96 protein-coding genes, 2 tRNA genes and 1 pseudogene (1 of these 99 running past the window's edge) are annotated in these 115,091 nt (G+C 63.6%); 40 read left to right on the forward strand and 59 right to left on the reverse strand.

Translation table 11 applies throughout. The features are described from left to right. Positions 1–639: pseudogene (locus tag O4H53_RS14965) on the forward strand (ABC transporter ATP-binding protein); the annotation flags it as partial. Continuing rightward, positions 636–1,469, forward strand: coding sequence for a DUF6925 family protein (locus O4H53_RS14970; RefSeq protein ID WP_269364967.1), 834 nt, complete (start codon positions 636–638; stop codon positions 1,467–1,469). The pseudogene O4H53_RS14965 and the gene O4H53_RS14970, both read left to right, overlap by 4 nt. Positions 1,470–1,595: 126 nt before the next feature. Here O4H53_RS14970 and secF read toward each other — a convergent pair whose 3' ends face one another. From secF to yajC, 3 genes are read right to left on the reverse strand one after another with little or no spacing between them, the layout of a single operon-like run. After that, entirely contained in the window at positions 1,596–2,564 is a 969-nt protein-coding gene (gene secF / locus O4H53_RS14975; protein WP_269364969.1) for a protein translocase subunit SecF, read from the reverse strand. A gap of 1 nt (position 2,565) precedes the next feature. After that, the gene (gene secD / locus O4H53_RS14980; RefSeq protein WP_269364971.1) at positions 2,566–4,215 is read right to left on the reverse strand and encodes a protein translocase subunit SecD; all 1,650 of its coding nucleotides are present in this window, start codon (positions 4,213–4,215) and stop codon (positions 2,566–2,568) included. Between the two features lie 34 nt (positions 4,216–4,249). After that, complete coding sequence (gene yajC, locus O4H53_RS14985) at positions 4,250–4,528, reverse strand: preprotein translocase subunit YajC (protein ID WP_067289430.1); 279 nt, start codon at positions 4,526–4,528, stop codon at positions 4,250–4,252. 182 nt (positions 4,529–4,710) lie between these two features. Between yajC and O4H53_RS14990 the strand changes: the two genes are divergently transcribed. From O4H53_RS14990 to O4H53_RS15000, 3 genes are all read left to right on the forward strand, one after another. Next, entirely contained in the window at positions 4,711–5,943 is a 1,233-nt protein-coding gene (locus tag O4H53_RS14990) for a pentapeptide repeat-containing protein (RefSeq protein ID WP_269364975.1), read from the forward strand. A 68-nt stretch (positions 5,944–6,011) separates the two neighbouring features. Beyond that, positions 6,012–7,304, forward strand: a complete 1,293-nt coding sequence (serS, locus tag O4H53_RS14995) for a serine--tRNA ligase (protein WP_269364977.1) — start codon at positions 6,012–6,014, stop codon at positions 7,302–7,304. Positions 7,305–7,400: 96 nt separating this feature from the next. Further along, positions 7,401–8,117: a tryptophan-rich sensory protein gene (locus O4H53_RS15000; protein ID WP_269364980.1), complete on the forward strand. Its 717-nt coding sequence runs from the start codon at positions 7,401–7,403 to the stop codon at positions 8,115–8,117. A 165-nt stretch (positions 8,118–8,282) separates the two neighbouring features. Here O4H53_RS15000 and der read toward each other — a convergent pair whose 3' ends face one another. The 3 genes from der to O4H53_RS15015 are packed head-to-tail and all read right to left on the reverse strand — an operon-like array spanning position 8,283 to position 11,916. Next, on the reverse strand, positions 8,283–9,746 hold the full coding sequence (gene der / locus O4H53_RS15005; protein ID WP_269364982.1) for a ribosome biogenesis GTPase Der: 1,464 nt from the start codon (positions 9,744–9,746) through the stop codon (positions 8,283–8,285). A 56-nt stretch (positions 9,747–9,802) separates the two neighbouring features. Then, complete coding sequence (locus O4H53_RS15010; protein ID WP_269364984.1) at positions 9,803–11,170, reverse strand: PQQ-like beta-propeller repeat protein; 1,368 nt, start codon at positions 11,168–11,170, stop codon at positions 9,803–9,805. Between the two features lie 38 nt (positions 11,171–11,208). After that, the gene (locus O4H53_RS15015) at positions 11,209–11,916 is read right to left on the reverse strand and encodes a hypothetical protein (protein WP_269364987.1); all 708 of its coding nucleotides are present in this window, start codon (positions 11,914–11,916) and stop codon (positions 11,209–11,211) included. A gap of 232 nt (positions 11,917–12,148) precedes the next feature. On the opposite strand from O4H53_RS15015, the gene O4H53_RS15020 reads away from it, so the two are divergent. Then, positions 12,149–13,405 carry an efflux RND transporter periplasmic adaptor subunit gene (locus O4H53_RS15020; RefSeq protein WP_269364989.1) on the forward strand — a complete coding sequence of 419 codons (1,257 nt, stop codon included), beginning with the start codon at positions 12,149–12,151 and terminating at the stop codon, positions 13,403–13,405. Next, a complete protein-coding gene (locus tag O4H53_RS15025) occupies positions 13,402–17,289 on the forward strand; it encodes an efflux RND transporter permease subunit (protein WP_269364991.1) in 3,888 nt (1,295 codons plus the stop codon). The genes O4H53_RS15020 and O4H53_RS15025 overlap by 4 nt, the downstream gene beginning before the upstream one ends. A gap of 231 nt (positions 17,290–17,520) precedes the next feature. Here O4H53_RS15025 and O4H53_RS15030 read toward each other — a convergent pair whose 3' ends face one another. Then, entirely contained in the window at positions 17,521–19,380 is a 1,860-nt protein-coding gene (locus tag O4H53_RS15030; RefSeq protein ID WP_269364993.1) for an ABCB family ABC transporter ATP-binding protein/permease, read from the reverse strand. 115 nt (positions 19,381–19,495) lie between these two features. Then, positions 19,496–20,992, reverse strand: a complete 1,497-nt coding sequence (locus O4H53_RS15035) for a LysM peptidoglycan-binding domain-containing protein (protein ID WP_269364995.1) — start codon at positions 20,990–20,992, stop codon at positions 19,496–19,498. A 103-nt stretch (positions 20,993–21,095) separates the two neighbouring features. Between O4H53_RS15035 and O4H53_RS15040 the strand changes: the two genes are divergently transcribed. Further along, positions 21,096–21,659 carry a TIGR00730 family Rossman fold protein gene (locus O4H53_RS15040; RefSeq protein WP_269364997.1) on the forward strand — a complete coding sequence of 188 codons (564 nt, stop codon included), beginning with the start codon at positions 21,096–21,098 and terminating at the stop codon, positions 21,657–21,659. A gap of 46 nt (positions 21,660–21,705) precedes the next feature. On the opposite strand, the gene O4H53_RS15045 is transcribed toward O4H53_RS15040, so the two are convergent. From O4H53_RS15045 to O4H53_RS15080, 8 genes are all read right to left on the reverse strand, one after another. After that, complete coding sequence (locus tag O4H53_RS15045) at positions 21,706–22,158, reverse strand: host attachment family protein (protein WP_269364999.1); 453 nt, start codon at positions 22,156–22,158, stop codon at positions 21,706–21,708. Beyond that, positions 22,155–22,364, reverse strand: coding sequence for a hypothetical protein (locus O4H53_RS15050; protein ID WP_269365001.1), 210 nt, complete (start codon positions 22,362–22,364; stop codon positions 22,155–22,157). Before O4H53_RS15050 ends, O4H53_RS15045 begins: the two co-directional genes overlap by 4 nt. A gap of 298 nt (positions 22,365–22,662) precedes the next feature. Beyond that, complete coding sequence (locus tag O4H53_RS15055; protein ID WP_114273101.1) at positions 22,663–23,262, reverse strand: superoxide dismutase; 600 nt, start codon at positions 23,260–23,262, stop codon at positions 22,663–22,665. A gap of 134 nt (positions 23,263–23,396) precedes the next feature. Beyond that, positions 23,397–23,981, reverse strand: coding sequence for a sarcosine oxidase subunit gamma (locus O4H53_RS15060; protein WP_269365004.1), 585 nt, complete (start codon positions 23,979–23,981; stop codon positions 23,397–23,399). After that, positions 23,974–26,991: a sarcosine oxidase subunit alpha family protein gene (locus O4H53_RS15065; protein ID WP_269365006.1), complete on the reverse strand. Its 3,018-nt coding sequence runs from the start codon at positions 26,989–26,991 to the stop codon at positions 23,974–23,976. Before O4H53_RS15065 ends, O4H53_RS15060 begins: the two co-directional genes overlap by 8 nt. 82 nt (positions 26,992–27,073) lie before the next feature. After that, complete coding sequence (locus tag O4H53_RS15070; RefSeq protein WP_269365186.1) at positions 27,074–27,400, reverse strand: sarcosine oxidase subunit delta; 327 nt, start codon at positions 27,398–27,400, stop codon at positions 27,074–27,076. A gap of 111 nt (positions 27,401–27,511) precedes the next feature. Beyond that, positions 27,512–27,841: a hypothetical protein gene (locus tag O4H53_RS15075; RefSeq protein WP_269365008.1), complete on the reverse strand. Its 330-nt coding sequence runs from the start codon at positions 27,839–27,841 to the stop codon at positions 27,512–27,514. Positions 27,842–27,989: 148 nt separating this feature from the next. Next, positions 27,990–29,234 (reverse strand): sarcosine oxidase subunit beta family protein, encoded by a 1,245-nt coding sequence (locus O4H53_RS15080; RefSeq protein ID WP_269365010.1) that lies wholly within the window; start codon positions 29,232–29,234, stop codon positions 27,990–27,992. Between the two features lie 232 nt (positions 29,235–29,466). Between O4H53_RS15080 and ccmI the strand changes: the two genes are divergently transcribed. Genes ccmI through O4H53_RS15095 form a run of 3 tightly spaced genes read left to right on the forward strand, consistent with a single transcriptional unit; the run spans position 29,467 to position 31,404 of the window. Continuing rightward, on the forward strand, positions 29,467–30,687 hold the full coding sequence (ccmI, locus tag O4H53_RS15085; RefSeq protein WP_269365012.1) for a c-type cytochrome biogenesis protein CcmI: 1,221 nt from the start codon (positions 29,467–29,469) through the stop codon (positions 30,685–30,687). Continuing rightward, the gene (ruvX, locus tag O4H53_RS15090; RefSeq protein WP_269365013.1) at positions 30,684–31,172 is read left to right on the forward strand and encodes a Holliday junction resolvase RuvX; all 489 of its coding nucleotides are present in this window, start codon (positions 30,684–30,686) and stop codon (positions 31,170–31,172) included. Before ccmI ends, ruvX begins: the two co-directional genes overlap by 4 nt. Further along, a complete protein-coding gene (locus tag O4H53_RS15095) occupies positions 31,165–31,404 on the forward strand; it encodes a DUF1289 domain-containing protein (protein ID WP_269365015.1) in 240 nt (79 codons plus the stop codon). The genes ruvX and O4H53_RS15095 overlap by 8 nt, the downstream gene beginning before the upstream one ends. A 22-nt stretch (positions 31,405–31,426) precedes the next feature. Here the strand turns inward: O4H53_RS15095 and O4H53_RS15100 are convergent, their stop codons facing one another. The 14 genes from O4H53_RS15100 to O4H53_RS15165 all read right to left on the reverse strand — a co-directional run bounded on the left by O4H53_RS15100 (position 31,427) and on the right by O4H53_RS15165 (position 46,133). Beyond that, positions 31,427–31,663, reverse strand: a complete 237-nt coding sequence (locus tag O4H53_RS15100; protein WP_269365017.1) for a hypothetical protein — start codon at positions 31,661–31,663, stop codon at positions 31,427–31,429. A gap of 102 nt (positions 31,664–31,765) precedes the next feature. After that, positions 31,766–32,500 (reverse strand): hypothetical protein, encoded by a 735-nt coding sequence (locus tag O4H53_RS15105; RefSeq protein WP_269365019.1) that lies wholly within the window; start codon positions 32,498–32,500, stop codon positions 31,766–31,768. Next, complete coding sequence (locus O4H53_RS15110) at positions 32,497–33,318, reverse strand: sulfite exporter TauE/SafE family protein (protein ID WP_269365021.1); 822 nt, start codon at positions 33,316–33,318, stop codon at positions 32,497–32,499. Before O4H53_RS15110 ends, O4H53_RS15105 begins: the two co-directional genes overlap by 4 nt. A gap of 27 nt (positions 33,319–33,345) precedes the next feature. Beyond that, a complete protein-coding gene (gene dusA / locus O4H53_RS15115) occupies positions 33,346–34,368 on the reverse strand; it encodes a tRNA dihydrouridine(20/20a) synthase DusA (protein WP_269365023.1) in 1,023 nt (340 codons plus the stop codon). Positions 34,369–34,611: 243 nt separating this feature from the next. After that, on the reverse strand, positions 34,612–36,096 hold the full coding sequence (locus O4H53_RS15120; protein ID WP_269365026.1) for a mannitol dehydrogenase family protein: 1,485 nt from the start codon (positions 36,094–36,096) through the stop codon (positions 34,612–34,614). Between the two features lies 1 nt (position 36,097). Beyond that, the gene (locus tag O4H53_RS15125; RefSeq protein ID WP_269365028.1) at positions 36,098–36,871 is read right to left on the reverse strand and encodes an L-iditol 2-dehydrogenase; all 774 of its coding nucleotides are present in this window, start codon (positions 36,869–36,871) and stop codon (positions 36,098–36,100) included. After that, on the reverse strand, positions 36,868–37,872 hold the full coding sequence (locus O4H53_RS15130; protein WP_269365049.1) for an ABC transporter ATP-binding protein: 1,005 nt from the start codon (positions 37,870–37,872) through the stop codon (positions 36,868–36,870). The genes O4H53_RS15125 and O4H53_RS15130 overlap by 4 nt, the downstream gene beginning before the upstream one ends. 12 nt (positions 37,873–37,884) lie before the next feature. Next, positions 37,885–38,715, reverse strand: a complete 831-nt coding sequence (locus O4H53_RS15135) for a carbohydrate ABC transporter permease (RefSeq protein ID WP_269365051.1) — start codon at positions 38,713–38,715, stop codon at positions 37,885–37,887. Between the two features lie 15 nt (positions 38,716–38,730). Then, positions 38,731–39,597: a carbohydrate ABC transporter permease gene (locus O4H53_RS15140; RefSeq protein ID WP_114273084.1), complete on the reverse strand. Its 867-nt coding sequence runs from the start codon at positions 39,595–39,597 to the stop codon at positions 38,731–38,733. Positions 39,598–39,725: 128 nt separating this feature from the next. Beyond that, positions 39,726–41,042 carry an ABC transporter substrate-binding protein gene (locus tag O4H53_RS15145; protein ID WP_269365053.1) on the reverse strand — a complete coding sequence of 439 codons (1,317 nt, stop codon included), beginning with the start codon at positions 41,040–41,042 and terminating at the stop codon, positions 39,726–39,728. Positions 41,043–41,137: 95 nt separating this feature from the next. Further along, a complete protein-coding gene (locus O4H53_RS15150) occupies positions 41,138–42,163 on the reverse strand; it encodes a LacI family DNA-binding transcriptional regulator (RefSeq protein WP_269365055.1) in 1,026 nt (341 codons plus the stop codon). Positions 42,164–42,310: 147 nt separating this feature from the next. Beyond that, positions 42,311–43,489: a cytochrome P450 gene (locus O4H53_RS15155; protein ID WP_269365057.1), complete on the reverse strand. Its 1,179-nt coding sequence runs from the start codon at positions 43,487–43,489 to the stop codon at positions 42,311–42,313. A 62-nt stretch (positions 43,490–43,551) separates the two neighbouring features. Further along, positions 43,552–45,198, reverse strand: a complete 1,647-nt coding sequence (locus tag O4H53_RS15160) for a tannase/feruloyl esterase family alpha/beta hydrolase (protein ID WP_269365059.1) — start codon at positions 45,196–45,198, stop codon at positions 43,552–43,554. A 47-nt stretch (positions 45,199–45,245) separates the two neighbouring features. Continuing rightward, on the reverse strand, positions 45,246–46,133 hold the full coding sequence (locus O4H53_RS15165) for an amidohydrolase family protein (RefSeq protein ID WP_269365061.1): 888 nt from the start codon (positions 46,131–46,133) through the stop codon (positions 45,246–45,248). A gap of 102 nt (positions 46,134–46,235) precedes the next feature. Between O4H53_RS15165 and O4H53_RS15170 the strand changes: the two genes are divergently transcribed. From O4H53_RS15170 to O4H53_RS15190, 5 genes are all read left to right on the forward strand, one after another. Beyond that, positions 46,236–47,018 carry a crotonase/enoyl-CoA hydratase family protein gene (locus tag O4H53_RS15170; RefSeq protein WP_269365063.1) on the forward strand — a complete coding sequence of 261 codons (783 nt, stop codon included), beginning with the start codon at positions 46,236–46,238 and terminating at the stop codon, positions 47,016–47,018. A gap of 58 nt (positions 47,019–47,076) precedes the next feature. Further along, positions 47,077–48,114, forward strand: coding sequence for a TRAP transporter substrate-binding protein (locus O4H53_RS15175; RefSeq protein ID WP_269365064.1), 1,038 nt, complete (start codon positions 47,077–47,079; stop codon positions 48,112–48,114). Between the two features lie 61 nt (positions 48,115–48,175). Then, positions 48,176–48,694, forward strand: coding sequence for a TRAP transporter small permease (locus O4H53_RS15180; RefSeq protein ID WP_269365066.1), 519 nt, complete (start codon positions 48,176–48,178; stop codon positions 48,692–48,694). Positions 48,695–48,696: 2 nt separating this feature from the next. Beyond that, on the forward strand, positions 48,697–50,028 hold the full coding sequence (locus O4H53_RS15185; protein ID WP_269365067.1) for a TRAP transporter large permease: 1,332 nt from the start codon (positions 48,697–48,699) through the stop codon (positions 50,026–50,028). A gap of 79 nt (positions 50,029–50,107) precedes the next feature. After that, a complete protein-coding gene (locus O4H53_RS15190) occupies positions 50,108–51,292 on the forward strand; it encodes an MFS transporter (RefSeq protein ID WP_269365069.1) in 1,185 nt (394 codons plus the stop codon). Between the two features lie 3 nt (positions 51,293–51,295). On the opposite strand, the gene O4H53_RS15195 is transcribed toward O4H53_RS15190, so the two are convergent. Genes O4H53_RS15195 through O4H53_RS15205 form a run of 3 tightly spaced genes read right to left on the reverse strand, consistent with a single transcriptional unit; the run spans position 51,296 to position 54,327 of the window. Next, on the reverse strand, positions 51,296–53,089 hold the full coding sequence (locus O4H53_RS15195) for a feruloyl-CoA synthase (RefSeq protein WP_269365071.1): 1,794 nt from the start codon (positions 53,087–53,089) through the stop codon (positions 51,296–51,298). A 15-nt stretch (positions 53,090–53,104) separates the two neighbouring features. Further along, the gene (locus O4H53_RS15200) at positions 53,105–53,878 is read right to left on the reverse strand and encodes an SDR family NAD(P)-dependent oxidoreductase (RefSeq protein ID WP_269365073.1); all 774 of its coding nucleotides are present in this window, start codon (positions 53,876–53,878) and stop codon (positions 53,105–53,107) included. Further along, entirely contained in the window at positions 53,875–54,327 is a 453-nt protein-coding gene (locus O4H53_RS15205) for a MarR family winged helix-turn-helix transcriptional regulator (protein WP_269365076.1), read from the reverse strand. Before O4H53_RS15205 ends, O4H53_RS15200 begins: the two co-directional genes overlap by 4 nt. Positions 54,328–54,440: 113 nt before the next feature. Between O4H53_RS15205 and O4H53_RS15210 the strand changes: the two genes are divergently transcribed. Both O4H53_RS15210 and O4H53_RS15215 read left to right on the forward strand, forming a co-directional pair. Beyond that, positions 54,441–54,905 (forward strand): DUF3237 domain-containing protein, encoded by a 465-nt coding sequence (locus O4H53_RS15210; RefSeq protein ID WP_269365078.1) that lies wholly within the window; start codon positions 54,441–54,443, stop codon positions 54,903–54,905. 120 nt (positions 54,906–55,025) lie between these two features. Then, positions 55,026–56,678 (forward strand): sulfatase-like hydrolase/transferase, encoded by a 1,653-nt coding sequence (locus O4H53_RS15215; protein ID WP_269365080.1) that lies wholly within the window; start codon positions 55,026–55,028, stop codon positions 56,676–56,678. Positions 56,679–56,708: 30 nt separating this feature from the next. On the opposite strand, the gene O4H53_RS15220 is transcribed toward O4H53_RS15215, so the two are convergent. Next, positions 56,709–58,379 carry a thiamine pyrophosphate-dependent enzyme gene (locus O4H53_RS15220; protein WP_269365083.1) on the reverse strand — a complete coding sequence of 557 codons (1,671 nt, stop codon included), beginning with the start codon at positions 58,377–58,379 and terminating at the stop codon, positions 56,709–56,711. 189 nt (positions 58,380–58,568) lie between these two features. On the opposite strand from O4H53_RS15220, the gene O4H53_RS15225 reads away from it, so the two are divergent. Beyond that, a complete protein-coding gene (locus tag O4H53_RS15225) occupies positions 58,569–59,654 on the forward strand; it encodes an AI-2E family transporter (protein ID WP_269365085.1) in 1,086 nt (361 codons plus the stop codon). 6 nt (positions 59,655–59,660) lie between these two features. Here the strand turns inward: O4H53_RS15225 and O4H53_RS15230 are convergent, their stop codons facing one another. The 3 genes from O4H53_RS15230 to O4H53_RS15240 form a co-directional block, all read right to left on the reverse strand. Then, positions 59,661–61,061 carry a TRAP transporter large permease gene (locus O4H53_RS15230; RefSeq protein ID WP_269365087.1) on the reverse strand — a complete coding sequence of 467 codons (1,401 nt, stop codon included), beginning with the start codon at positions 61,059–61,061 and terminating at the stop codon, positions 59,661–59,663. After that, positions 61,061–61,690, reverse strand: coding sequence for a TRAP transporter small permease subunit (locus tag O4H53_RS15235; protein WP_269365088.1), 630 nt, complete (start codon positions 61,688–61,690; stop codon positions 61,061–61,063). The genes O4H53_RS15230 and O4H53_RS15235 overlap by 1 nt, the downstream gene beginning before the upstream one ends. 115 nt (positions 61,691–61,805) lie before the next feature. After that, positions 61,806–62,825, reverse strand: coding sequence for a C4-dicarboxylate TRAP transporter substrate-binding protein (locus O4H53_RS15240; RefSeq protein WP_269365089.1), 1,020 nt, complete (start codon positions 62,823–62,825; stop codon positions 61,806–61,808). Positions 62,826–63,218: 393 nt separating this feature from the next. Here O4H53_RS15240 and acs point away from each other — a divergent pair, with 393 nt between their 5' ends. The 3 genes from acs to O4H53_RS15255 all read left to right on the forward strand — a co-directional run bounded on the left by acs (position 63,219) and on the right by O4H53_RS15255 (position 67,489). Continuing rightward, a complete protein-coding gene (gene acs, locus O4H53_RS15245; protein ID WP_269365091.1) occupies positions 63,219–65,168 on the forward strand; it encodes an acetate--CoA ligase in 1,950 nt (649 codons plus the stop codon). A gap of 313 nt (positions 65,169–65,481) precedes the next feature. Further along, positions 65,482–66,147 carry a potassium channel family protein gene (locus O4H53_RS15250; RefSeq protein ID WP_269365093.1) on the forward strand — a complete coding sequence of 222 codons (666 nt, stop codon included), beginning with the start codon at positions 65,482–65,484 and terminating at the stop codon, positions 66,145–66,147. A gap of 1 nt (position 66,148) precedes the next feature. After that, positions 66,149–67,489: a TrkH family potassium uptake protein gene (locus O4H53_RS15255; RefSeq protein WP_269365095.1), complete on the forward strand. Its 1,341-nt coding sequence runs from the start codon at positions 66,149–66,151 to the stop codon at positions 67,487–67,489. Positions 67,490–67,624: 135 nt separating this feature from the next. On the opposite strand, the gene O4H53_RS15260 is transcribed toward O4H53_RS15255, so the two are convergent. Then, positions 67,625–68,128 (reverse strand): DUF992 domain-containing protein, encoded by a 504-nt coding sequence (locus tag O4H53_RS15260; RefSeq protein WP_269365096.1) that lies wholly within the window; start codon positions 68,126–68,128, stop codon positions 67,625–67,627. Between the two features lie 362 nt (positions 68,129–68,490). On the opposite strand from O4H53_RS15260, the gene O4H53_RS15265 reads away from it, so the two are divergent. Further along, positions 68,491–69,009, forward strand: a complete 519-nt coding sequence (locus O4H53_RS15265) for a flavin reductase family protein (protein WP_269365097.1) — start codon at positions 68,491–68,493, stop codon at positions 69,007–69,009. Here the strand turns inward: O4H53_RS15265 and O4H53_RS15270 are convergent. The 5 genes from O4H53_RS15270 to O4H53_RS15290 form a co-directional block, all read right to left on the reverse strand. Next, a complete protein-coding gene (locus tag O4H53_RS15270) occupies positions 69,003–72,983 on the reverse strand; it encodes a translocation/assembly module TamB domain-containing protein (protein ID WP_269365098.1) in 3,981 nt (1,326 codons plus the stop codon). The genes O4H53_RS15265 and O4H53_RS15270 overlap by 7 nt on opposite strands. Further along, positions 72,983–74,752, reverse strand: a complete 1,770-nt coding sequence (locus O4H53_RS15275; protein ID WP_443069610.1) for an autotransporter assembly complex protein TamA — start codon at positions 74,750–74,752, stop codon at positions 72,983–72,985. Before O4H53_RS15275 ends, O4H53_RS15270 begins: the two co-directional genes overlap by 1 nt. A gap of 456 nt (positions 74,753–75,208) precedes the next feature. Continuing rightward, positions 75,209–75,295 (reverse strand) — tRNA-Leu (locus O4H53_RS15280). A gap of 40 nt (positions 75,296–75,335) precedes the next feature. Further along, positions 75,336–75,890 (reverse strand): tetratricopeptide repeat protein, encoded by a 555-nt coding sequence (locus O4H53_RS15285; protein WP_269365101.1) that lies wholly within the window; start codon positions 75,888–75,890, stop codon positions 75,336–75,338. Positions 75,891–75,920: 30 nt separating this feature from the next. Continuing rightward, the gene (locus O4H53_RS15290; protein WP_114272747.1) at positions 75,921–76,397 is read right to left on the reverse strand and encodes an Lrp/AsnC ligand binding domain-containing protein; all 477 of its coding nucleotides are present in this window, start codon (positions 76,395–76,397) and stop codon (positions 75,921–75,923) included. Positions 76,398–76,505: 108 nt separating this feature from the next. Between O4H53_RS15290 and putA the strand changes: the two genes are divergently transcribed. Continuing rightward, positions 76,506–79,928: a bifunctional proline dehydrogenase/L-glutamate gamma-semialdehyde dehydrogenase PutA gene (gene putA / locus O4H53_RS15295; RefSeq protein WP_269365104.1), complete on the forward strand. Its 3,423-nt coding sequence runs from the start codon at positions 76,506–76,508 to the stop codon at positions 79,926–79,928. A 4-nt stretch (positions 79,929–79,932) separates the two neighbouring features. Here the strand turns inward: putA and O4H53_RS15300 are convergent, their stop codons facing one another. Further along, positions 79,933–80,577: a hypothetical protein gene (locus O4H53_RS15300; protein WP_269365105.1), complete on the reverse strand. Its 645-nt coding sequence runs from the start codon at positions 80,575–80,577 to the stop codon at positions 79,933–79,935. A gap of 71 nt (positions 80,578–80,648) precedes the next feature. On the opposite strand from O4H53_RS15300, the gene O4H53_RS15305 reads away from it, so the two are divergent. Together O4H53_RS15305 and O4H53_RS15310 are read left to right on the forward strand one after the other, a co-directional pair. Continuing rightward, complete coding sequence (locus tag O4H53_RS15305; protein WP_269365106.1) at positions 80,649–81,392, forward strand: rhomboid family intramembrane serine protease; 744 nt, start codon at positions 80,649–80,651, stop codon at positions 81,390–81,392. Continuing rightward, complete coding sequence (locus tag O4H53_RS15310) at positions 81,389–81,769, forward strand: GFA family protein (protein ID WP_269365109.1); 381 nt, start codon at positions 81,389–81,391, stop codon at positions 81,767–81,769. Before O4H53_RS15305 ends, O4H53_RS15310 begins: the two co-directional genes overlap by 4 nt. Before the next feature lie 12 nt (positions 81,770–81,781). On the opposite strand, the gene O4H53_RS15315 is transcribed toward O4H53_RS15310, so the two are convergent. Continuing rightward, entirely contained in the window at positions 81,782–82,567 is a 786-nt protein-coding gene (locus O4H53_RS15315; RefSeq protein ID WP_269365111.1) for an inositol monophosphatase family protein, read from the reverse strand. Between the two features lie 162 nt (positions 82,568–82,729). Here O4H53_RS15315 and O4H53_RS15320 point away from each other — a divergent pair, with 162 nt between their 5' ends. Further along, positions 82,730–83,770, forward strand: coding sequence for an NADP-dependent oxidoreductase (locus O4H53_RS15320; RefSeq protein ID WP_269365113.1), 1,041 nt, complete (start codon positions 82,730–82,732; stop codon positions 83,768–83,770). 50 nt (positions 83,771–83,820) lie between these two features. Here the strand turns inward: O4H53_RS15320 and O4H53_RS15325 are convergent, their stop codons facing one another. Further along, positions 83,821–84,726: a LysR family transcriptional regulator gene (locus O4H53_RS15325; protein ID WP_114272742.1), complete on the reverse strand. Its 906-nt coding sequence runs from the start codon at positions 84,724–84,726 to the stop codon at positions 83,821–83,823. Positions 84,727–84,823: 97 nt separating this feature from the next. Here O4H53_RS15325 and metF point away from each other — a divergent pair, with 97 nt between their 5' ends. Together metF and O4H53_RS15335 are read left to right on the forward strand one after the other, a co-directional pair. Next, positions 84,824–85,690 carry a methylenetetrahydrofolate reductase [NAD(P)H] gene (gene metF, locus O4H53_RS15330; RefSeq protein WP_269365115.1) on the forward strand — a complete coding sequence of 289 codons (867 nt, stop codon included), beginning with the start codon at positions 84,824–84,826 and terminating at the stop codon, positions 85,688–85,690. Positions 85,691–85,752: 62 nt separating this feature from the next. After that, the gene (locus O4H53_RS15335) at positions 85,753–86,235 is read left to right on the forward strand and encodes a PaaI family thioesterase (RefSeq protein ID WP_269365117.1); all 483 of its coding nucleotides are present in this window, start codon (positions 85,753–85,755) and stop codon (positions 86,233–86,235) included. 72 nt (positions 86,236–86,307) lie between these two features. On the opposite strand, the gene O4H53_RS15340 is transcribed toward O4H53_RS15335, so the two are convergent. Both O4H53_RS15340 and O4H53_RS15345 read right to left on the reverse strand, forming a co-directional pair. After that, positions 86,308–87,348 carry a DUF2235 domain-containing protein gene (locus O4H53_RS15340; protein WP_269365119.1) on the reverse strand — a complete coding sequence of 347 codons (1,041 nt, stop codon included), beginning with the start codon at positions 87,346–87,348 and terminating at the stop codon, positions 86,308–86,310. Then, a complete protein-coding gene (locus tag O4H53_RS15345) occupies positions 87,326–89,623 on the reverse strand; it encodes a xanthine dehydrogenase family protein molybdopterin-binding subunit (protein ID WP_269365121.1) in 2,298 nt (765 codons plus the stop codon). Before O4H53_RS15345 ends, O4H53_RS15340 begins: the two co-directional genes overlap by 23 nt. An 821-nt stretch (positions 89,624–90,444) precedes the next feature. Between O4H53_RS15345 and O4H53_RS15350 the strand changes: the two genes are divergently transcribed. After that, on the forward strand, positions 90,445–93,492 hold the full coding sequence (locus O4H53_RS15350; RefSeq protein WP_269365123.1) for a valine--tRNA ligase: 3,048 nt from the start codon (positions 90,445–90,447) through the stop codon (positions 93,490–93,492). 79 nt (positions 93,493–93,571) lie between these two features. Here O4H53_RS15350 and O4H53_RS15355 read toward each other — a convergent pair whose 3' ends face one another. Beyond that, a complete protein-coding gene (locus O4H53_RS15355) occupies positions 93,572–94,360 on the reverse strand; it encodes a crotonase/enoyl-CoA hydratase family protein (protein WP_269365125.1) in 789 nt (262 codons plus the stop codon). A 133-nt stretch (positions 94,361–94,493) separates the two neighbouring features. Here O4H53_RS15355 and O4H53_RS15360 point away from each other — a divergent pair, with 133 nt between their 5' ends. Genes O4H53_RS15360 through rpiB form a run of 3 tightly spaced genes read left to right on the forward strand, consistent with a single transcriptional unit; the run spans position 94,494 to position 96,330 of the window. Continuing rightward, positions 94,494–95,597 (forward strand): pyridoxal phosphate-dependent aminotransferase, encoded by a 1,104-nt coding sequence (locus O4H53_RS15360; protein ID WP_269365127.1) that lies wholly within the window; start codon positions 94,494–94,496, stop codon positions 95,595–95,597. Between the two features lie 51 nt (positions 95,598–95,648). Further along, on the forward strand, positions 95,649–95,831 hold the full coding sequence (locus O4H53_RS15365) for a hypothetical protein (protein WP_114272734.1): 183 nt from the start codon (positions 95,649–95,651) through the stop codon (positions 95,829–95,831). Positions 95,832–95,880: 49 nt separating this feature from the next. Beyond that, positions 95,881–96,330 (forward strand): ribose 5-phosphate isomerase B, encoded by a 450-nt coding sequence (rpiB, locus tag O4H53_RS15370; protein ID WP_269365130.1) that lies wholly within the window; start codon positions 95,881–95,883, stop codon positions 96,328–96,330. Here the strand turns inward: rpiB and O4H53_RS15375 are convergent. After that, positions 96,327–97,535, reverse strand: coding sequence for a pyridoxal-phosphate-dependent aminotransferase family protein (locus tag O4H53_RS15375; RefSeq protein ID WP_269365131.1), 1,209 nt, complete (start codon positions 97,533–97,535; stop codon positions 96,327–96,329). The two genes, rpiB and O4H53_RS15375, sit on opposite strands and share 4 nt — an antisense overlap. A 142-nt stretch (positions 97,536–97,677) precedes the next feature. On the opposite strand from O4H53_RS15375, the gene O4H53_RS15380 reads away from it, so the two are divergent. Continuing rightward, a complete protein-coding gene (locus tag O4H53_RS15380; RefSeq protein ID WP_269365132.1) occupies positions 97,678–99,534 on the forward strand; it encodes an ABC transporter ATP-binding protein in 1,857 nt (618 codons plus the stop codon). Between the two features lie 243 nt (positions 99,535–99,777). Here the strand turns inward: O4H53_RS15380 and O4H53_RS15385 are convergent, their stop codons facing one another. Next, complete coding sequence (locus O4H53_RS15385; RefSeq protein WP_269365133.1) at positions 99,778–100,455, reverse strand: TIGR04283 family arsenosugar biosynthesis glycosyltransferase; 678 nt, start codon at positions 100,453–100,455, stop codon at positions 99,778–99,780. Between the two features lie 64 nt (positions 100,456–100,519). Here O4H53_RS15385 and ygfZ point away from each other — a divergent pair, with 64 nt between their 5' ends. Continuing rightward, the gene (ygfZ, locus tag O4H53_RS15390) at positions 100,520–101,281 is read left to right on the forward strand and encodes a CAF17-like 4Fe-4S cluster assembly/insertion protein YgfZ (RefSeq protein ID WP_269365135.1); all 762 of its coding nucleotides are present in this window, start codon (positions 100,520–100,522) and stop codon (positions 101,279–101,281) included. A 72-nt stretch (positions 101,282–101,353) separates the two neighbouring features. On the opposite strand, the gene efp is transcribed toward ygfZ, so the two are convergent. Next, positions 101,354–101,917: an elongation factor P gene (efp, locus tag O4H53_RS15395; RefSeq protein ID WP_114272728.1), complete on the reverse strand. Its 564-nt coding sequence runs from the start codon at positions 101,915–101,917 to the stop codon at positions 101,354–101,356. 220 nt (positions 101,918–102,137) lie between these two features. On the opposite strand from efp, the gene O4H53_RS15400 reads away from it, so the two are divergent. Both O4H53_RS15400 and O4H53_RS15405 read left to right on the forward strand, forming a co-directional pair. Beyond that, complete coding sequence (locus O4H53_RS15400) at positions 102,138–102,458, forward strand: DUF6280 family protein (protein ID WP_008228933.1); 321 nt, start codon at positions 102,138–102,140, stop codon at positions 102,456–102,458. A gap of 144 nt (positions 102,459–102,602) precedes the next feature. Then, positions 102,603–104,060, forward strand: a complete 1,458-nt coding sequence (locus O4H53_RS15405) for a cobyric acid synthase (RefSeq protein ID WP_269365142.1) — start codon at positions 102,603–102,605, stop codon at positions 104,058–104,060. Between the two features lie 3 nt (positions 104,061–104,063). Here the strand turns inward: O4H53_RS15405 and O4H53_RS15410 are convergent, their stop codons facing one another. From O4H53_RS15410 to O4H53_RS15420, 3 genes are all read right to left on the reverse strand, one after another. Continuing rightward, a complete protein-coding gene (locus O4H53_RS15410) occupies positions 104,064–105,089 on the reverse strand; it encodes a hypothetical protein (RefSeq protein ID WP_269365143.1) in 1,026 nt (341 codons plus the stop codon). A 74-nt stretch (positions 105,090–105,163) separates the two neighbouring features. Next, positions 105,164–106,612 (reverse strand): TolC family outer membrane protein, encoded by a 1,449-nt coding sequence (locus O4H53_RS15415; protein ID WP_269365144.1) that lies wholly within the window; start codon positions 106,610–106,612, stop codon positions 105,164–105,166. A 35-nt stretch (positions 106,613–106,647) separates the two neighbouring features. Beyond that, positions 106,648–107,301 carry a protein-L-isoaspartate O-methyltransferase family protein gene (locus tag O4H53_RS15420; protein ID WP_269365145.1) on the reverse strand — a complete coding sequence of 218 codons (654 nt, stop codon included), beginning with the start codon at positions 107,299–107,301 and terminating at the stop codon, positions 106,648–106,650. 145 nt (positions 107,302–107,446) lie between these two features. Here O4H53_RS15420 and O4H53_RS15425 point away from each other — a divergent pair. Beyond that, positions 107,447–107,520, forward strand: a tRNA-Cys gene (locus O4H53_RS15425). A gap of 137 nt (positions 107,521–107,657) precedes the next feature. Continuing rightward, on the forward strand, positions 107,658–108,491 hold the full coding sequence (locus O4H53_RS15430) for a DUF3883 domain-containing protein (protein WP_269365146.1): 834 nt from the start codon (positions 107,658–107,660) through the stop codon (positions 108,489–108,491). Between the two features lie 69 nt (positions 108,492–108,560). On the opposite strand, the gene hutU is transcribed toward O4H53_RS15430, so the two are convergent. From hutU to hutI, 4 genes are read right to left on the reverse strand one after another with little or no spacing between them, the layout of a single operon-like run. Continuing rightward, complete coding sequence (gene hutU / locus O4H53_RS15435; RefSeq protein ID WP_269365148.1) at positions 108,561–110,231, reverse strand: urocanate hydratase; 1,671 nt, start codon at positions 110,229–110,231, stop codon at positions 108,561–108,563. Further along, positions 110,228–111,022, reverse strand: a complete 795-nt coding sequence (gene hutG, locus O4H53_RS15440; RefSeq protein WP_269365149.1) for an N-formylglutamate deformylase — start codon at positions 111,020–111,022, stop codon at positions 110,228–110,230. Before hutG ends, hutU begins: the two co-directional genes overlap by 4 nt. Then, a complete protein-coding gene (gene hutH / locus O4H53_RS15445; protein ID WP_269365150.1) occupies positions 111,019–112,524 on the reverse strand; it encodes a histidine ammonia-lyase in 1,506 nt (501 codons plus the stop codon). Before hutH ends, hutG begins: the two co-directional genes overlap by 4 nt. Continuing rightward, positions 112,521–113,711 (reverse strand): imidazolonepropionase, encoded by a 1,191-nt coding sequence (hutI, locus tag O4H53_RS15450; RefSeq protein ID WP_269365153.1) that lies wholly within the window; start codon positions 113,709–113,711, stop codon positions 112,521–112,523. Before hutI ends, hutH begins: the two co-directional genes overlap by 4 nt. 78 nt (positions 113,712–113,789) lie before the next feature. On the opposite strand from hutI, the gene O4H53_RS15455 reads away from it, so the two are divergent. Further along, positions 113,790–115,091, forward strand: partial view of a formimidoylglutamate deiminase gene (locus O4H53_RS15455; protein WP_269365155.1) — the 5' portion only. It continues 57 nt past the right edge of the window; the window shows 1,302 of its 1,359 coding nt (coding positions 1–1,302); it begins with the start codon at positions 113,790–113,792; its stop codon lies off the right edge, out of view.

Here is a 115,091-nt window from a genome sequence, read left to right on the forward strand (position 1 = left end):
GCGCGGCGGATTTTGCCTCTGCCATCCCGGATGTTCGCTTCCAATGATCACATTGCTGCGCTCACATCAGGGCGCCAGCGGCAAAATCCCCTCGCGCGGGTGGGCGACAATGAATGTCAACACGACCTAGGGGTCTACGGCGAATATGCGATGCTGGAGGGGCGGCTGACCCATCGGCTGGCCTATGAGAACACCAGATACGAATCGACCTTCAACGGCGGCGCGCCGACGCTTACCCGGACCCAAGCGCTGAAATACCGGCTGAGTTTCGGCCTGGACGGGCGCAGCGTGGCAGAGGCCGGCCATCTGCTGAACCTGCTGCTTGAGACCGAGAAGGACAGCGGTTCCTCCAGTCCGCTTTACGGACGCGAATCGACATCCCCCGCGCTGGAATACCGCGGCAGCTTTGCCGATCTGGCGGCGGAGGGGCGCGCGGTGATCGTGTCACTGCATGACCTGGGGTTGGCGGCGCGGCACTGCACCCGCCTGATCGTCGTCGACAAGGGCGGCATTGCCGCCGACGGCCCACCGCAGGCGGTGCTGACCCCAGCGCTTGTCCGCGACACCTTTGGCGTCAGCGCCTTTCTGGAAGAGACGGCATCGGGGCTTGTCTTTCAGCCGCTGGACATACTGGAATGAGCGGCGTCACCCTTGTGCGGCCCTGGCTGAGCCTTGAGCTTGAGCGCGAGATGCAGGTGCTCAGCTGGGCCATCAACCAGCCCGGTTTCGTGACGGCGCGGCGCATCGTCTGGCGCGAGGTGCGCAATGCGGACCTGCCGAAAGAACGCGATGTCGCAGCCTGGCTGGCGCAGGAGCTTGAGGCGCAGAAGATGCAGGATGCCGTGGCCTTCCTGACCTCGCGCGATGTCTCCCGTTTCACCGACCAGAGCGCAAAGGCGGGCCGGTCGCTGATGGATCCGGACAATCCGGCCATGGCTGCCATCCTCAGGGCGCATCCGCACCGCGTTGCCCTGACCCGGCTGGGCCGGGTCGAGGTGTTTCAGATGATCGGCGGGCCGGATACCGGCGGCACCTCGCCCGAGGGGCCACATACGCATGTCTTGCCAAAACTTCTGCGCGCGGGGCGCACCCGTTCCGCCAATGCGCCGATCCCCGAAGGCTGGGTGCCCTGTGCGGGCTATCACCCCGAGAGCCCGGTTTCCGGACGGCTGGGAGAGGACAAGGCGTTCAACCGCGCCGCCTTTTACAGGTTTCAGGAAATGTTGCAGGCATGGGGTTCGCAGGAATACCTTTCCGCGAAATCACTGTGCCGGGCAGCGCTTGAACAGGAGCGGGAGCCGGGCAGCATCACCGAGCCTGCGACCCGGATCGGGCGCGCCGGGCTGCGCAACGGGCTGCGGCAATGGCGGCGTCTGCAGGGCGATTGCGCGCTGCTGGACCGCTGGAGCACTGCATTTGATGCCAGCACCCTGCCCGCGGAAACCGATGATGAAAATCCGGGGCACTGAAAAGCTAGCCGTACTGGCGGTATCACACTTCGCTGAAACCCGCAGGCCCGTTTCTGATGGTGCAGCGCAAAAGCTGATCCGCGCCGCACCTGGGACCGAACCTGCGGTCGATCCGGCGCGGGTGTCTCAGGCGTCAATATTGGCGTATTGGTTGCCTGCATTCGCATCCGGTTTGGACCAGTCGCGCTTGACGCCGAGATAGAGCAGGATCGCCGAGGCCACGAAGATCGAGGAATAGGTGCCCACGATCACGCCCCAGATCATCGCAAAGACGAAACCCCGGATCACGTCACCGCCAAGTGCAAAGAGCGCGATCAGCGCCAGCAGGGTGGTGAAGGAGGTCATCAATGTCCGGCTCATGGTTTCATTGATGGACAGGTTCAGGATCTCTTTCAGGGGGCGTTTCTTGTACTTGCGCAGATTCTCCCGCACCCGGTCAAAGACAACGACGGTATCGTTCAGCGAATAGCCCACGATGGTCAGAAGTGCCGCGATGATCGCCAGATCGAACCGGATTTCGAGCTCGGAGAAGATGCCGATCGTCAGCACCACGTCATGGACAAGGGCCAGCACGGCCCCTGCGGCAAACTGCCATTCAAAGCGCAGCCAGATGTAGATCAGCACCGCCCCGATCGCCAGCGCCACGGCAATCACCGCCGTCTGGATCAGTTCGCCCGATACCTTGGGGCCCACGGATTCGACCGAAGTGAACTTGATGTCGGGCCGCGCGGTTTTCAGCGCCTGTTCCACCGCTTCGATGGTTTCGACGGTGACCGCCTGCTGTTCGTCCTGCGCCTGGATGCGAATCATCGCCACGTTCTGATCGTCGCGGAAACTGGGGTCGAACACCTCGGTGATGGTGATGTCGCCCAGCCCCAGCTTGTCAATCGCATCGCGGTATTCCGCAACAACCACGGGGCGCGGGCTTTCGGTGCGGATCGTGGTGCCGCCGCGAAAGTCGATGCCATAGTTCAGGCCCTGGATCAGGAAGGAGGCAAAGGCGATGACCATCATCAGGCCCGAAATGCCCAGCCAGAGCTTCCAGCGTGCGAAGAAGTCGAAACTCGTGTCGTCCTTGATCATTCGCAAACGCATGTCAGACCTCAATTGTTTTGGGACGCGCCCGTTCAAACCAGATCACCACCAGCAGACGGGTGACAAAGATCGCGGTAAAGACGGATGTGATGATGCCGAAGCCGAGCGTGATGGCAAAGCCGCGCACCGGGCCGGAGCCCATGGCGAACAGGATCACGGCGGTGATCAGCGTGGTGATATTGGCGTCCACGATGGCGCTGAGCGCCTTTTCATAGCCCAGTGCAATGGCGCGTGCCGGGCCCTTGGCGGTTTTCAGCTCTTCGCGGATACGTTCGAAGATCAGCACATTGGCGTCCACCGCCATGCCCACCGTCAGGACGATCCCGGCGATCCCCGGCAGGGTCAGCGTGGCGCCGATCAGGCTGAGCAGGCCGAACAGCAGGCCGACGTTGATGACCAGTGCGATATTGGCAAAGATGCCGAACAGCCCGTAGCTCATGAACATGAAGGCGAGCACGGCAACAAAGGCCACGATGGTGGCCACCTTGCCCGCGTCGATGCTGTCCTGGCCCAGTTCCGGACCGATGGTGCGTTCTTCAAGAAAGTCGAGGCCGGCGGGCAGCGCACCGGCGCGCAGCAGCACCGCGAGGTTGGTCGATTCCTCGACCGTGAAATTGCCGGTGATGATGCCGGAGCCGCCGGGAATATGGCTTTGGATCACGGGTGCGCTGATCACTTCGTCATCCAGCACGATGGCAAAGGGAGAGCCGATGTTCTCGGCGGTGTATTTGCCGAATTTGCGCGCGCCCGTGGTGTCAAAGCGGAAGCTGACCGCAGGAGAGCCGTTCTGGTCAAAGGAGGGCTGCGCATCCACCAGTTCCTCGCCGGTGACCACCGGGGCGGTCTCTACGGTGTAATATTCGCCCTCGTTGTCCAGCGAGGGCAGCAGCGAATTGCCGATGCCGGGGTTGGCATTGGCATCGGTGCCGCGGCTGACCACGGGGTTGAAGGTCAGCTGAGCGGTGGTGCCGATGATCGCCTTCAGCTCGGCGGCCGAGCCGATGCCCGGCACCTGGATCAGGATACGGTCCGATCCCTGGCGCTGGATCGTGGGTTCGCGGGTGCCGACCTCGTCGATGCGGCGGCGGATGATCTCCAGCGACTGCTGCATCGTGCGTTCATCCGTGGCCTGCTTTTCGGCATCGGAGAGGGTGATGGTGATCAGCCCGTCATTGCCGCTCACGTTGATGTCGCTGGCCCCGGCCCCGGTCAGGGTCTGCACCGGGCGGGCAAGGCCGCGCAGGATCTCCATCGCCTCGGCCATCTTGGAGGCATCCTGCAGGCGTACCCTGAGTTCGCCGTCCGGGGCCTCCTGCCGGCGCACCGGGGTCAGGCTGCGCAGGGCATCGCGGACCTCGGGCCAGGTGGCCTCCATCCGGCTTTTGTAGACATCCTGCACCCGGACTTCCGCCAGCAGATGCGCGCCGCCGCGCAGGTCCAAGCCCAGATTGACCAGACCCGATGGCATCCAGCCCGGCCACAGATCGCGCTGCGCTTCAAGTTCGGGCGTGGCGCCGCCCTGCTCGATGGCCTTGACCGCGTCGTTGTGTTGTTCGACGGGGCTGTAAAACGCGTTGGGGAGCGCCAGCCAAAGTCCCACCACGCAGGTCAGGACAATGACAATCCGCTTCCACAGATCAATCTGAAGCATGCTCTTGCCTTTACATCACGGCCGGAAAGCCGGGTTATTTGGCGGGTTCGGTCTTGGAAACCACGGTGGCGATGGTGGATTGCACCACCCGCACCTTGACGCCGTCTGCGATCTCGACCTCGATCTCGCCGTCTTCCTTGACCTTGACGACCTTGCCGATCAGCCCGCCCTGGGTGACCACCTGATCACCCCGGCGCAGGCCAGCGACCATCGCCTGATGTTCCTTGGCCTTTTTCTGCTGCGGACGGATCAACAGGAAATACATGATCCCGAAGATCAGGATGAGCGGCACGAATTGCTGGATACCTTGCATGGAAATGGTCCTTCTGGGTGGGGCCGGCCGACCCCAAAGAGCGCGACCGCGAATTTTGCCGGAACCTAAGCGCGGTGAGGTCCATGTGCAAGGTGGAAAGGGCGCGACAAACGGCCCTGTTTGGCTTGGACCGGTGCCATTTACACGCCATAGTACGCAGATCACCCGAATGGACCGCAAAAATGACCTATGTGCCGATCCCCCTGCCCCCACATGTGCTGATGGCAATTGGCCTGCTTTTGGCTTTGGTCGTCCTCTCCGGTCTGGTCGTTCTGTTGCTGATGCCCAAGGAGATGGCCAAGCGCGAGGCGCTCAGCACGGTGCAAAGCCGCATGGGCCTGCGCATGATGCACCCCGCCGTCTTTGTCCTCGGCGCGATATTCTGGGGGGTACTGTTCGGGCTGCTCTGCATCGGATTGCTCTGGACAATCTTTGGCCTGATCTGGGGGCCGTTGCCATCCCCCGAACGGCTGCCGGGGCAAAGCAGCGCCATCTGGAACTGGCGATTTTCACTGGTGAAGCTCACCGCGTTGACAACGGTCTTGGCAGCGGTCATCGCCCTGCCTGTCACTCTGACCCGCCTGAAACTCACGCGGGATCAGAACAGACACGCCGCAGAATCGCTGTACAATGACAAGATGAACACTGCCGTTGCGGACCTCTATGCGCAGCGACAGGTGACAAAATGGGCCGAGAACAAGGCAGAAAACGGCTGGGAAGACGACATTCCACGTCGCAACGGGGCGATCGACAGATTTCTGGGGCTGACCGATGAAAACCCCGATCTACGCCCAAGGGTGGACAGGCTGCTGAGCGTCTATCTGCGCGAATTGTCGCGTGAGTTTCCGGCCAAGGAGCCGCCAGAAGACGCGTCTCCGACAGAGTTGCGGAAATGGGCCGCCAACCTGCAACCCGCCCGGTCCGACATGGAAAATGCGGCCCAAACCCTGAGCCGCCTGAACCGCAGCACAGAGGAAAGAGAAAAGGACAATCTGCCGGACTTGAAGGGCATGAACCTGCAGAAATTCGACCTGACCGGCCTGTTTCTTGCGCATGCGAACCTCAGTGGGGCGCAGTTGCAGGGGGCGGACCTCTTCGGGGCGCAGTTGCAGGGGGCGGACCTCTTCGAGGCGCAGTTGCAGGGGGCGGACCTCCGCAGGGCGCAGTTTGATGCTGGCACAGGCCTCAGCGCCGCTACTCTTCGAGGTGCGGCGCTGAGCTTTGTGGATTTTACAGATGTACCACAAATCGCGGATCATTTGGAGGAGGTTTTTGGCGACAGCACGGTGACACTGCCCGACGGTGTGGTCCCGCCTGCGCGCTTTGACGTGAAATATGAGAGCGGGCCCGACTTCACCACCGCATGGCGCGACTTTCAGCGTTCCATCGGTCAGGACCCCGCCGATCCCAAATAGCCTACCGTTCCGGCGCGATCTGCGCCATAAGGCGGCGCAACGACTCAAATTGCCCAAGGACGCATCCCATGCACGACATCCGCGCCATCCGTGAGAACCCCGCCGCCCTTGACGCCGCCCTGGCCCGGCGCGGCGATGCGCCGGTCTCGGCCGCTGTTCTGGAACTGGACGCGGCACGGCGGGGCAAGATTTCCGCTGCCGAAGCGGCGCAGGCGGAGCAGAATGCCGCCTCCAAACTGGTCGGCGCCGCCAAGGCCAAGGGCGATGAGGCGGAATTCGAGCGCCTGCGCGCCCTGGTGGGCGAGAAGAAAGCCGAAGTGGCCACCATGCAGGCCGAGGCCAAGGAGCTGGACGCGCAGCTGACCGACATGCTGGCGCGCATTCCCAACACCCCTGCGGATGACGTGCCTGACGGGGCGGACGAGGGCGACAACGTCGAGGTGAACCGCTGGGGCGAGATCCCCGCCTTCGGCTTTGCGCCGAAAGAGCATTACGACATCGCGGGTGTCGCAGCCTCGATGGATTTCGAGACGGCGGCGAAGATTTCCGGCAGCCGTTTCGTGCTGCTGTCCGGGGCGGTGGCGCGCATTCACCGGGCGCTGGCGCAGTTCATGATCAACACCCATGTGGAGGAAAACGGCCTCACGGAGGTGAACCCGCCGGTGCTGGTCAAGGACGATGCGATGTATGGCACCGACAAGCTGCCGAAGTTCGGGGAAGACAGCTATCGCACCGAGGAAGGCATGTGGCTGGTGCCCACCTCCGAAGTGCCGCTGACCTATATCGTGGCCGACACGGTTGTCGAGGAAAGCTATCTGCCGCGCCGCTATACCGCGCATACGCTGTGCTTCCGGTCAGAGGCGGGCAGTGCCGGGCGCGACACGGCGGGCATGTTGCGCCAGCACCAGTTCGAGAAGGTGGAGATGGTCAGCATCACCCACCCCGACGAGAGCGACGCGGAGCAAAAGCGGATGCTGCGCTGTGCGGAGGGCATACTGGAGGCGCTGGGTATCCCCTACCGCACCGTGATCCTGTGCACCGGCGACATGGGGTTCGGCGCGCGGCGCACCTATGACATCGAAGCCTGGGTGCCGGGGCAGAACACCTACCGCGAGATTTCCTCCGTCTCCACCACCGGGGATTTCCAGGCGCGGCGGATGAATGCGCGGTTCAAGCCGCGCGATGGCGGCAAGCCGCAGTTCCTGCACACGCTGAACGGCTCCGGTCTGGCCGTGGGGCGCTGCCTGATCGCGGTGCTGGAGAATGGCCAGCAGGAAGACGGATCGGTCGTGCTGCCCGAGGTGCTGGCGCCCTATCTGGGGGGCAAGACCCTGCTGTCGGCCGAGGGCGCGCTGGTCTGACGCCAGCCCGCCGCGCGGGGCGCCGGTGCGCCCTGCGTTGCCTTGACGCGCATCACGGCTATCTTTGGGAAAACCTCGTAACCTGAAGGCCCCCTGATGTCCCCTGCCCTGCGCCCCGCGATCGCTCTCCTTTGCTTCCTGCTGGCCGTGGCATTTGCCGTCTCGCCCTTTCTGGTGGAAGGATTTGCCGGGTTCGCCCCGGATCAGTTCCCGGTCCGCCAGGACAATCCGCCGGTGCAGCCTGCCGGCTATGCCTTTGCGATCTGGAGCGTGATTTACGGCTGGCTGATCCTGGGCCTCGGCTGGGGCTTGGTCCGTGCCCCGCGCGACGGGCAGTGGCATGACATGCGCCTGCCGCTTTGTATCTCGCTGGCGGTGGGCAGCACATGGCTGGCGGTGGCCTTGGCCAGCCCGGTCTGGGCAACGGTGCTGATCTGGGTGATGCTGATCGCGGCGCTTGCGGCGCTGTTCATGGCACCGGTGGCCGATACGCCCTGGGCTGCGCTGCCGGTCGGGCTTTATGCCGGGTGGCTGTCTGCCGCTGCCTGCGTGTCACTGGGGCTGCTCTCGGCCGGCTATGGCTGGCTGGATCAGAAGACGGCGGCGCTGGTTTTTGTGGGGATCGCGATTTTCATCGGCTGTTTCGTGCAATCGGCACTGCGCCGCGCACCGACCTATGGGATGGCGGTGATCTGGGCGCTGGTGGCTGTGGCGGTGGCAAACCGGGACGCGGTGCAGGTCGTGGCCTGGCTGGCCGCAGGTGGCGTGGTGGTGCTGCTGGTGCCGACCCTCGCGGCAATGCGCAGGCGCTGAGACGTGATCCGGAGTTTTTGAAAACTCCGGTCCGATTTTTTTTGAAAAAATCGCCCGCTGGCTCGATCCTTGAGATGGTCTTCGCGGCTTTGCGCAGGTGGACAGGCCCAGCGCGGAGTTTTTGAAAACTCCGGCCCGATTTTTTTGAAAAAATCGTTTCCCCGCTCAGTCCTTGCGACGGCCTTCGGTGTGTTTGCGCAGTTTGGACGGCTTGGCTTTCTTGCGGCCCTTGTAGGGGTTCGCGCCATTCTGGCCGCGCATCCAAAGGCGGATGGGCGTGCCGGGCATGTCAAAGTCGATCCGCAAGCCATTGACAAGATAGCGGTTATAGCTGTCCGGCACCTTGTCAGGATGGCTGCACATGACCACGAAACCGGGGGGCCGTGTCTTGGCCTGGGTCATGTAGCGCAGTTTGATCCGCTTGCCCTGCGGCGCGGGGGGCGGATGCGCCTCCATCATGCCCGAGAGCCAGCGGTTCAGCTGCGCGGTGATCACACGGCGGTTCCAGACCTCATAGGCGCGCATGATGGCATCATGCAGCCTGTCGAGGCCCCTGCCCGTCTTGGCGCTGACCGTGATCAGCGGCGCGCCGCGCAGCTGTGGCAGAAGCCGCTCGAAGGATTCCTTCAGCGCCTTCAGCTTGGCCTGGCGGTCTTCCTCGATGTCCCATTTGTTTACCGCGACAACCACCGCGCGGCCCTCGCGCTCGGCCAGGTCGGCGATGCGCAGGTCCTGCTGTTCAAAGGGGATTTCGGCGTCCAGCAGCACCACGACAACTTCGGCGAATTTCACCGCGCGCAGCCCGTCGGAAACGCTGAGTTTCTCCAGTTTTTCCTGCACCTTGGCCTTCTTGCGCATGCCTGCGGTGTCAAAGATGCGCATTGGCACGCCGTTCCAGTCGGTGCGCAGGGAAATCGCATCGCGGGTGATCCCGGCCTCGGGGCCGGTCAGCAGCCGGTCCTCGCCCAGGATCTGGTTGATCAGGGTGGATTTGCCCGCGTTGGGCCGACCGACGACAGCAACCTGCAACGGCTTGGCATTGGTGGGTTCCGGCACGGCATCGGTGATCTCGCCATCGTCTTCGGGCAGGTCCACATCCGTTTCGGGCGCATCGGTCTCGGCCTTGTCGGCATGGGCGTCGGCCAGCGGCATCAGCACGGAATAGAGGTCATTCAGACCCTCGCCATGTTCCGCGGACAGGCGGATCGGTTCGCCCAGGCCCAGCGAATAGGCTTCGATCACACCGGCATCGGCCGCCTTGCCCTCAGCCTTGTTGGCGGCGAGGATCACATGGGCGGAGCGTTTGCGCAGGATCTCGGCAAAGACGAGGTCCGTGGGCGTAACGCCGACGCGGGCGTCGATCATGAAGAGGCAGATGTCGGCCATGTCGACCGCGCGTTCCGTCAGGCGGCGCATCCGGCCCTGCAGGCTGTCGTCGGTGACTTCTTCCAGACCGGCGGTGTCGATCACCGTGAATTTCAGGTCGGCCAGGCGCGCGGCGCCTTCGCGCAGGTCGCGGGTCACGCCGGGCTGGTCGTCAACCAGTGCGAGGCGTTTGCCGACAAGGCGGTTGAACAGCGTGGATTTGCCGACATTGGGACGGCCAACGATGGCAAGGGTAAAGGACATGGTTCACAAGGCTCCGACAGGGCCGATGCGGCCCCTGAACCTCGCGCTTTAGACCATTAGCGGTAGGCGTGCAATTGCCCCTTGGTGGAGACCACATAGAGGGTGCCGCCGGCCACCACAGGTGCAGTGGTTGCGCCGCCGGGGATTTCGACCGTGCCGGTCAGGCTGCCATTGGTGGGATCAAAGCTGCGCAGCAGCCCGTCGTTGGATGCGATGATCACGCGGCCGCCTGCCACGATGGGGCCGTGGTGCGCCACCACTTCGGACTGGCGCCGCGGCTTGTCCTTGACGAAATTCGGCAGCGGAATGCCCCAGATGCGGCTGCCGTCGCCGGCATCCAGCCTGACAAGTTCGTTCAACTCGGTGATCGCAAAGACGGAATCGCCGATCGGCCAGACCGGGCCGATGGCGCCGTCGCGCGCGGTCCACAGACGCTGGCCGCTTTCGACGTTCAGCGCGGCAAGCCTGCCGGACTGGTTGCCGACATAGACGCTGCTGCCCGACACGACCGGCCCGGAGGTCACATCGGAGACGGAAGACAGGGCGCGCCCGGGGCGTTTGCCCACAACGGAAGCGTCCCAGCGCGGCAGGCCGCCGCGGCGGAAGACACCCTGCACCTCACCGGTGCCATAGGCAAAGATCACAAATTTGTCCGTCACCGCCGGTGCCGGTGCGCCCAGCACATTGTTGACGCTGCTGCTGCCGCCGACCTGCCATTCGATCCGGCCTGTGCCCTTGTCCAGCGCCCAGCCGGTGTCATCGCCCGAGGTGACATAGACCAGATCGCCATAGACGGTCGGGGTGCCCGAGCCTGAGGCCTCGAGCTTCTGGGTCCAGCGTTCGCCGCCGGTTGTCACGTCGAGTGCTGCCAGCACCCCGTAGCCGATGGAGACATAAAGCGTCTGGCCATCCACGGCCAGACCGCCGCCGGTGCCCTGCCCGGCCCGGTCGGTGACCGGTGTCAGATCGCGGGTCCACAGGGTTTCACCGCTGGTCGAGACAGCGGTGACCCGCGCGTCGGCGTCCAGGGTGAAGATACGCCCGCCCGCAACCACCGGATCGGCGGTAATGCGCTGCTTGCGGCTGTCACCGGCGCCGATGTCCACGGACCAGATCGGCTGCACGGTGGCGCGCAGCGCGGGATGGGTGGTGCGGTACTGGGGCGTGCCGATGCCGTGAGACCAGGAGGCATTGTTCGAGGTGCCGCCCAGCGCAATCGCGCGGCTGGTGTTCGGTCCCTTCTCTTCGCCCTCAAGCGGGGCGGCAAGTTCCGGGTCCTGCAGGATGGAGCGCACGGGCTCGCGTTTGCCCGGCAGATAGACCTGTTCCTCGGCGCAGGCGGTCAGAAGCAGCAGCGCTGTCAGCGCCCCGCCCACCATCCGGGCCCTGCCGTGGTTCTGCTTTTGCATCATGGTCCTGCCCATTCTCGTGCCCTCACCCCAAACCGTTTGTCCGGTTCTGATCAGTTTCCGACCGCTTGCCCGGTGACCGCGTCACCGGCTGCAATCGCGTTCTCGTCAAGCTCAGGTTCTCCACCCAGCGCCACAATCACCTGTAGGGCGCGCTGTTGCAAGTCCGAGGTGGTTTCCGCATCCTGTAAAATGGCCTGGTAGCGGGCAATTGCCGCCTCCGGCTGATCCTGCGCGATGTCCAGCAACGCCAGTTGCTCACCGGCCAGCAGCCGCAGCGGGTTGCCGGGCTGTGCCATCGCCTCCAGCGCCTGGCGGCGGTCTTCCACAGCCATGTCGGTATCCGGCAGGGTCATCGCCTTGAAACTGGCCAGCTGGCGGTAAATTTCCGGCACATCGCCGTCCACGGCAAGGCTTTCCAGGGTCTGGGCAGCGGCGGCGGTCTCACCGGCTTCGACCTGTTCGGCGGCGGTCAGCAACCGCAATACCGCCCCGGCCTCGGCCGATTGCGGGTCAATCCCGGCCAGTTGCTCTGCCCGGGCGGCCACGTCATTGGTCGCGAGCGCTGCCAGCATCGCGTCGCCCAGCGCCTCGGCCTGCGCCCGGTTCTGGGCTTTCGTGTATTCGTTCCAGGCCGCACCCGCCACGATCAGCACGACGGCCAATGCAGCGATCCAGCCATAGCGGCGGAACAGGTGGTACAGCCGGTCACGGCGGACCTCTTCGTTGACTTCGTCGATAAAGCTGTCTGTGTCGCTCATCAGGGCTGCCTCTGGTCCTTGGTTTTTCACCTCTTAACCCGCAGGAGGGAGCAAGCCAAGGGCTAGCAACCTGCTAGCAACCTGCACCAAATCGTGCATTTCGACAGATTCCCGCAAGAAATCCACAAAAAATCCCTCAACTAAACTAGGCAGTTCACTTTTAAAGTATTACATAGCCGAAAACGCGGCTGGCCGAGGGCTTGGCCAGCCGCCCCAAGCATGAGGCCGCGCGATGCGTATTTTCTCTATCCTTGCAGCCATTGCCGTGACTGCCATCCTCGCCATGTCGATCCTTGCACGCCCGCAGCTTATGGCCATGTTGGGCGCGGCAGATGCGGCGGATGCGCCGGTCGAAGCAGCACAGGCCGGGGCGGCGCCCGAGACGCCCGCTGCCGCGCCACAGCCGGAAACCCGGCGGGTCAAGGTCAGTGTAAGGCGATTCGAGGCGCAGCAGGTCGACAGCGCGGTCATTCTTCGGGGCCAGACTGAGGCCGCGCGCGAGGTCGATGTCCGCGCCGAGACTTCGGCAGTTGTCTCCTCCGCCCCGCTGCGCAAGGGAACCAAAGTGTCGCAGGGCGATCCGATGTGCGTGCTGGACGCAGGCACCCGCGGGGCGGCCCTGCAGGAAGCCCGGGCAAGGCTGAGCGAAGCCCGGAGCCGGGTGCCGGAGGCGCAGGCGCGGGTCGAGGAAGCCCAGGCCAAGCTGGAAGAAGCCAAGATCAACCAGAATGCCGCCTCGCGGCTGAGCGAGGACGGCTTTGCCTCGCAGACGCGGGTCGCCTCTTCGGATGCTTCGGTCGCCACGGCGCGGGCTGCGGTCAGCTCCGCCACCTCCGGGCTCAGCGCGGCGCAGTCGGGCATCGAGGCTGCAACAGCCGCCGTGGCCAGTGCGGAAAAGGAAATCGAACGGCTGACCATGACCGCGCCCTTTGACGGGCTGCTGGAAAGCGACACCGCCGAACTGGGCAGCCTGCTGCAGCCCGGTGGCCTTTGCGCGACAATCATCCAGCTGAACCCGATCAAGCTGGTCGGCTTTGTGCCCGAAACCGAGGTAAACCGCGTCAGCCTGGGCGCGCAGGCCGGTGCGCGGCTGGCGGCGGGCGGCGATGACCTCGTGGGTAAGGTGATTTTCCTGTCGCGTTCCGCTGATCCGCAGACCCGCACCTTCCGGGTCGAGATCGAAGTGCCGAATCCCGACCTGACGATCCGCGACGGGCAGACCGCCGAGATCGCCATTGCCGCGGCCGGCGTGCAGGCCCATCTGATTCCGCAAAGCGCGATGACCCTGAACGATGACGGGGCCCTGGGCGTGCGCATGGTGGACGAAACCGACACCGTCTCCTTTGCCCCGGTCAACATCATGCGTGACACTGCCAGCGGTGTCTGGGTCACCGGCCTGCCCGACCCCGCCAATGTGATCGTGGTTGGTCAGGAATATGTGACCGCCGGTGTCCAGGTCGATCCGACCTATCAGGAGGTCACGCAATGAGCGAGATCGTCGATTGGGCCGCCAGCCGTGCGCGGATGGTTCTGGCCTTTATCCTGCTGAGCCTGGTGGTCGGCGGCTATGCCTATTCCACCCTGCCCAAGGAAGGCGAGCCGGACATCGAGATTCCGGCGCTTTTCGTTTCGGTCCAGTTTCCGGGGATTTCCGCCGCTGACAGCGAAACCCTGCTGGTCAAGCCGATGGAAACGGAGCTTGCCGACCTGGACGGGCTGAAGACCATGACCGGCACGGCGGCGGAAAACTACGCCGGCGTCGCGCTGGAGTTCGAATTCGGCTGGGACAAGACCAAGATCATGGCCGATGTCCGTGACGCCATGGGCAACGCCCAGGCCGATTTCCCAGAAGGGGCGGAAACCTATTCGATCAACGAGATCAACTTTTCCGAGTTCCCGATCATCATCGTGAACCTGACCGGCCCGGTGCCCGAGCGCACGATGGCGCGGGTGGCCCGCGATCTTCAGGACGATCTTGAAGGGCTGGATGCGGTGCTGGAAGCGGGCATTGCAGGCAACCGCGACGAGATGCTGGAAGTGCTGATCGACCCGCTGCGGCTGGAGGCCTACAACGTCACGGCGAACGAATTGATCAGCGTGGTCCAGAACAACAACCAGCTGATTGCCGCGGGCGAGGTCGAGACCGACCAGGGCACCTTCTCGGTCAAGATCCCGTCGTCCTTTGATGACCCGTCCGATGTCTACAACCTGCCGGTCAAGACCAATGGCGACCGGGTGGTCACCCTGGGGGATCTGGCCGAGATCAACCTCACCTTCGAGGACCGCAAGGGCACGGCTCGGTTCAACGATGAAAAGACGCTGGCGCTGCAGGTGGTCAAGCGCAAGGGTTTCAACCTGATCGACACCGCGGCCCAGGTGAAGGAGATCGTCGCCGAACGCGCTGCCGCCTGGCCCGACGGGCTGCAGGCGGCCGTCACCGTCGGCACCTCCAACGACCAGAGCCGGGTCGTGGACAGCATGGTGCAGCAGCTGCTCGGTTCGGTCTTTACCGCCGTGGCGCTGGTGATGATCGTGGTGCTGGCCGCACTTGGCATCCGCGCCGCCCTGCTGGTGGGCTTTGCGATCCCGACCTCTTTCCTTCTGTGCTTCGCCTTCCTCGCGCTGATGGGCATTTCGGTGTCCAATATCGTGATGTTCGGCCTGATCCTGGCGGTGGGGATGCTGGTGGACGGGGCCATTGTGGTGGTGGAATATGCCGACAAGCGCCAGCAGGAGGGCGAAGGCCCGATGCGCGCCTATGTCGAAGCGGCCAAGCGGATGTTCTGGCCGGTGATTTCCTCTACCGCGACGACGCTTTGCGCCTTCCTGCCGATGCTGTTCTGGCCCGGTGTGCCGGGTGAGTTCATGGGCATGTTGCCGGTCACGCTGATCTTTGTGCTGTCGGCCTCGCTGGTGGTGGCGCTGATCTATCTGCCGGTGATGGGCGGTGTGACCGGGCGGCTGGAAAACTGGATGGCGCGTCAGATGAACGCGGTGGCGGCGCTGCCGCTGTGGCTGCACCTGCTGCTGTTCGTCGGCGCGGCGCTGCTTTTCGTGCCTGCCGTCCTGCTGATGGGCCCGACCCAGCCCAATGCCCCCGGCCTGCTGTTCCAGTGGATCGGCGCGCAGTTCGGCGGCATGGATGCGCTGTCGGTGTTCTCGGTGGTCAGCACCTTTGCCATCGTGTTTGCGATCATCGTGATCGCGGCTGCGGTTGGCGCGCTGGCGCTGGGGGGGCTGATGCTGGGGCTGGTCTGCCTCTTTGCGCTGATGACCCGTCTGGGCCGTGCGGGCCGCTGGCTGGTCGCGCGCATGTTCCGCCGCGAGCCCGACCGCATCCATGCAGGCTATCGCCGGAACGGGTTCGGCTATGTCATGGCCTTCATCGCGGGCAACCCGGTGATGCCGCTGGCCGTGGCGGGCGCGGTGTTCATCTTTGTCGGCACTGTGCTGATCTATTTCACCAACAACTCCAGGGGGGTCGAGTTCTTTGTCGAATCCGAACCCGAGCAGGCGATTGTCTATGTGCTGGCGCGGGGCAACCTGTCGCTGGAGGAAAAGGACCAGCTGCTGCATCAGGCCGAAGAGATCGTGCTGGCGCATCCCGGCGTTGATACGGTGTTTGCCTTTGCCGGCGAAGGCGGGTTGAACAGCAACACCGGCGGGGCGCAGACCCCCAAGGACAGCATCGGGCAGGTCCAGTTCGAGACAATCCCCTGGGAGGATCGTCCGCAGAAGGTCGAACCCTGGTTCACGATTCCGCTGCTGGGCACCACGGTGACCCGCCATACCCAGGACCCGGCCTATGACGGCGATGTCATCATCGACGACCTGACCGCGCAGCTTGAGCAGATCCCCGGCATCCGGATCGAGATCCTGGCGCAGGCGCGCGGCCCGGCCTCCGGCAAGCCGGTGCATCTGCGGCTGAAATCCGACAGCTACACCGATCTGGTCAAGGCCACCGAACAGGTCCGCGCGCAATATGAGAAAACGCCCGGCCTGACCCTGATCGAAGACACCCGCCCCCTGCCCGGCATCGACTGGCAGATCGACGTGGATGTCGAAAAGGCCGGGCGCTACGGCGCGGATGTGGTTTCTGTCGGGGCGATGGTTCAGCTTGTCACCCGGGGCCTGCTGCTGGACACGATGCGGGTCGATACCTCGGACGAGGAGATCGAGATCCGCGTGCGCCTGCCCGAGCAGGACCGGGTGCTGTCCACCCTCGACACGCTCAAGGTGCGCACCGCCGACGGGCTGATCCCGCTGTCGAACTTCATCACCCGCACGCCGGTCCCGAAACTGGCCGAGATCAACCGGATCGACCAGAAACGGTATCTGGACGTCAAGGCCGATGTGGCACCGGGGCTGATGAAAGTGGTGCGTGGCGATGCCGCCACCGGCGAGACCATTGCAACGCTGCGCCCTGCCCACGCAGGGGCGGCGGCGGAGGTGACCCTGCCGGGGGGTGCCGCCTATACCGTGATCGACCGTGCGGAGGCCGGCAAGGGTGCCGACCTGCAGGCCGATCTGGACAGTGGCGCATTCCGGCTGGTGCCGGTCAATGCAAACGAGCGGATCGCGGAACTGACCAAATGGCTGGACACCAAGCCGCTGGACCTCGGCGTGACCACCGAATGGACCGGCGACCAGGAGGACCAGGCCGAAAGCCAGGCCTTCCTGTCCTCGGCCTTTACCGCCGCCCTGGGGCTGATGTTCATCATCCTGCTGGCGCAGTTCAACAGCTTTTACAACGCGGTGCTGGTTCTGGTGGCGGTGGTGCTCTCCACCACCGGCGTGCTGATCGGGATGCTGGTCATGGACCAGACCTTCAGCATCATCATGACCGGGACGGGGATCGTGGCTCTGGCCGGGATCGTGGTGAACAACAACATCATCCTGATCGACACCTACCAGGAATACGAGCGCTACATGCCCCGGATCGAGGCGATCATCCGCACCGCGCAGGCGCGGATCCGGCCGGTGCTGCTGACCACGATCACGACAATGGCGGGTCTTGCGCCGATGATGTTCGGGCTCAGCCTCGACTTTGCCGCCGGCGGCTATACCATCGACAGCCCCACCGCGCTGTGGTGGAAGCAGCTGGCCACGGCGGTGGTCTTCGGGCTTGGCATCGCGACGGTGCTGACGCTGATGGTGACGCCCTCGCTGCTGGCGATCCGGGTCTGGGCCACAACCTATGTGCGCTGGGTGGCGCGCCTGCTGGCGCGGATGTCGCTGGGGCGGGCAAGCCAGGCGGCGCGGGACTGGGCGCTGGCCCGCGATGCGCGCCGCATGAAGCCGCAGGAGATCATCTGGGATGATGTACCTGCGCCGGTGCCGGTGATGTCGCCACGCCTGTCTGCCGCCGAATAGGCGGCTGACAGGCTGACCGGGAAGCGCGCAATGTGACGTGAGGCGCAAGCCGACCCGTCGCCTTCGGCTTGTTCCGGGCCCGGGTGTCAGTCATCGACGGCAGAAATCTCCGCGTCAAAGGTCCCGTCCTGGTCGCTGTCGCAAGACATGCGACAGGTCTTTCGGGCATTAGGTCGTGTTGACATTCATTGTCGCCCACCCGCGCGAGACAGATTTTTCCGCCCTGCCGCCCTATGCCGCGTCTTCGGATTGCTGGCGCTGCCAGAGCTGCGCATAACGCCCGCCGCGCGCCAGCAGGTCGTCGTGGCGGCCCTGTTCGACGATTTCGCCCTTTTCCAGCACCACGATGCGATCCGCTTCGGCGATGGTGGACAGGCGGTGCGCAATGGTGAGCACGGTCCGCCCCTGCCCTGCACGGCGCAGCGCATCCTGAATTTCCTGCTCCGTTTCGGTGTCGAGCGCGCTTGTCGCCTCGTCCAGCAGCAGGATCGGCGGATCCTTGAGCAGGGTCCGCGCGATGCCGACACGCTGCTTTTCACCGCCTGAGAGCTTCAAGCCCCTTTCGCCCACCGCCGTCTCATAGCCCAGCGGCAGGGACTGGATGAAATCATGTATCTGGGCATCGCGGGCGGCAGCCTCGATCTCTTCGCGGGTGGCGCCCTCACGCCCGTAGGCGATGTTGTAGAGGATCGTGTCGTTGAACAGCACCGTGTCCTGCGGCACCACGCCGATGGCGCGGTGCAGGCTGTTCTGGGTCACGTCGCGCAGATCCTGCCCGTCAATGCGCAGCGCGCCGCCCTGCACGTCGTAGAAGCGGAACAAGAGCCTGCCGATGGTGGATTTGCCCGAACCGGTGGAGCCGACGATGGCCACGGTTTCGCCGGGCTGTGCCTCAAGGCTGATGCCCCGCAGAATCTGCCGGTCCGGATCATAGCCGAAACGCACGTCATCCAGGGTGACGCGCCCGCCGGTGACCGTCAGCTCTGTGGCACAGGGCTTGTCGGTGATCTCGGCCGGTTGTTCCAGCAGCCCGAACATCTGCCCCATGTCCACCAGCGCCTGGCGGATTTCGCGGTAGACCGTGCCGAGGAAGTTCAGCGGTACGGTGATCTGGATCATATAGGCGTTGACCATCACGAAATCGCCCACCGTCAGCGTGCCCTTCTGCACGCCGATGGCCGCCATGACCATCACCGCGACAAGGCCCGCCGTGATCAGCAGGGATTGTCCGAAGTTCAGGAAAGCCAGCGAATAATTGGTCTTGATCGCTGCCTGTTCATAGCCCGCCATTGCGCTGTCATAGCGGGCGGCTTCGCGGCTTTCCGCGCCGAAATATTTCACTGTCTCATAGTTCAGCAGGCTGTCGATGGCCTTTTGATTGGCGTCGGTATCCTGATCGTTCATCTCGCGGCGCAGCTTCACGCGCCATTCGGTCACCGCAAAGGTGAACCAGACATAAAGCGCGATCGTCACCGCCACGACCACGGTGTACCAGAAGTCGAAAAGCACCGTCAGGATCACCGCGATCAGCAGTAGTTCAAGGATCAGCGGCCCGATGGAGAACAGCAGGAAACGCAGCAGGAAATCGACGCCCTTGACCCCGCGTTCGATGATCCGGCTGAGACCCCCGGTCTTGCGGGTGATGTGATAGCGCATGGAGAGCTTGTGGATATGCTCGAAAGTTTCCAGCGCCAGCATGCGCAGGGCGCGTTGTCCGACACGGGCAAAGACCGCATCGCGCAACTGCTGGAAGCCCACATTCATCAGCCGGGCCATGCCATAGGCGATGGTCAGCGACACCGCCCCAAGCGCCAGTATCGGGGTGCCTTCGCCTGCCAGCGCATCCACCGCATCCTTGTAGAACAGCGGCGTTGCCACCGAGATCAGCTTGGACACCACCAGGGCGACCATCGCCCAGACGACCCGGTGTTTGACCCAGGGCATGTCGCGCGGCCAGAGATAGGGCGCGACCTTGCGCAGCACGCGCATGGCGGACTGGCGTTCGGCCTGGTCTGCAAGTTGTTCGTCTGTGAGGAGTTCGGGGGGCGTATCGCTCCGCTTGGCAGAGGGGCTGGCGGTATCTGACGGCATGAAGGTTCCTATCGGCTGGAAACCCTACATAAGACGGGACAGCGGCGGTTGCCACCGCAACCGGGATATTCGGAATATCCGGCGCATCTTTTTCCGAAAGCGTGGCGTCCCGCCGTCAGTCGGGCAGGTCGAACACCTGGCCGGGATAGATCAGATCAGGGTCTCTGATCGCGTCGGAATTCGCCTCGAACACCCGGACGTAAAGCAACCCGTCGCCATATCTTTCGCGCGCGATGGCCCAGAGGGTCGCGCCCTTTTGCACCGTGATCGCCTTGATCGGGCCGTCCTGCCCGGCACCGGCGGCTTCCAGGGTGGCCACGGATTCGCGTTTGAACGGGGTTTCGACCCGGCTGGAGACCTTGCCTTCGGGGGTCACCTCGTCCACCCGCAGGGTATAGACACCGGCATCCACATCCGGCAGATCGCCGCGCCAACGGCCGTTTTCGTCGACCGGCAGGCTGATCACCGATTTATTGTCCAGATAGACACGCACCACCCTGGTGTCGGGCCGCGCACGTCCGGACAATTGCACCTGTCCGGCGTCGGAATAGCTGATGGTGTCCAGCGCGACCGATTGCAGGGCGTCCGGGCGCGGGGCATTCAGCAGTTCCACCCCCTCCTCCGTCGCCTTGAGCAGCGCGACGTTTTGCTCCGGCTCTGGCGTGTTTGTGGTTTCGGATGCTGCGGCGGCAGTCACCGGCTCTGACGCGGCCGGCGCTTGCACCGGTTCGGCATCGGCCGTCTCAACCGGCGCGTCGTCCTCCGCCGCCGGTTGCGCATCGGGTGCGGGCTCACTCTGCACCGCTGCGGTTTCGGGCGCAGATTGGGGGGCGGTGGTTTGTTCCGGGCGCGCGGCTTGCGCCACGGCTTCATCTGCGGGCAGCGGATCAGCGGATTCGCCTGGCGCCTCCGGTCCGGGCGCATCAGCCTGGACTGCAGGTGTCTGTTCTGCAATGGGTTCGGCATCAGATGCCGCGGTATCGGCGGCCTGAGCGACCTCTGCCACTGGCGGGGTTGTCGGCGCCAGGATGATGCTGTCGCGGGAAGTCGTGGTCTGCCCCCCCGGTGCGGTCTGGGACAGGCTGAGCACATGGCCCTTGCCGTCCGGCGGGATGATCGCAAGCGTCGCGAATTTGCCACTGCCATCCGCCGTGGCACTGGCGATGGCCGCACCGTCTTGCAGGATGTCGATCCGGGCACCGGGCGCGGCACGGCCGGCAATGACCGTCATGCCGTCACCTTCCCGGCGGACCTCATCAAAGGCCAGATCAAAGGCCAGAGCGGGTTCGGGCTCGGCAGATGCCATCTGGCCGGCGTCCTCCTGCGCGGGCGGATCCTGTGTGGCGGCGTTGTCCACCGCCTCACCCTCTGCCTGATCCCCCGCTGCACTGGCTTGCGCCGGTTCAGCCGGTTCAGCGGTATCTGCTGCGGCGGGTGCATTGGCCGTTTCGGCCTGCGGTATCTCGGGGACAAGTGCCACGGGCGCGGAGTTTGGCGGATATTCGGAACCGCGCAGCTGGAACCAGCTTGCCACCCCGATCACAACAGCGCCAATGGCCACAATCGTCAGAACACCTGACCGGCCGCCAAGCGCCGCCATTGACTTGCTCATGCAATCCATCCTTCCCCAAGGTTGAGCCTTTCTATCAGGCGCGATAACAGGGGTCAAAATCCCACTGCGGATGAATTTCAATTTCCATGCAAGAGGTGCCGAGATGACGCATACCCCTGGACCGAACTCTGTCTGTGTCTACTGCGGCTCCCGCCCCGGCACCGATCCGGCCTATAAGAAAGACGCAGAGACCCTGGGCAAAGGCCTGGCAGATGCGGGCCTGCGGCTGGTCTATGGCGCGGGGGATGTGGGGCTGATGGGCAGTGTCGCGCGGGCGGCACAGGCAGCGGGAGGAGAAACCTTTGGCGTGATCCCGCAGCATCTGGTGGCCTGGGAGGTCGGCAAGACCGATCTGACGACCTATGTGGTGACAGAGACCATGCACGAGCGCAAAAAGGTGATGTTCATGAACTGCGATGCGGTGGTGGTCCTGCCGGGCGGTGCGGGGTCATTGGACGAATTGTTCGAGGTTCTGACCTGGCGGCAGCTTGGCCTGCATGAAAAGCCCGTTTTCATCGTGAATACAAACGGATACTGGGAGCCTTTGATGCAGCTGGTGAAACATGTGATTGATCAGGGCTTTGCCGATGCCAGCTTGCTGGACTATCTGACACCTGTGGCGGATGCGGCAGAGACGCTCGCCGGGCTCAAGGCGCATTTCGGCTGAAGCGCGCCTTGATGCAACGCTTCAGCCTTTGCGTTCAAACCTCTGATTACGCGGCGATTTCCCTCGCGACCAGAGTTTCGATCTGATCGACGGGGTGGTTCGTGAGGGTTTTCGGAACCTCCGCGACAACCCGGTCCGCGACTTCCTTGTGGATCTCGCGCCGCAGCTCGCCCAGGGTGTGCGGCGGTGCGACCAGCACGATGCGGTCAAACGCCCCCTGGTGCGCTTTTCTGTACAGGATTTCGGCCAGTTCCCCGGCGAAACGATCCTTTGCCAGCTGGTGCCAGTCGGTGTCCTGCACCGCGGAGCGGTGGACGCTGGGGCCGTCGTTGAACCGCCCGCGCCGGTTTGCGGCCTGTTCGCGGTTGGGCGGATTGTCTTGCGCCTCTTCCCGGAACACCTCCAGGAACGGGTCTTCGCCGTCGGTCTGATTGACCAGGAACAGCGCCTTTTCGCCATCTGCGATCAGCACCCATGTGCCGTTTGTCAGCTTGGTCATGCGGTCTCTCCATGGTTGCGTTTGTCCTGTCCGGTGACGCGGGTGGTCCCTTCCGGATTTTCAGTTGCGCGCTTCTTTTCGTCCTGCGTTGCGACATCACGTTCAAGATTGCCGCCGGAGCGGCCTTGCTGGCCGATTTCGGTGGTTTCGCCGATGATCTTGTCGCTGTCTTTGCTGCCGTCTTTGGATCTGTGTCGCTCTGCCATATGGTGCCTCCTGTCTTTTGGGTGCTTAGGGATCAAACGCGGGAGGGCGCCACGGGGTTCCGACATGAAAACACCCCGCAGGCTGACCTGCGGGGTGTATCTGTCTGATCTCATTCGCAAAGCGCGCCTCAGAGACGGGAAGCGACGTTTTCCCAGTTCACCCAGCCTGCCGCATCGCGGCGGGCGTCGGTGACTGGGAGAGCGCCGTTTGCCTCAGAGACGGGAAGCGACGTTTTCCCAGTTCACCCAGCCTGCCGCATCGCGGCGGGCGTCGGTGACTGGGAGAGCGCCGTTTGCCTCAGAGACGAGAGGCGACGTTTTCCCAGTTCACAAGGTTGTCCAGGAAGTTGGACAGGTAGTCGGGGCGCGCGTTGCGGAAGTCGATGTAGTAGGAATGTTCCCACACGTCACAGCCCAGCAGAGCCGTCTGGCCGAAGCAGACCGGGTTCACGCCGTTTTCCGTCTTGGTGACCTTGAGGCCGCCATCGGTGTCCTTGACCAGCCATGCCCAGCCGGAGCCGAACTGACCGGCGCCTGCGGCCTTGAACTCGTCCTTGAACTTGTCGACGGAGCCAAAGCTCTCGTTGATGGCCTTTTCCAGCTCACCCGGCATGGCGGTGCTGTCGGGGCCCATCATTTCCCAGAACTGGTTGTGGTTCCACAACTGGCTGATGTTGTTGAAAATTCCGTTCTGCGCCACGGCAGAGGCATCGTAGGTGCCCTTGATGATCTCCTCAAGGGACTTGCCTTCCCACTCGGTGCCCTCAATCGCCTTGTTGCCGTTGGTGACATAGGCGTTGTGGTGCTTGTCGTGGTGAAACTCCAGCGTTTCCGCGCTCATGCCCTTGGCGGCAAGCGCATCGTGGGCATAGGGAAGGTCGGGAAGAGAAAAAGCCATCTTTGGGCCTCCTTGTTATTCAGAATTCCTGCCCCACAACAAAGCGCGTCAGGCGGGAAGGTCAAGGGGCCAATGGCCCTGCGCGACCGGATTTCTGGGTCGCGCAGGGCTTGGGCGGGATCCGGCCGCCGGGTTCAGGAGGATGCTGCGGCGTAGTGACGTACTTCGGACCCGGGCATTGCCGCGGTTTTCAGCAGGTCGAACATATATTGCGCGACCGAGCGGAAGCAGACGATGCGTGCCGAGGTGCCATCCGGCATCCAGAAGGCGGCAGGCACCTGGGCAAAGCGGGTGCGGCGGAACATGGTGCCGCTGAACTGATCCGGGTGCATGTCCACCGGGGCCAGTTTCGCGATCACCTCGCGCGCGTGGTCGCCCTTGATGTCGAAGACCGCCCGCGCGTCCGAGACGTTGACCACCAGCGCATGGCTGCCCGCCAGCTTTTCGCGAAGATCTGCCAGACGGTCCTGCACATCCGCATAAGCACAGATGATCAGCAGTTCGTCCGGCGACATCCAGGCGATGCCCTGGCTGCCCTGGGTGTTGCAATGTCCCTGCTCGGGCAGGTTGACGCCGCCTGCGGCCACAGCAGCCTTGACCAGCGCCTTGTCCGACAGGTCGCCGCGCAGGGTGATCATGCCGATGGGGCCGATTTCGGATATTGTCACCAGACCGGTGTCGTCAGAGATATTCTTGAGCGCGCTTACAGGATCAGACATTCTGCTTTTCCCCGTCCTTGTCATAGAAAACCGGATCGACGATCCGTGCCTCGTAAACCTTGCCGTCCACACCGGGGAAGCTGATCACCTCGCCCATGCGGTCGGGTCCGTGCAGGACCAGCCCCATGGCGATCCCCTTGTTCAGGTTGGGCGAATGATAGCTGGAGGTGACCCGCCCGATGGTGTTGCGCTGACCGTTGTCGTTGGTCCCCTCGCCCACCGCATAGGCACCATCCGGCAGGGTGCTGCCATCGGTGGTTTCCAGCCCGACCAGTTGCCAGCGCTCGGGGTCGGTCATATGGCTGCGCGCCTGGGCGCGTTTGCCCAGGTAATCCTCTTTCTTCTTGGAGATTGCCCAGTTCAGGCCCAGATCCTGCGGGATCACGGTGCCGTCCGTCTCGTCCCCGATCATGATGAAGCCCTTTTCGGCGCGCAGGATGTGCAGCGCCTCGGTGCCATAGGGCATCACGCCCAGATCGGCACCCACCGCCATCAGCGCATCCCAGAGCGCCTGACCATGGCTGGCATCCACCGCGATCTCATAGCTCAGCTCACCCGAGAAGGAGATGCGATAGACCCGGCAGGGATAGCCGCCCAGCGTGCCATCAGCCCAATCCATGAAGCCCAGCGTCTCCTTGCTGACATCCATGCCACCCAGGCGCTCCAGCGCCTGCCGGGCATTGGGGCCGACCACGGCGATCTGCGCGTATTGCTCGGTCACATTGGCGACATAGACCTGCCAGTCCCACCATTCTGTCTGCAGCCATTCCTCCATATGGGCATGGATGCTTTCGGCACCGCCGGTGGTGGTGTGGCACAGCCAGGTGTCTTCGTCGATCCGGGCAACCACGCCGTCGTCGATCAGGAAACCGTTTTCGTTGCACATCAGCCCGTAGCGGCATTTGCCCGGCTTCAGGGTCGACATCATGTTGGTGTAAAGCATGTCGAGGAAACGGCCCGCGTCCGGCCCCTTGACGATGATCTTGCCGAGGGTGGAGGCATCGAGCAACCCGAGGTTCTCGCGCACGTTCTTCACTTCGCGCATGACCGCGTCATGGGTGCTTTCGGAACCACGTTTGAAGGCATAGGGCCTGCGCCACTGGCCCACGGGCTCCCATTCCGCGCCGTTGGCGTCGTGCCAGCCGTGCATCGGGGTGCGGCGCAGCGGCTGGAAGGTGGCACCGCGCGCCCCGCCCCCGATCGCGCCCATGGAAATGGGGTGATAGGGCGGGCGGAACGTGGTGGTGCCGACCGTCGGGATCTCTGCATCCAGCGCGCCGGCCAGCGTGGCAAGCCCGTTGATATTGCTGAGTTTCCCCTGATCCGTCGCCATGCCCAGCGTGGTGTAGCGCTTGGCGTGTTCGACGCTGACGAAACCTTCCTGAGCCGCCAGCCGCACGTCTGAGACCTTGACGTCGTTCTGGTAGTCCAGCCAGGTTTTCTCACGCAGCTTGGCGCTGGCGCCATGGGGCATCATCCAGACCGGTGCCAGCGGTGCTTCCTCGCGGCGGGCAGCATTGGGGGCGCTGATGTCGCGGGGCAGCTTGAAGCCCAGTGTCGTCAACACACCGTCCGCCGCCGCATGCGCGTCATGCAGCACGTCGTCCAGCGGGAACATGCCCGAAGCCGCCCCTGCGGTGGTGACAAAGCCGACGCCATCCGCGCCTTTTGGCGGGTTATCCACATCCGGGCTGAAACAGGCCCGCTTGCTGTCCCAGCGCAATTTTCCGCCGCAATGGGACCACAGGTGCACCACCGGAGACCAGCCGCCGGACATGGCAACCGCATCGCAGGCGATCTCTTCCAGCACCGCGCCCTCGCCCGCCTGCGAACAGATCGCGACACCGGTCACACGCTTGCCACCTTTCACGGAGGAAATCGCATGGCCCATCAGAATGCGGATGCCCAGGGCACGGGCCTGCGCAACCAGTTCGCTGTCCTGCGGCAGCACGCGCGCATCGAGGATCGCAGGCACGTCGAGGCCGGCATGCTTGAGCGCAATTGCCGTAAGGTAAGCATTGTCGTTGTTGGTGACCAATACCGTGCGATCCCCGACCGATACGCCGAAGTTCACCAGGTAATCGCGCATGGCACCGGCCAGCATCACACCGGGAATATCGTTTCCGGCAAAGCTGAGGGGGCGTTCGATGGCGCCGGTGGCGGTGATCACATGACCTGCCCGGATGCGCCACAGACGGTGGCGCGGGCCTGCCTTGGCCGGTGCGTGATCGGTCAGCTGTTCATAGCCCAGGACATAGCCGTGGTCATAGACCCCTGCCCCCATGGTGCGCGGGCGCAGCTGGACATTTTCCATCTGCGAAAGCTCTTCAAGAATTTCTTCCACGAACTTATCCACAGGCTTGCCATCGACAGTGCCACCATCGACCGGCGCGCGCCCGCCAAAGTGGTTGGTCTGTTCCAGCAGCAGCACACGCGCGCCGCTGCGGCCTGCGGTCCGCGCAGCCTCCAGCCCCGCGACCCCGCCGCCGACGATCAGAACGTCACAGAAGGCGTGGAAATGCTCGTATGTGTCCTCGTCCCGCGCCTTGGGTGCCTTGCCCAGACCGGCGGAGTGGCGGATGAAGGGCTCGTAGACATGTTTCCAGAAGCTGCGCGGATACATGAACATCTTGTAGTAGAAGCCCGCGGGCAGGAACTTGCTGAGGTGGGTGTTGATCGCGCCCACGTCGAATTCCAGGCTGGGCCAGTGGTTCTGGCTGGAGGCTTCCAGCCCGTCGAACAATTCGGTCGTGGTGACACGCTGGTTCGGCTCGAACCGGCCTTCGCGGCCCAGATTGACCAATGCGTTGGGCTCTTCGGGGCCTGCCGCAACCACGCCGCGCGGGCGGTGGTACTTGAACGACCGGCCCATCAGCATCTGGTCGTTCGCCAGCAGCGCCGAGGCAAGCGTATCGCCCTCGTAACCGCGCAACTGCTTGCCGTTGAAGGTGAAATTTACCGGTTTGGCGGTGTTCAGCAGGCGTCCGCCTGTGGCAAGTCTGGTGCTCATGAACGCGAACCTTTGTGCGGGCGGAGGGTGCGGGAGCCTCCGGCGGGGATATTCAGGGCCAAAAAGAGAATGGGTGTCGGGATCATGTTCGCGGGTCCGGCGCATCGGGACGGCGGTCGGCGATCTGGTCCAGTATCTCCTGCGGCGGCTCGACGGTCTGGGCGCTGTAGCTGCCGAAAATTTCAAGCGTCATGGTGCAGCGCGCGACATGGAACCATTTCCCGCAGCCGTATTGGTGCCGCCAGCGTTCGAAATGCACGCCCTTGGGGTTCTTGCGCATGAAGAGGTAGCCTTCGAATTCATCCTCGGATGATCCGGGGCCAAAGCGTTTCAGATGCGCCTCGCCGTGGGCGTGGAATTCGGTTTCCTCTGCGGTCACGCCGCAGTTCGGACAATGGATGGTCAGCATGGCGATGTCCCGTGGCATTGGGGCGCAGACAGGCGCGAAAAGGGCGAGAGAACGGCAAAAAGGCCGATGCCCGCAGGGGCATCAGCCTGAATGCAGGTGGTGTCGTTGGTCTTATTCGGTTGCAGCAGGTGCGGTTGCGTCGCCGCCGGAGTTGTCCGTGGCAGGGGCAGGCGCTTCGCTGTCGGCCGCAGGTGCATCTGCGGCAGGTGCAGTTGCGGACGGCGCTGTGCCTTCGACGGTGATGTTGACGTCGTTTGCGCCTGTGCCGGCGCCATCATAGCCGCCGCCAAAGACGAAATAGGCAAGGACCGCCACGACAAGGACCAGCGCCGCGACGATGATGCCGACGCTGTTGCCGCCCGACGTGGTGGTTGTGGTTGTTGTTGTGTTGCGCTCCGCCGTGGTGCGGTGCTCGGGGTTTGTGTTCTCGGAATGTGCCATGACCTGGTTTCTCCTTCGTTTCCCTTGATCAGGGACACAACGAAAGAAGTAACCAACCGGTTCCGGCCTGCGGACAGCGCAACACCGCGCACCGGCGCATTATCGCCTGTGCCGTGCAAGCTCCGGGACAACATCGGATGCGCGGCCATCAGTGTGCCACCCCTGCCGCGACGGATTCGTCGATGAAGCGGCCTTCGGTAAAGCGGTTCAGGCCAAAGGCGTCGGTCAGGGGCGAGCGGCCCTTGGCGATCAGTTCCGCCATGGCCCAGCCCGATCCGGGGATCGCCTTGAATCCGCCGGTGCCCCAGCCGCAGTTCACGAAAATCCCCTCGACCGGGGTCCTGGACAGGATGGGCGAGCGGTCGCCGGTGACATCGACGATCCCGCCCCACTGGCGCAGCATCTTCAGGCGGCTGACCATCGGGAAGGTCTCGATCAGGGCGCGCACGGTTTCCTCGATATGGTGGAAAGACCCGCGCTGGGTGTAGTTGTTGTAGCCGTCGGTGCCGCCGCCGATGACCATCTCGCCCTTGTCGGATTGCGACATGTAGCCGTGCACGGTGTTTGCCATCACAACCACATCCATGCAGGGTTTGATCGGCTCGCTGACCAGCGCCTGAAGGGCAACGGATTCAATCGGCAGGCGGAAACCGGCCATATCGGCCAGATGTCCCGAATGGCCCGCGACCACCATGCCCAGCTTGTCGCAGTCGATGTCGCCACGGGTGGTGGAGACACCGGTGACCTTGCCGCCGGTCTGGCGGATGCCGGTCACTTCGCATTTCTGGATCACATCCATGCCCATGTCTGAGCAGGCCCGCGCATAGCCCCAGGCCACGGCATCGTGCCGCGCAGTGCCGCCGCGCGCCTGCCACAGCCCGCCCAGCACCGGGTAGCGTGGCCCGTCCAGGTCGATGATCGGCACCAGTTCCTTGACTCGCTGGGGGCTGATGAATTCGGTGGTCACGCCCTGCAGCGCATTGGCATGGGCGGTGCGCTTGTATCCGCGCACCTCGTGCTCTGTCTGGGCCAGCATGATCACGCCGCGCGGGCTGAACATCACGTTGTAGTTCAGGTCCTGGCTCATGGTTTCGTAGAGCGAGCGCGCCTTTTCGTAGATCGCCGCCGACGGGTCCTGCAGATAGTTGGAGCGGATGATGGTGGTGTTCCGGCCGGTGTTGCCGCCCCCCAGCCAGCCCTTTTCCAGGATCGCCACATTGGTGATGCCAAAATTCTTGCCCAGGTAATAGGCCGTGGCCAGCCCGTGCCCGCCCGCGCCGATGATGATCACATCATAGCGCTTTTTCGGCTCGGCATCGCGCCAGGCTCGGGTCCAACCGCTGTGGTGGCGCATCGCTTCACGGGCCACTGCAAAAACGGAATATTTCTTCATGCTCTCTGGGTCCCTGCTTGGCTGGAGTAGGCAGATTCGGGTGGTGCGCGGTCGCTTACCCCGTTCTGGCTGTCTTGACCAAAAAAGGAATAATGGCCACGGCACTCCTTGGCAAATTTGCGACATGGGTCGCGATTGTTGCAGGCGCGCCGTGAGGGTGGTCAAAATGTCCCCTTTTGTGCATGGGGTTGAATGACTAGGTATTCTTGAATTCGAATCTGTCGGGGACTGCATGACGTTCTGGATCATCACCTGCGCGATGGCGATCATGGTCGCTGCCCTTTTGGGGCGCGCGATGGCGCGTGGCGCAAGGGCCGGGACGGAGGATGCGGCATCCTATGATCTGCGGGTCTACCGCGACCAATTGGCCGAAGTGGAACGCGACGTGGCACGTGGTGTCATCCCCGCCGAGGATGCCGAACGCGCAAGGACAGAGATTTCGCGCCGCATTCTGGCGGTGGGTTCCACAGCCGGGAAAACCCCCGCTGCCGGCAGGGGTTCACCGCGCGTCCTTTATGGGTTGCTGGCGCTTGTGGTGGTTGCCGGGTCCTTGCTGCTTTACCGCACCGTGGGTGCGCCGGGCTATGGTGATCTGGGCCTGGCCGACAGGATCGCCTTTGCCGAAGAGATGCGCGAGAACCGTCCCAGCCAGCAGACCGCCGAGGAAAGCCTGCCGCCGATGCCCGCAGAACCGGGCATTACCGAAGAATTCCAGACCCTGATGACCCGCCTGCGCGAAACGGTCGCGACGCGGCCGGAAGATTTGCAGGGCCACCGGCTGCTGGCAAGCAACGAGGCGCGGATTGGCAATTTCTCGGCGGCGGCAGTGGCGCAGCAAGAAGTTTTGCGGATCAAGGGCGAAAGCGCCACCGCTGCCGATTACAGCGATTACGGCGAATTCCTGATTCTGGCGGCGGGGGGATATGTCTCTCCTCAGGCGGAAACGGCGCTGCGGGCGGCGCTGGCGCGCGATGCGCAGGACGGGCGGGCGCGCTATTATGTCGGGCTGATGATGGTGCAGACCGGACGCCCGGATGTTGCCTTCCGCATCTGGGACGGGTTGCTGCGTCGCGGCCCCGAGGATTCGCCCTGGATCGCCCCGATCCGTGCCCAGATCATGCCGGTCGCGGCGCTGGCCGGGGTGGACTATGAAATGCCGCAGCCAACTGCGGCGCGCGGCCCCTCTGCCGAGGACATCGAGGCCGCGGCGGAAATGAGCGCGCAAGACCGGATGGAGATGATCGGCGGCATGGTGGCAGGCCTGTCTGACCGTCTGGCGACCGAAGGCGGCCCCGCGACAGACTGGGCGCGGCTGATCACCTCGCTGGCGGTGCTGGACCGCGCCGAGGAAGCCCGGCGCATCTATGACAACGCATTGGAGGTCTTTGACGGGGATGCCGCCGCGCTGGATATCATCAGCCGCGCGGGTCAGCAGGCCGGGGTGGCGGAATGATATACGAAGATATGGCGGAATTTGCCGCTGCCCTGCCCCCGATGTCCGCGCTGATCGGGCTCGACCTGGGGGAAAAGACCATCGGTGTCGCGGTCAGCGACAGCTTCCTGAGCGTGGCAACGCCGCTGGAAACCATCCGGCGCAAGAAATTCGGGCTGGATGCCGCGCGCCTGACAGAGATCATTCGCGACCGGCGCATCGGTGGGTTGGTGCTGGGATTGCCGCGCAACATGGACGGCTCCGAAGGGCCGCGCTGCCAGTCCACCCGCGCCTTTGCCCGCAACTTCGACCGGCTTTTGCCGCTGCCGATCACCTTCTGGGACGAGCGGTTGAGCACGGTCGCCGCCGAACGCGCGCTGCTGGAGGCGGATACGACACGAAAGCGTCGCGCGGAAGTGATTGATCACGTCGCAGCGGGCTATATTCTGCAGGGCGCGCTGGACCGTCTGGCGGTGATGCGCAGGCAGGGAGCCGGGGATGACTGACGAGATCTGGAAGCGCGCCGAAATCGAAAGCCCCTGCGTCAAGATCTGCGTGGTGCATCCGGAGTCGCGGCTGTGCACGGGGTGCCTGCGGTCGATCGACGAGATTGGCCGCTGGTCCCGGATGACACCGGAAGAACGGCACGAGATCATGGCGGAATTGCCGGGCCGGGCGGGTCAGCTGACCAAACGCCGGGGCGGCCGGGCCGCGCGCATGGCGCGGCAGGGTAAATAAACCGGATAAAAGCGGGTTGTTGTCAGCGGTTGCCGGCAATCTGGTAGAGCAGGTCGAGCCCGAAATCCGCGGTGATCGCCCCTTCGGCGCCGGTCGGAGCGTGGTTGCCATTGGCGGCGAAACGGCTCAGCCGGGCAAAGCTGCATTTGCGTTCCAGTGCCGCGGCCTGGAGTTTGCCGAATGCCATTGTTGTGCGGCCGTTCTGAGTGGCGTTCCAATACGCCACTGCGCCGTCGGGCCCTGTCAGAATAATGTTCATTTTGCCGTCCCAAGATCGAAAAATTTATGATCCATGAATTGCTGCAGGAAAAGGCAACAATGAGGCGCAGTCGAGGTGATTGTTGGGAAATCGGGCGGATGTTCAGCCGTTCAGCCAGGCGGAGGCGGAAATTTGTGGCCGGAAATAGGCAATCATCCGACCCTCCGACGGGGCTGTTGCGCCTTTGGCCCAGGGGGCGACACCGTGCAAGAGATGGCGGTGCAGCAAGGTGGCCTGCCCCGGTCTGGCCAAAACCTGCACCGGTTCAATCGCCTCGAAAACCCGGCGCCTTGCGGCACCATAGGCTTCGGTCAGATCAACCGTTTCCGGGGCGCGGTCCCCGATGGCGCGGCGCAGGGCATCGCCCATGATCCTGTGACTGCCCGGCCAGACCATCAGCGGTGCGGCGTCCGCCTGGTTCAAAGGCAGGCCCAGGATGAAACCATGCGGTTCACGCAGGTAGCGGCGGCGTGCCGCATCCTCGGGCAGCAACCCGTCCACATGCGCGGCATGACGGTTGATGCGGAACCGGTGGTTGGCGCCACTCTCTGACGGGTCCTGCCCCGGATAGCCGGGATAGACGATGGACAGTTGCGCGCGGTGCCAGTGGTCCGGCGGTTCGATGAAATCCACCCAGGTTCCATGAAGCGGCACACCGCCGATGCTGCCGTCCGGGTCATTGGGCAATGCATCCACGCCGACAAACCAGGTGTCCGCGTGACGCAGGTTATCCGCACGGATGGCCGGATCGCGCGCAAGCTCCAGCGCAACGCGATGCGCTGCCTGCGCCCAGCGCAGGGTGGCCGGGTCCGGGTCGAATACCCGGAAGCCGCTCACCAGCCCAGTGCCTTGCGGATCATGTTCAGCGCCACGAGGATCAGGAAGACCGAAAACACCCGTTTGAGCGGTTTCGGGTCCATCGCATGGGCCAGCCTGACCCCCAGCGGCGCGGTGATCAGCGTCATCGCGATCACGATGCCAAAGGCGACGAAGTTGACTGTCCCGATGGTCAGCGGCGGCACCCCCGTGGACATAGGAACAAACAGGAAGCCGATGACAGATGGCACCGCGATGAGCACGCCAAAGCCTGCCGCCGTGGCGACAGCCCGGTGAATCGGGGTTGCATAGAGGCTCATCAACGGCACGCCGAAACTGCCGCCCCCGATGCCCATGAGCACCGACAGGAAGCCGACAGCGGGCGAGAGCAATGCACGGGTGATCCCCCGCGGCATTGCCGCCCCCAACCGCCATTCCGACCGGCCCAGCCCCATGTAGAGGCCCACAACCAGCGCAAGACCGCCAAAGATCGCCTGCAAGGTGCCCGAGCGCAATTGCGCGACCAAAAGCATCCCGAGCACGGCCCCGATCACGATTCCCGGTGCCCAGCCGCGCAGGATGTCCCAATCGACGGCCCCCTTCCGGTTATGGCTCAGCACGGAGCGGACCGATGTGACGATGATTGTCGCCAGGGAGGTCGCCAGACACATCTGCATCAGCTGCGGCCCCTCATAGCCAAGGGTCTGAAAGGCATAGAAAAATGCGGGAACCAGAACGATGCCGCCACCGACACCCAGAAGCCCCGCAAGGACGCCGGCAAAGGCACCGATAAAGGCCAGAAGCACCCCCATCTGGATCAAAAGCATCGTCTCTGGCATGGAGTATCTCCTCTTTGACGCCCCCTGCTACACCGCCTGCGCCTGCTGCGCCAGCGCCTCGATCTCGGCCAGTGCCTGCGCCACCAGTTCGGGCCCCGCGCCCGGCTTGCTGGCCCCTTCGGACAGGCTCCGCCGCCAGCCGCGCGCCCCGGGGCGGCCCGCGAAAAGGCCCAGCATGTGCCGGGTGATCTGGTTCAGCCGCCCGCCCCCCGCCAGATGCGCCTCGATATAGGGGAGCATGTCGCGGACGGCCTGTTCCGGCGTGCTGTCAGGACCTGCGCCAAAGATGCGCCGGTCTGCCGCGCAGAGGATCTCTGCCGGGCTGTGATAGGCAGCGCGCCCGACCATGACGCCGTCCAGCCCCCCGTCCAGAAAGGCCTCCGCCTCTTCCAGCGAGCCGATGCCGCCGTTGACCGAAATATGCAGGTTGGGGAAATATTCCTTCATCAGATGGACAAGCGGGTAATCCAGCGGCGGGATGTCGCGGTTTTCCTTGGGGCTGAGCCCCTGCAGCCAGGCCTTGCGTGCATGGATGCTGACACGGGTGCAGCCGGCGGCCACGATCCGGGCCAGAAAATCCGGCAGGACGTCGCGTGGTTCCTGTTCATCGACGCCGATGCGGCATTTGACCGTCACCTCCACATCCACTGCTGCCCGCATCTCGGCCACGCAATCCGCCACACGGGCGGGGTCTTTCATCAGCACCGCGCCAAAGGTGCCCGATTGCACCCGGTCAGAGGGGCAGCCGCAGTTGAGGTTGATTTCGTCATAGCCCGCATCCGCGCCAAGCCGCGCCGCCTGCGCCAGTTCGCGCGCATCGGAACCGCCAAGCTGCAGCGCCACGGGGTGTTCGCTGACGTCATGTTCCAGCAGATGCACCGCACCGCCGCGCACCAGCGCAGGCGCGGTCACCATCTCCGTATACAGCAACGCCCGCCCGCTCAGCAGCCGATGCAGATAGCGGCAATGGCGGTCTGTCCAGTCCATCATGGGGGCGACGGACAGACGGGACGCGACGTGGACCGCTCTGTTTCTTTCAGAATTCAGCATAGAACCTTGACCTGACCGGTGCGATTTTCGAGCTTTCGCCACCGGTGGCGCGATATGCGCCACCGGCAATTCGCTGAACTAACAGAATCACATCCCGAATGAACAGCCCCCGGTTTCCCGGAAAGTTGCACCGTTCAGCCTGCAGTGCCGGTTTTCGGACTGATCATCGCTCCCACGCCGGTAAAGGATGAGGGATCAGGCGCGAATGGTTCCGTTGACAGGACAGCGAAAGACCATCTTCCGCTATCCCCGTTTGCAGCCATCCGCCGTGCAATATTCTTTAAGTGCGGATCTGACACCCTGCTGCCAGATCAAACGCAGCCAATGTTCGAACCGCGTCGAGAAGGCCTCCTGCCCGGCAAGGTCGCCGTAGATGCCGGTCATCTCCAGCCAGGCGGCGGGGCGGTCGCGCGCGGCTTTGGCTGTTTCGGTCAGCTTGTCCCACATCGGATCGTTCGGTTCGATCACGCTGCCATCCTCGCGGGTGCCTTCGCACATCCGCGCCCAGCAGGCCTCGACCAGGGCCAGACCGTCCAGCGGCAGCCCTCCCGCCAGCGCCCGGCGCACCAGAGGCAACACGAATCCGCTGTGCCGCGAACTGCCGTCAAAGGCGACGCGGCGGGTGGTATCCTCGATCTTCGGATTGGAGAACCGCGCCGCGATCAGGTCGACATAGGCCACCGGGGTAATCTCCGGCACTGGCGAGACATGGGGCACGATTTCGCGCAGGGCCACCTTGCGGAACAGCCCGCCCACCCCGGGATCGGCCATGCAGTCAGAGATCGTGGCAAGCGACAGGATTTCACCCGCATTCGCGATCACCTGGTGCCCGGCGTTCAGGATCCGGATCTTCATGGTTTCATAGGCGTGGACATTGTTCGAAAATGTTGCCCCCGCCTGATCCCAATCCGGCCTGCCCGCGCAGAAATCATCCTCGATCACCCATTGGCGGAAATTCTCGTGGCAGACCGGGGCTGCATCCTCGATGCCCAGCGCGCGGGCCTGGGCGATCTGGGCGGGGCCGGTGGCGGGCACGATGGAATCGACCATCGAATTCGGAAAGCTGCAATTGCCATTGATCCAGCCCGCAAGCTCCGGGTCCTGCATCCGGGCCAGGCCGACGATGATCTGGCGCAGAATATCGCCGTTGCCCTGCAGGTTGTCGCAGCTTTGCGCGGTAAAGGGGCCTGTGCCCGCGTCGCGGCGCAACCGCAGGGCCGCCACCATCGCGCCAAAGGCAGTGCGCGGATTGTCCGGGTTCTGCGCATCATGCAGTATGTCCGCGTGGGTCGCGTCAAAGGCCTTGCTCACCGGGTCGATGAAATAGCCGCCTTCGGTCACCGTCAGGGCCACGATGCGGATGTCGGGCTGAGCCATGCGGGCGATCAGGGGGCCGTTACCCTCCTTGATCGGCACATAGTCGATCATCGCGCCCACAACCTCCGCTGACTGCGATGAGGGCGACAATTCGATCAATGTGGTCAGGTAATCCTGCCCGGCCAGCCGCAGGCGCATCGCCTCGTCATAGGGGCGCACCCCGGCGCCCACGATCGCCCAGTCGAGCGCCGCACCCTGCTGCATCAGCCGGTGCAGATACCATGCCTGATGTGCGCGGTGGAAATTGCCCACGCCGATGTGGACAATGCCCGGCGTCAGGGTGCTGCGGTCATAGACCGGCCGCAGGATGTCGTCGGGCAGGTCGGGGAGTGTGGCGTTGGACAGTTTCATCTCAGCTCATCCATTGGCCGCCGTCCACATTGTAGGTCTGGGCAACGATGTAATCCGCCTCGGCAGTGGCGAGAAAGACCGCCATGCCGGTCAGATCCCCGGCCCGGCCCATCCGGCCAAAGGGCACGGCCTCGCCGACTTCGCGCTTTTTCTGGCCCGGGGCCTTGTTCTCGTATTTGGCAAAGAAGGCATCGACGCCGTCCCAATGCTCCCCCTCCACCACGCCGGGGGCGATGGCGTTCACGTTGATGCCGTGCTGAATGAGGTTCAGGCCGGCAGATTGGGTCAGGCTGATGACCGCCGCCTTGGTCGCGCAATAGACTGCGACCAGGCTCTCGCCGCGGCGGCCCGCCTGGCTGGCCAGGTTGATGATCTTGCCGCCGCCCCCCTGCGCGATCATCTGCCGTGCCACCGCCTGCAGGGTGAAAAGGCATCCTGACACGTTGATGTCAAAGGCGCGCTGATAGTCCTCGCGGGTGATCTCGATGATCGGGGCCGCGGTAAAGATCGCGGCGTTGTTGACCAGGATGTCGATCTTGCCGAAACGGGCGACCGCAGCTTCGATCGCTGCGTCGATGCTGGCCTGATCGGTCACGTCCATTGCCACGGCGCAGGCGTTTTCGCCCATCGCCGTGGCTGTCTGCACTGCTCGTTTTTCGTCGATATCCGCGATCACCACCTGCGCGCCTTCGCGCAGGTAGGCTTCCGCGAAGGCCTGTCCGATGCCCCGCGCCGCGCCGGTGATCAGCGCGGTCTTTCCTGCCAGTCGTTTCATCCGATCCGCAATCCTGCTGCATCAAAGCGGTGGATTTCATCCGAACGGGGCGAAAGATGGATCGTATCGCCGTGGGTCAGGCTGATGTCACCGATGGCACGGACGGTCAGCGTGTCGGCCAGCCCGGTGTTGTGGATGTGAAAGAACGTGTCGGAGCCAAGGTGTTCGGCCACGCCAACGGTGCCCTGCCAGGTGCCGCCGCTTTCGACCACGTCGATATGTTCGGGCCGGATGCCGATGGTATGGGCGTCATGTTTCGCCGCCTCCTCGCCGGTGATCAGGTTCATCTTGGGCGATCCGATGAAACCGGCGACAAAAGTGTTGCGCGGGGTGCGGTAAAGCTCAAGCGGGCTGCCCACCTGTTCGATCACACCTGCCTGCAGCACCACGATCTTGTCGGCCATGGTCATCGCCTCGACCTGGTCGTGGGTGACGTAGATCATCGTCGTGGCCAGCTTCTTGTGCAGTTCGGAGATTTCCATCCGCATGCCCACGCGCAGGGCGGCATCGAGGTTTGACAGCGGCTCATCAAACAGGAAGGCCGCCGGTTCGCGCACGATGGCGCGGCCGATGGCGACCCGCTGGCGCTGGCCGCCGGACAATTGGCCGGGGCGGCGGTCGATATAATCGGCCAGGTTCAGCACCTGTGCCGCCGCATCCACGCGCCGGTCGATTTCGGTCTGGTCCATCTTGGCCATCTTCAACGGGAAGGCAATGTTCTTGCGCACCGTCATATGCGGGTAAAGCGCATAGGACTGGAACACCATCGCCAGCCCGCGCCGCGCCGGAACCACATCCGTTGCATCCTGGCCGTCGATCTCGATATGGCCGGTGGTGATGTCCTCCAGCCCCGCGATCAGGCGCAGCAGGGTGGACTTGCCACAGCCCGAGGGGCCGACGAAGACGGTGAATTCGCCATCCTTGATGGTCAGATCCAGCGGCGGGATGACCTGCACATCGCCAAAGGATTTCGTAACCTGTTTAAGTTCAATCTGTCCCATAATTCCGGTTCCCTATTTCACGGCGCCAAAGGTGAGGCCGCGGACGAGTTGTTTCTGGCTGAACCAGCCAAGGATGAGGATCGGCGCGATGGCCATTGTCGATGCTGCGCTGAGTTTGGCGTAGAACAGCCCTTCAGGGCTGGAGTAGCTGGCGATGAAGGCGGTCAGCGGTGCCGCCTGTGCTGCGGTGAGGTTCAGGGTCCAGAACGCCTCGTTCCAGGCCAGGATGAAGTTCAGCAGCAGCGTGGAGGCAATGCCGGGGATCGCCATTGGCGTCAGCACATAGAGGATCTCCTCCTTGAGCGTGGCCCCGTCCATCCGCGCGGCTTCCAGGATTTCGCCGGGAATTTCGCGGAAGTAGGTGTAAAGCATCCAGACAATGATCGGCAGGTTGATCAGCATCAGGATGATGACCAGCGCCACACGGTTGTCGAGCACGCCCAGCCGGATGCACAGCAGGTAGATCGGATAGAGCACCCCCACCGCCGGCAGCATCTTGGTCGAGAGCATCCACAGCAGGATGTCCTTGGTCCGTTTGGAGGGGACAAAAGCCATCGACCAGGCCGCAGGCACCGCGATGATGATGCCCAGAAGGGTCGAACCACCCGCGATGACGATGGAGTTCCACAGGAAGCGCCCGTAGTTCGACCGCTCCATCACGGTGGCATAGTTCTCCGTGGTCCAGTCAAAGAACAGGAACAGGGGTGGATCGTTGATCGCCTGGGCCTCGGTCTTGAAGCTGGTCAGGATCGTCCAGAGGATCGGAAAGAAGATCAGCAGGCCGATGATCCACGCGATGGTGGTGTTGATCGTCTTGCGTTGCGTTGTGACGGAACGTGCCATTCGTCTCTTCCTCCCTCAGGTATCAAGGTTCTTGCCGACGATGCGCATCAGGAAGATGGCAACGATATTGGCAAGGATGATGGCATAGACACCGCCCGCAGAGCCCAGACCGATGTTCTGGCTTTCCAGCACGCGCTGGAAGATCAGGTAGGACAGCGTCCGGGTGCCGAAGGCGCCGCCGGTGGTGACGAAAATCTCGGCAAAGATGGCCAGCAGAAAGATCGTCTGGATCAGCAGCACGATGGTGATGGCGCGGGAAAGATGCGGCAGGGTGATGTAGAAAAACCGTGCCAGGGGTGACGCGCCGTCCATTTCGGCGGCCTCAAGCTGTTCGCTGTCCAGCGACTGGATCGCGGTCAGCAGGATCAGGGTCGCGAAGGGCAGCCATTGCCAGCTGACGATCAGGATGATGGAAGGGGTCGCGGCATTCGACAGCCAGCTGACCGGGTCCGCCCCGAAGAACCGCCACAGATGGGCGAAAAGCCCGTTGGTGGGATCCATGAAGATGTTCTTCCAGACCAGCGCGGAGACGGTGGGCATGACAAAGAAGGGTGCAATCACCAGGATGCGCACAACCCCCTGCCCCCACATCGGCTGATCCAGCAGGATCGCCAGCAGGACGCCAAGAGCGATGGTAATGGCAAGAACGCCGGTGACGATGATCAGCGTGGTCGAAACGGCGGGCCAGAAGGAACTGGAGGTGACAAAGCGGACGTAGTTGTCGAAACCGGTCCAGCCCTGGTCGCCGCCACGCAGCGGCAAATAGGTTCGGAATGAGAACCACAGCGTCATCGTGAGAGGCACCAGCATCCAGCCCAAAAGCAGGATCACGGCGGGGGCCATCATCAGTCTGGCGGCGGATCGGGAAGCCTTGGTCGCCATGGGATACGTCTCCTTATTTGACGGAACGCCGGCTCAGGCGTCCGGTGACAGGACGTTGGTGAAATATCGGCAGTGATCAAAGACCATGGGGCGGGCGGCGCGCCGCCCCATGGGATCAGGTCGGTGGCTTACCGGTAACCGGCAGCTTCCATCGCTTCGTTGGTGATGTCCTGTGCCTTGGCCAGGGCATCCTCGACCGATTGCTGACCGGCATAGGCGGCAGAGAACTCCTGGCTCACTTCGGTCGCGATACCGGCAAACTCGGGGATCGCGGCGAACTGGACACCGACGTAGGGCACCGGATCGACGGTCGGGTTTTCCGGGTCAGCCGACAGGATGCTGTCCAGCGTCATCTGCGCGAAGGGCACCTTCTGGTACTCGGGGTTCTCGTAAAGCGACTTGCGCGCGCCCGGGGGCACATTGGCCCAGCCTTCGTTTCCGGCCACCAGTTCGATGTAGCTCTTGGAGGTTGCCCATTCGATGAATTGCTTGGCTTCGGCTTCCTGCTGGGTGCCCGCAGGGATCGCCAGGGCCCAGGCCCAGAGCCAGTTGGCCCGCTTGCCCAGGCCGTTATCCGGTGCCAGCGCAAAACCGACGCTGTCGGCAACGGTGGAATCATTGGCGTTGGTGACGAATGAGGCCGCAACCGTCGCGTCGATCCACATGCCGCATTTGCCCTGCTGGAACAGCGAGAGGTTTTCGTTGAAACCATTGGTCGCATAGCCGGCGGGGCCGGAGGCATCCATCATGTTCTTGTAGAAGTTCACGGTGTTGGCCCAGGCCTCGGTGTCGAACTGGGCGTTCCAGTCCTCGTCGAACCAGCGCGCGCCAAAGGAGTTGGCCATCGCGGTGATCAAGGCGCCACCTTCGCCCCAGCCGGCCTTGCCGCGCAGGCAGATGCCGTTGATTTCATTGTCGCGATCGGTCATCGCGGCGGCGGCTTCGGCGATGAAGTCCCAGGTCGGGGCTTCGGGCATTTCCAGCCCGGCCTTTTCCATCAGGTCCGTGCGGTACATGATCATGGAGCTTTCGCCGTAGAAAGGTGCCGCAAAAAGCGTGCCGTCATGGGACAGACCGCCTGCCATCGCGGGCAGGATGTCACCGACATCATATTCGGCGGAAAGATCGTCCAGCGGCACCAGCCAGCCCTGCGCGCCCCAGATCGGGGTTTCGTACATGCCGATGGTCATGATGTCGAACTGGCCACCCTTGGTGGTGATATCCGTGGTCACGCGCTGACGCAGGACGTTTTCCTCCAGCGTGACCCATTCCACGGCGATGCCGGTCGCTTCGGTAAATGTATCGGTATAGCCCTGCATCCGGATCATGTCGCCGTTGTTGACGGTTGCGATGGTGATGGATGGGCTGTGGCTGTCTGCATATGCGCTGCTGGCTGCGATCAGCCCAAGCGCGGTTGCAGCACCAAGCGTGCTCTTCAAAGACATCCGTTATCCTCCCTGGTTGGACGTTCTGTTCGGAGCCTAAGGTAGATATGTACGCGGCGTCAACTAAAATTTATCGCGCGTAAACTATTTGCGCATCACGCGGAGTCTCTCAGGATCAGCCTGCCCTCCAGCCGTGTGCTGCTCCAGGGGGTCACCTGGCCGTTGATCGCTGCGAACAAGGCATCGGAAGCTGCTTTGGAAACAGCGTCATAGGCATGGGAAATGGTGGTGAGCGGCGGACATGTATAGCGCGAATGTGGATGGCCATCCTGCCCCGCGACGCGCACGGTGCAATCCGGCCCACGCCCCACGGCAACGCCCTTTTCATAGCAGGCCGTCAGCAGCCCAATGGCCAGCCGGTCATTGCTGCACAGGATCGTATTGGTCGGAAAAAGCCCTTCGGAAAAGGCGGTATGCCCCCCCAGACGCCCGATCTCCTCGAAATCCCAGCCATCGCCTTCGACAGAGATGACATGCGGCTCAAGGCCGAATGCCTGCATCGCGTCGAGATAGCTCTGGCGGCGGCGGTGAGCGTTCGGGTTGGTCGGGCGCTTCATCTCGAAAAAGCACGGCGGTTCGCCCGTGCGGCAGAGGTAATCGGTGATATGGGCCGTGAACTGGATATTGTCCGAACCGACAAAGGCAAGGCCCAGCTCGCCCACGTTGCTGTCAAACAGCAGGGTCGGCACATCCGCGCAGAAGCGTTCCAGCGCCGCATGATCGGAAGCGCGGCCCAGAGGGGCCAGCAGTACTCCGGCGGGCCGGATCGCGCGCAGCGAGTTCAGCACATCCGTCTCATGCGCGGGATCGCCGTGGGAGCTGAACAGCGTGGGGTGATAGCCCGCCTCGATGCAATGCCGTTCCAGCTTGCGGGCGATTTCCGCAAAATAGGGGTCCGTCAGCAGCGGCACCACGATGCCGACATTCTTGGTCAGCTTGCGGTTCTGGTTCATCGCGTAAAGGTTCGGGCGGTAATCGTATTTCTCGATCGCCGCCTCTATCTTCGCGCGGGTCGAGGCCCGGACGCTTTCGGGATCGTGAAAGTATTTTGAAACGGTAGGCCGGGAAATACCGCTGACGGCGGCAAATTCTTCCATGTTCCTGATTGTCTTCGATGACATGTGGCCCTCGCAGTATTTTTACACCCGCAATCATGACTTTCCGCGCGGAAAGTATCAACCTTTCTTTGCGAATAAGCCATGCCAGATGCCGCGGCCTGCCGGTTCAGCACGCCGGGGCAGCAAAAGGGGATACAGAAGGCTTTGCCGTTACTGCAGCAGGATCGGTATCTGTATCGGGCCGCGAAAGCCGAAGCCCTTCCAGATGACAGCATCCGTGTCGGGGATGCTCATCTTCGGGAAACGGTCAAACAGCATCGGCAGCATGATCTGCCCGACCGCCCGGCGTGCCACATGGGTGCCCTGGCAGAAATGCGGCCCGTTGCCAAAGGCCTGATGCGGGGCCTTGTCGCGGTAGACGTTATAGGTTTCGCCATCTTGATAGATATCCTCATCCCGGTTGGCGCTGGCCTGGATGGTCATCACCGTATCCCCCTTGGGGATCATGTAGCCGCGCAATTCGGTATCCTGCGTGACCAGCCGAGATGAAGCCTGGATCGGCGCGACCCAGCGCACGCCTTCTTCGAAGGCCTGTTCCCAGTGATCGTTCCTGCGGACTTCGGCCAGCTGGTCCGGGTGGGTCAAGAGGCCATAGAGGATGGTATTGAGCGCATCGCGCGGCTCGTTGATGCCGCCGCCGATGGCGATCTTGATATTGGCATAGATCTGCTTTTCCTCGATCGGATCATCGGCGTTCAGCATCACGGAAAACGCCGAATTGTCCGGCTCGGCGCGGTGCCGGTCCTGGATGCTGTCCAGCAGCGCATGGATCTGTGTATTGGCACGGTCGGCCCGTTCAAAGGGCGCATCGGCCCAGCCGAAATTGCCCGCCCCCTCGATCAGCGCCTGCGACCATTCCATCATGTCCTCGTCCGAGGCTTCGGGCATCCCCAGCAGGATCGCCAGCCCCCGCGCCGCATAGGCCCCAGACAGGACCGCGAAGATATCGACAATCTCGCCGCGCGGCAGGCGCGACACATATTCCTCGGCGATCTTCACATATTGCGGCATCCAGTCGTTCTTGATCACCTTGGGGGCAAAGGCCGGGGCCATCGCCATCCGCTCGCGCTTGTGATCCTCGCCATCCTTGCGCATCAGCGTATGGGCCCAGAAGGCCCGCTTCATCGGCGTGTTTGGATCGTCCGAGCTGAAGATCTCCGGGTTGTCCTTGACGTATTTGGTGTCTTCCGCCTTGGTCAGCAGGGTGCGTCCGGCGGATTTGACCCGCAGCACCGGTGCCTCGGCGCGCAGGCGCCGGTAGATCGGGTAAGGGTCGCGATCAAGCTCTGCCAGCGTGATGTTTTCGTCCAATGGGGCAAGCGTGGGCATCATGAACCTTTCTCAGGCTGAAATGGCGCGGTGGCCGGGGCCCCCGCGCCGTGAAAATCATGTTATTCGCAAGTGAAGCTTTCCGCCATACCCGCATCGCCCCCGGTGTAGCGGGCGACCTGAGGGGCCGGACAGAGCGGGCGCGAAATGCCGGCCATCGCCTCGGGCAGATCGCGGTTCGACGCCCGTGCCGTTGCGGTCACGGCCTGCGGCGCGGTGCCGTTCTCGACCCATGCGATCAGGTCCGAGAACATGTCAAACCCTTCCACCGCGGGGCCGCCCGAACAATGGGTCATGCCGGGCACCGGGTAGAACCTGGCGAATTCTGCCGCCTTGCCACCGTTGTTCGCATCCAGCTTGGCGTACCAATCTGCCGTATCATTCACGGAAAACACCGGATCAGACACCCCGTGGAACACCATCATCTTGCCCCCTGCATCGCGGAAAGCCGCCAGTTCGGGGTTGTCCGATCCCGGTGGGGTCATCACCTCCATCGCCGATTCAGGAAAGGCATCGCTGGTGGCAAAGATCTCGTCCGCGCGGGCGGTGAGGTCAAAATCCTTCAGGAATTGTTCCAGCGCGGCGGGGTCGCCTGCCACTTCCGTCGGGGGCGTGGTGAAAATCTGCGCGAGTGACGCGGCACCCATAACCGCGATGATCGGTTTCTTGCCCCAAGGCGGGATCGGGCTTTCCAGTTTCCAGAACCGCCAGCCGCCACCGGCGATGCCGGGATCCCAGGGGAAATCGCTGTAGAACGGGGTGCCGCCATCAGGGGTGCCTGCGTGGATGGTGTTCAGCGCCGTGACCTGTTCGGGCGACAGGCAGGCGGAATTCTGCCCCTCCGCGCATTGCAGCGCGGCACTGTCAAAGCTGGCCTGACAGGCGGCAGTGTCCATCACCAGCCCGTCCTCAAGCCCGTCCAGCGTATCGCAGGCTTGCAGAATGCCATCGGCAACCGTTTGCAGATCGGCGGGGCTGAAGGCCGTGGCCAGATCGCCGGTAACCGCTGTCAGCGCCTGCACGTCAACCGCATGTTGCAGCGCCGCCTTGGGCAGGTTGAAGCCGGGCGCGCCGATCAGCAGGCCATCAAAGCTCTGCGGCATCCGTGATGCGGCGACCATGGCGTGCCGCCCGCCGTTGGAGCAGCCAATGCCATAGCTGTGGCCGATTTCATTGTCGTAATAGGCCTCGACGATCTGGCGGGCCAGCGGGTCCAGCAGCGCCACGGCCTTGTAGCCGTACATCTGCCGCGCCTCGAAATCGAAGCCAAAGCGCGCGCCACCGGCAAGGCCCGCGTCCGCCACAGCCTTGCCATCATGGCCTGCGTCGGAGGAGACGACGGCAAAACCGCGCGCCAGAGGTGTCGCTTCACCCGTGCCCGCGCCCATGCCGCCGGTGGCGGGTTTGACCTCGCCGTCGTTGCCGCCGTTGAACTGGTGGACATAATCGCCGTTCCAGACATCCGGCAGGGCCAGCTCGAACCGCAGCGCATAGTCGCGCCCGTCGGTGCCCTTGCGTTCGGCGGTCGTGGCGCGGATGCGGCATTGGGCGGCGGGGTTGTCATCGCCCGCAGGCACTGCCGCCACTTCGGTAAAGCTGACACCGCTCAGGCCCAGCGCCTCGGGCGTCAATCCTTCGCATTGCATCTGTGCCATGGCCAGCGTGGCCGTGCTGCACATCAATGCAGTTGTTCCGATTGTCTTCAACATCACAGGTCTCCTCCCAGAATTGTGTGTGTTATTTTCTCACTTCGGCCTCAGACAGTTTCTCCCAGCAGGCGCAGCGCGTTTTCCTTCAGGATCAGCGGGCGCACCTCGTCCTTGAAGGGTGCCGCCTCGAAATCCGCCAGCCAGCGGTCGGGCGTGATTGCGGGCCAGTCCGAGCCGAAGAGCATCTTCTTTTTCAGGATCGAATTGGCATAGCGGATGAAGGTCTCGGGGAAATATTTGGGCGACCAGCCGGACATGTCGTAATAGACGTTGGGCTTGTGCTGGGCCACGGCCAGACCTTCCTCGGTCCAGGGGAACGACGGATGCGCCAGGATGATCTTCATGTCGGGGAAATCCACCGCCACGTCATCAAGGTGCATCGGGTTGGAGTATTTCAACCGCATCCCCATGCCGCCCCGCATGCCGGAGCCGACACCGGTCTGCCCGGTATGGAACAGGGTGATCACCCCTTCTTCGGCGCAGGCTTCCAGCACGGTGTAGCAGGCCTCCCGGTCATTGGGGAAAAAGCCCTGCATGGTGGGGTGAAACTTGAACCCGCGCACGCCGAATTCACGCACCAGGCGGCGCACCTCGCGCGCACCGGCCTTGCCCTTGTGCGGATCGACAGAGGCAAAGGGGATCAGGATGTCGTCATTCTCGGCGCAGATCTGCGCGACTTCCTCGTTGGAATAGCGGCGAAACCCTGTCTCGCGCTCCGCATCCACCGGAAAGATCACCGCCGCGATGTTGCGTTCGCGGTAATAGCTGGCGGTGTCCTGCACCGTGGGCAACATGCCTTCGGCCCCGGCGGGATTCTTGAAGTAGGCCGCCATGCCCGCTTGAAATTCATTATACCCGTCATCACGGTGGTCGCAGCAGGGTTCCTCTGCATGGGTGTGAAAATCAATCGCCTTCACCTTGCTGAAATCGACCATCCTGTTTGCCTCCCCGAAAACGTTGACGTCAAAAACCGCTATACAAGAAAACTGTTAAGCTGTACAACATAAATCCAGACCGACCAGGAGGGGGAGAATCCGATGGAGAATGGCCAGAGCACCGGCAAAGCCACACGTGTGGAAATTGACGGCGACATTGCCACGATCATTTTCGACCGCCCGGAAAAGCGGAACGCAATGAACGAGGCGCTGGTCGGCGACCTTGATGCATTCTTCTCCAAACCGCCCGAAGGTGTGAATGCCGTCATCCTGACCGGCGCGGGCGGGCATTATTGTTCCGGCCTGGACCTGGCCGAACATGAACAGCGCGCCCCGGTCGCGGGGGTCTACCATTCGCGCAACTGGCATCGCGTGGCCGATCTGATCGAATTCGGACCCCTGCCCGTCATTTCCGCCATGACTGGCGCGGTGATCGGCGGCGGGCTTGAGATTGCCACCTCGACACATGTGCGCATCGCGGAGCCTGATGTGCGGTTCCAGCTGCCCGAGGGGCGGCGCGGTATCTTTGTCGGTGGCGGGGCCACGGTCCGCGTGAGCCGCATCATCGGCGCGGACCGGATGCGTGAAATGATGCTGACGGGCCGCAACTATGGCGCCGAGGAAGGCCTGGCGATGGGGCTTGCGCATTACAGCGTCGGCGCGGGTGAAGCCCTGCCCCTGGCGCGCAAGCTTGCACGGAAAATAGCAGACAACGCGCCGTTTTCGAATTACCTCATGATACAGGCGATCTCTCGGATCAGCGACATGTCGCGCCACGACGGCCTGTTTACCGAAAGCCTTGCGGCGGCCATGTCGCAAACCTCGGACGGAGCGAAAGAGGGCCTGCGCGCCTTTCTTGAGAAGCGCGAGCCGAAGTTCAGATAACCCATGCCGGGCGAGGAGGCCCGGCGCGGCGGAACAGACAACAACAGGGAGGAAGACCATGAAAAGAAGAGAGTTTCTGAAAACGACCGCTGTCGGCACGGCCATGTTGGCCGCCATGCCCGGCGCTGCATTGGCCCAGGAAGTCACCCTGCGCCTGCACCAGTTCCTGCCCCCCGTGGCAACGGTGCCCGCAAAGATCCTCAAGCCCTGGGGCGAGCGTCTGGCAGAGGCCTCCGATGGCCGACTGAACGTGCAGCATTTCGATGCGATGTCCCTTGGCGGGCGTCCGCCCGAGCTGATGGATCAGGCCCGCGACGGTGTCGTCGATCTGTCGATGACGGTGGTCGGCTATACGCCGGGCCGCTTCCCGCGCACCGAAGTCTTTGAGCTGCCCTTCATGATGACCAGCCCGGTCGCCACATCGCTGGCTTTCTGGCAGATGGTCGAAGAGGATTTCCAGTCCAACGAATATGCCGATTTCAAGGTGCTGGGGGCCTGGGTTCACGGCCCCGGCGTGATCCATTCCACCGATCCCATCGAAAAGCTGGAGGACATGAAGGGCAAGACCGTGCGCGGCCCCACCCGCGTGATCAACGACATGCTGTCCGAACTGGGGGCCACCCCTGTCGGCATGCCCCTGCCCGCAATCCCCGAGGCGCTTTCGAAAGGTGTCATCAACTCCACCGTGATCCCCTGGGAGGTCACCCCGGCGGTGCGCCTGTCCGAACTGGTGTCGAACCACACCGAATTCACCGGGGCGGAATCGCTTTATACCGCGACCATCGTGCTGGTGATGAACAAGGCGAAATATGACGCCTTGCCGGATGACCTCAAGGCCATCCTGGACGCTGAATCGGGTGCAAAACTGTCCGAATTCGCCTCGCAGGTGATGTGGGACAATGACGCGCCGGGACGTGAACTGGCGGTCAAGAACGGCAACAACATCATCCAGCTGGATGAGACAGAAGTCGCCCGCTGGAAAGAGGCCGCGCAGCCGGTGATCGACCGCTGGGTTGCCGAGATGGACGGCAAGGGCCTGGACGGCCAGGGGCTGATCGACCGGGCCAAGGCCCTGATCGCCGAAAATGCAACCTGAAGTCTTGATCTGACATCACAGAGGGCCTGCGGGCCCTCTGCCTCAAACGGGGAAGTGACGGATGTACGCGGCAAGTTACAGATTGGCTGATTTCATCGCGCGGGGCCTGGCGTTTGCGGGTGGTGGCATCCTGATCCTGATCACATTGATCACCTGCATGTCGATCATCGGGCGTGCCTTTGTGCCGCTGGACATCGGCATCGGCCCGATCCGGGGCATTTACGACATCACGGAAATCGGCATGGCGACGGCGATCTTTGCCTTTCTGCCCTGGGCCCAGATGCGTGAAACACATGCACGGGTGGACCTGTTCCAGAGCTTCATGCCGCGCAGCTTCGACCGGGCGCTGGACCTGCTGTTCAACATCGGCATGGCCCTTGTCGCCGCGATCGGCACCTGGCGGCTCTACCTCGGCATGATGGACAAATTGTCTTACGGCGAAACCACCCTGATCGCACAGATCCCGGTCTGGCAGGGTTTTGCGGCCTCGCTGGTCGGGGCCATCGGCTTCGTGATCGTTGCCCTCTTTTGCGTCTGGCGCTCGGCCCGCAGGCTGGCCGGTATGGAACAACAGGAATAGAAATGTCGAACTTTGAACTCGCGCTCTGGTCGTTTCCGGTCCTGCTGATCCTGGTCTTTCTGCGCGCGCCCATTGCGCTGGCGATGATCGCGGTCGGGGTCGGCGGAACCTACCTGGTCGTCGGCACGCCGATGATGACCCTGAACCAGTTGAAGACGCTGACCTATGGCACGTTTTCCAACTATTCCTTCTCGATCATTCCGCTGTTCCTGCTGATGGGCCAGTTTGCGACGCTGTCGGGCATGTCGGCCTCTCTTTTCAAGGCCGCAGAGAGTTTTCTGGGCCACCGTCGCGGCGGTGTGGCGATGTCTGCCGTGGGGGCCTGCGCCGGGTTCGGCGCGATCTGCGGCTCTTCGCTGGCGACCGCCGCCACCATGGGTCAGGTCGCCCTGCCCGAGCTGCGCCGCTATGGCTATCCCGATTCACTGTCCACCGGTGCGCTGGCGGCGGGCGGGACGCTGGGCATCCTGATCCCGCCTTCGGTGATCCTGGTGATCTATGCGATCCTGGCCGAACAGAACATCGAAAAGCTGTTCGTGGCCGCCCTGATCCCCGGCATCCTGGCCGCCATCGGCTATATGATCGCCATTTCGATCTGGGTGCGCCTGTCACCGAATTCCGCCGCCGTGCGCGACCGGGTGCCATGGTGCGAACGCATGATCGCCCTGGGCAAGGTCTGGCCGGTGATCACCATCTTCGTCACCGTGGTCGGCGGGATCTATGCGGGCATTTTCACCCCCACCGAAGCCGCCGCTGTCGGGGCCGCGGGGACCGGGCTGGTGGCACTGGTATCGGGCGAGATGTCATGGGACCGCCTGCGCGAAGCGGTGCTGTCCACCGCCGGATCGACCGCGATGATCTTTCTGATCATCCTGGGGGCCGGCATTTACAACAACTTCCTGTCGCTGACACAGCTGCCGCAATCGGCCTCTGTCTGGGTCGGGGAACAGGGGTTTTCGCCCTGGTTCGTGCTGACCCTCGTGCTGCTGATGTACCTCGTCTTCGGCTGCGTGATGGATTCGCTGTCAATGGTGCTGCTGACGGTCCCGATCATCTTTCCGATCATGATGGTGCTGGACTTTGGCATGTCGACCGCGGACTTTGGCCTCTGGTTCGGCATCCTGGTGCTGATCGTGGTCGAGGTGGGGCTGATCACGCCGCCCGTGGGGATGAACCTGTTCATCATCAACTCGATGGCAAAAGACACCCCGATTTCAGAGACCTACAAGGGTGCCCTGCCCTTTGTGCTGACCGATATCATACGTGTTGTCATCCTTGCCTCGTTCCCGGCAATCACGCTCTGGCTGGTCTGGTTCATCGACAGTTTCAAATAACGCAGGCATGCGCGGCTATGGCCCGCGCCTGCGGCGGCTGCTACCACGGGGGGCAACACGACTTCACGCAGGTCCGGCCATGTCCCGTAAACTGATCTTTCCGCTCTACTATGCCGCGATCCTGTTTCAGGCCGGTGCCTACGGGCTGACCTTCATGCTGCCCCGGCTTTTCGACAGCTTCGGCGCCAACGAAAAGGTCGTGGGCACGATGCTGCTGCTGACGACGGCCGCGACCGTGATCACGGTCTATTTCTCCGGGCACCTCTCGGACCTTCTGGGCCGCCTGCGCACGCTGGGCATGGCCTGTATCGCCATCTCCGCCTCCCTGTTCCTTTATGGCACCGTGCCGGGCGTTGGCCCGGGACTGGCGGCGGCAAGCCTGCTTCTGGGGTTCGGTTGGGGGCTGACCTATTCGCTGGGGCCCATCGTCATGTCCCGGCTGGTGCGCGCGGATGAGCGGGTGCGCTACTTCACCCTGCTCTCGGTCTTTGTGATGGCCGGGTTCGGCTTTGCCCCGGTGATCGCCTCTGCGATGGAGGATGCGGGCTTTGCCATCCGCGACGCCTTTGTGCTGAACGGCGCGCTATGCCTTGTCAGCGCTGCGTTGTTCCTTGCCCTGGACCGCCCGATCAAGGCGCAGGCGGTCAACGCCCGGCCCGAGGCACCTTCGCGGATCACGCTGGCGGCGGTCGCCGGCGTGCTCAGATCACCCGCCCGGCTGCCGGTCTTCATGGTTTTTCTCGGGGCCAGCATCTTTGCCGGGCTGAACAACTTTCAGACCGTCTTTGCCGATGCGCGGGGGCTGGATTACGCTTATTTCTTCATGAGTTACACGCTGACCACGGTGACCTTCCGGCTGGTCATGGCGCGGTTCACCGGGGGCGCGAACCCCTATATGACCATCGCGCTGCTGCAATGCCTGATGTGCGCGGGGCTTGCCCTTTTCGTGGTCAGCGGCGACAGCCTGCCGCTTTACGTGCTGGTCGCGGTGCTCTTCGGGCTGGGTTACGGCGTGTCCTATCCCGTGCTGGTGGCGATGGCCGCCGACGACGCAGATGACGATCTGGGCGCGCAGACCCTGCAATTGTTCGCGCTGACCTATTTCATCGGCATCTTCGGTTTTCCGCTGGTCGCAGGCTGGATGATCGTTGAGGTAGGCACGACGCCCCTGCTGATCCTGATCACCCTGCTGGCCGTGGTTGAGGCCGCACTTGCCCTGCGCCGGGGTCTGGCGCGGCGCGGGGCGAGCGCTGCCGAGGCCTGAACGTCAGACCGTGATCACATCCGGGTCCGGATCATCGGCATAGAGGCGTTCAATCAGCTCTTCATTGTTCGAGCGCATCGCGCGCTGGTTCAAAGACCCCTTTTCGGTCACCTCACCCCGATCAAAGCTGGGGGCATCCTGCAGGACAACCGCCCGGCGCACCCGCGCGGCAGAGCCGGTGGCGGATTTGGCAGCCTGGGCCAGTTTCTCGCCCAGGGCTGTGCGCAATGCGGCCTCGGCCATTGCGGCCCCCTTGTCCGACAAAAGCAGCAGGGCGCCCAGTTCGCTGCGGTTTTCGCCCACGATCACCACATCCCGGACCAAACCGCCCATTGCATCGACCAGAGTTGCACGCACCGCGCCCACCGCGACCCAGGTGCCGGTGGTCAATTTGAAATTCTCGGCAATGCGCCCGTCAAAGAAGAACCCTTTGGCGTAATCATCCGGGTCGGCAGGCCGCAGCGCATCGCCAAAGCAATAGAAGCCTTCCTCGTCAAAGGCTTCTGCCGTCTTGGCGGGATCACCATAATAGCCCGGCGTGATTGTCGGCCCCTTGAGCCGCGCCTCCAGCTTGCCGCCGTTGGGCACCAGTTTCAGGGTCAGCCCAAGTGCCGGCACGCCGATGTTGCCGGATTTCTCCTGCACATCGGTACAGGCCAGCGCAAAGGGGGCGGTTTCGGTGGCGCCCAGCCCGGTGGCCAGCAGCACCTCGCGCCCCGTCGCCTTGCGCCCGGCGGCGCGCAGGCGGTCCCAGGTCAGCTGCGCCATCCCGGCACCTGCGTAGAACATCATGCCCAGGTCGCGAAAGAAGTTCTCGGCCAGGGCCGCGTCTTTTTCCAGTTCGGCAACCAGCATGTCGTAGCCCACGGGGACATTGAAATACCAGCTGCAGGCAACATCGCGCAGGTTGCGCAGGGTCTCGTCGAACTTGCCCGGCACCGGGCGGCCATCGTCGATGTAATAGGTGCCGCCATTGGTGGTCACCATGTAGAACACCTTGTTGCCTGCCGCAGTGTGGTTCCACGGCGCCCAGTCCAGCACCACCGGCGGCTTGCGCGTCACGAAACGGTAGCAGTCGCGGATCATCGCCTGGCTGGCGCAGATCATGCGGTTGGTGTTGATCACCGCCTTGGGCGAGCCGGTGGAACCCGAGGTGAACAGGTATTTCACCACCGTCTCATCACTCAGCGCGGCCCGCGCGGCCTCTGCCCCGGAAGGAACACCGGCCAGCAGCTCCTCAAAGCTGACCGCCCCCTGCCCGGCGTTGCGCAGGGCAATGACCTGCCGGCCTTCCTCGGCGATGGCGCTGAACGCGGGCGCAAAGGCGTCGCCGTCATCGGCATAAAGCGCGCCTGGATTCAATGTCGCGGCGATGTCGCGCAGTTTCGCATGGTCTTTGGACACCAGCGCATAGGCGGGGGAAACCGGGGCGTAGGGAATGCCGACATAGGCGCAGGCCATGCCCAGCAAAGCATGCTCCAGACTGTTTTCCGACAGGATCAGCAGCGGCCTGTCCGGCCCCAGCCCCATCGCCAGCAAGGATGCCCCGATGGCGCGGATCTGCTTGCGCGCCGTGCCGTATGAGATGCGCCGCCAGTCGCCGCCCTGGTGGCGGCGGGCAATCCATGTGCTGTCCGGCGTGGCATCTGCCCATTTGTCAAAGTAATCCGCCAGCGTCGCCTCGAAGTCACCCAGCGCGCCGCGCTGGCGCATCAGGATCGTGCCGTCGGGCCGAGTCTCATAGTCGAACGCCGGCCGCCAGAAGTCCGACGCTTTCAATCCGGTCTCGGTTTTCATCTCAGGTTCCTGTCTTTACCGGGGGGCCATGCGGATGCCGCCATCAAGGCGGATCACCTCGCCGTTCAGCATCTTGTTCACGGTGATGTGGTTGACCATCTCGGCGTATTCCTCCGGATCGCCCAGGCGCGAGGGGAACGGCACCTGCGCGCCGAGCGCGGTCTGCACCTCCTGGGGCAGTTCATCCAGAAGCGGTGTCAGGAACAGCCCCGGTGCCACGGTACAGACGCGAATGCCCTTGTCGGCCAGATCGCGGGCCATCGGCAGGGTCATGCCCACGATGCCGCCTTTCGACGCGGAATAGGCCACCTGGCCGATTTGCCCGTCAAAAGCCGCGACGGAAGCGGTGTTGACGATCACGCCGCGCGCACCGTCGTCATCCACCGGGTCTGCGGCGACCATGCGCGCCGCCGCCTGCGAGGCGCAGTTGAAGCTGCCCATCAGGTTCACCATGATGGTTTTCTGAAACAAACCGGGATCATGTGCCGCCCCGCGCGAGACGGTCTTGGCGGCGCCGCCGATGCCCGCGCAATTCACCAGGACGCGCGGCACGCCAAAGGCCGCCTCTGCCGCCGCGATCCCCTCTGCCACGGAAGCGGGGTCAGAAACATCCACGCGGCTGAATGCACCGCCGATGTGGGCGGCATGGGCCTCTCCCTGATCTGCATTCAGATCGAACAGCATCACCTTCAGCCCGGCCTCAGCGAGGCGGGCGGCGGTCGCCGCACCCAAACCCGAAGCGCCACCGGTGACGATCGCGGCATGGCCGCTCCAGTCCTGCAAGGTCATTCCGTTTCTCCTTTCGATCTGATCTTGCGCAGCAGGCGGATCAGGGTCTGCTGCTCTGCCGCTGTGAGATCGGCCAGCAACGCCTTTTCATGGGCCCGCACGGTGGCAACCGCCTCCGCATAGGCGCGGCACCCCTTCTCTGTCGGCACCAGCGCCTGAACCCGGCGGTCCCCCGGCACGGTTGCGCGCGAGAGATATCCCAGCCCTTCCAGCTCATCGACGATGGCCACGAGGCCGGACCGTTCAATCCCCAGCTTGCGGGCCAGTTTGCTCTGCGAGATGTGGGGAAACTGAACCGCCAGCGACAGCGCCGAGAACACCCGCGGGGCCAGTGCGTCCTGCCCCAGGGCATTACGGAAATCAGCCTGGACGATCACATAGGCGCGCTTGAGGTTGTAGCCGACAAACTGTTCAAGGTCGGATATGACGTCATCATCATCCTGGTCCATCTCCCGGACCTTTGCCCCTGCAGCCATACTGCGCACCTCCCCTGTTTGCCTGGGGGAAGTTTACAGGATATTGTTTAGCAGGTAAACAGTTTAATGAGATAAGGATCTAGCCGATGAACCTGCCCGAACCCAGACTGGAGCACGCCTGCGACCTGAGTGTGGCGCTGGACCCGATCCGCGAGATGGGACCGGGCCGGGCGGGGCAGCGACGGATCATCCCCATTGTCGGCGGCACGGTCAGCGGCCCGTTGCTGCGTGGCAAGCTGCTGAACCTCGGCGCGGATTGGCAGACCGTCTTTGCGGACGGTCTGGCCGAACTCGACACCCGTTACGCGATGGAAACCCACGACGGCGCCACCATCGAGATCGTGAACTACGGATTGCGCCATGGCCCGCCGGAAGTGCTGGCAGCGATCATGCGGGGCGAAGAGGTACCCGCCGACAGCTATTACATGCGCACCCATGCGCGGCTGGAAACCGGCGATGCACGTTATGACTGGGTGAACCGGACGCTGTTCATGGGCGTGGGCGCGCGGCATCTGCAACAGGTCCATGTCCGCCTTTACGCCATCAGATAGGACAGCCCCGCCGCAAACGGGCTGACCCAGGGCGCGCCTGTCTTGACCGGCAGGAGGTGCTGCTTCATCAACGGGTTGACGCATTGTCATGAACCCGAAGCAACCCAAAGTAGCCCTCACATGTCGAAACGCCCGAATGTCCTGTGGATCATGGCCGACCAGCTGCGCTTTGACTATCTGAGCTGCTATGGCCACCCCCATCTGCATACGCCGAACATCGACGCGCTGGCGGCGCGCGGGGTGCGTTTCACCTCGGCACGGGTGCAATCGCCGGTGTGCGGCCCCAGCAGGATGAGCGCCTATACCGGGCGCTATGTGCGCAGCCATGGTTCCACTTGGAACGGGATGCCGCTGCGGGTCGGGGAACCCACGCTGGGGGATCACCTGCGGGCCGCGGGGGCGCATGCGGCGCTGGTGGGCAAGACCCATATGATCGCCGACCGCGATGGCATGGCCTGGCTGGGCATTGATCCTGCCAGCGAAATCGGCGTGCGCCAGTCGCAATGCGGTTTCGATCCCTTTGAGCGCGATGACGGGTTGCACCCCGACAGCCCGCGCCAGCAGTGGTCAGCCTATGACGATTATCTGGTGCGCCACGGCTTTGACAGCGCCAACCCCTGGGGCGACTTTGCCAATTCAGGGCTGGACGCGGACGGCGCGCGGCTGTCCGGCTGGCTGCTGAAGAATTCCCGGCTGCCTGCGAACGTCCCCGAGGAACACTCCGAAACCGCATATATGACCGACCGCGCCATCGCCTTCATGCAGGACGCGATGACGCGCGATGAACCCTGGCTGTGCCACCTGAGCTATATCAAGCCGCATTGGCCCTATATGGTGCCTGCCCCCTATCACGACATGTATGATGCCACCCATGTCGTCGATCCGATCCGCCACGCATCCGAACGCGATACCGATCATCCGCTGATGGCCGCCTATCTGCAGGCGCGGGTCTGCCAGAGCTTTTCCCGCGACCATGTCCGCGAACATGTGATCCCCGCCTATATGGGGCTGATCAAGCAGCTCGACGACAACCTTGGCCGTCTGTTCACCTGGATGGACACGGCCGGGCTGAGTGAAAACACCATCGTCGCCTTCACCTCAGACCACGGCGATTACATGGGCGACCATTGGATGGGCGACAAGGATTTCTATCACGAGATGGCGGTCAAGGTGCCGCTGATCATCGCCGATCCGCGCCCCGAAGCCGAAGCGACGCGCGGCAGTGTCAGCGATGAACTGGTGGAGATGATCGACCTCGCGCCGACCTTCATGCGGGCCCTTGGCTGCCCCGGGATGCCCCATGTGATCGAAGGCCGCGACCTGACACCGCTGCTGCAGGGCACCGAAGGTTTCGCGCGTCGCTATACGATCAGCGAACATGACTACAGCTGGTCGGAGATGGCCAAGGCGCTGAACATGCCGCAAGAGGACGCCCGCACGGTGATGATCTTTGACGGGCGCTGGAAATACGTGCGCTGCGAAGGGTTCGACCCGGTGATGTTCGACCTTGAGACCGACCCCGACGAGGTGACGGACATCGGGCGGTCGCAGACCGAAGAACATGTCGCCGTCCGGGCGCGGATGGAAAAGGCGCTTCTGGCCTGGGCCACGCGCCACCACAGCAGGATCACCGCAACCAAAGCGGTGCTTTCAAAGCAGGGCATGGCGGCGGAGCAAGGTATCCTGATCGGCTTCTGGGATGAGGTCGAGTACGAGGCAGCCACGGGCAAACCCTTTGCCGCGCTGACCCCGGCGGGGCCGCCCCGCAGCTGAAGGCGGCCCCGGAACCGCAGGCGCGGCGCTTCAGCCTGTGGCTTTTGTTGCGGCCAGCCCCGCGTCGCGCATCTGTGACAGGGTCATGCGGGGCGTCAGCGCCTCGGCAGAGACGTTCAGATCCAGCACCGCGCCGGTCTCAGAGGCCAGCGCCCGGTCAAAGGCGGCTGCGAAATCGGCGGTGGTCTCAACCCTTTCGGCATGGAAACCGTAGGCCCTGGCAAGCGTGGTGAAGTCCGGGTTCACCATAGTCGTGCCGGACACCCGTTCGGGATAGTGGTGCTCCTGATGGGCGCGGATGGTGCCATAGATGCCATTGTTCACGATCAGCACGATCGGCTGTGCCCCCGCCTGCGCGGCGGTGGCCAGTTCCTGACAGTTCATCTGGAAATCCCCGTCGCCCGCAAAGCAGACCACGGTACGCTCCGGATGTGCCACCTTGGCCGCGATGGCCGCAGGCAGGCCGTATCCCATGGCCCCCGATTGCGGGGCCAGCAGCCGCGCCCTGGGGCCGAACTTGTAGAACTTGTTGGGCCAGACGGTGAAATTCCCCGCCCCATTGGTCAGGATCGCATCTTCCGGCAGGACCGCGCGCAGATGGGCGGTGGCAATCGCCATGTCGACGGGCGACGGCTGCGCAGGCGCGTCAAAGCCTGCCTCCCATGCCGCGCGGCCCTTGGCACGCCAGTCGGCCCAGCCGCCGGTGATCGGGGTCAGCGCTGCGGCAAAGGCGTTGGGGCCGGCGGTGATGCCGAGGGTCGGAATGTAGATCTTGCCGATCTCCTCGCTGGAGCCGTGGACATGGATGATCTTCTGTTTCGGATTCGGGACATCAAGCAGCCTGTAGGCATCAGTCGTCATCTCGCCAAATCGGATGTTGATCGCCAGAATGGTGTCAGCATTGCGGATCAGATCCTTGACATGGGGCGGCATCCCCACCCCTGCCTCGCCACAATAGACCGGGGACAGGTTGTTGAACCGGTCCTGAAAGCGGAAGGCCGCGACCACGGGAATATCGGCGGCTTCGGCGAATTCTTCCAGGGCGGCGCGCCCGGCGTCGGTCCAGTTGCAACCGCCCGTCAGGATCAGCGGACGCTCGGAGGCGCCCAGCATCGCCAGCGCATCCTGCATCGTGGCGGCACTGGGGGCCGGCTCTTCGATCCGGGCGGGACCGGTCAGGGGCTCTGCATCGCTCATGCTGGTCAGCATGTCCTCCGGCAGGGCCACGACCACCGGGCCGGGACGGCCCGTGGTGGCCATTGTCCAGGCCCGCGCCAGGATCTCGGGAATGCGGTCCACGTGATCAATCTCGACCGCCCATTTCGCAAGGGTGCCGAAAACGGCGCGGTAATCGACCTCCTGAAACGCTTCCCTCCCCCGCTGGTCGGTGCCGATCTGCCCGACGAAAAGGATCATCGGCGCGGAATCCTGATGCGCGGTATGCACCCCGATGGAGGCATTGGTCGCCCCCGGCCCGCGCGTGACCATGCAGATGCCGGGACTGCCGGTCAGCTTGCCCCATGCGGCAGCCATGAAGGCGGCACCGCCCTCGTTCCGGCACAGGACAAAATCGAATGTGCCGCCGGAGTCATGCATCCCGTCCAGCACCGCCAGATAGCTTTCCCCCGGCACGCCAAAGCTCTTGGTTGCGCCCAGCGCCACCAGGCTGTCCACCAGCAATTGTCCCCCGTGTCGTGCCATGATGCGCATGTCCTTCCCGTTTGGTCGCGAATCCCTGAAATTGCGCACAAGCTGCCTGTAAAGCCGCGCCAGTGAAACCGCGAAATGCCGAAACTGCGGAATCATCCCCCGGCGGAATTCGCGGAACCTTTTGCAAGCGGCGGGTGTTGAGTCTGCACTGCCTTGCATCTGCCGCTGCCGGAGACCTCATTGGACAATCTGACCTCGATCCGACGATCCCTGCAGTTCCTGGTGCTCGTCGCGCTTTTTGGTACCTGCTATTTCGCCCGCGATCTGATCTTGCCGATCATGCTGGGTTTCCTGCTGGCGCTGACCCTCAGCCCGCTGGTCAGGGGGCTTTACCGCGCCGGGATTCCCCATGCGGTTTCGGGCGCGGTGCTGGTATCGCTGACCGCCCTGCTGATCATCATTGTTGTCGGCGGGTCCGCGGGCACCGTTGCGGTCTGGAGTGATGAATTGCCCAGAATGGGCGCAGAGATCCAGCAAAAGCTGCGCTTGATGACCGATGCGGTCGAAGGGGTGCGCACCGCCACCGAAGAGGTCGAGAAAATCACCAAATCGAAAGACGCAAGTCCCGAGGTGATCGTGCAGCAACCGGGCCTGCTGGACACCGCATTCGATACCGTCACCCAGATCGGCGCATCCCTGATCGTGACGCTGATCCTGGCGATGTTTCTGCTGTCCTCGGGCGAGCTGTTCTATCTCAAGATGGTGCAGGCCTTTCCCACCATGGCGGGCAAGAAGCGCATCCTGACCACGGTCTACAACATCGAGCGGCGCGTCTCGCGCTATCTGTTGACGATCACGCTGATCAACGCCGGATTGGGTCTGGCGCTTTTTGCCTATCTCAGCGCGCTTGGCATGCCGCAGGCCTATGTCTGGGGAATCGCGGCCTTCCTGCTGAACTTTCTGCCCTATCTGGGCGGCATCATCGGCTCCGTGCTTGTCGGGGCCTTTGCCATCGTGACCTTTGACAGCATCGGCTATGCGCTGCTGGCCCCTTTGGGATACATGGCGCTGACCAGTCTTGAAGGTCAGGTGCTGACACCTTTTCTGGTGGGCCGGCGGCTGGCAATGAACACGGTTGCCGTGTTCCTGACCGTGGTGTTCTGGGGATGGCTCTGGGGCATTCCGGGCGCTTTGGTGGCGGTGCCCTTCCTGGTGGTTTTCAAGGCGGTCTGCGAAAATTTCGAACCGCTGCGCACCATCGGGCTTTTCCTGTCCTCCGAGGACAGGAAATTGCCCGATGCCGATGAAGAACCGGATGCGGCCTGACGGCGCTTACCCCGCCAGCGACGGCAACCACAGGACAATGCCGGGAAAGGCGACCAACAGCGCGATGGTCACCGCATCCGCGAAAAAGAACGGCGCCACGCCCTTGAATACATCCTGCACCGTCAGATCATCGCGCACCCCCGCCACGACAAAGCAGTTCAGGCCGATGGGCGGGGTGATCAGGCAGAATTCGGCCATCTTCACCACAAGGATACCGAACCAGATCGCACACATCGGCCCGGACATGCCAAAGGCGCTGTCGGCCGCCGACACCAGCTCGCCGCCGTTCAGCGCCATGACCGCCGGATAGACCACCGGCAGGGTCAGCAGCAGCATGCCGATGGCATCCATGAACATGCCCAGCACCGCATAGGCCAGCAGGATGCAGATCAGGATCACCAGCGGCGACATCTCAAGCGAGGTGATCCAGGAGGCAAAGGCATCGGGCAGTTCCGCAAACCCCAGGAACCGGACATAGATCAGCACGCCCCAGATGATGGTAAAGATCATCACCGTCAGCTTGGCAGTCTCCAGCAGCGCCTCTTTCAACTGCCCCCACCGCATGCCGCGATAGAGCGCCATCAGGAACACGATGAATGCGCCCACGGCACCGCCTTCGGTGGGGGTGCCCCAGGCGTCGCCAAAGGGGTTGTAGACAAAGAAGATGATGATCACGACCACCGCAAGGATCGGCAGCGCGGGCGGCAGGCTTTCAAAGCGCTGCTTCCAGCTGAAGCCCGTCACCGGGGGGCCGACGTTCTTCCAGATCATCGCAATCCCGACGATCAGCCCGCCGTAGACCACGGCAGAAAATGCACCGGGAACGAATCCGGCAAGCAGGAGCTTGCCCACGTCCTGCTCCACGATGATCGCATAGATCACCAGGATGGCCGAGGGCGGGATCAGCGAGGCAAGCGTGCCCCCTGCCGCCACCACACCGGCTGCGAATTTCTTGTTATAGCCCACTTTCAGCATCTCGGGGATCGCAATGCGCGCAAAGACCGCCGCGGTTGCCACCGATGCGCCCGACACGGCGGCAAAGCCGGCGGTGGCAAAGACGGTCGATACCGCCAGCCCCCCCGGCACCCAGGCAACCCAGCGTTTGCAGGCCTCGAACAGCGCCGTCGTAAGTTTGGCGTAATAGGCAAGATAGCCGATCATGATGAAAACCGGGATCAGGCTGAGCACCTGGGCGCTGACTTTGGAATGGGGGGTCAGCCCTGCGATCTTGACGCTGATCTCTATCGCTTTCCACAGGCGCGCGGGGTCATAGTCAAAGCCGTTCCAGCGCAGCCAGCACAGCCCGAGAAAACCCGCCAGACCGGCGGCGAATGCCACCCGCATGCCCAGCACGACCATGACCAGCATGCCACCCGAAACCCAAAGGCCAATTTCAATGGGCTCCATCAGCCGTTCTCCTCAAGCGCGCGAGCCTCGGCCATCGCCTGTTCTTCAATGGTCAGGTTCAGCGGCACCCCCGCCGGGTTCTCCAGCCCCAGCACCAGCGCGCGGCCATAGCCCCAGGCCTGCAACAGCAACCGCAGCGCCAGCACGCCAAAAGCGACCGGGACCACGAGTTTGCTGGGCCATATGGGGATGCCGACGTCGATGGAACTGTCGCGGCTGCACAGGGGCCGCGCGCAGTCGAACGAGCGGTCGAAATGTTCCCAGGCCCCCCATGTCAATGCCACGATCAGCAAAAGGATCAGCAGGACGGAGACCAGTTCAAAGAACCACAGCACCCGGCCCTTGAGCGCCGAGACCAGCATGTCCATCCGGATATGGGTGCCGTCACGCTGGACATAGGACACGCCCATGATCGCGATGATCGGCATCGCGGCCTCGATGTAATCGACATAACCCATCATCGGCGCGCCGAAGAACTTGCGCGAACTGACCGAATAGGCCGCCAGGAACATCAGCGCAAAGATCGCCAGACCCGAAAGCAACGCGCAAAAACGCTCAATCGGGAGCAACATCCGGTCAAGTTTGCTGAGTAGGCTGGAATCCTCCAGCACTGCCGCCGATCCGGCCATAAGTCCCTCTCCCCTGTTCGGCATTTTCGCCGTTTTTGAGAAACTGCCCGACGCCGGGCTGCTCGCCAAAAACGAAGAGGCCGCCCCGGAAATCGCGGGGCGGCCCGATGTCAGGTCAGCTGCCGCTGGCTTTGGCTTCTTCCAGTGTCGAGACCACCAGATCATAAAGCTCCTGGCCCGGCAGGCCCTGTGCTTCCATGTCAGCGATCCAGGCATCCCGTGCCGGTGCGGCGGCGGTCTCACGGAACTCTGCCAGCACTTCCGGCGCGATCATGACTTTCTCGACGCCCTTCTCCTCCAGCACCGCATCCCAGCGCTTGAGCAGTTCACCGTAATTGGCCAGATAGTGGTCCAGCGCCTCGTCAACAGAGGAATCCAGCGCCTCACGCTCCGCATCCGACAGCGATTCGTAAGCGTCGATGTTCACCACAACGGGGCAGTTCACGGTGCCGGGGTTCAGGTTGGCCGTCCACCAGTCCGCCTGGTTGATGGTGCCAAAGCTGAGGTGCGCGTGCTGGGCAAAGGCAACCGTGTCGACAACACCGGATTCCATCGCCTGATAGGCTTCGCTTGATGTGACAGAGGTCGGCACCGCGCCGACCGCCTCGAAGGCCTTGCCCAGACCACCGGTGGCGCGGACACGCATGCCTTCGAATTCCTCTAGCGTGGTGCGCGGATCGCCGGTGCCGACAAGGTTGTACTGCGGCATGGGCGAGGTCATCAGCAGCTTTGCATTCCATTGCGCCATCTCTTCGGCGGCGGCAGGATGCGCATAGACGGCCTTGGAGACCGCGACTTCCTGTTCAAGGTTCTCGACCCCCAGGAACGGCAATTCCAGAACGGTCACGACGCGGTTCTTGTCAGGGTGATAGCCGGCACAGAATTGCGCCATCTCGAAGGCCCCGATGGAGATACCGTCGAGGTTCTCGCGGTTCTTGGACAGGCCGCCATAGCTCACGTTCATGGTGAATTCGCCGCCGGTCTTTTCGCTTACCAGCTCGGCGATCTTTTCGATGTGTTCGGTAAAGGCGCGGCGCTTGCCCCAGACGGATACATTCCATTCAGTTGCCGCAGCTTCAGTGACAAAGGCTATGCTTAGCGCGCAGACGGCTGCGCCGCTCATGAGGTTGGTCATTGATATCTCTCCCTAGCTGCGCGGCCATTCTGCCACGCTTGGGCCAAGGCTAGCGCGACCGTCCCGGGCTGCCAACCCCAAAGGGTCATCGCAAAAGCCATGACAGGCCCGGCCGCGCGGCAATAGCGAAAGGCAGGTATGGCTGTCCCCCGCCCCGGAAGGGCCATTTGACAGGCAGCGCATTGAAAACACGGGTATTTTGCACCGTATTTTCAGGCCGGTTTACAAGTCGTTCAAAAACACGGAAATAGTTTTACAGCGAAATCAAGCCATTCCATATGGTTATTTCAATCCTTACAGCGCGCGCTATGATCCCGCGCAAGAGGAGATATGTGTTTTGAGGGAGCTGCCCCTCATCATGCGTGCAAGAATACTGTCAAGGAGGAACACCCGATGTCTGACGCCAAAATCTACCCGCCATCCGATGCCATGGTCAAAGGCGCACATGTGAACGCCGACCAATATGCCAGCATGTACATGGCCTCCGTGAACGACCCGGAATCCTTCTGGGCCGAACAGGGCAAGCGGGTGGACTGGATCAAGCCGTTCAGCCAGGTCAAGGACGTGGACTTCACCCTCGGTCAGGTCAAGATCAACTGGTATGCGGACGGGCAGCTGAACGTCAGCGCCAACTGCATTGACCGGCATCTGGCCACCCGTGGCGATCAGACCGCGATCATCTGGGAGCCGGACAGCCCCGATGAAAAGGCGCTGCACATTACCTACCGCGAATTGCACGCCAACACCTGCAAGATGGCCAATATCCTGAGCGATCAGGGCGTGACCAGGGGCGACCGGGTCATCATCTACATGCCGATGATCCCCGAGGCCGCCTATGCCATGCTGGCCTGTGCCCGGATCGGTGCCATCCATTCCATCGTCTTTGCCGGATTCTCGCCCGATGCGCTGGCCGCGCGGATCAAGGGATCAGAGGCCAAGGTCGTGATCACCGCCGACGAGGCCCCCCGTGGCGGGCGCAACACACCGCTCAAGACCAATGCGGACAAGGCACTGGCCTCCTGCGACGCTTCCGTCAAATGCCTGGTGGTCCGCCGCACCGGCGGAGAGGTCCCCTGGAACGCGGATCGCGATGTCGATTACACCGCGCTGGCCAAAGACGCCGCCGACAGCTTTGAACCTGCCGCGATGGGGGCCGAAGACCCGCTCTTCATCCTCTATACCTCCGGCTCCACCGGCCAGCCCAAGGGTGTGGTCCATACCACCGGCGGCTATCTGGTCTATGCCGCGATGACCCACGAGATCACCTTCGACTACCACGATGGCGACATCTATTGGTGTACGGCGGATGTGGGCTGGGTCACCGGGCACAGCTATATCGTCTATGGCCCGCTGGCCAACGGGGCCACCACGCTGATGTTCGAAGGGGTGCCGACCTACCCGGATGCCTCGCGGTTCTGGCAGGTTTGCGAAAAGCACAAGGTGAACCAGTTCTACACCGCGCCCACGGCGATCCGCGCACTGATGGGCAAGGGTGACGATTTTGTCACCAAATGCGATCTGTCCAGCCTCAGGCTGCTGGGCACCGTGGGCGAGCCGATCAACCCCGAGGCCTGGAACTGGTACAACGAGGTTGTCGGCGGCGGGCGTTGCCCCATCGTTGATACCTGGTGGCAGACCGAAACCGGCGGCCACCTGATGACCCCCCTGCCCGGCGCCCATGCGATGAAACCGGGTGCGGCGATGAAACCGTTCTTCGGGATCAAACCGATGATCCTTGAGCCGACATCGGCAGAGGTCATCACCGACAACCCGGCAGAGGGCGTGCTGGTCATCGCGGACAGCTGGCCGGGACAGATGCGCACCGTCTGGGGCGATCACGAACGCTTTGAAAAGACCTATTTCGCCGATTATCCCGGCTATTACTTCACCGGCGACGGCTGCAAGCGTGACGCGGATGGCGATTACTGGATCACCGGCCGGGTGGATGACGTGATCAACGTCTCTGGCCACCGCATGGGCACGGCAGAGGTGGAAAGCGCGCTGGTCGCCCACAAGAAAGTGGCCGAGGCCGCCGTCGTCGGCTATCCGCACAAGGTCAAGGGCCAGGGCATCTATTGCTATGTCACCCTGATGGGCGGCGAGGAACCCTCGGAAGATCTGCGCAAGGAGCTGGAAGGCTGGGTGCGCAACGAGATCGGACCGATTGCCAAACCCGACCTGATCCAATGGGCCCCCGGCCTGCCCAAGACACGCTCCGGCAAGATCATGCGCCGCATCCTGCGCAAGATTGCCGAGAACGACTTTGGCGCATTGGGGGATACATCGACCCTTGCGGACCCCTCTGTCGTCGACGATCTGATCGAAAACCGGATGAACCGCTGAAAAGCCGATCGGGTCCTTAAGGGGCCGAAGCGAACATGCCAAAGCGAACATATCGCCCCCGCAGCAATCTGCGGGGGCGTTTTTCTGCGGTCCCCGGCCCAGGAGCCTCCGCCCGGCCTGCGCCTGTCGTTACGCTGGTGCAGACCGGAGGGAGCTGCCATTCCTGACAGCGATCCACCTTTCGCCGCGATCATCAACACAGCTTGAGGCAGCGCAAATGCAGCTGACCCAAATCAATTTCCGCGCCACAGGTATTTCACCTTCCCGCCGAACGCTCTAACTAGCGTCGGAACGGGATCGGAAAGGCGCAGCAATGGCACGACATGGAACTCGGGCAATCGGCGTGATCGGGCTGGGCAATTTCGGCAGCACCGTCGCAACGGAACTTCAGCGTTTCGGCAACCATGTGATCGGCGTCGATACGGATGAAAAGCGCGTTTCGGCCCATGCTGAATCCCTGAGCCAGGCGGTGATCGTGGATGCGCGGGACGATCTGGGCCTGCGCGAGGCCGGTTTTGCCGAATGTGACATCGCCGTTGTCGCCATGGGCTCCGATCTTGAGGCCAGCATTCTGACTGCGATGAACCTGAAACTGATCGGCGTGCCGCAGATCTGGGCCAAGGCCACCACCAAGACCCACCACCGCATCCTGTCCAAGCTGGGTGTGGACCGGGTGATCCACCCCGAAATCGAAGTGGGGCAACATATTGCGCAGGTGCTGCACAACCCGCTGGTGCGCGATTATGTCAGCCTTGGCAACGGCTATCACGTGGTCAATTTCCGCATCCCCGAAAGCCTTGAGGGCAAGCGGCTGGTCGATCTGCCCCATACCGAGAAATTCAATCTGCGCTGCATCGGCGTGATGCGCGGCACGGAATTTGTCGGTCAGGACGGGACGACATGCACCTTGCAGCGCGACGACCTGCTGCTGCTGCTGGGGCAGCGCAAGGACCTGCGCAGCTTCGCGGCCAGCCTTTAACATGGCCAGAGGCGCACAGCGGGTCAAAACAGGCTCTGGCCTGGCGCTGCCGCCGCCGGTTGTTCTGGGGCTGCTTTATCTTGTCTTTATCGTCATCGGGGCAAGCCTGCTCTGGCTGCCCGTTTCGCATCATGGTGACGTCGGGCTGGCGGAAGCGCTGTTCACCTCCACCTCTGCCGTAACGGTAACGGGGCTGGTGCTGATGGATACCGGTGCTGCCTTTACCGGGTTTGGGCAGGCCGTGATCGCGCTGCTGATCCAGTTCGGCGGCCTGGGGCTGATGACATTCGCGGTGCTGGTGCTGAGCGCGCTTGGCATTCCGGTGGGGATGCCGCAACGGCTGATCCTGCGCGAGGATCTCAACCAGACCTCGATCAGCAATCTGACGGTGCTGGTGCGCGTGATCATTGTGGTCGCCTTGCTTTGCGAGGCAATCGGCGCCCTGCTGCTGGCCTTTGTCTTTGTCCCCGAATACGGCTGGAACGGCATCTGGCAGGCGGTGTTCCATGCCATTTCCGCCTTCAACAACGCGGGCTTTGCCCTGCATCCCGACAGCCTGTCGCAATGGGTCGGCAACCCGGTGATCAACCTGGTGATCCCGGCGCTGTTCATCATGGGCGGGATCGGTTTCATCGTGGTGGGCGACATCTATCAGACCCGCAGCTGGCGGCGGCTGACCCTGCATTCCAAGCTGATGCTGATGGGCACTGCCCTGCTGATCCTCTGGGGCTGCCTGTGGTTCGCAGCACTTGAATGGACCAACCCCGACACGCTGGGCGCGCTTTCGCTTGGCGACAAGTTGTGGGCGAGCTGGTTTCAGGGCGTCACCCCCCGGACCGCCGGGTTCAACACGATCGACACCGGCGGGATGCATGATTCAACCGCCATGATGACAATGACGCTGATGCTGGTGGGCGGTGGCAGCACCTCAACCGCCGGGGGGATCAAGGTCACGACCTTTGCGGTGCTGCTGCTGGCAACGGTGGCCTTCTTTCGCCGTCAGACCACCCTGCACGCCTTTGGCCGGGCGCTGGGGGTCGAGGAAGTGCTGAAGGTGCTGGCGCTGACCACGATATCCATGTTGCTGGTCCTGTCAGGCATCTTTGCCATAGCCATCAGCCATGATGGCCAGTTTGTCGATCTCGCCTTCGAGGTGACATCGGCCTTTGGCACGGTGGGCATGTCGATGGGTGCCACTGCAGAGCTTGATGGCATCGGCCGCGCCCTGATCATGCTGATCATGTTCATCGGGCGGGTCGGCCCGCTGGCGCTGGGATTCTTCCTGGCCACCCGCGCCGTGCCCCGGGTCAAATATCCGCCGGGTCAGATCTATCTGGGCTAATGCCTCGGGCGATGCTGCCAGCGGCGGGGTCGCCTGGCCGAAACGTGGTTCAGGAGCATCCGTCCCCTTCCCACCGGCACCCCAGACCGCAAAAAGCCCCCGCGAGGGGGGCTTTTCACGGGTTGGGCAGGGGAATTACCCTTCCACGCGGGTCAGATTGATCTCACCCACGCCAACAGCGAAATTCACGCCAGTCTGCGTGTTCACGCTGATCGGTTGCAGCGCCAGCGTGTTTTCCGAACCGCCGGTCATCGCATTCGCGCCAAGGCCGACACCCAGTGTCGCCTCTGCCGAAACGCCCTTGTAGCTGCCGTTCAGCCCGCCTTCGACATATTCGGATTCCGTCGGCGCCAGCACCAGCCAGGACATCTGGCCGTTCTGGGTCTTGCCGATGTCAATGCCATAGCGGTTGATTTCACCGACATAGGTTTCATCCGCCAGACCTTCCTCCACCGGGTTGAAGACGCAGGTCAATTCCCGCGTTGAGCCAAAGACATAGCCGGTGCCGTCACCCACATCACAGGACAGCGATCCGATTTCGGTGTGATCGACGGTCTCACTGTCCGCCGCATAGGCGGTTGTTCCCAAGGCCACACCGGCAATCATGGCGGCGGCAGCGGTCATTTTCATGTTTTTCATGTTGTGTGTCATAGTCATCTCCTGCTGGGCGCTGTTGAAACGCCCGTTTCTGCGGCATTCGGGTGCCCTGGTGACCGGCAAGGCCTTGTGCCCTGCCGCCCCAACCGACAGCCAGCGTCAGCCGGGGGGTGACGATGCCTCTCTTGCCAACACAACACGGGCGGGCCCGGCAGGTTCCGGCAATGCGGGACTTTCCGGGAAATGGGGCGGATTTCCGCAACACCGCCCCTGTTGCGCCATGTTTTGGGCGCGATGGAAATCTAATGCGAAGGCATGAAGCACACCGCAGCACTCAATCCCCCGGCGCGGGCCTGATGGGCGTCGCTGGACAAATCGGCAGGGCCGTGGCACCCGTGGCGCCGATGAACAATGATTTGATTTCCTTTGCGCCCCGGGCGCAGGACGGTGCCGCGCTGCGCGCCGCCTTTGGCCGTTTTGGCACCGGTGTCACGGTGATCACCACCCAGACGGAATCCGGGCCGCTGGGCATGACCGCAAATTCCTTTTCATCGGTATCGCTGGATCCGCCGATGATACTGTGGTCCGCGGCGCTGCGCTCCAAGCGGCATGACATCTTTGCAAAGGCGCCGCATTTCTGCATCCACATCCTGGCTGAGGATCAGGGCCCTCTGGCCCGGCACTTCGCGGGCCAGGGTCATGATTTTTCAGGTTTCGACTGGCAGGAAGGCCCCCATGGCACGCCAACCCTTGCGGGCGTGCTGGCCACCTTTCACTGCGAAACCCATGCGGTGCACCCGGCAGGGGATCATTCCATCATCCTCGGCCTGATCACCCATGCCGCGCAGCGCCGGGGCCATGGCGCGGGCCTGCTGTTCGATCAGGGACGTTTCGGGACCTTCGTGCCGCAGGACCCTCAGTAATCCTTTTCAAAGAACAACCCGATACCGCTGTCGCCGTCCGAGCCCAGTGTCGCCTTGCCCTTGAGGTTCGGCGTGATGTCGATGTTCAGCGAGATATCCGCGGTGCCGTCAGAGGCGGCGGTCACGTCGGAATAGACGTTATCCGAGATATACTTGCCCGCGCGCACCGCTGTCGCACCGCTGTCGGTTGTGGTCACATCCAGATCGTCCAGGCCAAAGCCATCGCGCAGACGCGAGACCACGCCGGCACCGCCGCGACCTGCAAGTGTCGCCACGGCAGAGGCCAGTTGCAGCGCCTGGAAGGCCGAGATGTCGTCGATGTTCTTGCCGAACAGGAGCTGCGCCAGCACTTCGTCCTGCGGTGCCGCCGGGGTGGATTCGAAAATCACCTCCGGCTCATCCGCCGGTCCCTGTACGATCACCCGCACTTCGCCTGCGTTTGTCTTGGTCGAGGACACGAACCGCAGATAGGGGATCAGATCGCCCTGGAACTGCACCGACCCCTCCACCAGGTCAAAGCGTTTGCCGAGAATGTCCAGCCTGCCGCGGAGCAGTTCGAAGCGGCCCGCAGAGATGATGTTATTTGTGGTCCCGGTCAGGGTCAGCCCACCGCTCAGTTCGGCGTCCAGCCCCCTGCCCCGCACGAAAATGCGGTTCGGCGCATTCACCTGCAGGTTCAGCCCAAAGCCGCCCCCGCTGCTTTTTGCCGACGGGTCGGCACCGGACTGCGCCCCGGTCAGCCCCGCCTTGCGGCGCGTGGCGATCACGGCCTGATCTGCGCCGATATGGGTGATCTGGGGAATATCCCCGATGGTGGTCAGCCCGGTCGAGGGGACGTTCACATTGGTCTCGCCCACGTTGATCTGCCCGCTGATCTGCGCACCGCCCGCCAGCGGGCCTGCGACCCGCAGATTGCCCCCGACGCTGGTGCGATAAAGCTTGGGATCGGTCAGAACGACGTTTTCCAATGCGATCTGAATATCCGCAGGCAGGGATCCCGTCAGGGTCACACCGCCGCCCACCCGCAGACGCCCGCCGCCAACCGCATTGGCGGTCACGTCGATATTGGCGCGGTTGTTGCCAAGCTGGATATCCGCATTCATCGCATCAAGCGCGATGCGCAGGTTTGGCGCGCTCAGGGTCGCGCCCGTTGTCGTGATCCGGCCAGAGACAGAAGACAGCGCCGGCGGGCCATTCACCGTCAGATCAAACCGTGCCTGCCCCTGCAGGCTGCGCGGTTCGATAAAGGGCTTGCTGAGCCCCAGCGGCGCGGTGCCCGCGATGTCCAGGTTCAGGGTGCCGTTCTCGGCCACCTGCCCGGAAACACGCGCCTGCGTGCCACCCGGACCCTGCGCCGCGGTACTGATCTGCCATGCGCCGCCCTGCCTGCGGGCAGAGCCGTCAACGTCAAGCGGGCCGTTCAACTGCGGCACGATGGCTGCGAGATTGGGCATCGCCAGCGTGTAATCCACCGCAGCGTTGGCCCCGGTGACAACGCCGGTGACCGTGGCGCGCGCCGAATAGGGTCCGCTCGCCTGGGTGTCGACCGCAAGGCCCTCCGGGGTCTGGTAGAGCTTGCCATTGGCCGAAAGCGGGCCGTTCACCCCGGGCAGCAACGGGTTCACATTGGGAACCGAGAGGTTGAAATTCAATGACATGTCAGGGCCGGTCGCCAGCCCCGCCACCAGAGCCTTGGCGCCATAGGGGCCCGTCGCTTCGGTATCCACCACAAAGCCTGCATCGGTCTGGCGCAGCGTGCCGGTTGCCTTCAGCGGCCCTCTCACCTGCGGCGCCAGGGGTCGCAGGTCAGGCACCGACAGATCGAAACGGATGTCGATGGCCGGGCTGACCAGCCCGTCGACCGCCGCGGTCAGATCATAGGGCCCCGTCGCATCGGTGCGGATACGCCAGCCGTCGGGCGTCTGGCGCAGGCTGCCGGTGGCCTTGACCGGGCCTTCGACCTGCTCGGCAAATGGCTTTGCATCAGGCACATCGGCGGTGAATTCGATCCTTGCATCGGGGCCTGTCGCCAGTCCCCTGGCTGTCAGGGCGGCACCATAGGGGCCATCGGTGGCGGCATCGACAACCCAGCCGCGCCTGTCCTGCCTGGCCGTCGCGCTGACCGTGACCGGCCCGTCATATTGCGGCAGGACAAGGCCGATATCCTCCAGCCGGAAATCCGCCTGCACGCGGCTGTCATCGCTGCGCAGTTCCGCCGCGCCGGTCAGGCTCAGGGCATCATTCTTCAGCACCAGATAGCGCAGGAAGGTGCCGGTCTCATCCCGGCTGGCCTGCATGCTCAGCTCTGTCCGGCCCTTCAGCACCGCGTCGGCCTGCGGGATGCCCAGCGCAAGATCCTGTGTGCTGCCGGTTGCCTTCAGGTCGAACAGGCCGCCCAGCGGTGTCACCGTGCCCTTCAGGCCCAGATCGGTCTGGCCATCCAGCTTGCGCCCGGCAAGGGCCGAGAACCGGCTGAGGTCGGCAGCGCTCAACGTCATGTCGAGCCGGGTGCGGAAATTGTTCTCAAGACCCGCGATGATGATCTGGCCGGTCAGCCCGTAATCCGTTCCGGTCAGATCCAGATCGCTGATCCGCGTCGGCTGGCCCTCGATGTAGTTGATGTTGGCCTTGCCGGTGATGCGCCTGCCGATCGCCTCGGCACTGGCGGCGTCGGTCAGTTCCAGCCCGTCGGCCGTAAAGCTCACATCACCCAGGAACTGCCCGACCGAGCCGACGTTGCCCTGCAAGGTGCCATCAAGGCCCAGCTGGGTGCGTTCAATGGCAAGCCCCGCCATTTCCAGCGCGTCGATGTCGAAATCCGCATTCAGCGCCTCGCCATTGTCCGCGTCATAATTCACCCGAAGGCCAACGCGTTTCACAATTGTGCCCTCGCCGCCCAGGGGCAGCAGGATGGTCGTGCCGTCAGGGTTGGCAATCGTGCCGGTGATGTCGATGAATGAGGGCCATTTGTCCCTGTTCAGCGTGACCCGGCCCGCCAGATCGGCGGCCTGCGCCTTGAGGGTGAAATCGCTGACCTCGACCGCGCCGCTGCCTTCGACCAGCGCGTCGATCTTCAGCTGCACCTCCTCGCCAAAGAATTCGCGAAAGCGTGGCGCCAGCAGCGCGGTGACGTCACCACCGATGTCAGCCTGGATGCGCCGGTCAGGCGTGTCGAAACCCCCGCGCGAGGCTTCGGTGCCCAGGGTGATTTTCCCCGCCAGCCGTTCCTGCCCGTCGGTCGAGATATTGAGATCGCTTGCGAAATCGGTGAGCGGCCCGCTGCCCTCAACCGTCATCTCGACGGCGGGCTGATCGGGCAGGTTCAACAGTTTCGCGACAATCCCCTCCTCGCCCTCGCTCAGTTTCACCAAGAGATCGAGGATGTTGTCGGACCGTTCAAGGTTGGCCTTGATCGCGAATTCACCCTGTTTGGCATCCGTGCGGCTGGCCGAGATGTCGAGGTTCAGCAGATCGTCGGTATATTGCGCCGTGGCCCGCAGGCTCAGCTGCGCGGCCTCGCCCAGTAGCGGGGCACCGAGGTTGATCTGATCCACCCCGAAATCGGCGATATTGATGGAAACCGGCAGTTCCGGCAGATTGAAAGGCTGGGCTTCGGCCTCCGGCAGATCGACGCCTTCCTCGGGAAGCGGCAGGCGGGGCAGGTCCAGCCGCGCCGCTGTCAGGCTCTGAACCTCCAGCCGTCCGCGCAACAGGGCGGAACGGGTCCAGTCCAATGTCACGTCTTCCAGCGTCAGCCAGACACCTTCGCTGTCGGCAATGGTCATGCGGTCAAAGCGGGCGGTGGAGCTGAGCGCACCCTGAAACCCGTCAATGCTGACCGTGCGTCCCGCCCCGCTGAGCGCGTCCTGGATGGCGCGGGTCAGAAAACCCTTGTCGTCCTCTTGTGCCATGGCGGCACCAAGACTTGCGATCCACAATGTGACCGCCACGAGAAATGCAACCAGACCCCGCATCAGAATGCCTGCCCTATGCCGATATAGACCTGAAAGTTCTCACCCGTCTCCGGCCCGGAGGTCGGCACGGCAAGGTCAAGCCTGATCGGCCCGATGCCGGTATCATAGCGCAGCCCGAAGCCCGCACCGGATTGCCATCGGCCCGACCCGTCATAGAATTCCTCGGCCCCGATATAGCCCGCATCGGCGAAACCGACGATCCCGATGGCATCGGTCACCTTGATCCGCGCCTCGGCGGAAAAGCCGACAAAGGAGCGCCCGCCAACCGTCTGCCCGCCGCCCAGATCGACGCCCAGCGACTGATAGGGTTGCCCCCTGACCGTTCCGCCACCGCCGGAATAGAACAGGTAATCGGCGGGTGCCTCGGACAGGTCCGGCCCGTAAACAGACCCAAGCTGCCCGCGCAGGGCAAAGGTGACCGGGCGGGTCTGCCCGAAAGTCTTGTAATAGCGCGCATCGACATAGGTGCGCAGCCCGTCGTCCGCCCCGCTGAGCGCCAGGAATGGCGTCGCCGAGGCGTTGATGTAATAACCCTCTTTCGCGTCAAGTTCCTTGTCGCGGTAGTCGAATTCGATGCCCAGCGGCAGGGTCAGCAAGCTGTAGCGGTTGGTGCCAAAGGCGTCGCGTGTCTCGGCCCGGCGCAGACCCAGCCCCAGCCGGTAGGTCCGGTTTTCATTGGCGATGCGGGTGAAGCCCGCCTCAACATCCAGCTGCCGGGAAAAGAAGTTCACCTCGTCGAGCTGTTCCAGCTTGGTCAGCGCGTAGAAATTCGTGTCTTCGTTGAAGGTTGCCGGGCGGTCGAAACGGGCGGACAGGCGATAATCCTCACCGCCGGAGTTGCCGCCGATCCCGCCCGCTTCGGCCTCAAGCCGCAGCCGTTCCGCGCCGCCCAGCAGGTTACGGTGCATCCAGTAGGTCGAAACCGTCAGCCCTTCGAGCGAGGAAAGCTCCGCCCCGAAACCGAAACGCCGCTTCGGTGCCTCGGTGATCAATGCGGTGACGGGCAGCGTGTCGCCGGGCCCGATCACCTCGCCCTCCTGCAGGGCCACGGCATTGAAGGCACCGGTACGCCGCAGCCTTTCGCGGGCCAGCCGCAGGTCCTGGGGCGAGAAGACCTTGCCCTCCGGCAGGCCCGCGATGTCGATGATGCGCTGGGTGCGCACATCCTGATTGCCCTTAACGATCAGGGGGCCGAACCGCAGGCGCGGACCGGGGGCCAGGCGCAGATCGGCATCAATGGTGCGCTCTGCGTGCCGCGCGGTCAGGTCCTGGCTGGCCAGTTCGGCCTTGGCGTGACCCTGGTCGCGCCAGCCCTCGATCCCGGCAGAAACCGTGTTTTTCAACACCCCCAGGCTGGCGGTCTGGCCGCTGGCGAATCCTTCGGGCAATTCGGTGCCGGGAGCAATCGGCGCGATACGGGTCTGTCCGAAACGGAACCGGGGGCCCGGATCAATTGCGATCACCGCCTGGCTGATCTGCCGCGGCGGGTTCACCGGCGGGATGTTCACCGCGTCCACCCCGTCCAGCGTGATCTTGATCACCGGACCGAAGTAGCCGTTGTCATAGAGAACCGCCAGCAGCCTTTGGTAATCGGCCTGCGCCGCCGCAACCACCTCCTGCGAGCTGGGATTGGCGCCTTCCGCCGTCTGCTCGACCAGCAGGGACCCGCCGGCCAAAGTCTTGTAAAGATCGCTGCGTTCCGGAATACCGGTGATCTTGAGGTTTGCCGCCGCGCCAAACTGTGCCGTCGCCGCAAGAAACAACGCCAAAAGCCCGGCAGCCTTGCCGCGATTCTTCGTAAGCAATGCCTTGAATTGCGCCACGCCAACGCCCCCTACTCACACCGAAACACCGTGGTTGCCACGGTCTGTCCTTTTCGGACACTTAGACCGATTAAGCGATATTTCCGCCCTGCCTGCAATCCGACTCTGGTGTTTGAAGGCCTGTGAACCGCATTATCTGGTGTTCCCCGGGCATTCACGACAATCGCGGAATAAATGGGCGGGTTCCCGCGCATCGGCGGACCGGGTGCCGGCACATCGAAACCGGATCACTCTGCCCCGGCCCCGCCCCTCGTGGCGCTGACCGTTCATCATGACCCCGCCTCAGGAACAGGTCGGCGGGCTGTCATCCTCTGTGAACGGCAGGGCTGGTGCAGGTGAGAGGACAAATCTCGAACCAAACCCGTGCTCAAGTAGCGCTCCGCGCGGTAACATAACAAAAGTTGGTGCGGGCGGTGGGACTCGAACCCACACGGGGCTACGCCCCAACAGATTTTAAGTCTGGTATGTCTACCATTCCATCACGCCCGCATGCGCCGCACCATAGCCGCTGATCCCGGGGTGTAAATGGTCAGATGTCGCGGCCTTTGGGGCCAAGCGGTGCGCCTTCGGCCAGCAATGCGGCCTCCGACAGCCAGGGGTTGTTCTCCACCGCTTCGAGCAATTGCGCGCGGGCCTCGTCGATGCGGCCCAGGTTCATCAGGGTCAGGGCCCGGCCCGATTGCGCGGCGATGTGCAGGGGCTGCAGCCCCAGCGCAATATCCAGATCGACAAGTGCCGCTTCGTAGTCTTCCTGCAGGAAATGGATATAGGCGCGCTGGTTGAAACCTTCGGCATATGCGGGGCAATAGTCCGCCAGCCTGTCGAACTCCGCCAGCGCCCCGGCAAAATCATAGGAATCGCGCCGCCGCAGACCGGCGTCCAGCACCTCCTGCGCCGCCGCGTCGGGGGCGCGCAACCAGACTTCCCACATTGCGGCCGAGGCCCGGCGCCCGTCAGTATAGGTCTTGGCGGCCTGGGATCTGGCGATGAGGTTCAGCATCTCGGACCGCACGTCGGGCGGCGCGGGACACTCCGCGATGGCCATCGCGGGCGACAGTGCCAGTGCAAGGATCAACATGCGCATGGCTTAAGAATGGTTCAGATTGGCCTTCCGTCAAGCACCATCCGCCAGCATCGTCTCTTTCACCGCCTCCATCGCCACATAGGTCGAGGTGTTTGACACATGCGGCAGGCTTGATATCGTCTCGCCAAGGAACTTGCGATAGGCGGACATGTCAGGCGTCCGCACCTTGAGCAGGTAGTCGAAATGGCTTGCGATCATATGGGCCTGCTCGATCTCGGGCACCTTGGCCACCGCCGCATTGAAGGCGCGCAGGGCGGCCTCCCGGGTGTCGTTGAGCCGCACCTCGACAAAGGCGACGTGATCAAGGCCCAGACGGATCGGGTCGAGCAGGGCGCGATAGCCGATGATCACCCCGGTTTCCTCCAGCCGGCGCAGGCGGGCCTGGGTGGGTGATTTGGACAGGCCGATGCGCTTGGCAAGATCGGTGATGCTGATGCGGCCGTCCTCGGCCAGGACCGAGAGAATCGATCTGTCAAAGCGATCCAGTTCGAATGTGTCACTTTTCACTTCGCGTCCCCCTCAATTGCCGCAATTCGCATCGTGGAAACCCGATTATAAGTCAAAAGGCCCTGCAAGGATACGATATACTTGGCGGATGATCTGATGGAGGAACCCATGACCGTTCAGAATGCCCCCTCACTGCGCCACCGCATCGACGCAGGCATGTATGCCGACCCCCAGGCCGTTCTGGACGGGCTGATCGACAGCGCCAAGCTCAGCGACGAGGCGCGCGCCGCCATCAGCGCCGATGCCGCAGATCTGGTCCGCGACATCCGCAACACCACCGCGCCCGGCCTGATGGAGGTCTTTCTGGCCGAATATGGCCTGTCCACCGACGAAGGTGTCGCCCTGATGTGTCTGGCCGAGGCACTGCTGCGGGTGCCGGATGCGGATACCATCGACGCGCTGATCGAGGACAAGATCGCGCCCAGCAACTGGGGCCGCCACATGGGCCATTCCACCTCTTCGCTGGTCAATGCCTCCACCTGGGCGCTGATGCTGACGGGCCGCGTGCTGGACGATGATCAGCCCGGCCCGGTGCGCCACCTGCGCGCCGCGATCAAACGCCTGGGCGAACCGGTGATCCGCACCGCCGTTTCCCGCGCGATGAAGGAAATGGGCCGCCAGTTCGTGCTGGGTGAGAACATCGAAGCCGCGATGAAACGCGCGGCGGGGATGGAGAAGAAGGGGTTCACCTATTCCTATGACATGCTGGGCGAGGCCGCGCGCACCGAGCGCGACGCGAAACGCTATCATCTGAGCTATTCCCGCGCGATTTCGGCCATCGCAACCGCCTGCACCGATGAGGACATCCGCAAGAACCCCGGCATTTCGGTCAAACTGTCGGCGCTGCATCCGCGCTATGAGGTGGCGCAGGAAGAGGCGGTGATGAACGAGCTGGTGCCGCGCCTGCGGGCGCTGGCGCTGCTGGCGAAATCCGCCGGCATGGGACTGAACGTTGATGCGGAGGAAGCCGACCGGCTGGCCCTGTCGCTGGAAGTGATCGAGCGCGTCATGTCGGAGCCTGCGCTGGCAGGCTGGGACGGGTTCGGGATCGTGGTACAGGCCTTTGGCCCCCGTGCGGGCACGGTGATCGACGCGCTTTACGAGATGGCGCAGAAATATGACCGCAGGATCATGGTGCGTCTGGTCAAGGGCGCCTATTGGGACACCGAGATCAAGCGCGCCCAGGTGGACGGGGTAGACGGCTTTCCGGTCTTCACCCAGAAGGCCGCGACCGATGTCAGCTATATCGCCAATGCGCGCAAGCTGCTGGGCATGACCGACCGGATCTATCCCCAGTTCGCCACCCACAACGCGCATACCGTCGCTGCGGTGCTGCACATGGCCAAGGACAAGGAAACCTTCGAGTTCCAGCGCCTGCACGGCATGGGCGAGACGCTGCATACGCTGGTGATGGACAAGCACAAGACCCGCTGCCGCATCTATGCGCCCGTGGGCGCGCACCGCGATCTGCTGGCCTATCTCGTGCGGCGGCTGCTGGAGAACGGCGCCAACTCCAGCTTCGTGAACCAGATCGTGGACGAGGATGTGCCGCCCGAGGTCGTGGCCGCCGACCCCTTTGCACAGCTGGGCCGCACCAATGTCGCGATCCCCAAGGGGCCGGAGGTGTTCCTGCCCCATCGCCGGAACGCGCGGGGCTTCGATCTGTCACACGCCCAGACCCTGACCGAGGTGGAGGAGGCGCGCGCGCCCTTCCTGTCGCACCACTGGGAAGCGGCCCCCCTGATCGCGGGCAAGGCAGCGCCGGAAAAGCCGATGGCGGTGACCAACCCGGCCCTGCCCGATGCCTCCCCCGGCACGGTGCGCCATGCGTCGAAGGCCGATGTGGCGACGGCGCTGGATAACGCCGCCCCCTGGGACGCCCCGCTGGAGGAACGCCGCCAGGTGCTGATGAAAGCCGCCGACCTGATCGAGGAAAACTATGGCGAGATCTTTGCCCTGCTGGCCCGCGAGGCGGGCAAGGGCCTGCCGGATTGTGTGGCGGAACTGCGCGAGGGAGTCGATTTCCTCTACTACTACGCCGGACAGGCGATGAACGAACCGCCCGCAGGCATCTTCACCTGTATTTCGCCCTGGAACTTTCCCATGGCGATCTTCACCGGGCAGATCGCTGCGGCACTGGCGGCGGGCAACGGCGTGCTGGCGAAACCGGCGGAGCAGACACCGCTGGTTGCGCATCTGATCGTGCAGTTGCTGCACCGCGCCGGGGTGCCGGAAACAGCGCTGCAACTGCTGCCCGGTGGCGGCGACGTGGGCGCGGCCCTGACCGGTGATGCGCGCGTGAACGGTGTGGCCTTCACCGGCTCCACCGCCACGGCGATGCGCATCCGCGCCAATATGGCCGAACACTGCGCCCCCGGCACCCCGCTGATCGCGGAAACCGGCGGGCTGAACGCAATGATCGTGGACAGCACCGCGTTGCCTGAACAGGCGGTGCAGGCGATTGTCGAAAGCGCTTTCCAATCGGCGGGCCAGCGCTGTTCCGCGCTGCGGTGTCTTTATGTGCAGGAGGACATTGCCGAGGAATTCACCAGGATGCTGATCGGCGCGATGCAGGCGCTGAACATGGGTGATCCCTGGCAGCTGTCCACCGATGTCGGCCCGGTCATCGACGAAGCCGCGCGCAAGGGGATCGCGGATCACATCGCCGCCGCCCGTGCCGAGGGGCGGGTGATTGCCGAGCTGACCGCGCCTCAGGGCGGCACCTATATCGCGCCCACCATCATCAGCGTGAAGGGCATTGCCGATCTGGAGCGCGAAATCTTCGGCCCGGTGCTGCATCTGGCGACTTTCAGGAGCGGTGATCTGGACAAGGTGATCGACGCGATCAACGCCACCGGCTATGGGCTGACCTTCGGCCTGCACACCCGCATCGACGACCGGGTGCAGCATGTGTCGGAGCGGATCGAGGCGGGCAACATCTATGTCAACCGCAACCAGATCGGGGCGATTGTGGGCAGCCAGCCCTTTGGGGGCGAGGGGCTGTCGGGCACCGGGCCAAAGGCGGGCGGGCCGAACTACCTGCCGCGCTTCAGCGCGCCGGATGTGCAACAGCGTGACGGCACCTGGGACAAGGCGCAGGACAAGCTGCCCGCCCTGCCGCCACATGGCGCCTATAAACCGATCGAGACCCTGTCGATGCCGGGGCCAACGGGCGAATCCAACCGCCTCTCCACCCTGCCCCGGCCTGCGCTGCTCTGCATGGGGCCGGGCGCGGCGGCGGCGGCGGCACAGGCCCGCGCGGTGGAGGCCCTGGGCGGCGTTGCCGTGCAGGCCAGCGGCCGGATCGACCCGGCGGCGCTGACGGACGGTCCCGGCTATGGCGGTGTTCTGTGGTGGGGTGACGCGGAAACCGGCCGCGCCATCGAACAGGCCTTGTCAAAGCGCAAGGGGCCGATCACGCCGATGATCCCCGGCCTGCCCGACCCCGCCCGCGTGCGCGCCGAGCGTCACGTCTGTGTGGACACCACCGCATCGGGCGGTAATGCGCAGCTTCTGGGTGCGGCGACCTGATCAATCAGGACCGGGCGATTTCTATTGCCCGGTCCACCGCCAGTTGCGGTGAGGACAACACCGGCACAGTCACGTCCACCAGATCATCCGCAGCCCCCATCATGGAGGCCTGGGCAAGGACCACCGCGCTGATGTCGGGGGTCTCCGACAGCGCCTGCCGGATACGCGCCGCGATTGCGCGGGAGAATGCCGCTGTCTGCCCTGCCTCGAACAGCGGCCAGACTTCGGCGCAGAGCAAGAGCTCTGGCTGCACCTTCCGGTCCAGCTCTGACGCGGCGCGCTCCAGCAAGTCGCAGGTCGCCCTGCGGGTGCTTTCAAGGCAAAGCACCACCAATACCCTGCCGCCAAGCCGTGCCGCGTTCTCCATCAGTGGCCGGTCGATGCGCAACAGACGTGGATCGGCCTGCGCCATATCGTCAACGAGCGGCCCCAGGGTCGAACAGGTGCACAAGACCGAACCAGCATCACCAAGTGCCGCGACGGCCTGCCGCAGATCGGCGCGCGCGGCCTCGGCCCCCTCCTCGCGCGCCCGCGCCAGCAGGTCAGCCCTCACCACATGACGGACAACGCCCTGAAACCCCGCCTTTGCGAACAGGGCGTCGAAAGTCGCGATATGGACATCGGCGGTATGCAGGCAGGTGATCTTCATCGCGGCGGTCTTTCGTTTTGCGGCAGGCAACACCACTTGACCCGGCCTGTGCAATGGCAAATTGTGCGGCCATGTTTCCGATACGTGATCATAACCCTTCCGGGCGCACGCCCTATGTGACCTACGCGCTGATGATCCTGAACATCGGGATCTTCCTGAGTTATGTGCCGATCCTGTCGGACCCGCGCGAGATCAACCTGTTTTTCTCAAACTATGCGCTGATCCCGGCGCAGGTTACGGATGGCGGCGGTCTGAGCGGGCTGTTCACCTCGATGTTCCTGCACGCAGGCTGGATGCATCTGGCCGGGAACATGCTGTTTCTGTGGATCTATGGCGACAATGTCGAAGACGAGATGGGCCATATCCCCTATCTGCTGTTCTATCTCGCCTGCGGCACCGCCGCAGGCCTGGCGCAGGTGCTGTTTGAACCCGGCTCATGGGTGCCGATGGTGGGCGCATCCGGTGCCATCGCGGGTGTGATGGGCGGCTATCTGCTGCTGTTCCCCAAGGCCAAGATCGACATCCTGATCATCTTTATCGTGTTTTTCCGCATCTTTCCGATTCCTGCCTGGATCATCCTGATCCTGTGGTTCGCGATGCAATTCATCGGCGGCATGGGGGCGACGCCCGAAACCGGCGGCGTGGCCTATTGGGCGCATGCGGGCGGGTTCATTGTCGGGCTCGCACTGACCCTGCCGCTGTGGCTGCGCCGGGGCGGTTTCAGCTTCTGGTCCCGGACCGAGGGCCACCCGCCGCATCCTGCTGCGACCTATCCGACCGTTCGCAGCCGCATTCCCAGGGTCAAGCGGCAATGAGCGCGGATCCGATGGATATCACCGCGTCCTGCCATTGCGGCGCCGTCGAGCTTGAGGCGCATCTGCCCGGCGGGCTGGCAGATACCGGGCGCTGCACCTGCTCTTTCTGCGCGCGCAGACAGGCGGCGGCGGTGACCGCCACAACCGCATCGGTCAAGGTGACGAAGGGCGCGGAAAACCTGACGCTCTACACATGGAACACCGGGACCGCGAAGCATTATTTCTGCAAGACCTGCGGCATCTACATGTACCACCAGCGGCGGTCCGATCCTGCGCAATGCGGCGTGAACCTGGGCTGCATCAAAGGGGTCAAGACCTGGGAACACGAGCCTGTCAAATGGACAGATGGCGTGAACCACCCTTCAGACCGCCGCTGAAGGCCGCCCGTCTCAGCCGCGGATGGCTTTGGCGAAGTTGCTGAAAATCGCTTCGTTGCCGCAGATGATTTCGCCGTTCTCCAGCACATCGCCCGCAGGGTCGAGCGGCTCAACCAGCCCGCCCGCTTCCTTGACGATCAACAGCCCTGCCGCAAGATCCCAGGCGTTCAGACGGCGTTCCCAATAGCCGTCATAGCGACCGGCGGCCACATAGGCGAGGTCCAGCGCCGCCGATCCCCAGCGCCGCACACCGGCGCAAACCGGCATCAACCGGCCCAGATCCTTGAGCGTCGCGGGCAGGTCGGAGCGACCGCCAAAGGGCAGACCGGTGGCAAAGATGCTTTCAATCATGCGGCTGCGCCCCGAGACCCGCAGGCGGCTCTCGTTCATCCAGGCCCCGGCACCTTTTTCGGCAAAGAACATTTCATCCTTGGCGGGGTCAAAAACCACCCCGGCCACGATCTGACCTTTGTGTTCCAGCCCGATGGAAATCGCCCAATGCGGCAGACCGTGCAGGAAGTTGGTGGTGCCATCCAGCGGATCGACAATCCAGCGGCGCGTCGGGTCTTGCCCGGCTTCCTCGCCGCCCTCTTCGGCCAGCCAGCCATAGGTCGGGCGTGCGCCCATCAATTCTTCCTTGAGGGTCTTTTCCGCGTTCAGATCGGCGCGGCTGACGAAATCGCCTGCGCCCTTCACGGAAACCTGCAGGTTCTCAACTTCGCGGAAGTCCTTGATCAGCCCGCGCCCCGCCTTGCGTGCCGCCTTGATCATGATGTTGAGATTCGCACTGCCAACCATGTTGTGCCCCTTAGATGGATCAGGCGCTGCGTATATGCGTCACGTGACAGAAAGCCAAGGGGCAGATCGCCCGGAAAGCCCGCACAGCTTGTGACGTGTGATCACCCTTGCCTTTGCGGTTGAATGCCACAGGGTAGGGGCAGCAAGAAAACGGAGAGACTCATGAGTTCACAAATGCAGCAAATCGTTCTGGCAAGCCGCCCTGACGGCGCCCCCGGTCACGACAACTTCCGGCTGGAAACATCCGATATGCCGACACCGGGCGCGGGCGAGATCCTGGTCAAGGTGGCCTATATGTCGCTCGATCCCTATATGCGGGGCCGGATGGACGACGCCAAATCCTATGCCGCGCCCGTCCCGCTGGGCGGCAAGATGGAAGGTGGCAGCGTTGGCCATGTGATCGCCTCCAATGCCGACGGCTTTGCCGAAGGGGACGCGGTGTTCGGCCCGTTTGGCTGGGCCAGCCATGCTGTCGCCGACGCGCGGATGTGCCGCAAGCTGAACCCGGATCTGGCACCGATCACCACCGCGCTTGGCGTGCTGGGCATGCCCGGGTTCACCGGCTGGTACGGGCTGAACGAAATCGGGAAGCCAAAAGCGGGTGAAACCCTGCTGGTCGCCGCGGCAACCGGGCCGGTGGGGTCGATGGTCGGCCAGCTGGCCAAGGCAAAGGGCCTGCGCGCCGTGGGGGTCGCGGGCGGCCCCGACAAGTGCAAGCTGGCGACCGAAACTTTCGGCTTTGACGCCTGCGTCGATCACCGCGCGCATGACAACGTATCCGGCCTGCGCGACGCGCTGAAGGAGGCTGCCCCCGACGGGATCGACGTCTATTTCGAGAACGTGGGCGGGCCCGTGCTGGAGGCCACCCTGCCCCAGATGAACCGCTTTGGGCGCATCCCGCTGTGCGGCATGATCGCGTGGTACAATGCAGGCGGGCTGGGTGACGGCGCCAGCAGCCAGGGCCTGACCGGGCCGAAGCTGTGGCGGACGCTGCTGGTCAATCACCTGACCGTCACCGGCTTCATCATCGCCAACCACTGGGACCGCTACGGCGAATTCCTGACCGAGGTCGCCCCGATGGTCGCGGACGGCCGGGTGAAATACGAGGAAGACATCACAGAGGGGCTGGAGAACGCGCCGCAGGCCTTCATGGATATGCTGCGGGGCGGCAACACCGGCAAGACGATCGTGAAGGTCGGCTGAACCGGGCGAAGGTGGGCGCGCCGCCCACCTTCGCTTTCCGCGCGGCGGCCTCAGGCCGATTGCAGTTTGCGCGCCTCCTGACCGGCCAGGCCAAGCAGTTTCTTCATATAGGGTTTTTCAAGATCATCCGTCCGCACCGCGGCATAGAGCCTGCGGGTGATCCCGTCCTTTGTCAGGGGCCGGGTGACGTAATCGGAACTGTATTTCACTTCCCGCACCACCCAATCGGGCAAGACGGCCACCCCCCGGTTGGAGGCCACCAGCAACAGGATCACCGCCGTCAGCTCCACCTGCCGGATCGCGACGGGTTCCACCTTGGCCGGGATCAGCAACTGGCTGAACACATCCAGCCGGGACCGTTCCACCGGATAGGTGATCAGGGTTTCACTGCGGAAATCCGCGGCTTCGACAAAGGGTTTCGTGGCCAGCGGATGGGTGCTGGCCGCGACAAAGACCGCCTCGTAATCGAAAAGCTCCACAAACTCGACACCCGGCAGATCCTCGGGATCGGAGGACACCACCAGATCGACCTCTTCGCGCAGCAATGCGGGCAAGGCGTCAAAGGCGAGGCCGGGGCGGATGTCCACATCCACATCCACAAAGCTGCGTCGGAATTGCTCCAGCACCGGGAACAGCCATTCAAAACAGGCATGGCATTCAATGGCGATGTGCATCCGCCCCGTGCTGCCCGCGCGCAGGCCGGAGAATTCATCCTGCAGGGCCTGAACCTGCGGCAGCACCTGCTGGGCCAGCTTGAGCAGCCGCTGACCCGCAGGCGACAGTTTCAGCGGCTTCGAGCGGCGCACAAACAATTCCACCCCCGCCTGATCCTCCAGCCCCTTGACCTGATGGGACAGCGCCGACTGGGTGATGTTCATCATCTCTGCAGCCCGGGCCAGACCGCCCGCTTCATGAATGGCCTGAATGGTGCGCAGATGACGGAATTCGATGTGCATGTGAGGTGGAACTCATGTTGAAGATGAAAGTTATGAATTTGTCTCACATCAATATTCATGAAACAAGGTGCCAACACGTTATTCAAAGGATACCGACATGGCCACGCCCAAAGTTTCTTTCGAAGTCTTTCCGCCGCGCACGGTGGATGCGGCTTTCAAGCTGTGGGACACCGCACAGGCGCTGGCACCGCTGGCACCGCGCTTTTTCTCGGTGACCTATGGCGCAGGCGGCACGACCCGTGACCTGACCCATGACGCGGCCCATGTGCTGCGCCGGACATCCGGCCTGCCGGTTGCGGCACATCTGACCTGCGTCGGGGCGAGCAAGGCGGAAACCATGGAAGTGGCTGACAGCTTTGCCAGGATCGGCGTGACGGACATCGTGGCGCTGCGCGGCGATCCTGCCGACGGGGCCAGCACCTTTACCCCCCACCCCGAGGGTTTCCAGGACAGCTGCGAGCTGATCACGGCGCTGGCCGAAACCGGCAAGTTCAACATCCGTGTCGGCGCCTACCCCGACCCGCACCCCGAATCGACCAGCCAGGAGGCCAACATCGAATGGCTCAAGCGCAAGTTCGATGCCGGTGCACAAGAGGCGATGACACAGTTCTTTTTCGAGGCCGAGACATTCCTGCGCTTCCGCGATGCCTGCGCCAAGGCGGGGATCGACAAGCCGATCACCCCCGGCATCCTGCCCATCGTGAACTGGAAATCGGCCCGCAATTTCGCCCAGCGCTGCGGCACGCCGGTTCCGGCCTGGCTCGACGATGCCTTTGCCAAGGCGGAACGGGATGACCGGACAAGCCTGCTGGCCACATCCCTGTGCACCGAAATGTGCAGCGACCTGATCGACGAGGGCGTCGAGAACCTGCATTTCTACACGCTGAACCGCGCCGATCTGACCCGCGATGTCTGCCGCGCACTTGGCGTCACGCCTCAGGTCACCCTGGAAGACGTCGCGTAACATTTGCGCCCGGTCCCGGTGGCCCGCTACCATCTCCGGCAGAGCCCTGCCGGAGATTTTTCATGTCCAAGATAGCCCAAAGCCCCGAAGAACTGCTGACCCAGCAAGAGGCCCTGAAACTGTCAGGGCTTGAGTTCATGCAGGCGATTCTGGATGGCACCAATCCCGGCCCCCCGATCGGTGCCACCATGGGGTATAGGCTGCATGCGGTCGAAGATGGCCGCGTCGTGTTCCGGGGCGCGCCTGAATTCAATGTGACAAACCCGATGGGAACGGTCCACGGCGGCTGGTACGGCACCCTGCTGGACAGCGCCATGGCCTGCGCGGTGATGACGAAGGTGCCGGCGGGATCGGTCTATACCACCCTGGAATACAAGGTGAATATCCTGCGCAGCATCCCCCTGGGATTGCAGATTGATTGCATCGGCCTTGCCGATCATGTGGGCCGCTCCACCGGGGTCGCCCATGGCGAGATCAGGGGCGTCGAGGATGGCAAGCTCTATGCCACCGGTTCGACCACCTGCATCGTGATGAAGATCGCCTGACGCCAGCCACACGCGCCGGAAAATTGGAATTTTCCGGGTCGGATTTTTCCAAAAATCCGCCACCGCTCCCGGCTAGGAAGTGCTTTGCACGTAGGGGCCTGCATGATGGCCAAGCCGGGTTCCCAGGGCCTGCGAACGGCTGTGGAGGCTGACATGCAGTCTTTCCGACGGGTCCAGCCCGATCCTGCGCCGCCTGCGGGTGACCAGCAATTTGCCATACCCCCGGAATGTCCCCTGCGACGGGGCAAGCGGGTCCTGGACAAATCTGTCCTGCCACCCCGGCGGCAGGGGCAGCCCCCGCGCCTCAAGCTTTGACAGCATCCAGACCAGAGGAATATTGGCCAGCGGTCGTGCCGCCTCGAACCCGCCGAGATGCCCGCCCACGTCTCCATGGGTGCCCGGGAACCAGACCTGCTCGACCCGCCCGGAGTACCCTTCGGGAGTGGTCCAGAGTACCGGCGCATAGGCCACCCGCGTCTCGTCATGGGCCAGGGCGTGATATCCGTGCAGCACATCGGCACCGAGCTCATGATTGTGAAACCCGTGCACCTTCCGGGACAAACGCCACAGGACGGGCGCATTCAGCCCCAGTGACTTTACCGTATCCCAGATGGCAATCGTGTCGATTTCCACGCCCTGGTGGCAATATGCGGCGCTGAAGGCGCGCGCTTCCGCACTGGCCGGGTTGGTTTCATAATGACGATAGGCGGTGCGCACCGCCTCTTTCGTGCTGTGATTGGGGCGCAGCAGGCCGACCATGTTCATGACCCCGGCCAGCGACCGCACCGCATAGGCGCCGCGCGAATAGCCCAGCAGAAAGATGCGGTCCCCGGGGCGGTAGCGGGCCGAAAGCCAGCCATAGGCCCGCCTGATCTGCCGGTTGATCCCCCGCCCCGCGATCACATCCCAGATCGAGCGCCAATGAGTCCATTGCAGCCCCGGCTCATAATAAAGCGACAGCGCGCTTCTGGTCTCCTTGAGCAACCCATAGGCCTGCCCGGCGTTGGTCCTGCTGGCCGGTTCAAGCGACGACAGGGTGCCGTCCAGAACGATCACATGGATGGCGCGCTGAGGTGGTGCCCCTTCGGGTTCATTCTGCGGCGATCTTGGCACCGTTCAACATCTCCCAGACCCGGTGCGGCGTGAATGGCATATCCGCCTGACGCACCCCCTGCTCCCAGAGCGCATCCTGAACCGCATTGGCAACTGCGGCCAGCGCGCCGACTGTGCCCGCCTCGCCGCAGCCCTTCATTCCCATGACATTGGCCGTGGATGGCACCGGCTCTGACACAAAGCTGATATTGGGAAGGTCGGCGGCACGGGGCAAGGCATAGTCCATGAACGATGCCGTGAGCAGCTGGCCATCCTCGTCATAGACCACGCGTTCCTGGATCGCCTGGCCAATGCCCTGGGCGACACCGCCATGCACCTGCCCCTCGGCCAGCATCGGGTTGATAAGATTACCAAAATCATCGACGACCGTATAACGTTCGGTGATCACGACACCGGTCTCCGGATCGACGACGACCTCTGCCACATGCGCCCCGTTGGGAAAGCTGCGCGCTTCCAGCGTCGCGCGTTCGTGATGGGTCAGCAGGTCGTCACGCCCCTTCGCACGGGCCATTTCGGCCACCTCCAGCATGGTTGGCGTCATGTTCGACCCCTCCGCACGGAAGCGTTCATCGTCAAAGTTGATCTCGCTTGCGGCCACGCCCATTTCCTCGGCCAGAAAGGCGGTGAATGCCCGGGTGATCGCCGTCACGGTGGCCAATGTGGCGTTGTTCTGCGTGGTGACAGAGCGCGACCCGCCCGTGCCGCCGCCCTGTGCGATCAGGTCACTGTCACCCTGCACCACGTCAATCAGTTCGGCCGGAATACCTGTCTGATCCGACAGGAACTGCGCATAGACCGTTTCATGACCCTGCCCGTTCGACTGCGTGCCGACCAGAATCGTCACGCGGCCATTGTCCTCGAACACCACCTTGGCGCCTTCGGAAGGGTCGCCCAGAATGCTCTCGATGTAATAGCACAGCCCCTGCCCCCGCAGCAGGCCATTTTCCGCATCCGCCGCCTTGCGCGCCGCGAAACCATCGCGGTCGGCCTCCCGGGCGACGCGGGTCAGCAGGCGATTGAAATCGCCCACGTCATAGGTTTCTCCGGTCGCGGACCTGTAGGGGAACTGGTCGGGCTTGATGAAGTTGATCCGGCGCAATTCCCAGGGGTCGATGCCCAGCTCGCGCGCCGCACGGTCCATCAGACGCTCCAGCACATAGATCGCCTCGGGCCGTCCGGCCCCGCGATAGGCGTCCACCGGCACGGTGTTGGTGTAATACCCCTCGGCCTGCAACCAGGTGGTCTGAACGTCATAGACCCCCATCAGAACGCGGCTGAAGAGGGTTGTCTGGATATGCTGGGCAAACTGCGAGTTATAGGCCCCGAGGTTGCAGCGGGTCTTTACCCGATAGGCGGTGATGCGGTTGTCGGCATCAAAGGCGAATTCCGCAAGGCTGGTCAGGTCTCGCCCGCCATTGTCGCTCAGCATCGCCTCGGTCCGGTCCGACATCCAGCGCACCGGACGGCCCAGCGCCCGCGCCGCCTGGGCGACGCAGAAATATTCGTTGTAGGTCATCGACTTCATGCCAAAGCCGCCGCCGGTATCGGGGTTGGTCACCCGCACCTGCGCGTCCTCCAGTCCAAAGGCAGTCTTGAGAAACTCCTTGTGCACCCAGACGCCCTGCGCATTGTTGGCGACATGCAGACGCCCGTCCTGCCATTCCGCATAGCAGCCGCGCGGTTCCATCGAATTGACGATGATACGGTTGTCTTCCACATCGAGGGCAACGGTCCGCGCCGCCGCGTCAAAGGCCGCCTGCGTCGCCGCTTCGTCGCCCATGCCCCAATCAAAGGCCCTGTTGTCGGGTGCCTCCGCGTGCAGCGTCTCGCCGCCCGGATGCAGGTCTGTCTTGGCAGGCAGATCGTCAATGTCGAGCATGACAAGCTCGGCCGCGTCGCGCGCCTGCGCCAGCGTGTCCGCGATCACCACGGCGACGGGTTCGCCGACATATCTGACCCTGTCCCTGGCCAGCATCGGGCGCAGGGGTGCCGCACCCTTGGTGCCGTCCCGGTTCTCCACCACCGCACCGGACATCGAAATATCCATGCCCGCCGCTTCCAGATCGGCGCAGGTCAGGATCAGGTGAACCCCCTCTGACTGCGCAGCATCCGAGACATCCAGCTCACTGATCACACCATGCCCGACCGAAGACCGCAGGAAATAGGCATGCAACGCCCCTTCCGGCGCAATGTCATCCACATAGCGCCCTTCGCCCATGAGAAACCGCATGTCTTCGGTACGCTTGACCGGTTGGCTTTTTCCGAATTTATCCATGATCGGTCCCCTTGGTGTGTCTGTCGGTGAAACAGATATAGGACAGATATGGGTTGTCCAGCCCAACCCGCACCCCGACACCGGCAGCGCATGAGATGCCAAGGGCACAGAGAAGTATTTGGGCATAAAGAAGCAAAAAGTCAGGGTAATCCTGAGCTTCCCGGCCCAACCCGGCCTGGCGGTACAGGCCGGAGCGTCGATGGCCGTGCATGAAGAAGCGGTCCGGTTCGCGAGGTCAGAGGGTTTTGACCTTTACGTCATCAGCTGGCCCAGAATGGCAAACCGAACCGTCGCGCAGGATTTGGCAAAAGGCAGGTTTGAGTCCTTATTGACATGAGGCGTCAGCCGGGCATCGCCCGACCTGGAGGGCGTTCCAGACCTGTATGTGATGGGAAACGTTTCAGCCCGCAGACCGGATCATGGCTTGGCTGACGGTGCAAAATCGCCCTCCGGGGGGAGGTCGGGCGATGCCCGGCTGACGCCGGGCAGAGGCGCTTGGGGGTATGCACCGCGCCAATGGCACGGCAGCTCTGTCCGCTTGTCGGACCTTGACCCACACCGCGCCGTAAGCCCTGCCTGGGTCAGAAATGCCTGAGGTTTGCACCAATATTGAGTGACGACGCCCCTTGGCAAGATTCAACAAAACCAGTCCCGTTGAGGCAAAGATGCCCGATGTGCCACAAAGGATATCGGTCCGGCCCATGATGCCGCCGGGATCGGCGCACGTTTCGCCCCGCGCGCAGAAGCCTCGTACCGCCACCCTTTCCCTTCACCGCATCCTCCGCTAGATCAGCATCCAAACGACGACAGGATGGATCAGCATGGCCCTCGACAAGACATTCAACGCCCAGGACGCCGAAAAGCGCCTCTATGCCGCCTGGGAAAAGGCCGGTGCCTTCAAGGCCGGTGCCAATGCCCGCGAAGGTGCCGAAACCTTCTCCATCATGATCCCGCCGCCCAATGTCACCGGCGTGCTGCACATGGGCCATGCCTTCAACAACACGCTGCAGGACATCCTGATCCGCTGGCACCGGATGCGCGGGCATGACACGCTCTGGCAGCCGGGGCAGGACCATGCGGGCATCGCCACCCAGATGGTCGTCGAACGCAAGCTGGCCGAGACCCAGCAACCCTCGCGCCGTGAAATGGGGCGCGAAGCGTTTCTGGACAAGGTCTGGGAATGGAAATCCGAATCCGGCGGCACGATCATCGAACAGCTCAAGCGGCTCGGTGCCTCCTGCGACTGGTCGCGCAACGCCTTCACCATGTCCGGCGCCCCCAACGCCCCCGAGGGCGAAGAGGGCAATTTCCACGATGCGGTCATCAAGGTCTTCGTGGACATGTACAACAAGGGCCTGATCTACCGCGGCAAGCGGCTGGTCAACTGGGACCCGCATTTCGAAACCGCGATCTCCGATCTCGAAGTCGAGAACATCGAAGTCGACGGCCACATGTGGCACTTCAAATACCCGCTCGCGGGCGGCGCCACCTATACCTATGTGGAAAAGGACGAAGACGGGAATGTCCTCTTCGAGGAAGAGCGCGACTATATCTCCATTGCCACCACGCGCCCCGAAACCATGCTGGGCGACGGCGCGGTGGCAGTTCATCCAACGGATGAACGCTATGCGCCAATCGTCGGAAAACTCTGCGAAATCCCGGTGGGGCCGAAAGAGCACCGCCGCCTGATCCCGATCATCACCGACGAATACCCGGACAAGAATTTCGGCTCGGGCGCGGTCAAGATCACCGGTGCCCATGACTTCAACGACTACGAAGTCGCCAAGCGCGCGAAGATCCCGATGTACAACCTCATGGACACCAAGGGCGCGATGCGCGCCGATGGCAAGCCCTATGCCGAGGAAGCCGCCGTCGCCCAGGCCATCGCCAATGGCGAACAGGACTTCACCGAGGCTGACATCGCCGCCATGAACCTCGTGCCGGAAGCCTATCGCGGGCTGGACCGTTTTGAGGCCCGCAAGCGCGTGGTCGCCGACATCACCGCCGAGGGCCTTGCCGTGATGATCCCCGGCCCCATCGACGACAGCGACGGGCGGGTCTGCTCTGCCACCGACGACATTCCGCTGGTCGAGGCCAAGAAGATCATGCAGCCCTTCGGCGACCGCTCCAAGGTGGTGATCGAGCCGATGCTGACGGATCAGTGGTTCGTGGACACCAAAAAGATCGTCGGCCCCGCGATTGACGCCGTGCGTTCGGGCGAGGTGGAAATCCTGCCCGAGCAGGACAAGAAGGTCTATTTCCACTGGCTGGAGAACATCGAACCCTGGTGCATCTCGCGTCAGCTTTGGTGGGGGCACCAGATACCGGTTTGGTATGGGCCAATGATACCCAAGGACCCGAAAGCTGAGGAGTTTTTCTCAGAAGAAAACACTCTCGCCAAAAGACAGACCTTTTGCGCGGCTAACGCCAAAGAAGCCACCGAAGATGCCGCCGAGCTTTATAGAAGGCTGTTGGGAGAGGAAATCGAAGTCATCGACGGGGAGCATGCTGGCTTCGAATTCGACAAGGCCGGGAAGCTCTCCAAAATCTTCATCCGCCGCGACCCCGACGTCCTCGACACCTGGTTCTCCTCCGGCCTCTGGCCCATCGGCACCCTCGGGTGGCCCGAGGACACGCCCGAGCTGCAAAAATACTTCCCCACCTCCGTCCTGATCACCGGCTTTGACATCATCTTCTTCTGGGTCGCCCGGATGATGATGATGCAATATGCCGTGGTCGGCCAGAAACCCTTCGACACCGTCTATGTCCACGCGCTGGTGCGCGACGAGAAGGGCAAGAAGATGTCGAAGTCGCTCGGCAATGTGCTCGACCCGCTGGAACTGATCGACGAATACGGCGCCGACGCGGTGCGCTTCACGCTGACCTCCATGGCCGCCATGGGGCGCGACCTGAAGCTGAGCACCGCGCGCATCGACGGCTACCGCAAGTTCGGCAACAAGATCTGGAACGCGACGGCCTTTGCCGAACGTAACGGCGTGCTGGAGGTGCCGCACAGCGACACGCCCCCCGACACCACGCTGACGGTCAACAAATGGATCAAGGGCGAGATCGCCAAGACCCGCGAGGCTGTCGATGCGGCGCTGGCGCAGTACCGGTTCAACGACGCGGCCAACACGCTTTATGCCTTTGTCTGGGGCACCTTCTGCGACTGGTATCTGGAATTCACCAAGCCGATCTTCGACGGCGACGATGCGGCGGCCATCGCTGAGACACGCGCGACCTATGGCTGGGCGCTGGACCAGTGCCTGATCCTGCTGCACCCGATCATGCCCTTCATCACCGAGGAACTCTGGGGCCAGAAGGACCGCCCCGGCATGCTGGTGCACGCGGCGTGGCCGACCTATACCGCCGCCGCAATGGTGGATGCGCAGGCCGACGAGGAATTGAACTGGGTGATCTCGCTGATCCAGAACATCCGCTCGGCGCGGGTGTCCATGGGCGTGCCCGGCAGCCTGAAGGTGCCGATGGTCTATACGGAAATCGACGCGGCAGGCCTGCTGGCATGGGAGCGCAACCAGGATCTGATCGCGCGGCGCGCCGGCGTCGAAAAGCTTGAAAAAGTCGAGACTTTCCCAAAGGGCACCGCCTCCATCCCGGCGCGCGCCGCAACGCTTGGCCTGCCGCTTGAGGGGATCATCGACATCGCGGCAGAAAAGGCCCGCCTGCAAAAATCGCTGGACAAGCTCGCCAAGGAAATCGGCGGGCTCAGGGGACGCCTGAACAATCCCAGGTTCGCCGCCTCCGCCCCCGAAGAGGTCGTTGCCGAGGCCCAGGCCAACCTGGACGCCCGGCAGGAAGAGGCAGACCAGCTTCAGGCCGCCCTTGACCGGCTGGCGGAAATGGGCTGACCCCCTCTTTCATTGTTCCGGCAAATACACATGCGCGCGCCATCGCCCTGGCGCGCGCTTCATGTTTCCGGTGCCGCGGCTACTTGAAAACAGCGGGGCGTTTCCCGAATTCGGCCGCGACCACCTCCATCTGGTGCGGCTTGCCCAGCAATTCGGCCTGCTCGCGCGATTCCGCCTCCAGAACCGCCGCCTCGCCGGCAACCTCCGCCAGTGAAATCAGCCGCTTGGCCGCGCGAATGGCCGAGGGGCTCTTGCCTGCGATGACCTCTGCCAGCGCCGTTGCCGCCGCCAGCGGATCCTCGGCCACCTCGGTCACCAGCCCCCAGCGTTCTGCCTGTGCGGTGCCGATCGGCTCCGCCGTATAGGTCAACCGCCGCAGCACGTCGCTGCGCACCAGTTTCGGCAGCAGCACCATGCCGCCCATGTCCGGCACGATGCCCCATTTCATCTCCATCACCGCGAATGTCGCATCCGGTGCCGCAATCCTGATGTCCGCCCCCAGCGCCAGCTGCATGCCCGCGCCAAAGCAGACGCCGTGGATGGCGGCGATCACGGGGATCTCCATGCGGGACCAGACCATCGCGACCTCCTGCCACTGGTTCGTGGTGCCGTTGCCATGGCTGCGCGGCATCAGCAGGTCCGCCGGGTCCTTTCCGATCATGCCCGAGAGCCCGGAAATGTCGATCCCGGCGCAGAAAGCCTTGCCTTCGCCGGAAAGCACGACACAGCGCGCCTCCGATGCCGCGACCTCGTTCCCGGCGGCGATCACCGCGTCGATCATCTCCTGATCCACGGCGTTCATCTTGTCCGACCGGGTCAGACGGACAAAGGCGATGTGATTTTCATAGGTGATCGAAACGCGGCTCATGGCATCCTCCTGCAGGGTTTCGGACAGTAGAGCGCAAGCCGCGCCACCGCGCCAGCCCAACGCTGCGGCACTCCGGAGCAGGCCGCAGCGCGCACCCCCTTGCCCGGCGCGCCGACCGGGCCTATCAAACCGCATGACAAACCATCGCCTCACCCCGCTTGCACATTCCCTGCCCGCCTCTGTCCCCTTCGTCGGGCCCGAAACCCAGGAACGTGCGCAAAAACGCCCCTTCACCGCCCGGCTGGGCGCGAACGAGAATGTCTTTGGCCCCTCGCCCCGCGCCCTTTCGGCCATGGCTGAAACCGGCCACTGGATGTATGGCGATCCCGAAAGCCACGATCTGCGCGCGGCCCTGGCCCGGCACCATGGCACGACGATGGAGAATATCGTGGTGGGCGAAGGCATCGACGGGCTGCTGGGCTATCTCGTGCGGCTTTTCGTGGCACCCGGGGATGCGGTTGTCACCTCGGACGGCGCCTATCCGACCTTCAACTACCATGTCGCGGGTTACGGTGGCGCGTTGCACAAGGTGCCTTACGTCGCGGATGGCGAAGACCCGGAAAGCCTTTTCGCCAGGGCGGCGGAAGTGGATGCCAAGCTGGTCTATATGGCCAATCCGGACAATCCGATGGGCAGCTGGCACCGGGGTGCCGATATTGCCGCCGCGATGAACAATCTGCCCGAGGGCACGCTGCTGGTCCTGGACGAAGCCTATGTGGAGACGGCCCCCGAAGGCACCGCGCTGCCGCTGCCTTTTGACGATCCGCGCGTCATCCGCATGCGCACCTTTTCAAAGGCTTACGGGCTGGCAGGCGCGAGGGTCGGCTATGCGCTCGGGGCGCCTGAACTGATCACCGCCTTCCACAAGGTCCGCAACCATTTCGGCATGAACCGCGCGGCACAGGCCGGTGCGCTGGCGGCACTGGAGGATCCGGACTGGCTGGCCCATGTGCAGGCCGAAATCGCCGCCGCCCGTGACCGGATCGCGCAGATCGCAGGCCAGCACGGGCTGACACCGCTGCCTTCGGCGGCGAACTTCGTCACCATAGATTGCGGTCGGGATCACGCCTTTGCCAAGGCTGTGCTGGACGGTCTGGTTGCGCGCGGCATCTTTGTGCGCATGCCCTTCGCGGCCCCGCAGAACCGCTGTATTCGCGTCAGCTGCGGCACGCCTGCGGATCTCGATGCCTTTGCCGCAGCGCTGCCGGGCGCGCTGGCGGATGCAGAAAAGGGCTGACTCGGCGCAATCGGCATATATACTTGATCACGATCAAGCTGCGAGAGACCGATGCGCGAGCCCCACGACCGTCCCGCTGCCCCGAACTACACTCAGGCCTGCATCGTGATGTTCGGCGTCAATCTGGCGTGGGTGCTGATGGCGATCTGGGCAATCTGGGGCCTGATCGCGGCAGCGGTTCTGGGCTGGGTGGTGAACAAGGTGATTGATCGCATCGCCGCGACACGGCAATAGGGGCGCGCGCGGCCACCGCGCCCAGACACCCTTTCGAAAGGCCTGCCCCATGTCCTCCAGCCTCCGCATCGTGCTTTCCAGCGATCATGCCGCCATCAACCTGCGCCGCGCCGTTGCCGCCCATGTCACATCGCGTGGCCATGAGGTGCTCGACATCGGCCCCGAGACGCCCGAGAGCACGCATTACCCCGACCACGGTGCCGCCGCCGCGCGGCATGTGACGTCAGGCGATTGCGCGCTGGGGATCGTGCTTTGCGGCACCGGCCAGGGGATCATGATGGCAGCGAACAAGGTATCAGGGATTCGTTGCGGCGTCTGTTCTGACGTCTTCTCGGCCCGGATGATCCGCGCGCATAACGATGCCAACATGCTGGCCCTGGGGGCGCGGGTGATCGGCGATGGCGTCGCGCTCGACATTGTCGATGCGTTTCTCGACACCGCCTTCGAAGGCGGACGCCATGCCACAAGGGTCGACATGATCATGGCGCTGGAAGGTTAAGCGCCTGCGATCACATCTGCTGCCGCCTCCAGCGCGCCGGGGCCGTGTTCGATCTTCATTGCGCGCATGCCGGCCTCGATCCCGCCCAGAAGGCCCATGATCATATGGCCGTTGGTATGGCCCATGTGCCCCAGCCGGAAAAATCCGTCGCGCGCCGGATCGCCGGGTACGGCCATCCCGAGCCCGATGCCAAGGGTCAGGCCCAGCTCCTGTTCGACCCAGTTGCGCAATTCGGTGGCATGCGGGCTTTGCAGGCGCAGGGCGGTCACCGCGCAGCTGCGGTCGGCCGGATCGGCGACATTCATCCCGAAGGTGCCGGCCGTGGACCAGGCCTCGCAGGCGGCCCAGACCGCACGGGCCAGCAACAGGTGGCGCGCCCAGACCTGTTCGATCCCCTCCTCGTGGATCATGGTGAGGGCGGTGCGCAGACCGTATAGATGGTGGGTGGGGGCGGTGCCCCCGTGGTATTGAAAGAATTCCTCCGGGTGGGCGCGCGGGCTCCAGTCCCAGTACCAGCTGACGCAGGGCAGTCTGGCGCGCGCCGCCTCTGCCCGGTCATTGAAAAAGACAAAGGCCATGCCCGGCGGCACCATCAGGCCCTTCTGGCAGCCCGTCACCATGACATCCACGCCCCAGGCGTCCATCTCGAAGACGTCACAGCCCAGCGAGGCGATGCAATCGGCCATCAGCAGCGCGGGATGGTCCACATCGTCCAGCACCGCGCGCAGGGCCGCGATGTTGTTGCGGATGGAGGTTGCCGTGTCCACATGCACGGCCAGAACCGCCTTGATCTGATGGCCCGTGTCGGCCTTCAGCGCCTCGGCGATGCGGTCCATGTCCATCGGGGATTGCCTGCCGAAGTCGATGATATCCACCTCCAGCCCGAGGCTTCTGGCCATCTGCCCCCAGCCCAGCCCGAACCGCCCGGTGGCGGGGACCAGCACCCTGTCGCCGGGCTGAAGCACATTGGAGAGGGAGGCTTCCCAGGCCGCATGGCCGTTGCCGATGTACATGGCCACATGATGATCCGTCCGCGCGACCCGTTTCAGATCGGTGACCAGCCCGGGCATCATCTCTGTCAGCTCACCGGCATAGATATTGGGCGCGGCCCTGTGCATGGCGCGCAGCACCGCGTCGGGAATGACCGAAGGTCCGGGAATCGCAAGATAAGGACGCCCCTGCGCCAGTTTCGGAGTCTTTGCCATGGGTATGCCTTGTTGTGGTAGCTATGATCGGGCCGACACTACGCCCCCTTGATCCGGCGTCAATATCTCACCTGCCTTGCCCTGTCCCCATGGGTTGCGTAGACAGGTCTGCAGACCGCCCCAAAGGAGCGTCCACGTCGATATGAACGATCAGACCTACACGTCGGGCGAGCTTTTGCGCTGGCTTTGGCGGGATTACCTGAAGAAACACACCAAGCTGATGATCGTCGCCATGATCTTCATGGGGATCGAGGGCAGCACGCTGGGTGCTCTGGCACGGCTGATGGAGCCGATGTTCGACACGGTCTTTGTCGCCGGGGACCGCAGCGCGCTCAAATGGGTCGGGCTGGTGCTGGTCGGCATCTTTGCGATGCGCGCCATTGCCGGGGTGATCCAGAAGGTATTGCTGACCCGCATCGCGCAGCGCACCGCCGCCGACATGCGCATCGAACTGCTGGACAAGCTGATGGTCCAGGATGGCGCGTTTCACCAGTCGCATCCCCCCGGCTTCCTGATCCAGCGGGTGCAATCGGACGTGAATGCCGTGGGCGATGTCTGGCGCGCGGTCATCACGGGTGCCGGCCGCGACGCCATCGGCCTGCTGGTGTTGCTGGGGGTGGCGATCTCGATTGATCCGGTCTGGGCTTTCCTGGCCTGCATCGGGGTGCCGCTGATGGTGCTGCCCGCTGCTGCCGCCCAACGCTTTGTGCGCCGCCGTGCCCGCGAAGCGCGCGATCTGGGCGCGCATCTGGCAACCCGGCTGGACGAGGTGTTTCACGGCATCGTCCAGATCAAGCTGAATGCGCTGGAAGAATACCAGTCGCGGCAATACCGCGACCTGACCCGCAGGTTCATCACCACCGAAGTCCGCGCCGCCTTTGGCAATTCCGCGATACCGGGGATGATCGACATCATGTCCGGCATCGGTTTCATGGCCGTGATCCTTTATGGCGGCAGCCAGATCATTTCGGGTGACAAGACAATCGGCCAGTTCATGACGTTTTTCACCGCCATGGGCTTTACCTTTAGTCCGCTGCGGCGGCTGGGCGGGGTCAGCGGGCTGTGGCAGACGGCGGCAGCGGCGCTGGAGCGGCTCAAGGAGCTCTTGGATGCCCCCGCGCCCCAGACCAACCCGCAGCACCCCAAGGCACTGCCGCTGCCCGGCACCGATATCAAGTTGAAGAATGTGACCCTGTCCTTTGGCGAGGCCAAGGTGCTGGACGGTTTGTCCCTGACCGCGAAGGAAGGCGAGACAACGGCGCTTGTCGGGGCTTCGGGTGCCGGGAAATCGACGATTTTCAACGTGCTGACCCGGCTCATCGACCCGCAGGAGGGCGAGGTCACCATCGGTGGCACCTCGGTCAAGGACCTGACGCTGGCGGACCTGCGCGGTCTCTTCTCTGTGGTGACGCAGGAAGCGCTGCTGTTTGACGAGACCCTGCGCGAGAACATCGTGCTGGGCCGGACGGATGTCAGCGAGGCGCGCCTGCAGGAGGTGCTGAAAGCGGCCCATGTGGCCGATTTCCTGCCCAAGCTTGAGCACGGGCTGGATACAAAGGTGGGGCCGCGCGGCTCTGCCCTGTCGGGGGGGCAACGGCAAAGGGTGGTGATCGCCCGTGCGCTGCTGCGCGACACGCCGATCCTGCTGCTGGACGAAGCGACAAGCGCATTGGATGCGCAGTCTGAACAGGTGGTGCAGGACGCGCTGGACCGGCTTTCGGCCGGGCGCACCACCATCGTGATCGCCCACCGGCTGGCCACCATCCGCAGCGCCGACCGCATCATCGTGATGGACCGGGGCCAGGTGATGGATGAAGGCACCCATGAGGAGTTGCTGGCGCGCGGCGGGATCTATGCAAACCTCTATCGCTTGCAGTTCGAAGACGGAAAGACCGTGTCGGACATCCGGGGCATGCGGGCGCTGCGGGCCCGTGAACGGGGGCTTGCCCCCGCCGCACCAAACCTTCTGCAACGGATTGGCCAGCGCCTGTTCGGCTGAGCATTGCCAGGTGGTGCGCTGATCGTCGCGATCTGGCCGGGGCCTTCGCTGACTACCGGGCGGACCATATTGGCTGGCTGATTGACCGGCTGATCGACCGCCTGAGGCGCATGGCCAAGCCGTCCTTATGGTCGGAATGATGACATGTCATCATGTGACGCGACGCAGACCGGAAGACACCGCAGGGTCAGCAGAACCTCCGGCCGGCAGGATTGCACCGCGATTTTCCCGGATCAACCTGCCCTACCGCCGATACCCCTGAGCCAGCTGCTCCGGGTCGCTGCCCGCGCTGTAGCGCAGCAAAGTCCACAGATTGCGCAGGCCCCGTCGCAGCCATCCCTGGCGCTGGTATTTCTCGGCGCTGGTGACGGCAACGGTATCAAGCCCCGACAAATGCCCCCGCAGGGCGCGCGCGATTGCCACGTCTTCCATCAGCGGGATGTCGGGAAAACCGCCGGTCTTTTCGTAAAGCGCCTTTGAAATCAAAAGCCCCTGATCCCCATAGGGCAGTCCGAAACGGCTGCGCAGGTTGGCCCAGCCACTGACCAACAGCGCCGGCAGCCCGCCCCTGTCGAACTTCAGGCGGCACCACCCGGCGTTGCTGCTGTTGCGGATGTGATGGCGCATGCAATCGGCCCAGCCGGGTTGCAGCCGCGTATCGGCATGCAGGACAAGCAGCCACTCGCCCCTGGCCTGCGCACAGCCGCGGCGCAGCTGCCCTCCGCGCGACGGTGCGCCTTGCAGCACCTGCGCGCCCCAGGCCTGTGCCAGCGCGGCGGTTGCATCGTCCGATCCGCCATCGCTGACGATCAATTCGCGGATAATCCCCGCCTCCAGCCCTTCCATCAGCGCCGTCAGACAATCCGGCAGCACGTCTGCCGCATTCAATGTCGGAATGATGACCGTGATCGGCGCGCGCATGGTGCCCCCTTTTGAACGCTGGACGGAAGCTATATGTCATGGCTACCGCAGAAAGGACACCATCATGACAAACCGCCGTATCCTGCGCCTGTCGGGCAAGGACACCCGCGAATTCCTTCAGGGCCTGATCACCAACGACATCCGCAAACTGGAAAAGGGGCCGATCTATGCCGCCCTTCTCACGCCGCAGGGCAAGTATCTGGCCGACTTTTTTGTCACTGGTCAGGAGGATGGCGCGGTCTTGCTCGATGTCGCGGAGAGCCTGGGCGATATGCTGGTGCAGCGGCTGACGATGTACAAGCTGCGCGCCTCAGTCACGATCGAAGACACCGGATTGCACCTGCATCGCGGCACCGGGACCCCGCCGCCCGACGGCTATGCCGACCCCCGTCATCCACAGATGGGCTGGCGCGCCTATCGCGCCCAGCCGCAGACAGATGACGTAACCGATTGGGACAGCCTGCGTGTGGCGCATCTTGTCCCCGAAACCGGCGTGGAGCTGACGCCCGATACATTCGTGCTGGAGGCCGGGCTGGATCGTCTGAATGGCGTAGATTTCAGGAAGGGCTGCTATGTCGGCCAGGAAGTGACCGCGCGGATGCGGCACAAGACGACGCTGCGCAAGGGTCTGGCACAGGTCGATGTCGCAGGATCGGCCGATGTGGGCACGGAGCTTTTGTCAGGTGACAAACCCGCGGGCACCCTGCTGACGCAGGCGGATGGCAAGGCCATCGCCTACCTCAGGTTTGATCGCGCCACGGGTCCGATGACCGCCGATACCGCCCAGGTCACATGGAACGGGTCGGGTTCAGCTATGACAAAATGAGCGGGCCTCGCCCCGATCCGCACCGGTTTGCGCTGCATGCGCAGCATAACGTCACGTCAAGGGCCTGACGCCTCAGGCGCGTTCGACGTATTCCATCGTCTCGGTGTTGACCACGATATCCTCGTCCTGGCCGACGAAGGGAGGCACGGAAACCTTCACACCATTGTCAAGAATGGCAGGTTTGAAGGAGTTGGCAGCGGTCTGCCCCTTCACCACCGGCTCGGTCTCGACAATCTTGCAAACGACCTTTTGCGGCAGTGAGGCGTTCAGCGCCTCTGCCTCGTGATATTCCACCACGATCATCATGCCGTCCTGCAGGAAGGGGCGGCGGTCGCCCAGAAGCTCGGCGGAAAGCTGCACCTGTTCGTAGGTTTCGGTATCCATCAGGACCAGCATCCCATTGTCTTCATACAGAAATTGCTGATCTTTCTGTTCCAGCCGCACACGCTCGACCTTGTCCGCAGACCGGAAGCGTTCGTTCAGCTTGGAGCCATTGCGCAGATTGCGCAGCTCTACCTGGGCAAAGGCCCCGCCCTTGCCGGGTTTCACATGGTCGACCTTGACCGCTGCCCAGAGGCCGCCGTTATGCTCCAGCACATTGCCGGGGCGGATCTCGTTTCCATTGATTTTTGGCATTTTGCAAAACCGTCATAAAGGTTGATGTATGTTCATCGCATCCTATATCTGGCGCATCGGCTCCCTGCAAGGCGAGCGCGGGTTATGCTGCAACCGCGAAAGGTCATGCGTTCACTGCATGGGAGACATGCGAAATATCGGTATCCGAATCGAGTGATATCCGTCATAAGAGGCCGCACGCCGAAATGACAAGAGCAAGAATAATAGAAAGGACGACGAGATGAAAGATTTCGTTGATGGCACCGCTTTCAATAACGAGCAAGGAAATCGGGCCAGGAAACTCTTCGCTGCCGTGGTACTGGCAGCGCTTGATGACGCGATTGCGGACGACAAGAAATACGGTAACGGACCAGAGCAGATTGCCCGCTGGGCGCGGTCTCGTGACGGGCGCGAAGTGCTGAGCTGTGCCGGCATCGACCCGAACGAACGCGTCGTGACCGGGCTCATGGATTTCGTTGGAAAAGGTGTCAGGACCTCCGTCGCCCTGAGCCGTGAAGAATCCGAGCGGCGCAATGCTGCTCAGCAGGCCGAAGCGGCCTGATCCTCCCTCCGCTATCAGAACAAGATCAAACGCAGTCTCAGGGCTGCGTTTTTTTTCGCGCGGGGCGGAAGGGCCGTGGTCACATCCCCCTTTTCCCTCCGCGCGATTTGCGCCAGCTTGCGCACCAGTTGCAAAGGCGCTGAAATGACCAAAGCCATCATGATCCAGGGCACCGGTTCGAACGTGGGGAAATCCATGATCGTGGCCGGTTTGATTCGCGCCTGCGTGAACCGGGGCCTGCGGGTGCGCCCGTTCAAGCCGCAGAACATGTCCAACAATGCCGCCGTGACCGAAGACGGCGGCGAGATCGGGCGCGCTCAGGCGCTGCAGGCCCGTGCAGCGGGGGTGGCACCGCATACGGACATGAACCCTATCCTGCTGAAGCCCCAGTCGGCCACGGGGGCGCAGCTGGTGGTTCAGGGCAAGGTGGCAGGCCATCAGGAGGCGGCGGCATTTGGCGCGAACAAACAGGCGCTGATGCCCCATGTGCTGGAGTCCTTTCACCGGCTGGCGAAGGGCATAGACCTGATCATCGTGGAGGGCGCGGGCAGCCCGGCAGAAACCAACCTGCGCGCGGGCGATATTGCCAACATGGGCTTTGCCAATGCTGCCGGTGTGCCCGTCATCCTGATGGGCGACATCGACCGGGGCGGCGTGATCGCACAGATCGTGGGCACGCAGGCGGTCATGTCAGCGCAGGACAACGCAATGGTGCGGGGCTTTGCCGTCAACAAGTTCCGCGGCGACCGCAGCCTGTTCGATGCGGGCCGCGACGACATCGCGCGGCGCACCGGCTGGCCCAGCCTGGGCGTGATCCCCTGGTTCGACCAGGCGCACCGCCTGCCCGCCGAAGACGTGATGGACCTGCCCGCTCGCGCACGCTCCGGCGGTGCGGGCTGCGTGATCGCGGTGCCGCGCCTGCCGCGCATTGCCAATTTCGACGATCTGGACCCGCTGGCGGCCGAGCCGGGCGTGGATCTGCGCATGATCATGCCCGGCACGCCCCTGCCCGCCGAGGCCGATCTGGTGCTGCTGGTCGGCTCCAAAGCCACGATTTCCGATCTTGAGGCCTTTCGCGCCGAAGGCTGGGACATCGACCTGGCCGCGCATATCCGGCGTCGCGGGCATGTGCTGGGGCTTTGTGGGGGGTATCAGATGCTGGGTCGTCGGATCGCCGATCCGCATGGCATCGAAGGGCCGCCATCAGAAGTGGCCGGGCTGGGGCATCTCGACATTGAGACCGTAATGGCCCCCAAAAAGCACCTGTCCCTCAAGACCGGCACCCATCCGGCAAGCGGCACAGCCCTGTCCGGGTATGAGATTCATATCGGGGAAACCACCGGCCCTGACAGCGCGCGGGGCTGGCTGAGCTTCGATGGCACACCCGAAGGGGCCACCAGCGAAGATGGCCGCGTCCAGGGATGTTACATGCATGGGATCTTCACGTCCGACGATTTCCGCCGCGCCTATCTGGCGGATTTCGGCGTCACCTCATCCCACCAGTTCGATCTTGGCGTGGACAAGACGCTGGACGCCCTGGCAGAGCATGTCGAAAGCTACATGGATGTGGACCTGCTGCTGTCGCTTGCAGGCGAGGTCTGAGCGTTATTCCAGTTCCTGCGCGGTCAGGGCGCGGTGGATTTCACGCCGCACCAGCTTGCGCACATTGCGGGTGATCCGTTCACCCAATGCGCCTTGCAGTTCGGCCCGCACGATCTCGCTGACCAGATCGCGCAGCGCTTCCTCGTCCAGCAACTGATCATCTTCGGCAAACACAGGGCGTTCGTCGGATTTTTCCGCCTTGGCATCTTCCGCCGCATCAGGCTGGTCGGCTTTGGCCTGATCTTGCGCGCTCCGGTCACTGAAGAAGCTGCCGGGATCCGGCTGTTCGCCCCGGTTTTCGGGAAGGTTGTGCAGGCGCGCGGTCGAGACCGTCTGCTCCACATCATCTTCCCATGCCATCGCAGGCGCTTCGGTGCCGGAATATTCACCATCACCCGGGCTGTCCGGTTCCCAGGTTTCTGAAATATTGCCGATTGCGGTTTCCAGCGCTTCAATCTTGGCGCTCAGCGTTGCGGCCTGGGCGTCATGCCGGGCGGGAGTGGCATCATCATCCGCATCCGGCCCCGGTGCCACGGCTTCATCCTCGTCCGCATCCTGGAATGCGTCATCGAAGGCGTAGCCGTCTCGGCCCCCCTCGCCATCCTGGTCGGCATCATCGGCGAAATTATAGGGATCGGTTTCGTAATCGAGGGCCGGGTCATCCAGATCCGTTTCGATATCACCGAAATCCGGATCACCGGCGACGTCCGGCGCGGCGGATAGGGCTTCATCACCTGCCGCGGTATCGGGCGCAGGTCCCGTCCCGACCGAGGTTTCATCGCTCGCATCTTCGCCATAGGCCGCCTCGAATGCGGCATCCTCTTCGGACCAGTCCTGCGCCATGGCATCGTCAGCTTTGTCCGGCGTTTCGACGTCGGGCTCTGCAACACGCAAGGCAGGGGTCAACACCAGCCGGTCAGAGACAACGGGCCGGGTTTTGGTCTGCAAAGGACGTTTATCTTCAGAAACCAGACGGCGGATCGAAGACAGGACATCCTCCACCTCGGCATTTGTGACGGGGTCGGACATAGATTTTTACCACTCATTCCTCACGCGGAGGTTAGCGCGGATCAGAGATTCCCACAATGGGGCGCTGAAAATTGTCAGTCTTTTTGCAAAGCCCGCAAAACACGGTCAAGTTGACGCCCCTGCCGGGATTCCTTTGCCGGGCCGTCCTTGACCAGATTGTAATAACCCGCAGGGTCATAAATCTGGACCGGCAGCCCCAGGCTGGCCGCGGTCAGCTGTCCCGTCGCCGAGAGGATCGAATAGGCGGCGATATAAAGGTTCGCGCGGGCCGAAACCTGTGTCGACTGGGCATCCAGCAGGGATTGCTCCGCATCCAGCACATCCAATGTGGTACGCGCGCCCAGCGTCGCTTCCTCGCGCACGCCCCGGAAAGCGATACGTGCTGCGCGAATCTGACGCTCGGATGCTTCAAGCTGCGCTTTGGCAGAGGCAAATCCGGCATAGGCATTGCCAACCGCCTGTTCGACATCAAAGCGCACCACATGCAGATTGGCCCGCTGCGCATCCCTTTGCGCCATGCTCTTGCGCGCGGCAGATGACAATGCACCGCCTTGATAGATGGTCTGGCTGACGCCCAGGCCAATGGAGGCATTGTTGTTGTAATTCTGGTTGCCGAATTCCTCGGACACGCCGACCGAGCCGGAGAGCTTGATCTGCGGCGCCATCGCCGCTTCGCTCGCACGGATCAACAGGTCGGCAGCGGCCACCTGATGCTGGGCCGACTGCAGCAGCGGGTGGCGGCGCAATGCCAGCCCCTTGGCGGTGTCGATGTCATTGCTGATCGCGGGCAGCTTGGGCGGTCCGCTCAACCGGCCGGGCTTGCGGCCCACGGCGGTACGGTACTCTTCCTGCGCGCGCAACAGGTCGCCTTCGGCCCCGGCCAGGCCGCTGCGGGCATTGGCCAGCTGCGCCTCGGCCAATGCAACGTCGGTCCGGGTCACCTCACCGACTTCAAAGCGGTCACGTGCCGCGCGCAGCTCCTGCGTCAGCAGCCGCACGTTGTTCTGGCGCAGCGCCACGAATTCCGATGCTTCGATCACACCCATATAGGCACTGACCGCGCGCAACAGGATCTGCTGTTCGACGTTCAAAAGCGAATCGCGCGTGGCAAGCACCGTTTCCTTGGCCGCCTCGATGCGGAAGGCCGAGGCGCCAAAATCATGGATCAGCACTTCGGCAATCAGGTTGATCGATGCATTCAGCGAATTGGAACTGCCTGTTGTCGCGAAAAAGCCCTGTGGCGGCGAATCGCGGTAGCTCTGGGTCAGGCCAGCGGTCCAGCGCAGAACCGGCTTCAACGCGGCGCCGGCAGCGGCGACATCTTCGTCGGCGGCCCGCAGGACCGCGCGATTCTGTTCCAGCAACCCTGAATGGTTGTACGCCCCGACCAGCGCATCCGCCAATGTTTCGGCCTGAGCCGGCCGGTCCGCGGCCACCAGCGCCGTCGCAAGACAGACAATGCCCGCCGCGCGCCGCAGTTTCTGGATGGAAATCACCTGCATCATGAGTTTCTCTCTGCTCATATCCCCGGCCCGGCACGCCGCCGGGTCTGTTTTTATCAGAATTCGAAGGCAACCTCGCGCCCGAAACCCGGCAATACCGGTGCCGCCGCATTGAAGGCCATCCGCCAGCTGATGTCCGCGCCGCGCTTGCGGCCGACGCGCACCTCGCCCAATTCACCATCCATGAACAATGCCGCGATCCGCCCGTCTTCCTTGAGCTGTTCGAGCAAGGGGGCTGGCACCTGCTGCACGCCGCCCTGAAGGATGATCACGTCATAGGGGCCATGTTGCTGCGCGCCCTCGACCAGCGGGCCGACATGCACCACCGCGTTATCCGCCCCGGCGGCCATCAGCGCTTCCTGCGCCTCATGGGCCATGGCCTCATCCTCTTCGACGGCAACGACAGCTTCGGCCATATGCGCGATCACTGCGGTGGAATAGCCCATGCCCCCACCGACATCCATCACAAGTTCCCGGTTGGTGATCGCCAGAACATCCAGCATCTTGGCCAGGGTGCGCGGCTCAAGCAGGACACGCCCCTGCCCCAGGTCGAGGTTTTCTCCCATATAAGCCGCTTCGCGTTGGGCAGATGGAACAAAGTCCTCTCTCGGCACGGACAGCATCGCCTCTATGATCGGAAACTTGGTCACATCGGAGGGTCGGACCTGGGTATCGACCATCATATTGCGGCGCGTGGCGAAATCGATCATCAGCTAAACTCATCTGTTCAGATTCTCTTTGATCAGGTGTGCCACATCACTCGCGGCGCGGCAACGGCCCGAACCTCATTTTCACCGCTTCATGGGACTTGCAGGCACAGATGTGATCAGATAGCAGTGCATCACCCCATCGGCTGGCGAGTTGGCGGAGTGGTTACGCAGCGGATTGCAAATCCGTGTACACCGGTTCGATTCCGGTACTCGCCTCCAATCTCCTCGACAACACAGACGCTTGCTTCACTGCTTTGGCAGCGCGGATACTGGTGCGGTTTGCAGGCCGGCTTACAGATTCCGCAGTTTTCGCCTCCCCGCGTGACAGCCCAGCTGACTGCGGCTAAGGTCCTGAAATGGCGGAAGGTCCCTGGACAGACGAAGAGAACGATCTGATCGTGGCGGATTATTTCGCCATGCTCGCCGACGATCTCTGTGGCCGCCAATATGTGAAGGCGGAACACAACCGCGCCCTACAGGAACGGATCGACCGCTCCAAAGGCTCGATCGAGTTCAAGCATGCAAATATCTCGGCCCTGATGCCGGCCTTCGGCCAGCCGATCCTTACCGGCTACCTGCCCCGGTTCAATGTTCAGACGACGCTGGCCGAGGCCGTCGACCGCTGGCTGCGCGCTCATCCGGAATGGGTCGAGCGGCTGCCAAAGGCCGCGACGCCGGGTATGGCTTTCACCAACGACCGCCTGTTCCTGGATACTCCGCCCACGATGCGCAACACCCCGCCCCCAGAGGAGGCCGAACAGTTGCGCAGCATCGCGCAACATTTCGACGTCGCGGCACAGCAGGAACGCAATCGCGCGCTCGGGCGAATGGGCGAAGAACGCGCGCTGGTCCATGAACGGGCGATGCTCAGGGATGCTGGCCGGGACGATCTGGCTCGGCAGGTCAAATGGGTCAGCGAGGAGATGGGCGACGGCGCGGGCTACGACATTTCCAGCTTCACGCCGGACGGCACCCCTCGCCTGCTTGAGGTCAAGACGACAAATGGCTGGGATCGCACGCCGTTCCACATCTCACAAAACGAACTGCGTGTGGCGGATGAGAACAGGGATACCTGGCATCTCTTCAGGATCTACAACAACGCGCGGGGGCCGAGAGCATTCGAGCTCCGCCCCCCGCTGGATCACCACGTCACCCTGACGCCGACGAGCTTTCAAGCCCGGTTCGATTAGAATGTCTGCACATTTGCCGGGACGGCGGGCGGGGTGTCGTGAGCTTTGCTCACGCACGCCGCCTTGCCGTCAGCGCAGAATCCCCGGCAGGTTCAGCCCGTGTTCGCGGGCGCAATCCAGCGCCGTTTCATAGCCTGCATCCGCATGGCGCATCACCCCGGTCGCGGGGTCGTTCCACAACACGCGCGCGATACGCTGGTCGGCTTCGGGCGTGCCGTCGCAGCAGATCACCATGCCGGAATGCTGGGAAAACCCCATGCCAACGCCGCCGCCGTGGTGCAAGGACACCCAGGTCGCGCCGCTGGCCGTGTTCAGCAGCGCGTTCAGCAGCGGCCAGTCGCTGACGGCGTCGGAGCCATCCTTCATCGCCTCCGTTTCCCGGTTCGGGCTCGCGACGGAGCCGGAATCGAGGTGATCGCGCCCAATGACGATGGGGGCCTTCAGCTCTCCGCTGCGGACCATTTCATTGAAGGCAAGGCCCAGCTTGTCCCGCAGGCCCAGGCCGACCCAGCAAATGCGTGCAGGCAGACCCTGAAAGCTGATCCGCTCCCGCGCCATGTCGAGCCATTTGTGCAGATGCGGGTCGTCGGGGATCAGCTCCTTCACCTTGGCATCGGTCTTGTAGATGTCCTCCGGATCGCCCGACAGCGCGCACCACCGGAACGGGCCCACGCCCCGGCAGAACAGGGGACGGATATAGGCGGGTACAAAGCCGGGAAAGGCAAAGGCGTTCTCAAGCCCCTCTTCCAGCGCCACCTGGCGGATGTTGTTGCCGTAGTCCAGCGTCGGCACGCCGGCGTTCCAGAAGTCGACCATCGCGGCGACATGAACCTTCATCGAGGCCCGCGCGGCCTTTTCCACCGCCTTCGGATCCGTTTCACGCCTGGCGCGCCACTCGGCCAATCCCCAGCCCTGCGGCAGGTAGCCGTTCAGCGGATCATGCGCGCTGGTCTGGTCGGTCACGATATCGGGGCGCACCCCGCGCCTGACCAGTTCGGGAAAGACATCCGCCGCATTGCCCAGCAGGCCGACCGATTTCGCCTCGCCCTTCGCGGTCCACTCCGCGATCATCGCCAGGGCCTCGTCCAGCGTTTCGGCGCGTTCATCAAGATAGCCGGTGCGGAGCCGGAAGGCGATGCTGTCGGGGTTGCATTCGACCGCCAGGCAACAGGCGCCCGCCATCACGGCCGCGAGGGGCTGTGCGCCGCCCATGCCGCCCAAACCCGCTGTCAGGATCCATTTGCCTGTGAGGTTGCCGTCATAATGCTGGCGCCCCGCCTCGACAAAAGTCTCGTAGGTTCCCTGCACAATCCCTTGTGTTCCAATGTAAATCCAGGATCCGGCGGTCATCTGGCCGTACATCGCCAGCCCGCGCTTGTCCAATTCGTTGAAGTGATCCCAATTGGCCCAGTGCGGCACCAGATTACTGTTTGCAATCAACACCCTGGGTGCATTTTCATGGGTTTTGAACACGCCCACAGGCTTTCCTGACTGCACCAGAAGGGTTTCATCCGCCTCCAGCGCGGTCAGAGAGGCGACAATCTGGTCGAAATCCGCCCAGGTGCGCGCCGCGCGTCCGATGCCACCGTAAACCACCAATTCATGTGGATTTTCAGCGACATCCGGGTGCAGGTTGTTCATCAGCATCCGCAGTGGCGCTTCGGTCAGCCAACTCTTGGCGGTGATCTCGGTTCCGGTGGCAGGATAGACGTCGCGGATGTTGTGACGGGGGTCGGTCATCGCAGTGGCCTTTCGTTAAGAAGTTCGATCAAGTCATTGAGAATACGGTAAAGCACCGGTCTGAGCCGCTCTGCCTTGTCGGCGCGCCACTGCCAGGGCGGGCGCTCGTCCATGTAGGTGGATTGGGCCAGCTCCATCTGCAGCGCATGCTGGTTTTCGGCCGGTTTTCCATAGTGTCGGGTGGTCCAACCGCCTTTGAAGCGCCCGTTGAGTGCCGTTCGATAGTCCTGCGCGGCCCGGCACCGGGTATGGACGGCCCTTTCCATGATCGGTGAACAACTTTGGGATGAATTCGTCCCGATGTTCAGATCTGGCAGGGTCTCTTCAAAAAGATAGGGGATAACAGAGCGGATCGAGTGGCAATCGTATAAGAGCACCACGCCGTGTTTGGCCTTCACCCGCGCCAGTTCTGTGGATAAGGCGTCATGATAGGGCCTGTGATAGGCCTCTTTCCTTCGCGCGATCTCTGCTGCGTCGGGTGCGGCACCATCAAGGTGGATCAGCTTGCCGTCAAAATCCGTCAGCGGACAAAGGCCCGTGGTATTCAAACCGGGATAAAGTGAATTGTCCTCGGGGCTGCGGTTCACGTCGATCACGTAGCGATGGATCGGTGTGCGCACCGTGCTCACATCCAGCCCGAGGCCGTTATATAGCCGGTCGATATGCCAGTCGGTATCGGCCAGCGCACGGCCGGTTTCGTTCAGCCCCTCCCAGATGTCCGGCGGCACCTCGGTGCCGGTGTGCGGCAGGCCCAGCACGATGGGCAGGCTGCCCTGAACCACTTCGATCATGTCGCGGCCTCCACCAATGCACCGCTGCGCACCAATGCGGTCGCAGCTTCGATATCCGGGGCAAGGTAACGGTCCTGCGCCAGCGTCGGCACCGCCCTGCGCAAACAGGCGATGGCCTTTTGCAACCGGGGCGCTGTCGCAAGCGGCGCACGCGCCTCGATCCCCTGGGCCGCGCACATCGCCTCAACCGCTTGAATCACGTAAAGATTATCCACCATTCGTGCCAGCCTGTAGGCCCCATGCGCGGCCATGCTCACGTGGTCCTCCTGATTGGCAGAGGTGGGCGTGCTGTCGGTGACGCAGGGATTGGCAAGGTGCTTGTTCTCGCTCATCAGCGCCGCCGTGGTCACCTCGGCGATCATGAAACCGGAGTTCAGGCCCGGATTGGGCGTCAGGAACGGCGGCAGATCGTGGCTGAGGGTCGGGTCGACCATCAGCGCCACGCGCCGCTGCCCGATCGCGCCAATCTCTGCCAGTGCAAGGGCGAGCATATCCGCCGCAAATCCAACAGGTTCGGCGTGAAAGTTCCCGCCCGAGACGATCAGCCCCTGCTCCACCAGCACCAGCGGATTGTCGGTGACGGCATTGGCCTCGATCTCCAGCGTCTGGGCGGCCTGTCGGATCACATCCTGCGCGGCACCCAGCACCTGTGGCTGGCACCGGATGCAATAGGGGTCCTGCACGCGGGTATCGCCTTCGCGGTGGCTGTCGCGAATCTCGGAGCCTTCCATCAGCGCGCGCATCTCTGCGGCGACCTCGATCTGGCCGCTATGGCCACGCAGGCTGTGGATCTCGGCAAGCAGTGGCGCTGTGGACCCCATGATCGCATCGGTGCTGAGCGCCGCGATAACCATGGCATTGCGCACAGCGTTCTGCGCCTCGAACAGGCCCGCCAAGGCGCAGGCGGTCGAAAACTGCGTGCCGTTGATCAATGCCAGCCCTTCCTTCGGCCCCAGCACAACGGGCGTCAGACCGGCCCGTTCCAGCGCCGTGGCACCTGACATTTCCAGTCCGTCATAAACCGCGCGCCCCGCGCCGATCATCACCGCCGCCATATGCGCCAGCGGGGCCAGATCGCCCGAGGCGCCGACAGAACCCTGCGAGGGGATCACCGGCATCACGCCCGCGTTCAGCATGCCCTCCAGCAGGGCGCAGATCTCCCAGCGCACGCCAGAGGCGCCCCGCCCCAGCGAGTTGAGCTTGAGCACCATCATCAGCCGGGTCAGCGGCGCGCCCAGCGCCGTTCCCACGCCGCAACAATGGCTCAGGATCAGGTTGCGTTGCAGGGTTTCGGTGTCTTCGGGCGCGATCTTGCGGCTGGCCAGCTTGCCGAAACCCGTGTTGACGCCATAGACCGGCGCAGCCTGCGCCGCGGCCTCAGCCACCAGCGCCGCGGCGCGCACGACCTGCGGTTTCGCGGCCACATCCAGCGTCACGGGATCATCGCCGCGCCAGATGCGCTCCAGCGTTTTCAGGCTGACCTGACCAGGATTCAGGATCATGAGACACCTCCGAAATAGCGTTGATGCAGGGGGTTGAAGCCGATGCGATAGGCCAGTTCCGCCGGATGCTGCACATCCCAGACACAGAGGTCCGCGCGCAGGCCTGCCGCGATGCGCCCGCAATCCGTCAGGCCCAGCGCCGCGGCGGCATGGGCCGTCACGCCGCACAGGGCCTCTTCCGGGGTAAGGCCGAACAGCGTGCAGCCCATGTTCATCGCCAACAGCAATGACGTCAGCGGCGATGATCCGGGGTTGCAGTCGGTGGCCAGAGCGATCCGGGTTCCGGCGGCGCGGAAGGCTTCCACAGGCGGGGCCTGCGGCTCTCGCAGGGTGTAAAAGGCACCGGGCAGCAGGACGGCCACAGTGCCGGCCTCTGCCATGGCGCGGGCATCCGCCTCATCGGCATATTCCAGGTGATCTGCCGACAGCGCAGCATACCGGGCAGCCATTCGCGCGCCGCCAAGGTGGGAAAGCTGCTCTGCATGCAGTTTCACGGGCAACCCGAGGTCGCGCGCCACGTCAAAGACGCGGGCGATCTGGCCGGGGTCAAAGGCGATTCCCTCGCAAAAACCGTCAACGGCATCCACCAGTCCTTCGTCATGCGCGGCGCGCAGGGCGGGGATACAGACTTCGTCGATATAGGCATCCGGCCCTGCGCCGAAGTCCTTTGGCACCGCATGGGCGCCAAGGAAACTGGTGATGATCCGAACCGGGCGCAGCCGGCCCAGGGCGCGGGCGGCGCGCAGCATGGTCAGCTCTGTCTCCAGGTCCAGCCCATAGCCTGACTTGACCTCGACCACACAGGCCCCTTCTGCGATCAGACTGTCCAGACGTGGCAGGGCCGAAGCGATCAGCGCATCCTGGTCCGCCGCGCGTGTCGCCGCCATGGTGGAGACGATGCCGCCACCCGCCTGCGCCACTTCGGCATAGCTGGCGCCCTTCAGCCGCATCTCGAATTCTGCCGCGCGGTTGCCGCCATGTACGATATGGGTGTGACAGTCGATCAGACCGGGTGTCACCAGCCTGCCCTGCAGGTCCTGCCGGGGCAGATCGGCGTAGGCTTCGGGCAGATCTGCCCCGACCCATGCAATCCGGCCCGCGTCCAGCACCACCGCGCCATTCTCCACCAGCCCATAGCCTGCCCCCTCCATCGTGGCGATTCTCGCGTTGCAGAGCACCTGCTGCATGGGTTGACCTCACGGAATGGTTGTTCAATATGTATAGACATATTCATACCCCACCCCGAGTCGTCAAGAGGGCAGACCATGAACAGCATCTTTGCGAAAACGGCGCTTTTGCCCGATGGCTGGGCCAGCAATGTGACGCTCTACCTTGAGGGCGGGCGCATCACCGACCTTGTCACCGGGGTTCGGCAGGAGGCCCGCTCAAGCGTCGACATCCTGTTGCCCGCCCCCACAAACCTGCACAGTCACGCCTTCCAGCGGGCCATGGCAGGGCTGACCGAGCAGCGCGGCGCGGAGAAGACGGACAGTTTCTGGACCTGGCGGCGGCTGATGTTCCGCTTCCTCGACAAGCTGACACCGGACGACGTGCAGGCAATCACCGCGCAGGTGCAGATGGAGATGCTGGAGGCCGGTTTCGCCGCCGTGGCTGAATTTCACTACCTGCATCACCAGCCCGGTGGCCGCCCCTATGATGCCCGCGCCGAGATGGCCCAACGCATCTGCGCCGCCGCCGACCAGACCGGAATCGGCCTGACGCTGCTGCCGGTGATGTACATGCAGGGCGGTGTCGATGGCCGGGCGCTGGCACCCGGTCAGGTGCGGTTCGGCAATGACATGGACGGCTACATGCAGATCATGGGGGGTGCGGAACAGGCGGTGGCAGGGCTCGCCGAGGATGCGCGGCTGGGTGTGGCACCGCATTCCTTGCGGGCCGTGACACCCGATGCGCTGCGCCATCTGCAGCAGTACAAGGGGCCGCTGCACATGCACCTGGCCGAACAGAAGGCCGAGGTAGAGGAGGTCAAAGCTGCCTATGGCGCGCGCCCGGTGACCTGGGCGCTTGATCACCTCGACCTCGGGCCGCGCTGGTGTCTGATCCACTGCACCCAGATGACCAGAACCGAGACCCGCGGCCTTGCGCAATCGGGTGCTGTCGCCGGGCTTTGCCCGCTCACGGAAAGCTCGCTGGGGGACGGTATCTTCAACGCCGTCGAATGGGCCGACGCGGGCGGCACCCTTGGCATCGGATCAGACAGCAACATCCTGATTTCATTGAAAGAGGAGCTGCGGACGCTGGAATATTCGCAACGCCTTGTGACGCAGAACCGCGCGGTTCTGGCAACGCCGGACCAATCCACCGGGCGCGTCCTTTACGACATGGCCTGTGCGGGCGGGGCGCAAGCCGCCGGGCGCGATGCTGGCCGGATTGCGCCGGGGCACTGGGCCGATCTTGTGGCGCTTGGCGGTGACGCCACGGATTTCATCGGCCGCAGGGGCGATCAGCTTCTGGACACCTGGATTTTCGCAGGCACCGACGCCGCCGTCAGCGATGTCTGGGCCGCCGGGCGCCATGTGGTCCGGGACGGCACCCATGTCGCCCGC

Origin of the sequence: Sulfitobacter sp. G21635-S1, from assembly GCF_027213915.1 — a bacterium.
Lineage (GTDB): Bacteria > Pseudomonadota > Alphaproteobacteria > Rhodobacterales > Rhodobacteraceae > Sulfitobacter.

Bases quoted from the DNA above. Each gene is read 5' to 3' on its own strand.
- O4H53_RS15140 (WP_114273084.1), bottom strand. From the start codon at position 39,597: ATGGCGACCAAGGCTTCCCGATCCGCCGCCAGACTGATGATGGCCCCC.
- hutG (WP_269365149.1), bottom strand. From the start codon at position 111,022: ATGATCGAAGTGGTTCAGGGCAGCCTGCCCATCGTGCTGGGCCTGCCG.
- O4H53_RS15270 (WP_269365098.1), bottom strand. From the start codon at position 72,983: ATGCGGGGTCTGGTTGCATTTCTCGTGGCGGTCACATTGTGGATCGCA.
- rpiB (WP_269365130.1), top strand. From the start codon at position 95,881: ATGTCCTCCAGCCTCCGCATCGTGCTTTCCAGCGATCATGCCGCCATC.
- O4H53_RS15055 (WP_114273101.1), bottom strand. From the start codon at position 23,262: ATGGCTTTTTCTCTTCCCGACCTTCCCTATGCCCACGATGCGCTTGCC.
- O4H53_RS15025 (WP_269364991.1), top strand. From the start codon at position 13,402: ATGAGCGAGATCGTCGATTGGGCCGCCAGCCGTGCGCGGATGGTTCTG.
- secF (WP_269364969.1), bottom strand. From the start codon at position 2,564: ATGCGTTTGCGAATGATCAAGGACGACACGAGTTTCGACTTCTTCGCA.
- secD (WP_269364971.1), bottom strand. From the start codon at position 4,215: ATGCTTCAGATTGATCTGTGGAAGCGGATTGTCATTGTCCTGACCTGC.
- O4H53_RS15315 (WP_269365111.1), bottom strand. From the start codon at position 82,567: ATGGTTGGCAGTGCGAATCTCAACATCATGATCAAGGCGGCACGCAAG.
- O4H53_RS15120 (WP_269365026.1), bottom strand. From the start codon at position 36,096: ATGAAACTGTCCAACGCCACACTCCCCGACCTGCCCGACGACATCCTG.
- O4H53_RS15405 (WP_269365142.1), top strand. From the start codon at position 102,603: ATGACCAAAGCCATCATGATCCAGGGCACCGGTTCGAACGTGGGGAAA.
- serS (WP_269364977.1), top strand. From the start codon at position 6,012: ATGCACGACATCCGCGCCATCCGTGAGAACCCCGCCGCCCTTGACGCC.
- O4H53_RS15310 (WP_269365109.1), top strand. From the start codon at position 81,389: ATGAGCGCGGATCCGATGGATATCACCGCGTCCTGCCATTGCGGCGCC.
- O4H53_RS15230 (WP_269365087.1), bottom strand. From the start codon at position 61,061: ATGGAGCCCATTGAAATTGGCCTTTGGGTTTCGGGTGGCATGCTGGTC.
- O4H53_RS15350 (WP_269365123.1), top strand. From the start codon at position 90,445: ATGGCCCTCGACAAGACATTCAACGCCCAGGACGCCGAAAAGCGCCTC.
- O4H53_RS15130 (WP_269365049.1), bottom strand. From the start codon at position 37,872: ATGGGACAGATTGAACTTAAACAGGTTACGAAATCCTTTGGCGATGTG.
- O4H53_RS15345 (WP_269365121.1), bottom strand. From the start codon at position 89,623: ATGGATAAATTCGGAAAAAGCCAACCGGTCAAGCGTACCGAAGACATG.
- O4H53_RS15195 (WP_269365071.1), bottom strand. From the start codon at position 53,089: ATGAAAACCGAGACCGGATTGAAAGCGTCGGACTTCTGGCGGCCGGCG.
- der (WP_269364982.1), bottom strand. From the start codon at position 9,746: ATGTCCTTTACCCTTGCCATCGTTGGCCGTCCCAATGTCGGCAAATCC.
- O4H53_RS15050 (WP_269365001.1), bottom strand. From the start codon at position 22,364: ATGGCAGAGCGACACAGATCCAAAGACGGCAGCAAAGACAGCGACAAG.
- O4H53_RS15100 (WP_269365017.1), bottom strand. From the start codon at position 31,663: ATGAACATTATTCTGACAGGGCCCGACGGCGCAGTGGCGTATTGGAAC.
- O4H53_RS15010 (WP_269364984.1), bottom strand. From the start codon at position 11,170: ATGGGCAGGACCATGATGCAAAAGCAGAACCACGGCAGGGCCCGGATG.
- acs (WP_269365091.1), top strand. From the start codon at position 63,219: ATGTCTGACGCCAAAATCTACCCGCCATCCGATGCCATGGTCAAAGGC.
- O4H53_RS15355 (WP_269365125.1), bottom strand. From the start codon at position 94,360: ATGAGCCGCGTTTCGATCACCTATGAAAATCACATCGCCTTTGTCCGT.
- hutH (WP_269365150.1), bottom strand. From the start codon at position 112,524: ATGATCCTGAATCCTGGTCAGGTCAGCCTGAAAACGCTGGAGCGCATC.
- O4H53_RS15240 (WP_269365089.1), bottom strand. From the start codon at position 62,825: ATGACCAACCTCATGAGCGGCGCAGCCGTCTGCGCGCTAAGCATAGCC.
- O4H53_RS15205 (WP_269365076.1), bottom strand. From the start codon at position 54,327: ATGGACCAGGATGATGATGACGTCATATCCGACCTTGAACAGTTTGTC.
- O4H53_RS15150 (WP_269365055.1), bottom strand. From the start codon at position 42,163: ATGTCATCGAAGACAATCAGGAACATGGAAGAATTTGCCGCCGTCAGC.
- O4H53_RS15145 (WP_269365053.1), bottom strand. From the start codon at position 41,042: ATGTCTTTGAAGAGCACGCTTGGTGCTGCAACCGCGCTTGGGCTGATC.
- O4H53_RS15400 (WP_008228933.1), top strand. From the start codon at position 102,138: ATGAAAGATTTCGTTGATGGCACCGCTTTCAATAACGAGCAAGGAAAT.
- O4H53_RS15125 (WP_269365028.1), bottom strand. From the start codon at position 36,871: ATGAAACGACTGGCAGGAAAGACCGCGCTGATCACCGGCGCGGCGCGG.
- hutI (WP_269365153.1), bottom strand. From the start codon at position 113,711: ATGCAGCAGGTGCTCTGCAACGCGAGAATCGCCACGATGGAGGGGGCA.
- O4H53_RS15235 (WP_269365088.1), bottom strand. From the start codon at position 61,690: ATGGCCGGATCGGCGGCAGTGCTGGAGGATTCCAGCCTACTCAGCAAA.
- dusA (WP_269365023.1), bottom strand. From the start codon at position 34,368: ATGCTGAATTCTGAAAGAAACAGAGCGGTCCACGTCGCGTCCCGTCTG.
- O4H53_RS15075 (WP_269365008.1), bottom strand. From the start codon at position 27,841: ATGGCACATTCCGAGAACACAAACCCCGAGCACCGCACCACGGCGGAG.
- O4H53_RS15430 (WP_269365146.1), top strand. From the start codon at position 107,658: ATGGCGGAAGGTCCCTGGACAGACGAAGAGAACGATCTGATCGTGGCG.
- O4H53_RS15255 (WP_269365095.1), top strand. From the start codon at position 66,149: ATGGCCAGAGGCGCACAGCGGGTCAAAACAGGCTCTGGCCTGGCGCTG.
- O4H53_RS15220 (WP_269365083.1), bottom strand. From the start codon at position 58,379: ATGGCACGACACGGGGGACAATTGCTGGTGGACAGCCTGGTGGCGCTG.
- O4H53_RS15410 (WP_269365143.1), bottom strand. From the start codon at position 105,089: ATGTCCGACCCCGTCACAAATGCCGAGGTGGAGGATGTCCTGTCTTCG.
- efp (WP_114272728.1), bottom strand. From the start codon at position 101,917: ATGCCAAAAATCAATGGAAACGAGATCCGCCCCGGCAATGTGCTGGAG.
- O4H53_RS15170 (WP_269365063.1), top strand. From the start codon at position 46,236: ATGGAGAATGGCCAGAGCACCGGCAAAGCCACACGTGTGGAAATTGAC.
- O4H53_RS15365 (WP_114272734.1), top strand. From the start codon at position 95,649: ATGCGCGAGCCCCACGACCGTCCCGCTGCCCCGAACTACACTCAGGCC.
- O4H53_RS15180 (WP_269365066.1), top strand. From the start codon at position 48,176: ATGTACGCGGCAAGTTACAGATTGGCTGATTTCATCGCGCGGGGCCTG.
- O4H53_RS15285 (WP_269365101.1), bottom strand. From the start codon at position 75,890: ATGCGCATGTTGATCCTTGCACTGGCACTGTCGCCCGCGATGGCCATC.
- putA (WP_269365104.1), top strand. From the start codon at position 76,506: ATGACCGTTCAGAATGCCCCCTCACTGCGCCACCGCATCGACGCAGGC.
- ruvX (WP_269365013.1), top strand. From the start codon at position 30,684: ATGATATACGAAGATATGGCGGAATTTGCCGCTGCCCTGCCCCCGATG.
- O4H53_RS14970 (WP_269364967.1), top strand. From the start codon at position 636: ATGAGCGGCGTCACCCTTGTGCGGCCCTGGCTGAGCCTTGAGCTTGAG.
- O4H53_RS15375 (WP_269365131.1), bottom strand. From the start codon at position 97,535: ATGGCAAAGACTCCGAAACTGGCGCAGGGGCGTCCTTATCTTGCGATT.
- O4H53_RS15040 (WP_269364997.1), top strand. From the start codon at position 21,096: ATGACGCATACCCCTGGACCGAACTCTGTCTGTGTCTACTGCGGCTCC.
- O4H53_RS15000 (WP_269364980.1), top strand. From the start codon at position 7,401: ATGTCCCCTGCCCTGCGCCCCGCGATCGCTCTCCTTTGCTTCCTGCTG.
- O4H53_RS15380 (WP_269365132.1), top strand. From the start codon at position 97,678: ATGAACGATCAGACCTACACGTCGGGCGAGCTTTTGCGCTGGCTTTGG.
- O4H53_RS15325 (WP_114272742.1), bottom strand. From the start codon at position 84,726: ATGCACATCGAATTCCGTCATCTGCGCACCATTCAGGCCATTCATGAA.
- O4H53_RS15385 (WP_269365133.1), bottom strand. From the start codon at position 100,455: ATGCGCGCGCCGATCACGGTCATCATTCCGACATTGAATGCGGCAGAC.
- O4H53_RS15155 (WP_269365057.1), bottom strand. From the start codon at position 43,489: ATGCCCACGCTTGCCCCATTGGACGAAAACATCACGCTGGCAGAGCTT.
- O4H53_RS15215 (WP_269365080.1), top strand. From the start codon at position 55,026: ATGTCGAAACGCCCGAATGTCCTGTGGATCATGGCCGACCAGCTGCGC.
- O4H53_RS15260 (WP_269365096.1), bottom strand. From the start codon at position 68,128: ATGAAAAACATGAAAATGACCGCTGCCGCCGCCATGATTGCCGGTGTG.
- metF (WP_269365115.1), top strand. From the start codon at position 84,824: ATGGCCACGCCCAAAGTTTCTTTCGAAGTCTTTCCGCCGCGCACGGTG.
- O4H53_RS15015 (WP_269364987.1), bottom strand. From the start codon at position 11,916: ATGAGCGACACAGACAGCTTTATCGACGAAGTCAACGAAGAGGTCCGC.
- O4H53_RS15190 (WP_269365069.1), top strand. From the start codon at position 50,108: ATGTCCCGTAAACTGATCTTTCCGCTCTACTATGCCGCGATCCTGTTT.
- O4H53_RS15265 (WP_269365097.1), top strand. From the start codon at position 68,491: ATGAACAATGATTTGATTTCCTTTGCGCCCCGGGCGCAGGACGGTGCC.
- O4H53_RS15415 (WP_269365144.1), bottom strand. From the start codon at position 106,612: ATGAGCAGAGAGAAACTCATGATGCAGGTGATTTCCATCCAGAAACTG.
- O4H53_RS15060 (WP_269365004.1), bottom strand. From the start codon at position 23,981: ATGTCTGATCCTGTAAGCGCGCTCAAGAATATCTCTGACGACACCGGT.
- O4H53_RS15095 (WP_269365015.1), top strand. From the start codon at position 31,165: ATGACTGACGAGATCTGGAAGCGCGCCGAAATCGAAAGCCCCTGCGTC.
- O4H53_RS15320 (WP_269365113.1), top strand. From the start codon at position 82,730: ATGAGTTCACAAATGCAGCAAATCGTTCTGGCAAGCCGCCCTGACGGC.
- O4H53_RS15420 (WP_269365145.1), bottom strand. From the start codon at position 107,301: ATGATCGATTTCGCCACGCGCCGCAATATGATGGTCGATACCCAGGTC.
- hutU (WP_269365148.1), bottom strand. From the start codon at position 110,231: ATGACCGACCCCCGTCACAACATCCGCGACGTCTATCCTGCCACCGGA.
- O4H53_RS15070 (WP_269365186.1), bottom strand. From the start codon at position 27,400: ATGCTGACCATCCATTGTCCGAACTGCGGCGTGACCGCAGAGGAAACC.
- O4H53_RS15185 (WP_269365067.1), top strand. From the start codon at position 48,697: ATGTCGAACTTTGAACTCGCGCTCTGGTCGTTTCCGGTCCTGCTGATC.
- O4H53_RS15200 (WP_269365073.1), bottom strand. From the start codon at position 53,878: ATGACCTTGCAGGACTGGAGCGGCCATGCCGCGATCGTCACCGGTGGC.
- O4H53_RS15045 (WP_269364999.1), bottom strand. From the start codon at position 22,158: ATGACCAAGCTGACAAACGGCACATGGGTGCTGATCGCAGATGGCGAA.
- O4H53_RS15030 (WP_269364993.1), bottom strand. From the start codon at position 19,380: ATGCCGTCAGATACCGCCAGCCCCTCTGCCAAGCGGAGCGATACGCCC.
- O4H53_RS15035 (WP_269364995.1), bottom strand. From the start codon at position 20,992: ATGAGCAAGTCAATGGCGGCGCTTGGCGGCCGGTCAGGTGTTCTGACG.
- ygfZ (WP_269365135.1), top strand. From the start codon at position 100,520: ATGACAAACCGCCGTATCCTGCGCCTGTCGGGCAAGGACACCCGCGAA.
- O4H53_RS15175 (WP_269365064.1), top strand. From the start codon at position 47,077: ATGAAAAGAAGAGAGTTTCTGAAAACGACCGCTGTCGGCACGGCCATG.
- O4H53_RS15210 (WP_269365078.1), top strand. From the start codon at position 54,441: ATGAACCTGCCCGAACCCAGACTGGAGCACGCCTGCGACCTGAGTGTG.
- O4H53_RS15160 (WP_269365059.1), bottom strand. From the start codon at position 45,198: ATGTTGAAGACAATCGGAACAACTGCATTGATGTGCAGCACGGCCACG.
- O4H53_RS15110 (WP_269365021.1), bottom strand. From the start codon at position 33,318: ATGCCAGAGACGATGCTTTTGATCCAGATGGGGGTGCTTCTGGCCTTT.
- ccmI (WP_269365012.1), top strand. From the start codon at position 29,467: ATGACGTTCTGGATCATCACCTGCGCGATGGCGATCATGGTCGCTGCC.
- O4H53_RS14990 (WP_269364975.1), top strand. From the start codon at position 4,711: ATGACCTATGTGCCGATCCCCCTGCCCCCACATGTGCTGATGGCAATT.
- O4H53_RS15250 (WP_269365093.1), top strand. From the start codon at position 65,482: ATGGCACGACATGGAACTCGGGCAATCGGCGTGATCGGGCTGGGCAAT.
- yajC (WP_067289430.1), bottom strand. From the start codon at position 4,528: ATGCAAGGTATCCAGCAATTCGTGCCGCTCATCCTGATCTTCGGGATC.
- O4H53_RS15305 (WP_269365106.1), top strand. From the start codon at position 80,649: ATGTTTCCGATACGTGATCATAACCCTTCCGGGCGCACGCCCTATGTG.
- O4H53_RS15360 (WP_269365127.1), top strand. From the start codon at position 94,494: ATGACAAACCATCGCCTCACCCCGCTTGCACATTCCCTGCCCGCCTCT.
- O4H53_RS15300 (WP_269365105.1), bottom strand. From the start codon at position 80,577: ATGAAGATCACCTGCCTGCATACCGCCGATGTCCATATCGCGACTTTC.
- O4H53_RS15020 (WP_269364989.1), top strand. From the start codon at position 12,149: ATGCGTATTTTCTCTATCCTTGCAGCCATTGCCGTGACTGCCATCCTC.
- O4H53_RS15165 (WP_269365061.1), bottom strand. From the start codon at position 46,133: ATGGTCGATTTCAGCAAGGTGAAGGCGATTGATTTTCACACCCATGCA.
- O4H53_RS15080 (WP_269365010.1), bottom strand. From the start codon at position 29,234: ATGAAGAAATATTCCGTTTTTGCAGTGGCCCGTGAAGCGATGCGCCAC.
- O4H53_RS15135 (WP_269365051.1), bottom strand. From the start codon at position 38,715: ATGGCACGTTCCGTCACAACGCAACGCAAGACGATCAACACCACCATC.
- O4H53_RS15335 (WP_269365117.1), top strand. From the start codon at position 85,753: ATGTCCAAGATAGCCCAAAGCCCCGAAGAACTGCTGACCCAGCAAGAG.
- O4H53_RS15065 (WP_269365006.1), bottom strand. From the start codon at position 26,991: ATGAGCACCAGACTTGCCACAGGCGGACGCCTGCTGAACACCGCCAAA.